An 80797-nucleotide genomic window follows, 5' to 3' on the forward strand; every position below is an offset into this window, starting at 1 on the left:
GGTGGGGCACAAGGAAGTTCCTTGTGCCCCACCGCCCTTCGGCATGTCGCAGGAGCGTCAGTCCGCGAGCCGGTACACCGGACACCGCCGATCACCGGAGACGGTCACCGCAGCGGAGCGGGCCAGTCGGAGCAGGGAGAGTCTCGCCGTCGCCGGACGCAAGCCCGTCCCGGCAGCGACGTCGTCGAGTCGGCCTTCGCGATACTGGTCGAGCCAGCCGCGCACGGCGCGGTCCGCGTCGGCATCCAGACTCCGAGAGATCCAGTACAAGGTCAGCACACCGGCGGCGAGGGTAACCAGCGCGACGGTGGTCGCCCCGCTGGGACCGGAGAGCGCGAAGACGGCGGACTCCGCTCCGGCCGCAGCGGTGAGCACGGCCGTGGCGAGGGCTGCGCGGCGCAGCTGGCGGCGGGTAGCAGGCACGAAGTTCAGGATCCCTCCTCGGGGATGGGGGCGTAGCGGGAGGTGCGGAAGAAGCCGCAGTCCGGACGCGGTGGCCGGATACTGCAGGTGCGGCACGATCCGGGGGCTGCGGGCCGGATGTGGTGGTGGCATACGGACCGGGCGCCGCCTTGGGTGCGGATGGGGTGGGCGACCACCAGCTCGTCCAGAGCGGCGGGCTCCGCCCAGCCGCAGCGTTGCGACGATGGTGCGGTGCCGCCGGGGCGGGCTCCAAGGGGCGCGATCAGGTAGCGGTCGACAGGGGCGAGGTAAGCCAGCACGGCGAAGGCTGCGCGGTGGCCGTCGGGATCAGGCGGGCCGTAGGCCGTGCCGAAGGCGCGGCGGACGGCAGCGGGATCGAGGACGGCCCCGGACAGCTCGATCGGGAGGGACAAGGTGCCTCCGAGGGCGGTGGACTGGCGCGGCACGGGTGTGCCGTGACTGGCCGCCGGGCCGTTGGGCCCGGCGCCGGTCGGTTCACCGGTTCGGTCGGCGAAGACGCGGCGGTCGGTCACCGAGGGCATCAGCAACCAGCGGGGGCATCGACCACAGCATCAGGAAGATGACCGCCAACTGCAGGGCGGCCAGCAGGGCGCTGGCGGACATCAGCGGTCGGCCGGGCCACAGCAGCAGCGCGTGCAGGAAGCTGGTGTACATGGCACAGCCGGTCAGCCACTCGGCCGCCTCGACGCGGTGGAGCAGGCGGGCCTTGGCGCGGGCAGAGCGCAGGGTGGAGATGGGCGTTCCCTTCGTGCGGGGGCAGGTGCCGGTGGGCTCAGCGGCCCGGGTGTTCGACGAGGGTGCGCAGCACGGCGAGGACGACCTCGACCGGGGTGTGGCGGTCGAATCGGGCTCGCCAGCCGGGCTGGCGGGCGGTGCCGTCCAAGGAGATGGTCCAGGTGTCGGCGCGCGGGTTGTCCGGCTGGTAGCCCAGGTAGACGCGGGTGCACGGGGATGCGGCGTGCAGACCGCCGTCGGCGTCGATCACGTACGTCCAACGGTGCTCGTACAGGAAGCAGTTCAGGTCGTTCGGGTTCCCCTCGCCGAGGAGCCACTTGCGGCTCGGCACGGCGTCGCCGGGGCGGAGGCTGGGGGCGGAGGGTGCAGACAGGACGACGGTCAGCGGGTTCACCTTCCTGGGCGGGGCACGGACGGAGGTCCATGTTTGCTTGGGAAGGCCCGGATCACATAGTCCCGTCAAGGGTTTCGTGCAGGTTGTCTGCCGCAGGCGAACGCGCCGCCGCCCGGACCGAATTGGTCCGGGCGGCGGCGCGTGATTGTCCTGCTTCGATGAGTCCGGCGGAGCCTCGGCGAGTCTGGCCGGTGGTGGACCACTCGACCCGGCGAAGCTGGCGGACAGGCTTCCGCGTCTCAGCGTGTCTTGCGGATGGCGTCGGTGGCGGCCTTGGCGATGGCGGCGGGGGCACTGGAGGGCCGGGGCAGGTGGAGCAGGGTGGTTCCCGGCAGGTGGAGGGACTCCTTGGTGAGGGTGAGCTGGAGTACAGCGCAGCCGGCGTTGGTGAGGCGCTTGATGCGGGTGACGGCGCTGGCGGTTTCGTAGGGGGTGTACTGGGCATCGGTGACGATCACGAGGAGGCGGCCGGTGCCGGGGCGGCCGAGTTCGAGGCCGTGGTCGAGGGCGTCGAGGGCGTCACCGAGGTTGTGGCTGCCGCCGCGGGCGTCGAACGTCGTCACGTGCTCCGGCGCCCTGTTGGTGGGCCGGGTCAGCGCGGTCAGACTCATGTCGTAGGCGATGGTGGCGGTGCGGGAGTCGGGGTCGGTCAGGGCCGCTGCTCGGGCCACGATCCAGGCAGCGGACGCGACGGGCCCGCAGGCGGCACGCATGGAACCGGAGACGTCAACGGCGATGCCCACGCGCAACGGTGGGGTGGGAGAGTGGCGGCGGCGGGTCTGGGTAAACGGCTCCGCGGTGGGCGTCGACCCGGCGGCGCGCTGCGCGTCGCGAGCGAGGGCCTGACGCATGTTGAGGCGGCCAGGAGGGGTGGGGCTGGTGGTTCGCTCCTCGGTCCTCTCCCGGTAGGCGGCGGCACGGAGTGCGCGGCTGAGCTGCGCGGCGGCGGTCTTCTCGGCGGCGGTCGGCCGGCGGGTGCCGGTGACGGGGTTGTCGTAGGGCGCCGGTGTGCCGTCGGGGCTGACGGTGGCGCCGCGGGAGTTGAAGACCGACTTGGCGGTGGCGGCGGCCTTGCGTCGTTGGCCTGCCTGCTGGGCGCGGTCCTGAGCTCGTGCCTTGGCCTGTGAGGCCATGGCGCTGGCTGCGGCGGCCTGTGCCGCGAGGTCGGCACGGTCGTTGGCGTCCATGCTGTCCATGACGTCCGCTGCGGCGGCGGACAGCAGGTCGGTGAGGTCGTCTGGCACGGGCCCGGCAGGGGCAGCGGTGGCCAGAGCGTCGCACCAGTCCTGGCCGAGAGCGAGCATGGTGGCGTCGTCGTGGTCAGCGCACTGGTGGGCTGCGGTCCAGATGCCGGTGAGGGTGGCCAGCAGATCAGCGCCCAACACCTTCTCGGACAGATCGGCGACGGCCCGGCTCTCGCCAGCATCCAGGATGCCGGCGTCCCGGCGGCCGAGGATCAGGGCCGCCACGCTGGCGGCGTGCTCGATGCCCTGGAAGGTGGGGTTGGCGATGTCGGGCAGGACCAGGGTCCGGGCGCTGGTGCGCAGGTACTTGCGGTCGGTGGGGCGCCTGATCAGGTGGGCGCCCTCGACACGGCTCTCCTCCAGCAGAAGCGCGGCCTGGACGACACGGGGGTCCGCTCCGGGCAGCCTCGTCCATGCGGTGTGGGCCGCATGGGCGGCTTCGTGGACGAACACGCCCCAGGCCGCGGGATAGCGGTCCTCGTCGCCCACGATCCGCGGATTGACCTCGTGCGGCTGGAGGGGGGCGAACAGGCCGGCGTCGAACTCGACCTCCCCCAGCCCGGGGAAGAAGGCGGCCGGTGCACCGCTGCGGGTGCCGGGACGACAGGTGACGAGCAGGTCTTGGCGGCCGGACAGGGCGACCAGCCGATCGCCGAGCTCTGCTCCCACACGCAGCCACGCGGCCGGGGAAGAACGGGGCTGTGCGGGCGGGGCACCGTCGTCGTCCCAGCGTGCGAGGTCGGCGTCGTCGTCGGGCGCGGTGGCGGAGGACTGGACGTGCTGATGTGAACTCATCGTTGGCGGCCCCGGGGCGTGGAGCTGGTGCTTCCCGGGGGCTGCCGGGCGGCCGAAGCGGTCGCGGCGGGGAGCTGCTTGCCGAGGGTGAGGGGAGCGACGTCCTTGACGCCGATGACCTTGCTGACGGCGGCGACGACGGCGTCGCGGTCCTCGACGGGCGCGATGCCGATCAAGTTCGCGAGTGCCGCCTTGGTGCCGAGGACCTTCTCGGTCTTCTGGTAGCTGAGCAGCTCTCGCAGCTGCGGTGCCCAGCCAAGTTCACCGAGTTCGACCTGGCGGGCGAGGTTGCGGGCGACCCTGACCACCCGGGCGTCGATCCGCAGCGCCATGGCGAGGTCGTAATCCGTCCCGACCTGGATCTGCACGCTGAATCGGGACGACAGCGCCTCCGTCAGCACGGCACCGTGCACGCCCGGATTGTGGCCCGCCACCACGTAGAAGCCCTTCTCGGCCTTGATGGTCTCGCCCTTGTGGGCCTTGACCTGGATCTGGCGGCGGCCGTCCATCGCCGGGTACAGCGCTGCCAAGACCTTCGGCGAGATCAACGTGGCGTCGTCGATCAGCAGGGCGCGGCCCTCGGTCATCGCGGTGACCAGCGGGCCGTACTGGAAAACATAGGCTCCCGCGTCGTCCTGCGTGTACTCGCCGATCAGGTCGCCGACGGTGGTGTCGCCGTCGCCGGCGACGGTGAGCAGGTCCGGGAACGCGGCCTCCACCAACGAGGTCTTGCCAGTGCCCGGGGGACCGTAGAGCAGCACCGGCACATCGGCGTCGCGCAAGCGATTCAGCGCCTCGACGTCAGGCAGGTCGGCCAGCTCCCGGGGGTGGTAGAGCTGGCCACCCGCGCGGCGGATCGGGCCGACCTGCTTGGGCGTGGTCGGTGCGGGAGCGGTCGTGCGGGCTGTGGCCGCGGCGGCGCGGGGAGAGTGGGTTCCCGGTGGACTGATCACCGTGACCTGCGCGGCTGCAGCGGTCTTCCCATTCGCGCGGAACCGATTTCCGGTGCCGAGTTGATCAGCCTCGCCGCGTTTCGCCAGAGTCTGGGCGGCTTGGCTGACGGCGCCGTGGGAGTGGCCCAGCTGCTTGGCTATCTCCGTGGTGCTGAGCGTGTCGGTCGGCCGGTCTGCCAGTAGTTTGGCCACCTTGGCTCGCAGTTCGCCGGGCCTGGCGTGTGCCGGAGTGGTGGGCGGTCCGGGTGTGGTCAAAGCGAAGATCCTTCAACGGGTGCGCGGGCGAGCAGGGTTGACAACGTGCTGGAAGGCGGGCCGCTGATCTGTACGGGCGTGCCTGGCAGGGGCGCGCCGTCGGCGCTCACTGGCTGGCCGAGGGCCCGGCCCAGGTGCACGGAGCGGTCGACGGCGGGCAGCTCGCTGGCTGCCGAGCGGGCGCGTGCGTCCGGTCCGTGCCGGCCTCCGTCGCTGGGCAGGCGCAGCTGGGAGCCTCCTCGAAGCCGGCCTGGAGCAGGATCCGAAGGGCGTTGGCGTTGTACCTGGTGGTGGTGATCTCGCCCGTGCGGGGGTGCCGGATCGCCACGAAGGGCTGGGCGGTGAGCTCTGCTGGTGTTGCCGCCTCGGTGTCGACCGTGGCGGGGTGGTCGGCGAGTGCCGGCGGTGTCGCGGCGCTGGCCGTGACGTTGGCGACGGAGTCGGGAGGATGCGAGGTCACGATTTCTCCGTGATGTTCGGTTCGGGGGCCTGGGGGTGCCACTGATCCGCCGGTGCCCGTCAGCGCGGATCCGGGCGCAGACGGGTTGGTCCCGCTGGGCCGTAGTGCACGGTGGAAGGCGGAGAGGTGGGCGGAGGAAGGTGTCGCAGGGCCGGGTGCGAGGCGATGCCGTGTGCCCGGGCCGCGGCCGTTCGCCCCACGGGGCCGTCACCGCTGCTGTGGGCGAGTGGGGCGGCGCGGACGAGGTGCCGGAACTGCTCCGGGATCTGCTCGGGCCGCCGCGGCACGGGGCGCAGCAGTGCTGCGGCGGCTGCGGTGAGCAGGTAGTCCGGTGCGCTTCGACTGAACTCGACGGTCCACACGCCGGTACGCGCGGCGGCAGTGAGCACCGGGCTCGGGTCGGGGGCCGTGTCGGGCCAGGAGAGGGCGGCGCGGCGGTCGGGCGCGGCGACCAGCCGGTACCCATCGCGGTTGAACCCGGACCAGCCGGACTTCATCAGCAGCACGGTGGCCGTGTGGCCGGTGGCCGGTCCGGCGTTGGTGGTGGGCGCGGTCTCGGCTTCCTGAGCTGCTGAGATGAGGGCGTAGGGCACTTCGGCAGGAGCGCGGTCGCAGAAGCGGACCGTCCAGCCGCCGGGGCCAGCCACCGTCCACTGCCGGTCCTGCCGGGTGAGGGTGAGCCCTTCTTGAGGGCTGGTGAGGACCAGGTCGGCAGGGGCGTTGAACGGGCGGAACCAGCCGTGCTCGGAGGCGAGGAGATAGACGAGGTCGGTTTCCCCTGGCCCGGCGAGGTGGGCGGGGCGGACGAGGAGGTCGGGACGGGGCGGTGCGGCGGTGGACAAGAAGCGGGCAGCTCCATCAGGTGCGGACGCGGCGCGCGCTGGCGCCGGACGGGGCGGATACGGGGGCCTGCGGGGAGGCGACGACCGTGACGTCACGGGAACTGCGGCCGGTGGCGGCGACCGACCGGCTGGCCGGGAACCCGGTGAGGGTGCTCCAGCCCGCGCTGTGGCCGACGGTGCGCAGCGCCTGCTGGTAGGCGGGCAGCAGGCGCCGGGCGACGGAGGCTGCGGCACGGGCGGGGTCATCGGCGACCGCGATCCCGAACGGGACAGCGTAGTCCTGGAGTTGGTGGGCGAGCCCGTGGCCGACGGGGACGAGGGCAGCGACGAGGTACTGGTGGGAGCGAACCGGCCGTCGGACGACCACCAGGTCCAGTCCCGCCTGGTGGTTGACCTGGCCGACGCGGTCGTTGGCGAAGTCGAGCAGCGCCCAGTGGGCGGTGCCCAGGTCCCACAGCCGGTCCATCAGAGCGTTGCGCTGACCGGCGGTGGTGTTGCTGCGCAGCGAGGGGCTCCACAGGCCGGGCAGGCGCAGGGCCAGCGCTCGGGTGAAGTCGTCGAGTGGGGCGGGCGTCAGCGGGTTCGCCTCCTCAGCGAGGTCGGCTCGGGAGCGCCCGAGCAGGCAGGGCGACATGGAGAAGGGGATGCGGCGGGCACAGGTCAGGACGGCTGCGAGACGGCGTCGCCGGCAAGCAACCGGGACAGCCGCGGCAGGGTGAGAGCGGAGTCGAGGCGGCCGGCGGCGAAGTACACCGGCATGCCGCTGGTCCCGGTGTCACCGGGGCGGGCGAGGCTGTAGCCGATCCGGGCACCGGATTCGTCGACGCGCCAGCGGAGCAGGACGCCGTCGCTCGCCAGGGCAGCGGCGTACTCCGCGACGCTTCGGGCCCCGGCCACAGCCTCGTGCATCCGCTGCTGGAGCCAGACCCGGGACGGTTCGGCCCAGCCCTGCTGCTCGGCCTTGATGATCTCGGCGGTGGTCGGGAAGCTGGTCGTTGCGCGCTCGCCCTGGCCGATGAGGCGCAGTCCCCACTCGGCCTCGATCGCCCGGCACTCGGCCTGGGCCCGGGTCGAGTCGCGGTGCATCGCCGGCCGCGAGCCGTCCGGCAGCACGCTGACCCCGGCGATGTGGATGTGGTGGACAGCGTGGCGCACAGCGACCCACCGGCATCCCGGGCCGCGGGCGGGGGCGAGCCCGGTGGCGGCGACGATCCGGCGCGCGACCTGGGCCCACTGGTCGTCGGTGAGCAGCGGGTCCTCGGGGGCGGTGCGCACCGAGCAGTGCCAGACCCTGCTGGGTGGCATCGCCCCGAGTTCGGCGGCGCGCAGCCGGGCGTGCTGGTCCAGCCGGGAGGCCAGCTGGCCGACGGTGGCACCCGGGTCGCGGCCCGGGTCGGGCGCCCCGTACATGTCCCAGGCCGCGACCAGGTGCGGATCCTCGTGCTCCTCGCGCCGACCGGGGCCGTAGAGATAACTGAGCAGTGGGCGGGGCGTGTTGCCGGTGGAGATATCAGGGATCACGCGGCCTCCAGCACGGCGTCGAGCGCGGCATAGGTCCGCTCGGCCAGGCCGGGCAGCAGAGCCAGCGCTTCCTGCGCCCGTTCGGGCTCGGGGACGGTATCCGTGAGGGCACGCAGCTCGCCGGCCAGGCGATCGAGCGCTTCGGCCAGCGGTCGGCGGGGGTCGGCGTCGGGGCGGCCGACCGGTCCGTCGGCCAGCGCGGCGGCCAGCGCGGCGTTGGCGATGAACCCGGAGGTCGTAAGACGCTCGTGTGCCGCGCGCTCCCGGATGGCCGCGAGGGCGGTCGGGGTCAGACGGACGGACTTCTGCGCGGTCCGGGGCTCGGTGGTGCGCGGGCGGCGGCGCACCCGCTGAACTTCGGTGGAGATGGGCACTCCTGGGGGTTGGGCCGTCACCGGGTGCGGGGGCGGGTGACGGTTGAGTCGGTGGCGGTGGGCAGGGCAGCGACCTCGGCCGGGGCGGCACTCGCTGAGGCGGCTGGGCTGGTGGCGCGGGCAGCAGCGGTGCGCGGGCTGGAGACGGGCGCGACCTCGACGGGCGGCAGGGGGTTGTCCGGCTCGCCGGCGCGCCTGGTCCACTCGTAGGCGGCGTCCCGGTCGGGGAAGCCGCCCTCCCGCAGGGTGTACGTGCGGGCGAGGTAGTCGACGTCCTCGAAGAACACCCGGACGGGGTGCAGTCCGGGCTCCGGCCGCTCGTCCACGGCGGTGATCCAGGTGTTGAAGTCGTAGACCAGGTCCTCGGCGGCGCTGGGCGGCCCGCCCGCGGCGTGGGCGGGGTCCAGGACCATGTCGGAGGTGTACGAGTTCGCGAACCAGAACCGGTCGCCGACCTGGGCGAGGCGCCGTTCCAGGTCGCGGCTGGCCTGGTCGGTGGTCGGCAGCCACTCGGCGTGCGGCGTCAGCTGGTCGAGGTCGGCGCCGCGGGAGACGAGCCAGTTCTGCGCGAGCGCCACGATCGGTGCCCGCTCGTAATCCAGCCGGTACGTCCCGGCTCCCAGGTCGCGCTGGACGTGGATCCCCGCGAGCTGCGGCGACCCGGGGATATCCCAGGTCATGGTGGCGTCGTGGACGACGAGGTACGACTCGGTCAGCAGCGGCGAGTGCGGGTTGGCCGAGTGCTGCACGGCTAGGACGCTGACCTGCTTCTCGTAGGCGAACGCCCACCACCTGCTCTTGTCCTCCTCGGTGTGGGCTTCGAGGCCCTCGACCTGGAGGGCTTCGTCAATGGCGTGGAGCGGCTCGGTCCCGTCGGTGATGGGGGTCTCCGGTGCTGGGGGCGGATGCGAGGGCGGGTGTGGGGGACGGGCTGGAGTGGACAGCGCCACGGGCGTTGGCCGCGGTGGCGCGATTGGGCGGCGGGGCTGGGGCGGCGCGCTGGTAGGCCAGGACGGCGTGCTCCAGCGTTTCGAGGCTCTGGGCGTACCGGATGCCGAGGACCTCCAGGTCCATGGCACCCAGCCGCAGCACGCCGTTGGTGTCCACGCCGCGGTGGTTGCCGCAGGAGAGCGGGAGCAGGCGGTCGCGGATGGAGGCGGCCTTCGAGCGGATCTGGTCGTCCAGGAGGTCGAGCTGGCGGGCCAGGAGGTCGACGTGGTCGGCCAGTTCGCGGTGTGCGCCTTCGTCCTCGCGGTGGCGCCGCCGCAGGTCCGAGGAGGAGACGTCCAGGTGGTGCCGCACCAGGCGCTGGCCGGCGAGGAGCGGGGTTCCCTCGGCGTCGTAGTACGGACCGGTGTCCCAGGGGCTGGTCAGGTCGTGGTCCCTTCGTCGGGCAGGCGGACGTTCATCGGCTCCGTGGCCGCGCGGCGGTCGCCGGGACCGCGGTCGCCGAAGCCGCTGCTTCGCCCGGCGAGCGCCGTGCGCCGGTGGAGGCGGCGCGTTGCCGGGTCGTCTTCGCCGCAGCGGCGGGCGCCGGAGCTGGTGCGGCGAAGGGTGGCAGGGTCTCGTAGACCTCGACGAGGGAGACCAGCGATCGGTGCAGTTCGGTGCGGCGGGCGGCGAGCAGGTCGATGGACGGGGCGGTATTGAAGAGGATGCCGTTGATGGAGGGCTCGTCGGCGTCGCGGCCTTCGACGACGCGCTGCAGGTCGCGCCGCAGGGCTGTGGCCAGCTGCACGATGCGGGTCTGGATGTCGTCCAGGCGGCGTGCCTCGGAGGCGAGTTGGTCGGCCACGGCGCCGTGGAGGGTGGCGGTGCCGTAGCCGGGCAGCAGGCGCGGGTGCTCGACCTGAAGGCGGGTGCACACCAGGCGGGTGCCGAGGTCGACGTTCCCGGCCTGGCGGGGCCTCCACTCCTGGATGGGCCGCCCGGCTCGCGGCTCCGGGCTCACCGCCGCTCCCACTGTGCCGAGTTGATGATGGACAGGCCGGTCTCGACGGCGGCCTCCAGGTTGTCGGCGACCGGGACGCCGGCGGTGGCCAGGCGTTGCGGCGAGTGGAGGCCGCTGGCGTGCAGGACCGGCACCGCGCCGACGGACAGGGCGGCGACGGCATCGTCGACCGTGTCGCCGATCACGAGGGTGCGCGCCGGATCGACGATGTGGCCGAGGGCGGCGATGTGCCGGGCCATGGCGGGCGCCTTGCTGCCGACGACCGGCTCGTGGCGGCCGTCGATCCGGTCGAGGAGACCGCTGATGCCGGTCTTGCCGACCTCGGCCAGCAGTCGGTCGTGGAGGGACAGGGACAGCAGGCTCTGCCGGACACCCTGAGCCCGTAGCCGCAGCAGCAGGCCCCGGGCGCCGGACTGCAACCGCACCGGGTGCCGGGCGAGTTCATCCTGGAAGGCCGCGTCGGCGTCGTGCCACTGCTGGTCGTCGAGGGTGCGGCCGAGGAGGGCGTCGTAGAAGGCGCGGATCGGGGTGCGGTGCGCGGCGCGGTAGCGCTCCAGCGTGATCGGGGTGCTGCCCAGGTCGGGCAGAGTCGCGTTGAGGGCGTCGAGGTGGTCCTGGACATCGTCGCGCAAGGTCCCGTTCCAGTCCCAGATGATGGTGACGGGCGCTGGGGCGGACGTGGTGGCGTGGGGCAAGAAGGCTACTCCGAGCGGAAGTTGATGGTGGAGCTGGCGTCGCTGATCCGCTGCCGGGCCGGGGCTCCGACGGATCCGGGGCACATCAGCGGCGCAGGGACAGGGCCAGTGAGGCTGCGGCGGCGCTCGTCAGGGTGAGTCCGGCGACGGCGACGGGTCCGACCGTCGAGAGCTGCCCGGCCAGGGCTGTTCCGGCGGCGCCGCCCAGGCCGATGACGGCGACCAGCCAGGCCGCGGCCTCGGTGGCTGTTCCCTGGGGCGCGAGCCGGTCTCCCAGACGGAACGCCTCGGCGAGCCATGGGGCGAGGAAGAAGCCCGGCAGGGCGGCGGCGGCCACCGCCAGGGTCGGCTCGGGCGTGAGCAGGAACAGCACGAACGGCACGGCGAAGCGAACGCTGACCGCGCGCAGCAGGCGGTCGCCGGGAACGAGGTGCGAGACCCTCGCCCACGCGATGCCGCCCAGCAGGCTGCCCAGCGAGAGCGCGGCCGGCAGCGCTCCGGCGAGCCAGCTCGTGTGGTGGCGGTCGGCCGCGCTCAGGGCGTACACGTTGAACGACCCCAGGCTCGCGCCCAGCAGGGCGGCGGCGCCCAGAAGGACCAGCAGGCCGTGCGAGCGAAGTGGCCCCAGCCAGTGGACCGACCGACGCTCCGGGCTGAGGGCGCGGGCCGGGCGGCGGGAGGCGACCACCGTCGTGCCGGCCAGCCCGAGGACCGCGCAGCCGATCAGCGCCACAGCCGGTGAGGCGAGTTGGCACGTGACCGTGACCAGGGCGGGCCCGGCCACGTAGACCAGCTCTTGGGCGGTGGCGTCCAGGGCGAACGCGGCCTGCTGGTCGCTTGGGGCGACCAGGCGCGGCCACATCGCGCGCAGCCCGGCCTCCAGCGGCGGGGTGGCCAGACCGGCGAGGGCGACCAGGGCGCACGAGAGCAGCAGGTTGCGGCCGGTACCGAGGACGGCGAGTGCGGCGAACGCGCTGCCCGCGACGCCCGCCGCGGCCAGCGCGACGCCCGCCAGACGGCGGCGGTCGACGGCCCGGCCGAGCAGCGGCTGGCCGACGGCTCCGCACAGGGCGTAGAGCGCTGCCAGTAGCGCTCCCCTCGCTGTCCCGGCGTGGTCGGCGCGCGCGGCGAGCAGCAGGGCGAGCGGGGCCATCGCGGTGGGCAGCCGTCCCACCAGGGTGGCGGTGAGCAGCACGGTGACGTGCGGGGTGCGAAGGACGTTGCGGATCGGGCGGTCCGCGCCAGGCCGGGTGGTGGCGGTGGGTGTGGTGGTCAGAGCAGAGCTTCCGGTCGAGGGATGGGCGTTGGTCAGCGGCGGAGGCCAGCGGCGGCGCTGTGCAGGAGGGCCGGGGGCTGGGGGCTGGGCGCGTGGGAGAAGTGGATCCGCAGCGTGTCGCGGTGCAGGTTGGCGGCGGCGGTCCGCGCGGTGGCGGGACGGGGGGCCGCGACGACCCTGACGTGGCTGCCGGAGGCCGCCGCGAGGGAGGAGACGCCGCGCGGGCCGGACGCCGGGCGGGCGGAATCGGGCAGGTGCCGCTCCGCCCACCCGGACAGCTCGCGGACCATCGCGCCGGTGTGCATGCCGGCCTCGCTGATCGCCCACCGGTAGGACCGCGGGGTGCCGCTGCGCGCGATCAGGCCGTGCTCGGCCAGCACCGACAGGCGGTGGTGCAGCACACCGGTACCGCCGACGGGCAGGCGCTCGGCAAGCTCGGGGACCGTCAGCGGCTCGCTCGCCACCAGCTCGAAGAGCACCGCCCCGGTGTGGGGGCTGGCGAACAGGCTTATCGCGTCGTCGATGGCCTCGGTTGCCGCCAGGCCCGCGCGTCCGACCAGGTGCCGGTCGGCCCAGGCCAAGGCGGCACCGTGGACCGGGTCCAGGGCCTGACCGGCGTCGGTCAGCGTCAGCTCGTACCACCGGCTGCCCGGGACGGGCAGCCGGGTGATCGCACCCGCACGCTCCAGCAGGCCGGTCACCTTGTGCAGGCTCCCCGCGGGGATCTGGCTGGCGTCCACGATTTCCGCCGGGCGCAGTGGGCCGGAGGAGCGCAGCGTGCGCACAACCCGGGTGGACCAGCGGGTGGAGATGCCCTCGGCGGCGAGCTGGGCTCGGTCCAGGACGGTGGCGGTGGCGGGCATGGCGAACTCCATTGCAGCAGTGGGGCTGTGGCGGGTCTCAGCGTCGGACGGCGACGGTGGGGTTGGCGGGAGGGGCGGCGACCACGGTGGGCGGGGCCCCGTCGGCGGTGGCCGCGACGGCGTGCGCCGGTGAGGGCCGGGAGGCGGAGGCGGCGAGCGCGGCCTGGAACCGTGCCGGCATGCCGGGGCGCGGGGTCTCCTGGACGGCGGCCTGCTTGAGCCGCTCGGCCTGCAGCCGCTCGGCTGCCGTCTTGTAGACCTGGATGTTGTAGCGCCGTCCGACAGCGACGAGGTGAATGCCGAGCAGGCGGCGAGGGTTGTTCGGTGCGCGCTGCTCGGTGTAGACGAGCCGGTAGGCGTTGCGGTCGTCGAGGTAGAGCTTGCGGGCGTCGCGCAGGTCGCGGTCGCCCTGCTGGTCGAGCAGCGGCCCGCGGACCTCGGCGCGCAGCAGCCGGTCCAGGTACTCCAGCGCCAGGTCCCGCACGTCCGCCGGTGCGTCCAGCAGGTCGGCGAGCGCCTCCGGGTGGGCGGAGAAGCCCACCGGAGGACTGCTCGGCCGCTGCTCGCTCACCGCACGGCCCGCCGCCCGGCCGGAACCGGGACGGTGACCGGGACAGCCTCGGCGGCCGTGCTCTTCGCGGTCGAGGAGGCGGTGCGGGTGCGCGCCGCAAGCGCCTGCGGGCTGTACACGACGGTGGCCTCCCCGTTGGCGACCGGCGGCAGGGCGGCGCGCCGGTGCTCCAGCCACTGCTGGACCTCCTGCGGGCTGGCGAAGCTCCCCATGCGCAGGGTGTAGCCGCGTTCCGGGTCGCCGGCCTCCAGCTGGAGGAGGAACGGGGCCGCCGCACCGGCCGAGGTGGTGTCGCGCAGCATGACCCACGTCTCGCCGGGCTCGATGCCGTGCTCGACCTGCTCGTACCGGGCATGGTCGGCGATGAAGTGGGCGGCGACCGCGGCGCTGCGCTCGTCAGCAGGCGCGCCGGAGTGCCCGGCGCGGTGGAGGAAGGCGCCGGCATCGGCGCCCCGGGCGACCAGCCACGCCGTCGCGATGGCGAACGTGGGGGCGGCGTGGGTGCTCAGGGTGAAGGTGCCGTCGGCGCCGTAGCGCAGGTGCGCGGCCAGCGCGGGCTGGTCGGTCCCCTCGTAGGCGGTGAGGTCCTCGAACAGCTGGAAGTTCTCACTGCCGGGCTCGGGGTCGTCGGGGTCGGTCTCGGTGAGGAGGTCGTAGACCCCTTCGGCGTTCAGGAAGTGCTGCTGGGCGCGGGCGGAGGCGGGGTCCGCGGGCTGCCAGTCGCTGAGGTCGGGCATGTCGGCCTCCGATCAGGTCGAGGTGGGGAGGGTGAGGGAGTCGGGGTCGGTCAGCGCCGGGTGTTCCAGCAGGCGGTGGCTGACGTGACCGCCGGAGCTGGTGCACGCCCCGAAGGGGCCGTCGGCGCTGCGCAGCTTCATCAGCGCCGGTTCCAGGTGGTCGCGCTGCCAGGAGCTGGGGCCGTTCGCCCCGGCCTCGGGGTCGATCGCGGCCTGCCAGGCAAGCCACAGGGCGTGCAGCCGGGCCACGGCCTCGGGGTGCTCAGGCCAGCGCACGCACCACGGGCGATTCGCCGTGGTTTCGGGTCCGTAGATCTTCGTGAAGATCTCGTCGACCCACGGGACCATGAGTTCGACCTCTTTTGTAGTAGGCCGGGTCCTCGAAGGCGACGATGAACATGGGCTCGGCGCCGGGGGCGTCGTCCTCGGGGTCCAGCGCGGACGACATGGTGGCCAGCTGCTCGGCCTGGGCGTCGAAGCCCGCCGCCAGGGCGGTGAGCTTCGCGGACAGGGCCTCGATCTGGGCGTCGCCGTAGCCGGAGTTCGGCTCGGCGCCCTCGTCGGGCTCGGATGCGGTCAAGGGAGGCGGAGACCTTTCGGTGCGGTCGCGGGGTCGTGAGACAAGATTCCGCCGCGATCGGCCGGACGCATCCGGCCGATCTTGCGGTATAAGCGCGCCCGGCTCACTGCCGACCGCCGCAGCACGCGGCGGCGAGCAGGCCGGGGGCGTCGAGCAGCCGCATCGCCGCAGCCGCCTGCTGGCGGACGACCCCGTTGCCGAGGGCCGTCAACTGCGCCGAGCGGGACAGGCCGGGAACGCCGGTGACGTGGCCGGCGTCAAGGCCCATGATCCATTCGACGAACGCGGGAGCCAGGCGCCCGTTGCCGTCGACCGGCTCGGGAGCGGGCCGGGTCACCCGCTCCCACCGGGCGACGGCCGAGGCGTAGGGGCCCCACCGGCTCACTCCTCCGGCGCCCGCTCCCACAGCGGCAGCAGGACCGCCGACAGCGGCGGCCGGAACCCCTGCCCGGCCCGCCTGCCGGGCGTCCCGGTGTCCGAGGCCCGCGGGGTGGGCAGCAGCTGGGCCGCTGCCGAGGAGAGCGTCAGGTCCCCTTTGCTCCCACGGGAGTTCGGCCCCCCGTGCGTCCCGTCCGACGCCTTCGGGGTGGGCAGCAGCAGGTGCTCCACCTCGTCCGACAGGTTCGGACCGTGGCCGCCCGACCGGCGCTTGTCCGGGTGCTGCGAGCCGCCGATCTGCCCCAAGTTCGAGGTCGGGGTCTTGAGCAGTGCCACGGTGTGGCCCAGGTCGGCCCGCCAGGCATCCGGGCCCTTCGCATCGCGCGCCCGCGGTGTCGGCAGACTCGGCGCCGCCTGGCCAGGCCACGAGGAAGAGCCGCTCCCGGCGGTGAGGGGCACCGACGGCTGCCGCGGATAGCACCGTCCAGCGCGCATCCATCCCGAGGTTGGCCAGACTTCCGAGTACCGCGCCAAGTGCCCGCAGAGCAGGCTCACCTCCGCTGTCTCCCAGATCGCACCAACCGCATTCCAAGTCGCCATCGGCTGCCGAGGCAGCGCTTGCGCTGAGGATTCCGCGTACGTTTTCGATCACCACCAACTTGGGCTTGAGGACGTCGATCGCGCTGGCGATGGTCAGCCACAGTCCGGAGCGGGTGCCCTCCATCAGGCCGGCGCGCTTGCCGGCGACCGACAGGTCCTGACAGGGGAAGCCTGCCGTCAGGACGTCGATCGGGGGGACACTCGACCAGTCAACTGCGGTGATATCGCCGAGATTTAGCGTCTCTAGGCCAGTGGTGGGCGAGGATCTGAGCGGCGGACGGGTTCATCTCGGCGTGCCAGACCACCTCTCCGCCGAGCACCGCCTGTACTCCCATGTCCAGGCCGCCGAACCCCGAGCACATCGACCCGATCCGCGGCCCGTGTGGGTTCGGTGCGCTCATCGGCGCGCCCCGGTGCGGGCGCTGGCGGCGCGGCTGGGCGGCGCGGCGACGACCACCGCGCCGGGCCCGGCCGCCGTGCGGGCGGTGTCCGGTTCGGCGGGCTTCGCGCTCACGGCGGCCGAGCGGATCATGCGGAATGCGGCGTCGCCGGTGAACGCCGTGAGCAGCTCGGGCTCTGGGCCGGTCAGGTGCTCCGCGGCCTCCCGCAGCTTCCAGACGGCCTCGTCGAGGACTTCCTGGGCGGCGGACAGCGACTTGAAGTAGGCCAGGCGGTGCGGCGAGGCGTAGGCGGGGCCGGGGGCGAGGCGGATGAGCGTGGCGGAGACGACCGCGGGCTGGAGGCGCAGGATCGCCTTGGCGTTCAGCAACGCGGCGTAGGCGTACGCCACCGTGCACCGCCGCCAGGCGATGTCCTCGGGCTCGGTGGAGCCGGGCGTGACGGTGTCGTACTCGTCGGTGGTGTTGGCCAGCAGCGTCTGCTGCACCTGGGTCATCCCCGAAAGGACCGCGTCGAGGCGGACGGTCTGGGGATCGCGGTAGGTGTAGAGGCGCCACAGTTCCTCGCGGAAGGCGTGCAGGTTGCCGGCGGTGCCGAGCAGCCACTGGGACTGCTCGTCGATGGTGCTGGAGGTCATGGTGGGGTCCTGGTATTCAGCGGCGCGGCTTGGCGGCGCTGCGGGGAAGGGCGGCGATGGGGGTGGGCTCGGCGGAGCGGCCGGTGAAGGCGCGGCGCAGCCGCTGCGGCAGGGTGAGCGCGGCGCGCTGGCGGGCCTGGTCGGGCAGGTGGGAGACGCCGGCCGACGGGAGGCGGTCGGCCTCGATCCGCAGCTCCTTTGCTGCAGCGCCGAGTTGGTGCCGTGCGGCGGCGTAGACCTGGCGGGTGTCGACCGGCTGCGCGTCGGGCACGGCCCAGACGTCTGCGGTGACGGAGTGCTGGAAGAGGTGCGCGAGGTGCCGTGTCGCCTCCGTGACCCGGGTGTGCGCTCCGGCGAGGGCGATGGCGGTCCGCCGGGCGGCGCTGGTGGCGGAGGGGTCGAGCGGGATGCTGTTCGCGAAATCGGCGGCGCCGAGCGTGCTGCTCTGGACGAACTGGAGGGCGCCGAGCTGCTGGGCGACGAGGCGGGCATCGGGGACGCCGGGGTCGGCGGCGAAGGGGCCGGGCAGCTTCTCGGCCAGGGCCTCGGCTTGGTCGGCGACCAGGCGAAGGCGCTCCTGGTAGTCACCCAGGGTCGGCGCGGGTTCGGGGGTGGGCGTGGCGGGCTCCGTACGTGAGGGCGGTGACTCGGCGGTTGGCGCCGGGTCAGGGACGGCGGAACGGCAGGACGGTCGCGGTCGGCGGCGGTGCGCCGGGGGGTGCGGCGGGCGGCGACGTGACGACGAGCAGGTGCCGTGTGCGCTGACGCGCTGCGCCGGTGCGCGGCTCGTGCTCGCCGGCAGCGGGCGGCATCGGCGCCGATGCGGCGGGTGCTGGGTCGGCGAAGGCGACGGACGCGGCGGGCAGGGGCGCCCGTGGCCAGGGCGGACCCGCGGTGACGGCCGCGCTGGCGCTGAGGAGATCGGCCGCCAGGGCTTGCAGGCCCAGGCGCGTGCTCTCCAGCCCTTGGGCGACGACGTCCTCAAGGACGTCGAGCTGCCGGGCGTTGAGGGACGCGACGTCGGCGTCGAAGAGGTGGGCCGCGGCCTCCAGGGTCTCGCCGAGGACCGCGCCGACCAGGCCCAGCCGGGCCGCCGCCCAGGCGAAGAAGAGCGCGCCGGTGCGGGCGGCTGGCTGCTCGGGTGAAGCCTGGTTGAAGCGGGCGGCGCCGGCGGCAGCGCGCCGCTGTAGCGCGATCACGTCCTGGAGCTGGTCGGCGACATCGATCGGCTCGGTGGGCCCTGGCCGCGCCAGCGCCGCCCGTTCGGCGTCGGAGGCTATGCCCCGAAGCAGCCGCCCCACCTCGTGAGGGTCGCTGGTCATCGGCGCCCCCGGGCTGCGGGCTCAGCGACGGGCTGGGTGGTCGGGGGGCCGGCGGTGCCGGTGGCGATCCGGGCGGCGAAGCCGAGGACTTCCTGCTGACCGCGGTCGGCCTCCTTCTCGGCTTCGGCCAGGGCCTGTACCGCGGCCCTGTGGCGCCGCTGGTGCAGTGACTCGGCCGCCCGGCGCGGTGCCTCGGGCGCGGTCAGGGAGCACTTGACGGACAGGTCGAAGGCGACGCCGAGGTGCCGGGTGATGGTGGCGGCGCGGATGGCCGCCGCGGCATAGGCTCCGGCCAGCGCCTGGTCGGCAGCGTTGTCGGCGCTCAGCTTCCGGTGGCGCCGGGCGTTGTCGGCGCACTCGCGCTGGACGGCCAGGGCCTGGCGCATCCGCTCCGCGACGGCGGCGGGGTCGGGCGCTGGTTGGCCTGGCCCCGGTGGCGCTGCGGTGACGCGGCCGAGCAGGCGCAGCATCCCGGCGACGGTGGCCAGGTCGCGCGTGGAGGCGTGGGGTGTGCTGGTCAGGGTGGCTCCGGGGTCAGCGGCGTCGGCCGGCCGCGCGCTGGGGCAGGTCGGCCGGGAGTGGGGGAGGGGCGGCGATGATGCGGGCTCCGCGCGAGGCTGACTGCGCCAGGGCCGCGGGTCCTCGGCCGGCCGACGCGGTGAGCGACAACCGTGTCGCCTCGGTGCGCAGTTGCTCCATGGCATCGCGCAAGGCGATGCGGGTGTGGGAGAGGGAGTGGTTGACGTGCCGGGTCGCGCGCTCACGGGTCTCGTCGGCGGTCGGCCCGCCAACGCCCTCGACTTCGTGCAGCCGGGCGGCCATCGCAGCGGCGCGGCCGATCGACGCGCTCGCCCGTGCCAGTTGCTCGCCTGCGGCAGCGAGCGCTCGCACCTCGGCCCGCTCGGCCGTGGCCGGGTGCGGGCCCGCGCTCAGGACGACGGCGGTGTCCAGTACGGCGCGGCGGTGAGCGTCGATCGCGTCGGCGTGACCGGCCAGTTCGGCCAGGCCCGGCACGCCCTCCTCGCGGTAGGCGCGGGGCAGTGCGTTCTCCAGCGCTCCGGTGTGGTCGGCCGCGGCGCGCAGCCGCCGGGCGGCGCTCGAGTTGGGAACAGGTAGGGGCATGGGGTCTCGCTGGGGTTAGCGGCGGGGAGGGGAGGGCTCGGCAGCCGGGCGGGCGGAGCGGTCCGGCCCGGCGGTGGTACGGGTGGCGGCCTGGCGGCGGGCGCCCAGGACTACGGGGCCGCGCCGCTCGGGCCCGGCGGACCCGATGGCCGCACGGTGGCGCTGCTGGAGTTGGTCGGCGGGTTCCAGCGCGCGCAGCGAGTCGCCGAGGAGGGTGCCGGCGGAGACGGAGGCGTCGAGCGCCAGGACGCGCACGATCCCCGCGGAGGTGGCTGAGGCGCGCAAGAGCGAGGCACGAAGGACGCGCTCGGCCCAGTAGTCGGGATCTCCGGGCATACCCGGTGCGACCAGGCGGCGGACCTCCTCGACCGTGGTGGTCCCGGTGGCCAGGGCTCCGCGTCGCTGCACCTCCCACAGAGCGGTGAGCTCGTCGACGGGCTCGCCGCGGTGCGCGAGGGCGGTCAGGGCCTGGTAGACCGCACGGTGCTCCGGGGCCAGGAAGTCGCCGTCGGTCAGCCAGGCGGCGATTTCGCCGATCCGCTCGGGCGACTCGATCAGCGTGGCCAGCAGCATGCGCTCGTTGTCGCGGGCGGCCTCGGCCGCACGGCCGGATCGCAGGCCGGTCTCGGCGTCAGGCGAGGGAAGCGGCTTCGTCGACCGGACGTCGATCGTCCCCCACGCCGTCGTGAGCTGGCCGATCACCGTGTGCAGGGCGGCCGTCAGGTCCACCGTGGAACGGACGGACCCGCCCTCGGCGGCGGCCAGCAGCCGGTGGGCGTGCTGTTCCAGAGCGCGGCGCACGGCTGTCTCCAGCACCATCCGCCCGTACGCGGCGGCGTGTGCGGCCGTCGGGCACGCGGAGATCAGCGACTGGCCGTAGCTGGCGCTGAAGCCGGGGATGCTTCCCGTGCCGGACGCCATCGCCCGCAGAGCCCAGTCGCGGCGCTGGTCGTCGGTGGTCGGCAGCGGTGACTCGTCGAACTGGGCGAGCAGGACCGCGAAGAACTGTCCGTGGGCCGGGCGCAGGAAGTGCCGGGGTTCCAGCCACTCGCGCAACGCGGCCAACTGGGCCGGGGCGAGTAGGCAGGCGCCGAGTACGGCCTGCTCGGCCTCCAGCTGAGGACTCAGGCCGGGGCTGTCGACGCTCACGGGCGCCGGCCGGACGAGGCGGTGGGCGAGGCGAGGAGCGTGGTGAGTGCCTCCAGGTCGCGGGTGAGGGCGTCGTCCTCGATCGGGACGTGGCCCAGGCCGACGGTCAGATGCCAGCGTCCGTCGACCCGCCGGATCGGCAGAGAGCCCGGCGCGTCGGTGTCCGTCCCGGGAAGGGGGATCGGCGGGGCACCGGAGGGCAGCAGTGGGGAGTGCATGGTGAACGAATCCGTTGCCAGTAGGGGAGATTGACGGGTCAGTTGCGGCGGGGCGGGCTCAGCGCCCGGAGCGCCGGCGGCAGTGCCCGGGGTGGGGGTGTGCAGCCTCGGCGGGCGTCTGCCTGCTCATGCGGAGCGCTTGGCGGACGGCGGCCTGGCGGGCGGCGTAGCGGGAGAGCGCGGACTGGTAGGCGGACCAGGCACCGGGGCTGGAGAGCCGGTCCGGCGCGACGGGCGGGCGGTCGGGTAGGCGGTCGATGGTGGGGCTCCCGAAGTAGTGGAGTGGCAGTGGTCCTCCCCGGCTCCGGCGCGCGGCCGGTGCCGGAGCCGGGGAGGGGTCACCGAGGGCGGGCCGCCCGGCTGCGCGCGGTGGGGGCGGCGGCGACGAAGAGGTCGTCGAAGCCGGGAAGCATCTGCACCTGGGCGGTGCCGCTGGAGGTGGCCGCGGTCACCCGGGGCGAGGTGGGCTCGGCGGCGGCAGGGGCGGCCAGGGCCAGGCTCTGCGGGCTGTAGATCGTCTCCAGGTACTGGGAGACCGGCCGCTCCCACTCCTTGCGCAGGATCGCGCCGCCGACCACCCGGGCGGCCTCGGTGGGGATCACAATGTCGGCGAGCTGCTGGCAGGCGGAGGAGCGGGAGCCGGTCCACGGGTAGTCGGCCGGCATCGCGACGGTGAGGGCCGCCTCCGGCACCGTGTACTTCCGGCCCTTGTCCTCCGACCAGTACCAGCCGCGGATCTTGCTGGTGGTGCCGGGCGCGGTGCGGTCGGCCGAGAACTCGTTGCCGCCGGAAGTCCGGCGGGTGCCACGGGTGTTGATGCGCACGCCCTCGGGCCAGCCGAGGGCCCCGGCGAGAGTGCGGCCCGGTACTGGCGCAGCAGGCTGCATGGCCTGCAGGTTGACGTAGTGGTGGCGACCGGCCACCAGGTAGACGCGCCGCCGGTGAGCGGCAACGCCGACGTCGGCGGCGTCAAGGACCTGGTAGTCGGCCGAGCACCAGTCGGCGATCTGCAGTTCCTCGGTGATGGCGTCCAGCACCACCTCCGGCAGCGCGCTGCTCTGCTCCATCGCCATCCAGCGGAGGTTGTCGTAGCGGGCGGTGAGCGCCAGGGACCAGATGAGCGATTCGGCGATCAGCCCGATGCGCTCGTCGCTCATCTGCGGCACCAGGGAGCGGGCCTCGTCGAAGGTCAGCAACGGTCCGGTGAACCCGTTGTAGCCGTCCCACTCGGGGTCCGAGCAGATACCGCAGATGTCCGCGGCCTCGCACTCCCCGGTGTCGTGGTAGTGACCGAAGGTCGCCTCGCACGCCATGGTGAGCGTGTCCAGCAGCAGCTCGATGTTGCGCTCCTGGTGGCCCTCGCGCTTGCCGGCCGGTGACCAGACCTGGCACGGGGCGCTGACCGTCAGACCCTCGACGTACCGCAGCGCGGGGTGCACCGGGTCGAGGCTCCGCACGTCCGCGACGATGCGCCGGTGACCGGCCGCGACGGCGGTCGCCGAGGCGTCCCAGCCGATCTCGACGCCGACCACGTCGAACCCGGAAGGGTCCAGAACCCGCAGCCCCTGCTCCCAGCCGCCGGGCCCCGCAAACAAGTTGATCACTCGCTGGGGATCGCCGGGCCGGGGCGGGAACAGCCAGGCGACCGGCCAGGGGTGGGCGAGGGCGACGAGCCGGTCGTGGGTCCACGGGCCCATCTGCGGGCCCTCGTCCGGCCAGCGCAGGTCGCCGGCCGTGGACAGCCGCGGCCGGAAGTCCCGCGGCGGGATCTCGGGGTACCGGTAGCTCAGCGTGGCCCCCGACCGGTCGTCTGGCCCGAGGCCGCGACGGATCGCGGAGCATCGGTGGCCGCCCGCTCCGCCTCCACCGTCGAAGCGGCCGTCGGAGAGGCGCGTCGCGCTGCGCCGACGCGCGTGCCGTTGGCGGCGGGAGGGCTCGCAGTGAAGTCGGCGGTGATCGCTTCGTCGATCGCCGAGAGCTCGGCGGCGTGCTTCCTGAACACCTCGCCGTAGGGGTGTTCTGCCTCATCGGCGCTGTGGGCTAGCGAGGTCAGCACCGAGCGGAGCTTGCGCAGTGCGGCCAGCCCGTCGGGCAGCCCGAGCGGCGCGCTGTCGGCAGCCTGCGATTCCCCGGCCAGCGGAAGGAGAGAGGTGTGGATCTCGCTCGCCACCTCCCGGAGCACCTCCGCGTGCGCGAAGGCGTTCCCGGCCAGCGTCTGGGGGTAGGCGGAGCCGAGGTGGTCCAACCGCCTCGCGAATCCGTGCAGCGCCCCCAGCCGGGCGAGGGCGACGAACTCCGGGTCGGCCGGCGGGGCGAAGGCCCCGGTGTAGACCTCCACGGCGTCGCGGAGCCGGTCCGGCCGCAGGCGGTGCGGCTGCAGCAGGTCCCGCTGATTCAGCCGGTCGAGTTCGCCGCTGCGCGCGTCGCGGGGATAGAGGGTCTCGTCGAAGAGGCGGTGGTCGGTGAAGCTGAACCAGTTCGAGTCCACCTGGCCGGCGGCCGGGGAGACGATCCCGACCCGGATGCCGGACCAGGTGTCCTGCCGGATGGTCTGGGTCAGCGTGGCGACGACGACCATGTCGCCGCGGCGGGCCTGCTGCTGGACGCCGACGACGGTGCCGTCAGGGAACGGGCTGATCAGGCGAAGCGCCTTGGCCCGGTCGACGGGCGTGCGCCAGGGATCCAAGTGGGGGTCCTCCTGGGGGGTGGGGGTGGGGCGCGGTCAGCGTGAGCGGGTAGGCGGCGAGGGCGCTGCCGCGGCGCACAGCGGCTCCGCAGCCGCTGCAACGGCACCGAACCTGCCGGCGTTCGCTGCAGCGGCGCGTGCCGCACCCGCAGCGGACGCCAAGTCCGCTGCCAGGTGGTGGAGTTCATTGCCGATGCCCTCGATGTCGGCCGCGTGGGTGTCGAGGGCAGCAGCGGACCGAAGGTCGCCTCGCTGCCGGAAGACCTCTGCCGCCTGCTCCAGGAACTGGTGCAGCGGGGCAAGGAGGCCCTCCTCCGCGGACTCCAGGACGGCCGAGAGATCGGCGTCGCCGTCAGCACGGTGCAGGCGGGCGAGGTGATCGGGCGTGGCCGGGGCGTTCATGCAACGGCCTCACCGGAGCGGCAGCTGAACGGTGAGCAGCCGTCCTCGGGCCCGTTCTCCAGCTCCTCCTCCGCCAGCGGGAGCTGCTCCTGCAGAGCGGCGAGTTCGGCGCGGCCGAGGCGGTCGATCGGAGCCTCCGCCAGCGGGCGACGAGAGCGGTGCAGGTAAGCCTGGCCGAGCAGCGGACGCCCCTCTGAATTGGCCCGAGCATTTCCCGCGCGGATCGCGGCATCGAACTCGACGACATCGGCCCACTCTTCGGGCGAGTCATCGCGGATCTGCCGCCACTGGGCATTTCCGTGAAATGGGCACCCGAGGCACGCAGACTTCGGGGTAGATTCCCAGCCGTGCTCGGCAAGGAGCTTGAGGCAGTCCTGTCGGGACAGGCCGAGGTCGATCAGAGGGAAGCTGTGACGGGTGTACTTGACGTCGGAGTCCTTGGCGCGGTGAAATTCGTCGGTCGAGATACCGATCCACTGCTCTACGTAAACCCCGCGCGGTACCCGAGCCGGGTACGGGTAGCCGAGAATGCGGCGCACTTCCCGCTTAATCGGCTTTATCTTATATTCGCCCGTGCATTGGCGCCGGGTCATTCCCGGGCTCCCATCCTTGTTCAGGATGTACAGGGGCATGGAGGCGAAGCGGTGGCTCGGGTCGAGGGCATCGGATCGGATGTTTCCCGATGACACCCGGAGAATGGGGATGTTGGCGGGGCGGGCGACGCGGCGCTCCACCTCGTCCAAATGCCGGTAAACGGCCGATGGCTCCCATCCAGTGTCCGCGAAAATGGCGTAGTCGAGCTTCGGCAATTCGCCGATCGCGGACAGTAGGAGAAGTGTCGTGGATTGCACGCCGGCACCTAGCGACAAAATGCGGTGGGCGGGCTCGGGGGTGTAACTCATGCGGCCTCACCCGCCGCAGCGAGCGCACGCTCGGTGATGAGGTCGGTCTGCCGCGAGGACGCCTTGCCGATCGCCCCGGCACCCGGCTCCTTGTACCAGGGCCGCAGGTCAAGCATGGCGGGGCGCATGCCAGTGGCGAACAGCAGGGCGGTGCCCTTGCGCAGCGCGCGGATCTGGTCCGGCGGCAGGATGCGCTCCTGGCGCATGCTCGTGGAGGTGGACCGCCCGGATTCCGAGGTGGAGTGCGAAACGGTTTCGACGTCGTGCTCGCCTACCAGGCGGGAGAGCTTGTCCGCGAAATCGGCGTCATCGATTCCCGAGCCCACCACCTTGACCGTGGCGGCGGACCACATTGCGTCCATGCCCGCCTCGCCCCAGACCTTCTGGCCCTGGCGGTAGGACTGCAGAATGGTGATCGGGATGACCCCTCGTGACCCGAGGTGGGAATACAGGTCGGGGAGATCCGAGATCTTGCACACATTTGCGGCCTCGTCGAGAATCGCGAGCAGCGGAGGGTCGAGCCGTCCGCCGGCGCGCTCGGCCTGGATGACCGCCGTACGCATCACGGAGTCCGCTGCCGCAGCGATCAAAGCCCCCGCAGATCCACCGCCGTCCTTGGACAGCAGGTACAGGGTGTCCCTGTCGGTGACGAATTCCTCGGGCTTGAACTGCGGCAGGTCAGGATTCGGGGTGACCCACCGGGAGATCTTCGGGTCGAGCAGGCAGGCCGCGTACTGGCGGGCCGTCTCGTAGATGCCGTCGCGGGTTTCAACCGCGCCGGAAACGGTGCCCTGGAGCTGGTCCGCGATGGCGAGCAGCTTGTGGTCGCGGAGGATATCGATCGGCGTGCGGTTGGACGGCACCGCAAGCCACTTCAGAACATCCGTGATCGGACGGCGGTCGCATCCGGCGGCCAGGAAAAGCGCACACAACGTGTTCTGGGCGGCGGTGCTCCAGAAATCTCCTTGGGAGCTTTCGTCGACCGCGGCGGCGACGAAGTGCCCGGCGAGACGGCGGGCGCCGGGGAGGTCCTTGGCATCGGCCAGGATGTCCCACCACATGCCCTGCGGGGTGTGCGCGATGCCCTGCGGGTCCATCGTCCACGCCCGGCCGGCCTCCGACCGCGCCTCCAGCGTCGCGGTGTAGGCATCCCTGGCCGCCTTGTTACTGGTCAGCAGGACGGGGCCGGGGGCCCGCAGGATCGCCGGGACGGCCAGGCTGGTGGTCTTGCCGCTTCGCGGCGCCATGATGGCGACGCAGACGTCCTCCCAGGAGGCGCGGACCTCCGGGCCGGACGGGGCGAGGTTGCCGAGCAGCAACCCGCTGTCGTCGGGGCGGATTGCCCGGTCTTTTACAGTCCGCGAGACTCGGACGCAGGTCGCGGGCCTTGGTGGTGATCTCGGCGGGCAGCAGCGGCGCGAGGTCGCGGGAGGTGGCGAGGCCGCTGGGCTTGCTGCGGTGTCGGGACCACAGCCACAGGCCGGTGGCGGCCAGGGCGAGCGCGGCGATGCCGGGGACGACGCGGGTGGCGATCAGCAGCGCCAGCGACGACAGGTGCGGGTAGAGCTGGCCGGGGTGCAGTGCGGCGGTGACCGGCTCGAAAGGCGTGTGCCAGGGGCCGCTTCCGGTCAGGGAGTTGGCGGTGTTGCCGCCGATCCAGGCGAGCGAGCCGAAGACGGCGAGGGCGGCGCCTGCACCTATGAGGGCATAGAGCAGGGCGTCGGTGCCCGGACTCTGCGATGGGCTTTTCGGGGTGGCGGGCAGGGGTGGGTCCTTACAGGGGACGGGAGTTGGCGCGCCGGGGTGGACGGCACGAGAAGCAGGGGCCGCGGGGCGATGTGCGGCCCTCCAGCGGATCGCCGACTCGGGCCGGGCCGCCGAGGTCGGCGGCCCGGCACACGGCGATGGCGGTCAGGGGGAGGGCTCCGTGTCGGCCGTGCCCTCGCGGACCTGCCGGGCGGCCTCCGCGAGGCGCTTCTCGGCAACGCCGGCGTAGTGGTCGGTGACCTCGATGCCCACGAAGCCTCGGCCTTCCAGCAGCGCGGCCACCCCGGTGGAGCCGCTGCCCATGCAGAAGTCCAGGACGGTGCCGCCCGGCTTGGCGATCTTGACCAGCTCGCGCATCACGCTGACCGGCTTCTGGGTGATGTGCACCCGGCCCGCGCCCTTGGGCTGCGACGCGGTGTAAAGCCCCGGCAGGTAGACGGGGTTCGCGTCGGCGTCCATCGCGCCCTTGGAGCCCCACAGCACGAACTCGCAGTGCTGGGTGAACCTTCCGCGCTGCGGTCGGGCTGCCGGCTTGTACCAGGCCAGCGCGCCGCGCCAGATCCAGCCGCCGGCCTGCAGGGCGTCGGCAGTGGCGCCGAGCTGGCGCCAGTCGGTGAAGACCAGCGCGGTGCCGCCGTCGCGGGTGGCGCGGTAGGACTCGGCGAGCAGCTGGGACAACCAGTACGTGTAACTGCGCTGGTCCTTGTTCTCGCCGGGGAAGGACTCCAGGGTGTGGGCGCTGCCCGCGGTGGTGTACTTCTCGCGGGCGGTGCGGGCGGTGCGCTCCTTGGCGGTGCGCCCGCCGCTGTTGTAGGGCGGGTCCGTGATGACGCAGTCGACGGACTGCGAGGGGACCTCGGCGAGCCGGAGCAGGGCGTCGCCGCGGTGGATCTTGTAGCTCAGGGGTGCTCCTGCGGTTCGGGGACGGGTGTCCCGCCCACGGCCGCCCGGGTGGTCAGGGCGGCGGTGCGAAGCGCGGACCGTGCGGGTCGAGGGCTTTCGCGGGGCGGAAGACGCACGGTAGGCGCTGTCCGGCCGGAAACCTAAAAAGGGCCGCAATTCCACCTGTCCATGATCTTTTTAGGTTTCCGGCCGCATGCCGCCTAACGTCCTCCACGTCGCACGGCGAACCCGGCCGGAAGCCGCCGGAAGCCTTTTTAGGTTTCCGGCCGACGGGCTCCTAGCGTGTGACACCCCGGCAGGACCGGGCCCCTCCGCGCCGCGTAACGGCACCCATGGCCAAGGCCGGAGAGGACCTGAGCCAGCCGCCCCGCCTGCTCTCCGGAGCTGCCGGTTCCCTGCTTTTTAGGAAAACGGCCGCGCCGGGCCTACGGTCGAAAAACCTCGCCCACCGAATTCCGTCACGCCACGGGAAGGGCACCGCCATGCCTTTTCGCAGATTACGAGGGCGGCTTGCTGCCGCCCCGAAACCGTCCCGGCCGCGCCTTTGCGGCCGGGACGGCGTCCCCGCCCCCGCCTGAATTGGAGACCCACATCAGCTCCCTGAACACGTGCCTGCCCCGGCCTCCGACCAGCCTTCCGGCCAGTGTCGAAGGCGGCCGGCCGACGGCTCGATGAGCTGGCAGAAGGTGGCGTGCGGCTGTGCCGCGTTCATCCTGGGCGTTCCCATCGCGATCGGCTTCCCGGCCGTGGCGGTGATGGCGAACAACGCCGCCACCCAGGCCAACTGCAACACCGGCGCCCAGCAGGTGGACGCCGCAGCCGTCGCCGCTCAGGTCCAGCAGATCCTGTCCGGCAAGGCCGGGCCCACCGCCCCGGTGTCCGGCCTGGACGAGCCGACGACCCAGATCCCGAACGCCAAGGTCATCGTTGCCACCGGCATCGCGATGCAGGTCCCGGCCCGCGGGCAGGTGATCGCCCTGGCGACCGCGCTGCAGGAGTCCGGGCTCCAGAACCTCGGGTACGGCGACCGGGATTCGCTGGGTCTTTTCCAGCAGCGCCCGAGCCAGGGCTGGGGTACCCCGGCCCAGTTGCAGGATCCCGTCTACGCCAGCACCGCCTTCTACAAGGCGCTGTTGCAGGTGGACGGGTGGCAGCAGCTGCCGCTCACCCAGGCGGCGCAGGCCGTGCAGAAGTCTGGTTTCCCCGACGCCTACGCCAAGTGGGAGGGTCTGGCCAGCGCACTGCAGCAGGCCATCTCGCAGGCGCTGGGCGGCAGTTCCGCCACCCCGGCGCCGTCGCCCTCGCCAGGGTCGTCCTCGCCAACCCCGACCGGGTGCGGGACCGGCGGCTCGGGCATCGACTGGGGGACGATCCCGCCGGGCACCCTGCCCGCCGGGTACGTGATTCCGACCGACGCACCGCCCGCCGTGCAGTCCGCGATCCGGTACGCGCTCGGGCAGTTGGGCACCCCGTACCAGTGGGGCGGCTCGTGCACCGCGCCGCACGGGCCCGACCCGATGGGCCGGTGCGACTGCAGCTCGCTGATGCAGCAGTCGTACCACGCCGGCGGCATCACGCTGACCCGCACCACGTACACGCAGGTCACCGAGGGCACCGCCGCCTCGGTCGACTCGCTCAAGCCGGGTGACCTGCTCTTCACCGAGCCCGGCCCGGAGGGCCCCGGACACGTCGGCATGTACATCGGGCAGGGCCTGATCGTGCAGGCGCCGCACACCGGCGACGTGGTCAAAATTTCGACCCTCGAATCCTGGCGTTCCGAGATCATCGCCGCCCGCCGCATCGTCCCCTGACGCCAACTGCGGCCCCCTTCAGCGCACTTCGCGCGCCTCTCCCCCCTTTGCTCCGCCGCGGCCCGGCCGCGTCTACCCCGCCCCCTAGCTCGTGGAGTGTGATTGACCACCTACCTCGCCAACGCCGCCGCAAAGGTCCAGCAGCTGGCGTTCGACCCCGGCATCAAGCCCTCCGAGGGCGGCCTCCCCGGCCTCGACGTGCTCAAGAGCACCGTCGGCTCGATCAACCTCTTCGCGATCATCGCGGTCGTCGGCGCGCTGTGCGTCTCCGGCATCGTGTGGGCGTGGGGCCACCACACCGGCTCGCACGGCAGTGAGCAGAAGGGGAAGCAGGGCGCGCTGGTCGCGGCCGGCTGCGCGCTTCTCCTCGGTGCCGCGAACGGCATCGTCGCGTTCTTCTCCAACGTGGGGACGAGCGTCCACTGATGCCCTCCTCGCCCCAGCCGTTCAAGCCCGGCGGCCAGTCCCTCATGGTCCGCCGCGTGCTCGCCGGCCTGGTGGCCGTGGTGGCCGTCGCCCTGGTGGCCGGGCTCATCGCCCGGTTCACCGGCGGCGGCCACCGCAGCCAGGCCGCCCCGTCCGCCACCAGCACCGCAACCCCCGGCTCCACGCCCAGCAGCGGGGCGACCGCCGCCCCGAGCACCTTGCCGACCGCGCCGAGCGGGACCTCGACCACCAACCCGGTCGCCCCGCCGCCGCACACCGGCGACCCGATCGTCTTCGCGAAGGCGTTCGCGCAGGCCCTGTGGACCTACGACACCCGCACCGCTTCCCAGTCCCAGCAGCTCGCCGGGCTGCGCGCCTGGCTGACCAGCGAGAGCACGTACGCCGACCCGGCCGCCCTCGCCAGCCAGGTCCCCGACCCCACCCTGTGGGACCGGATGCGCGACAACGGCCAGTTCGCCACCGGGAAGGTCACCGAAGCGCACCTGCCGACCGCGTTCAACCAGGCCGTGGCCGCCGACCCCACCAAGCTCACCGTCGCCTACATGTACGCGGTCACCGTCACCGGCTCCCAGTCCATCACCTGGACCGGCGGCGGCCGGGGCGACGAACAGCGGGCGATCACCCTCGCCGTCCAGTGCCGCCCCGGCCACGACTGCGCGCTCGCGTCGATCGCCCCGACCGTCTACCCCTGACCCGCCCCCTATAAGAAAGGAGGGGGTGCCCCATCGGCTTCTGTGACCTCCCCCTCGCAGGCGCCCTGTGCGACGTCACCCCCGGCGGCATCGCCGACTCGATCACCGGCTCCATCGGCAACTGGATCGCCCGCTCCTGCGGCGACCTCGCCCAGAGTGCGGCCAACCTCGCCTCCCAGGCCGTGGACTCCACCACGTCGGTCGACCTCGGAGCCTCATGGTTCCGCGAGAACTACGCGATCATCCTGCCCATCGGCCTGGTCGCGATCGTCGCCACCTTCTGCCTGCAACTCCTGCGCGCCGCCTGGAAGCGAGACGGTCAAGCCCTATCCCAGGCCGTCACCGGGACGGTCAGCGGCATCCTGTTCTCGTTCGTCGCCGTCGCCGGCACCGGCGTCGCCTTGACCGTGGTGGACGCGCTGTCGAACGGCCTGTTCAAGGTCGCCAACACCAGTACCTCCGACGCCGTCACCCGCGTCATCAAGGTCGGCATGATCGCCAGCACCTCCCAGCTCGGCTGGGCCGTTCCCGCCCTTGTCGCCCTCGGCTGTGTGGTCGGTGCCGTCATGTACTGGGGCACGATGGTGCTGCGCAAGGTCGCCATCCTGGTCCTGGTCACCCTGGCGGTGTTCGCGGGAGCGGGCGGCGGCTGGGAGCCAGCGGCACGCTGGCGGCGCGCCTGGATCGAGGCGACCGCGGCCCTGGTCTTCTCCAAGCTGATCATGACCGTCGTCTTCCTCATCGGCGTCTCCGCGATCGGCAACTCCAACAGCAAGGACGGCCTCGCAGCGCTGTCGGACATCCTCGCGGGCATCGTCGTGATGGTCCTGGTCCTGCTCTGCCCGATGATGTGCTACAAGTTCATCCACTGGGCGAGCGACGGCACCAGCGCTGACCTGCACCGCACCGTCAACGCCGGAATGCAGACCGCTGCGGGCGCCGCCCGCAAGGCCGGCACCATGGCCATGAGTGCGGGCACCGGCGGTGCCGGAGCTGTCGCAACCGCCGCGCCGCAAGGCCCCTCGAAGGTCCCCGGCCAGGGCAGCGCCATCGGCAGCACCCCCTCCCCGTCGAGCACCCCCTCCGACTCCCCGTCGCAGACCAGCTTCGCCTTCCCCGGCACCAGCACCGGTGGTGGCAGTGCGGGCGCGGTCTCCAAGCCGCTGATCACCCGCCGCGCCTCCGGCACCGGGCAGCCGCTGATCACCCGCTCCGCCGACAGCCCCTCGGGCGGCGGGTCCGCCCCCACCTCGGGCTCGGAGAGCTCCGGCGGAGCGTCTCCCTCGGCGGCGGTCGCCGCAGCTCCCGGCGGCTCTGGTGCACCGGTCCCCGTCGTGCGCGGCGTCCGTCCGGCCGCCCCGCGTGCTTCCTCGCCCGCGCCCGCAGGTCCGGCGACCTCCGCCGCGCCGGTCGCAGGCCCCGCTCCGGCTCCGGCGGCAGGTCCGCCGTCCACGCCGCCCGCCTGATCCCGCCCCGGCCGGGGCGCCGCCCCGCCGCCCCGGCCGGACCCCCACCAGGAGTCGCCCCTGTCCACCGAGTTCCTCTCCACCGTGCGGTTCCCGACCCGCTCCCGCCGCGGCGTCCTGCTCGGCCTGAGCCCCGCCCAGCTGACCGTGGTCGGCCTCGCCGGCGCGCTGCTGCTGGTGACCATGGTCGCCAGCGGCCTGGTCGGCGCCGTCCTCCTCACGCCCGTCTGGGCTCTGGCAGCCGCACTCGTCCTCATCCGCTTCCACAGCCGCTCCGTGGCAGATTGGGCCCCCATCGTCATCCGCTACTACCTGCGCCGCGCCAAGGGACAGCTGATCTGGCTCGCCCGCCCCAGCTCCCGCCCCCGCCGCGACGGCCTGCTCCAGCTGCCCGGAACCACAGCGAGCCTGCGCGCGGTCACCGCCCCCAGCGGGACCATGGGCGCGGTCCACGACCCCCAGCGCGGCACCCTGATCGCCGCCGTCCGCGTCACCAGCCGAGCCTTCGCCCTCCTCGACGCTCCCGCCCAGTCCGCCAACGTCTCCGGCTGGGGCCGCGCCCTGGCCGCCCTCGCCCGCACCGGCTACATCAGCGCGGTCCAGGTCATCGAGCGCACCGTGCCGGACTCGGGTGACGCGCTGCAGCGCTACTGGGCCGAGCACGGCGATCCGGACGCACCGATCGCCGGGACGGTCTACCAGGAACTGCTCGCCGCCGCCGGACCGACCGCGGCCCCGCACGAGGCGTACATCGCCATCGCCCTCGATCTCAAGGGAGCCCGCCGGCTGATCGGCGAGGCCGGCGGCGGGCTCACCGGAGCCTTCACCGTCCTGTCGCAGCTCACCCCCGGCTTCGAGCAGTCGCTGCGCAACGCGGGCCTCACCCCGTCCGGCTGGCTCACCGGCCGGGAGTTCGCCGCCGTGATCCGCAGCGCCTACGACCCCAAGTCCCTCGCCGCGATGGACCAGTGGTCCGAGACCGGCCGCGCCGAGGCCGACCCTGCCGCCGCCGGGCCGGTGGTCCTGGTCGAGGAGAGCGACCGGATCACCAGCGACACCGCCTGCCACGCCGTCTACTGGATCGAGCAGTGGCCGCGCAGCGAGGTCTCCCACGGCTTCCTCCACAGCCTCGTCTTCTCCGCCGGGGTGCGCCGCACCCTGTCCCTGCACTACGGACCCGAGGACCTCGACGCCGCCCTCAAGGCCGTGCAGCGGCGCAAGGCGTCGATCATCGCCGACGCGGCCGAGCGCGTCCGCAAGGGCCAGGTGGACAGTGAGGCGGACTCCATGGAGTACGCCGACGCCAAGGAGCACGAGCGCGAGCTGATCAGCGGGCACGCCGACGTGGACTTCACCGGCCTCGTGGTCGTCAGCGCCGACTCTCCCGAGGACCTGCGCCGCCAGTGCGCCACCATCGAGACCGCCGCCGCCAGCACCAGCCTGGACCTGCGCCTCCTGAAGTTCGAGCAGGCCGAGGCGTTCTCCCGCGCCGCCCTCCCGCTCGCCCGGCTGTGACGGGAGACCCGGTGCACCACCCTTCCTCCGACGGTCCCCGACTGCTGCGGTTCGCCTCCGCCGCCGTCGACGTCCACCACCACACCAGCGTTCCGGACCAACTCCCCGCCTCGCGATCTGAGTTGGACGCCCTTCATGCCCACTGCACGGCCCTGTTCCGGCTCGTCGACACCCACACCGCGACCACCCGGCCGCACCAGCCCGCCGAGGCCGACCAGCTCCACGCCGCCCGGGTCCGCCTGTGGCAGACCGCGGACGCCCTCCACTCCGCCTACCACCGCGCACCGCGCGCCGACGGCCGCGTGCCCACCCGCGAGGCGTGCGCACTGCGACTGCCCGAAGGCGCACCCGACCTGGTCATCTGCCAGCGCCACACCCTCGCCTCCGTCCGGATGCGGCGCATCTCCACCCCCGCCGAGCTGCGCGGTACCCCGACCCCCTCCTCCCGCGCCTGACAGGAGAAACGTTCCTGCGCACCTCCTCCGCCTCCCCCCTGTTCACCCCCAGCCGCTCCGACCGGGCCTCCCGACGCCAGGCCCGCCGCGACCTCGCCGCAGCCCGGCGCACCGCCCGCGACAACGCCCGCCCGCGCCGCACCCGCACCCGGCGCGAGGAGAACGAGGAGTTGCGCCCGTTCTACCCGGCCGGCGGACGCCCGGGGCCGGCCTCCCTGCGCGGCGGCAAGCTCAAGCTCCCCGCCCACCGGATGACCACCGCGACCGCCTCGGGCGCCTACCCGTTCCTCGCCGAAGGCGGCCTCGGAAGCTCCGGAGTCCTGATCGGCCGCGATGTCCACGCCGAGGCGAGCTTCGTCTTCGATCCGTTCGCGCTCTACGGCAAGGTCGAGAACTTCACGAACCCCAACTGCCTGATCGCCGGCGTCATCGGCCAGGGCAAGTCCGCGCTGGCCAAGTCCATCGCGCTGCGCTCCACCGCCTTCGGCTACAGGGTCTACGTGGCGTCCGACCCGAAGGGCGAGTGGACGAGCGTCGCGCAGGCTGTCGGCGGAACCACCATCGCACTGGGCCCCGGTCTGCCCGGCCGCCTCAACCCGCTGGATGCGACCGCCGCGCCGGAGGGCATCGACGAGGAGGCGTGGGCCAGCGAGGTCCGCAAGCGCCGCCTGCTTCTCCTGGGCAGCCTCGCCCGCACCGTTCTGCGCCGCGACCTGCGCCCGATGGAGTACACCGGCCTCGACGTCGCACTGGACACCGCCGTCCAGCAGGCCGCCGCCGCCGGCCGGGTACCGCTGCTCGGCGACGTCGCCACCGTCCTCGGCCAGCCGGACCTCCTGGACGCGGCCCTCGGAGACCCGTCCCGCCGCGTCGGCGAAGCCTCCCAGGACCTCTCCCACGCCTTCCGACGGCTGATCACCGGCGACCTGGCCGGCATGTTCGACGCCCCGTCCACCGCCGTCTTCGATCCGCGCAGTCCGATGCTTACCATCGACCTGTCCCGGCTCGGCTCCACCGGCGACGACACGGCGCTGACCCTGGCCATGACGTGCGCGTCCGCGTGGATGGAGGCCGCGCTCAGCGACCCCAACGGCGGCCGGCGCTGGGTGATCTACGACGAGGCATGGCGCATCATGCGCCACGCCGCGCTGCTGGAGCGCATGCAGAGCCAGTGGAAGCTGAGCCGCGGCCTCGGCATCGCGAACATGCTGATCATCCACCGCCTGTCCGACCTCTTGTCGGCCGGCGACCAGGGCTCCCGCGCCCGCGCGCTGGCCGAGGGCCTGATGACCGACTGCGCGACCCGCGTCATCTACCGGCAGGAGGCGGACCAGCTGGCAGCCACCGCCGGGCTGCTCGGCCTGACCGGCGTGGAGACCGCCGCGATCTCCCAGCTCGGCCGAGGACGCGGCCTGTGGAAGGTAGCCGGACGGTCGTTCATTGTTCAACATCTTCTCCACCGGGCCGAGCTGGAGCTGTTCGACACCGATGCCCGCATGCATGATCCGGGGCAGCCGGCGTGACCCTCGCCGTCGTCACCGTCGGGCACCGCCCGGACCTGGGCTTCCTCGTCGCCGCAGCGGCAGACCGCCGGAGCGCCCAGTGGCTGGAGCAGGCCGGGTTCGTCCGCGACGACCAGCTGGACCTGCACCGGCCGCGCCGGGACACCTCCGCCTCCGTCGCCGAGCGGCAGCTGCGGGAGGCGATCGGGATGCTCATCGCCGACGAGTACGGCGTCACCAGGGTATACAGCGAGGCCGAGCAGCGGGCGCGGATCGAGAACCGGCCGACGTGGGTCGAGGACGGTCCGGCGCAGACCACGGGCAGGACCGCGCGACCGGAGCTGATCACCTCCGACGTCTGCAACGGGCACCTGGTCCTGCTGGCCTCGCACGACTCACCGTACGAGAGCCGGGAGCTGCTCGGCCGCTACACGGCCACCGGCGAAGGAGTCGTCTTCTACACGGAGGCGGCGGGCGGGATGCCCTTCTACGGCATCGGCCGGTACCCCGACCTGGACTCTGCGAGCGCGGCGTGGACGTCGAGCGGGTACGCCGCGCAGCTTCCCGCCCTCGGCCGTCGCCGGATCGCGGCCCTCAGCTCGTCGCCCTCGCGACCGGCTCACACGCCCTCCCCGCCGGCGACGGGCTCCGCTCCGGCGCGCCCGATGCAGCCGTGCGTCGAGTACATCCCGCGCCCCTTCTGACCGGGCCACCCACCAACTGACCACCTCTGCTTGGAGATCCATGCCGAATACGCTGACCCGACTGGACGAGCGCCTGGAGGCTGCCGCAGGCGACTCGCTCTCCTCCCTGGCCGCCAACGAGGCCCGCGCCGACGCCGCCACCGCCCGGCTCGTCGAGGCCCACCGCGCCTTGGTCGCGGCCGAGACCCGCGTCTCCTTTCTGCGGGTGAAGCTGATCAACGTCGCGGCGGCGCGCCGTCGGGTGGACGACGCCGTCCTCGACCAGCTCGACGCCCAGCTGGAGGCCCTGGAGACCGCTGCCGACCAGCGTGACCAGCTGGAGGCGGAGCTGCTGCTCCTGATCCAGGCCCGCGAGGCGGAAGCCGAGCAGGCGGCCGAGCGCGAGAAGGCTGCTGCGAGCGCACCGGTCCGATCGGTCCTGGTCATCCAGGGCGCTCCCCGGCGCCGATGAACAAGCCCCACGTGGCCTTCGGCTGGGACTTCGACGCGGGCGAGTTTGCCGTCATCCGAGGTCAGCCCCCGCAGGTCGCCGGGGAGATCCTCTACCAGGCCGGCTTCTGGTACCGCGCGCCCGAGGTTGAGGAGAACGGCTGGTGCCAGCGGCCCAGCGTCGAGGCGCACGACCAGATCCAGCATGCTGCCGACGCCCTGCGCGCCTTGATGAAGGCTGGCGTGCCGGTGGCGAACTGGCACCGGCCGGAGCAGTCCCCGCTGCAGGTCCTGGCCTACTACGAGTGGCTCCAGTCGGCCGCCCCGTTCCCCGACGCCGACCTGGCCGCAGTGACCGCCCGCAGTGTCGCGGAACTCGAGTTGCGCGCCGGGCTCGCCGATCCGCTCAGCCGGGAGATCGCGGCCGACGTCCAGGACGGCCGGATCGTCGTCGAGGCGATCCAGAGGTTCGACGACGACCACTGGTGGCTTGCCCGGCTCAGCGAACAGCTCGACCAGGAACGGCCGTTCGTGATGATCCGCTACAACTCCCGCGACCGGTACCTGTCCGGGACCGACCGCTGGAACCCCTCCTACGGGGACCTGCCGCGCAGGGACTTCCGTGCCCTCTACCAGCGCGACACCACCCTTCCCGACCCGGCCAGCCTGCGCGCCGCCGCTGCACTCCGGGCTCCGCATGCGCGGATGAGCGCAGCTCCGTCCATCCCGCCGCCGCGTGTGCCTCCCGAGCCGCCCGGGGCGCCGCGCAGCCGCTGAACCCCAAGCCCACGGAGCCAACTCGTGCCCCAGGATGCCGAATCCACCTACCCCTCCCGTGTCACCTTCCGGCGGTTCCGGGAGGCCGGCGTCACCGCCACCACAGCCAGCCGGGACCAGGCGGTGCACCAGGCGCTCAAGGACGCCGGGTTCGCACTCGGCCTCCCCGCCGCCCCCGAGCGCTACTCGCTCGCCACGCGGGACGCCGAGCAGCAGAACCGTGCCACCGACCGAGCCATCGCCGCGCTGGGCCTGCTCGGCGTCGAGATCGCCGTCCGCAACACCCCACCCGGCCGCGCGAACGCCGCGCGCACTGGGACCGGCCCCACCCGCGTCGTCGCAGGGCCCGCAGCCACGGCCGCTACCGACCACGCGCCGGTCCGGACGTCGGCCCGCCGCTGAACCTCTCCCTGCCCAGCCTCCAACAGGAGTAGCGCATCAATCCCCACCACATCGCCATCGCCCGCGATCCGCAGTACGGCATCGCCGCCTCCCTCGGCGCCGACGCCAACCCGGCCGCCCGCGAGGTCCTGCTCCGCGCAGGGTTCCGGCCACTCGCCGACGGCCGCCTGACCATCGACGCCGCCCCCGACGAGCAGAACCTCTTCCTCCACGTACGGCAGACCGTCGCCTTCCTGCGCCACAGCGGAGTCCAGGTCGAGGCCGCCGAGGAGTTCGACTACACCCACGCCAGCAAGCCCTCCCTGCCGAGCCCTGCCCAAGCCGCCGCCGGTGCGGACGCTGTCGTCCACGTCGGGCCGCCAGCACCGGCCCTGGCTCACGAGGTCGCCATCGGTCGCCACCCGCAACTGGGCATCGTCGCCCGTATCCCCTTCGTCCAGCCGCACATGAGGCCAGCGCTCGCCGAGGCAGGGTTCGTGCGCACCTCCCCGACCTCCGACCTGTTCGCCCTCGACGAGCCGGAGCACGAAGGCGACCACCGTGCCACCCGCGCGGTCGCCCAACTGCGCAACCAGGGCGTGCGCGTAGCGACCGACCTCGCCTTCGAGCCGCTCGGTGGCCCGTACGTGCCGACCGATCCCTTCGCCACTCGGCTCATCGCCGCCATGGACCGCACCCCGCCCTCCCCGGTGCCGAGCCCGGGCCCCGAGCTCACCGACCCGTTCGCCACCCGCCTCATCGCTCCCGAGGACCGGACGCCTCCCTCGCCCGCGCACTCTGCCGACCGGTCCGACCCGTTCGGAACGGTGGTGCACGCCGCGCCCAGCGCCCAGGACCGCGGTGCCGACGCGCTGCTGCACGACCGCGTGGCGATGAACAACGAGGTCGCCGCGAGCCTGCGCTCCATCGACGCCCAACTGCGCTCCGACCCCGCTAGCGTCGACCTGTCCCGTGTGGCGACCGTGATCGCCCAGGCGGACACCGTCCTGGCCGGCAACAGCCGGGACCTCGCTTCCGTCGCCGCCCGGCCCACCACCACCGCCGCTCGGCCCAGTCCGGCCAGCCCTCGCGCCCGCGCCGCGCTCGCCGCCGGCGGCCGGGTCCGCTCCACCGCCGCCCTCCACTCACAGAGCGCCGCTTCCGCTGCAGCTGCCGTCCCCGCCGTCGACCCCCGCATCCAGTGGGCCGCCGGACACTCGAACTCCCGTTAAGGAACGCCAACTTGGCCGTAAAGAAGATCTGGTCCGTAGAGCACTCCTGCGGCCACAACGTCGACCACGACCTGTCGGAACGTCCCGCCGACAAGCGGGCTGGCTTCGCCCGCTGGCTCGCGGAACGCGCCTGCAAGGAGTGCTGGCTGGCCGAGCGCCAGTCGGACACCGCCTCCCGCGAAGCCTGGCTGGCCGAGCGGCGCGCCGCCGAGCAGCAGGCCGCCACCGAATGGGCTGAGCAGTTCCGCATGCCCGCCCTGGACGGCCCGCCGAAGGCTGTGCCGTGGGGCGAGCGCTCCCGCCACCAGCTGGTCACCGGCGCCTACCGGGTGCTCGTCGAGGAAGGCGGTATGGACGAGGCCGACTGGCAGGAGACCGAGGACCAGGTGCGCCTGCTCGACAAGGCCACCTGGTGGATCGACCAGCGCGACGCAGCCCCCGGTGACCTGCCCGAGCTGCTGGCCGCCGCCCACGACGCCCGCACCACCGAGAACCCGTACTGAGCCCGAAGGTGACCGTGTACCCGGTGATCTCCCGCTACTCCTCGGCTCAGGACCTGATCGCCGGCCTGGTCACGGCGGCAGCCAACCGGGGGCAGCCGCTGCGGCTGCTGGACGCCTGGCGGCCGGTTCCCGAACTCGCCACGCTCAACCAGCAGGATCTCGTCGCCGAGCTGACCGCCCACCTCCCCCCGGCAGCAAGTCCGGCCCATACGGTGAGGTCCCGGGCGGTGTGGCAGTGCACGCTGCGCACCGACCCCGATCGGGCCCCGGTCCCCGACCACCGGGTCGCCGAGGTCGCCCGGAGGATCCTGGCCGCCACCGGCATCGCCGCTCCGGGCGACCCCGCCGCCTGCCGCTGGGTCCTCATCCGCACCGACCCGCACGAGGCCCGCATCGTGGCCCCGCTGGCGCGCGCCGACCAGAGCCTCGCCGAAACCTCGCGCGACCGCTCCCTGGCCCTGGCCGTGTGCCAGCTGGCCGAGCACGAGGACCGCAACCCCCGCTTCACAGCCGCCCGTTCGGCTCCCGGCCCGCGCGGAAGTGTCGTCGCCGCACCGCCGGCCGCAGTCCCGCAGGTGGCGGCCCGCCCCCTCCACCGTTCCCTGTAGGAGCCCCGTGCCCATCGACCCCACCCTCGCCCTCGTCGAGGCCGCGGTCGCCCGCGCCAGCGAAGCGCTGCGGCAGATCGAGAAGCTCGCCCCCGAGCTGACCGCGGAGGACGCCGCCCACGTCGTTCAATGGATCGGGCTTCGGCCCGGACCCGCACACCGGCTCGCGGGCGCCATGACCGCTCTCGGCAACCAGCTCGGCGCCGAGTTGGGCGACCAGCCCGAGGTCTGGGAGCCAGTCCTGGACGCGGGCGCCCGGTTCGCCGCCACCGGGTACCGTGCCGCAGCCCCCGTCGCTGACCTCCTCGACGGAGGCGCCCGTCACCGGGCGGCCACCGCCGCCTCCCCGGCCATCCGGGTCGCGGGCCCCGGGCCGCAGGTCCAGGCCGCGCCCGCCGCCGTCCCGCACTCCCGCATCGTCGAACCTCACCAGCGATGACCCGCCAGCCGTCGGGAACTCCGGCCACTCCTATTCTCGTCCGGCCCCGCTACCTGGCCGGAGCCGGCGACGTGAGCACCATCTTCGGCCTCCTCGTCAACCGCCACGCCTGGCCGCACCAGCGCGACCCCCGCACCGGAGCGCTGACAGCCACCAGCTGGTGCGGACGGATCGAAGTCGCCGCCGAGCCCGCGGTCTGGCACCTGTGGCGCGTCAGCGTCCGGCGTCACCCGACCGACCGCTCGCCGCTGTGGCAGGCCACGTTCTCCAAGGAGACGCCCGCCGAGATCGTGAGCGCCTTCGTCGGGGCTCTGGCCGACGACCGCCGCACCGCGCCCGAGGAGATCGTCGCCGAGCACACCGCGAGCCCGACGACCGCCTGGCGGCCACTGCTCAAGGCCGGGTGGACCTCCTCAGACCTGACAGCCGTGGTCCTCGGCGACGGGAGCGGCGCCCCCGTCGCCGTGCACGCACCCGCGGCGGGCGGCACCGCCGTTGACGGCATCCGAGTCACCTCACCCGACGAGTTCTGCTCCCTCAGCCACCACCCGCGCCCGGACGAAGCCTTTGACCAAGGCGTCGGCCCCTGGATGGTCGAGGCGGCTTTCGGACCGGACTGGGACGACCAGTGGACCGCGATCCTCTCGGCCGAGACCCCGGTGCGCTACCTCACCAGGCTCACCCGCGCGGTGGTCGACCCCGCCCCGGTCCTACGCGCTCCCGACCAGGTCAGCGCCGCGACACGGGCCGTGGCCACTGTCCGCACCGCACCGGCCCCCGCCCGGCAAGCCGACCCGCCCGCCTTCGACCCCGCCGCCGCCAGCTGGCGTGCCCTGGGTGGCCGCTGCCGCTGAACCCGAAGGACACCACCTGAGCACCCCGCCCCCGATCGTGATCGCCCGATTCCCGAACGCCGACGGCACCACCGCCAGCGCCTGGGCCCAAGCCCCCGACATGGCCAGCCGCACCCTCCTGACGCGAGCAGGCTTCTCTACCGAGTCCGCCGGGCAGAGCAACCCGATCTTCACCGTCGAAGGCCACAGCCCCAGCGACACCAACCAGCGGATCCGCCTCGCCGAACGCATGCTCACCGACGCCGGCTACGCGCCCCGAGTCGTTCCGCCGCTACCCCGGCAGCGCATCGAGCGGCAGCCCTTCCAGCCTCACGACTGGTCCTACCTGGAGTCGCGCCTGGTCGCCGCGACCGCGCAGGCGTACACGGCGGACACCACGGACGACGTCCATGAGGTCGTCCGCCCGCTGATGGACCCGGAGTACGGCCTCATCGGACGGATGGCCGCCCTGCTGGACACCGCCTCCCAGCGGCTCAGCGAGATCTCCGCCGCCGACCCGATCGCCGAAGGGCGGGCTCACCTCCTGGCCGAGGCCATGGAGAAGGTCAGCACCCAACTGACCACCTTCGGCTACACCGTCGCTGACGCCGACCTCGCCCCGGTCGAGGAGGAACCGGTCAGCTCTCCACGGGTCGCTGCCGCCCTCACCCGCACCACCGCCCCCGGCCAGGACCGCGAACCCGTCCCGGCGGCCGTCCCCGCAGTCCCAGGCCGCCTCGCCAGCGCGCCTTCGCGCTGAGCAGTCCCGACCGAGGTGCGCCGGCCGCAGTCACCTGCAGCCCCGGCCCTGCCGACCGACTGGGAGACGGTCACCGCGACCACTCTGGCACGCCGAGGCTGACCCGGGCACCGCACGAGCCAACCTGCCTACACGAGGGCGGGCCGGACAACCGAGTTGTCCGGCCCGCCTTTGTCGATCAGGCTGCCGCGGCGAAGCTCGCCGCAAAGAGCGGCTCGGCTCTGTCCAGCTCGGCCGCCGAGGCGATCCGCACTTCCAGGTCGCCGGTGCCGAGGTGACCAACGCCGCGCAAATCCCGAGTGAATCCCGGGGCCAGACGGATGGTCGAGGGGTCGACGTTCAGTACCGCGACCAGGGCCTCGCGGGTTACGCGAACGCACGCGAAGTTCCGTCGGCGACGGAACGCCAGGTAGTGCTGAAGCTCGACGCAGGTGCCCTCGCCAAGGTCCAGCAGTCGCTCCTCCAGCTCGGAGAACAGCTCCCGAAGCTCGGGCGACGCCGAGTCCAGCGACTGGCGGACACCCTTTCGGCCGGTACCTTCCGGGCGGCTCGATGAGCCCCGGGCCGCCCGCGTGCCGCAGCCCCCTGCGACCGAGGCCGCCAACTCCAACGTCACCAGGTCCTGCGCGTACTGCCGATACACCAGAAGGTCGACCCGGTGGTGCGACATGCTGGCCGCCACAGTGTCGTAGCGAGTGAACTCGGTCGCCACGCAGACGATCCGCGGGTTGCTCCAGTCGACAGTGCGGCCGGCGTCCTCACCCAGCCGCTGCGCCACGAGCGCCTCGAACTCGTCTCGGTGCTCGACCAGCCAGGCCAGGTAGAAAAGCCCCTGTGACAGCACGCTGGAGCTGCCGGTCCGCTTGTACTCCACGATCACGGGCGAGCCGTCCTCGTCCAGAGCCAGGGTGTCGATCCGCCCCCGATGAACGGGCCCGGTCGAGTACTCGTGCGCCAGGAACCGCATCCCGAGCATCTCCGGCATGTTGGCCTCGATCAGCACTTGCAGGTGGCGCTCCAGCTCCGCCGCCCCGCCCTCGATCCTACGAACTGCCCCATCCGTCACCCGGAACACCTGCAGCAACAATCCCCCTCACGCAGCGGTCCATGATCCGCGAGCGGGTCAACATACATGCACAGATGCTCCACCGTCTAGTGAATGTTGCACACATCACATGGGTGCCGTTTGCTGGATGCGGGGGAGGGATCGGCGGCAAGATCACGCTCAGTCGCGAGGGTGGGGGGCTCCGGCTAAGCTAGAGGTCACGGGATTCAGCCCGGAGCAACTTGCCCGCAACTTGCCCGGGAGTATCGGTAGCCGATTGGGACTGACTGGATCGCATGGGACGGACCGTCACGCGCAGACGTGCTCTGACCAGGCAAAACTGGGACGCGAGCCCGCCGGTTGGGACTCGACGGCCCATGATCACGTGTACTCGTAATGCGTAGGTCATGGGTTCGAATCCCATAGGCGGCTCCATGGTGAACCCCAGGTCAGGCCTCTGACCTGGGGTTTTCTCGTTGCTTTGACCATGGAAGCCTGCCGATTCGAGGGTTGCGAGCCCACATGCGGAGTGCGCAGGTCACAGGTTGTCGACTCTGAGTGGTATCGGCTTGCCCAATCCGCTGACCTGCACCTTTGTGATGGTGGCGGCCATTTCTGGCATTCCGTCAGCGAACAAGTGCGGCCGAAGTGCGGCCATGGCTGCAACGGTCCTGTTCGGGCGGTCATGGCGGGGGTGCCGACGGGATCGGTCGTTGGCTGGTTCGTTGTGCGAATCCGACAGGGGGGTCAGACCTCACACGTGGTCCCGGCCAGGGGCATCGTCGTGATCAATCCCATTGCCGGCACTGGCGTTGTGGCTCTGGGAGAGTGCTGTGGTGAGCTCAGCGACGGATTGCGACGACCTCGACCTCCGCGTTCATCGCTCGCAAGCGACGTGCCGCCTGGAGGAGGGAGACCTGGGCGAAGGCGAAGAGCGAGTCGACGGTGATTTCCTTGCCGTCCTTGAGAAGGATCGCGAGGACGACCTTCAGCGTTCCGAAGTCGCTCAGGAGGCGGTGGTCGGGAGTGCGGTCGGCCACCTGGCCGAGGAAGCTGCTGCGGATGGCTTCGTCGCTGCGCAGGGTTTCGACGGCGGTGACGGCCTGGGCGAAGAGGTGGTTCAGTGGCGCGGTGCCGTCACTGGTGGTGGCCTTCTTGACGCAGATCAGCTGGTTGTCCGGGCCGAGGACATCGCAGATCTCCAGCCCGCCACCGTTGAACTTGTCCGTGACGATGTTCTTCTTGTCGAAGAGGAGGTAGCCCGGCTGGCTCGCCGCCCGCTTGTTGTACCAGTCCTCATCATGAGAGTCCCGCCTCCTGGCGTCCGGCACTCCCCTCGGCCAGGAAGGCAGCTGGACGCTGGGCTGCTTGCCCAGTAGTTCCCGGAGCTCTTCCTCCAGCGTCTTGAGGAATCCGGTTCCCACCTCGTACCACTTGCCGTGGCCGTAGAAGTATCGGTTGGTGCCCACGGGGACGTCAGCGACGAGCCATTCCTTGCCCGTGGTCGCGGCGCTGGCAGGTGTCTTCAGGTCGTCGTCGCTGAACATGACGACCCGTACCTGGCCGAGCGCCTTGCCCCGCTCCCCCTTGGGCTTCTCCGAGACGAACTCAAGGAGGGTGGGAAGGTCCAGCTCGGTGACGTCGATGCTGCGGCTGCCCGAGCTGATCCGGAACGCCTGGGCGGACCCGAAGCCCTCCTGGCAGCTCTCCGGAACTCCCAGCGTGAGCCGCGGGTGATTCGGGTCGGCGAGCATGCCCTCAAGGACTGCCTGGGCGTCCACTGCCTTGCGGCTGCGGTTGTCCAGCGTGCGGAGCCGATCGACAAAGCGCAGCTCGGGCAGCGGGTCCGGCCGCGAGCAGACCTCTTCTATGGCGCGCAGATCGTTGAGGAATTCCTCCGGGGTGGTGGCCAGCGGCAGCTTGATGGTCGACTCGGAGCACTCGACTCGAACATGTTTGGAGGTACCGGAAGGCAGGGACGTCAACGGGATGCCGCTGACCGTTCCACAGATGCGGCGGACGACGCTGCCGAACCGGTCGAGTCCGAAGCCGTCGATCCGCTCTCCCTGGGCGACGGAGTACTCGTCGACACGCCCCCGCCCGTCCATGATCTGGTTGCGTACCTTGATGATGCCGTCCTCGTCGAGGCAGCGAGTGGCGAACTCCAGGCCGAACTCGTCATCACGGTAGTACGGTTCCAGCATGTGCTGACCGACCCCATAGCTCAGGGCGTACAGGCCCCGCTCAGTGCGCATGAGCACCAGACCCGCAGCGGAGTGATTCCGTTCGCTGACCGCCAGGCCGGTGATCCGCTCGACGGCCGTGCACCAGTCCGCACGGTCCCGGGGGATGCCGCCGTTCACCAGCAGCCCCGTGACACCCTCCCGGGCGAACTCGCGGACCTGGTATCCGGGGCGGTCGAGATAGCGAGGACGCACGAGGGCGCGGAGCTCCACCTCACCTCCGTCGGGAACGGTCAGCCGGTGCAACGTGGACTTCCGGGTGCCGGTGCTGCTTTTCTCCTTGGCGGTCACGGTCGCTCCTTCGAGTCGAGGCGTCAGGGTCAGAGGACGACGCCCTTGGGGCCGGCCTCCTGGGTACGTTTCGCGCTCATGACCCGGTCTTCCGGGCACGGTGGCCCCAGTGGGCTGGACGGCGTGCGGCGCGTGCCCTCCAGTGAACCTGAGTCTGTTAGCGCCGTCAACCGAATGTAACTTGGTGAAGATGTCGCCGTGGTATACGGTTGCATCATGGCTGGAGGAAACGAGGTATCCGATACCAAGGTGACCGCTGCGGAGATCGCACGGTTGGCAGGCGTGACGCGCGCTGCGGTGTCCAACTGGCGCCGGCGCCGCCCGGACTTTCCCGAACCCGTCGGCGGCACCTCGGCGAGTCCGCTGTACTCGCTCGCCGAGATGCGGCAGTGGTTGGAAAAGCAGCGAGATGGGCGAGAGCTCACAGGGGAGGTCCGGCTCTGGCAGGCCCTGCGTGGCACCTACGGTGAGATGATGGTCAAGGCGCTGGCTGCTGTCGGGGACTACCTCCGGGGCGTTCCAGGAGAGTTGACCGACCAGACGGCCCGCGAAGCGGTGGACGGGCTGGTTGCCGACCGCAAGCCCACCGATGTGATGGACGCCTTGGTCGCCCGACTGCTGGAATCCACCGCACGCGCCGAGTTGGACGGGGCCTCGACATTGCGACTCGCTCGCGCTGTCCGGGAATTCGCTGGTGAGACCTCTGGCACCGTCTTCGATCCGGCGTGTGGCATCGGCTCGCTTCTTGTCGCGGCGGGTGGCGGTGCGGTGGGGAGCAGGCAAGGGCAGGACATGCAGGTGGATGCGACACGCGTTGCCCGAGTGCGTGCGACCCTGGCGGCCACCGGGGTGTCGTCGGTGCAGATCGTTGAGGGCGACTCGTTGCGGGAAGATGCTTTTCCCGACCTCCGCGCAGACCTCGTCGTCTGCGAGCCGCCGACCGCCGTGGCCGATTGGGGCCGCGAGCAGTTGCTCATCGATCCGCGGTGGGAGGCAGGTGTGCCCTCGCGCGGGGAGAGTGAACTCGCTTGGCTTCAGCACTGCTACCACCACACTGCCCCAGGGGGTCGAGCCGTGATAGCCCTGCCGGCGTCGGTCGCCCATCGCCGCTCCGGCCGCCGAATCCGGGCTGAGTTGGTTCGCCGTGGCTGCGTTGCCGCACTGGTGGCTCTGCCGCCGGGCCTCGCTGCCAGTCACGCACTTCCGTTGCATCTGTGGCTGCTGAGCCGCCCCTCGGGCCCTGGGCGGGGGACCGGGACCGTACGCATGGTGGATCTCAGTGCCAACAGCCTGGACGGGCCGTGGAAGCCGCAGCCGTACCAAGAGGCAGAGGTGCCGTTGATCGATCTGCTGGACAGTGAGGTAGACCTCACGCCCAGCCGCTACGTGCGCGAGCCGGAACCCGACTACGCGATGGAGTACGCCGCGCTACGCGAGGAACTGGACGCACGCCTGAGCCATCTGCAGGCGCTGCTCCCCGAGCTGCTACCGCGAGGTGAGGCCAACAGTCTGGACGACGGCGTCCCAGTGGCGGTGAGCGATCTGCTGGCCGCCGGCCTGGTCCGCTTGGATGGTGAAGAACTTACCTCCCTCAGCGACCAGTTGGATCCTGACTATGTGCGCGGCTTCGCCAGCAGTGCGGCGAATGCCCGCCGTAGCACGTCCTCTTCGGGTACGTTCCGAGCGGACGTCCAGGCGGCACGCCTGCCCCGCATGGACATCGAACGACAGCACCGCTACGGCGACGCCTTTCGCTCGTTGGGTGCGTTTGAGCGCGAACTTGCAGAACTCGCCATGATGGGAAGTCGGGCTGCGCGGCTGGCCCGTGACGGCCTCACCGGTGGTGCGCTCAATCCGCCGCCGACGCAGGGCAGTGGCGATGCTGAACACCAGGGCACGGCAACCGACGGAGACGCCGCAGTGGGGCGAGAGGACAGGACACGTTGAGTAAGAACCAGGAACTGGCCGACTTCATCTGGTCAGTGGCCGACCTGCTGCGCGGGGACTACAAGCGCTCGGAATACGGAAAGGTCATCCTCCCGCTGACGGTGCTGCGCCGACTGGACTGTGTCATGGCCCCGACCCGCCAGGCGGTGTGGGATCGGGCGGCCTCCTACACCGGGGAGAACAAGGACGGCCTGCTGTTGGCAGCCTCCAAGCTGAAGTTCTACAACCTCTCCGAGCAGACCTTCGACACCATCAGCAGTGATGCGGCGAACGTGGCGAAGAACCTCAAGGACTACATCCGGGGATTCTCCTCGGAGGCCACCGAGATCATCAATCGCTACGAGTTCCACCTTCAGATCGATCGCCTGGACAACGCAGACCTGCTCTATCAGGTGGTCCGGGAGTTCGCCGGTGTGGATCTGAGCTTTAAGACCGTGGACAACCACGGCATGGGGTACGTCTTCGAGGAGCTGATCCGCAAGTTTGCCGACGCCTCCAACGAGACCGCCGGTGAGCACTTCACCCCGCGCGAGGTCATCGAGCTGATGGTCGAGTTGCTGCTCGCTCCGGACGACAGCCGCCTGACAGGTGAAGGTCAGGTCGTCAAGATCCTCGACCCGGCCTGCGGTACCGGCGGCATGCTGGCGGCGGCGGAGGAGCACATTCAGAAGCTCAACCCCCGTGTGCGCGTCAACCTGTTCGGCCAAGAGCTCAACGCCGAGTCCTACGCGATCTGCCGCTCCGACATGCTGTTGAAGGGCCACACGGCCAAGAACATCCGCTTCGGCAACTCCTTCAGCCAGGACGGCCACGAGGGCGAGACCTTCGACTACATGCTTGCCAACCCGCCCTTCGGCGTGGACTGGAAGAAGGTTGAGAAGGCCGTTCGGCAGGAGCACGAGGATCGGGGGTACGACGGCCGGTTCGGAGCCGGCCTGCCTCGGATCAACGACGGCTCGTTGCTGTTCCTACAGCACATGATGAGCAAGATGCATCCGCTCAAGAAGGATGCAGCGGGCGACGAGGTCGGCGGCACTCGCCTGGCTATCGTCTTCAACGGTTCCCCGCTGTTCACCGGCGGTGCGGGGTCGGGGGAGTCGGAGATCCGTCGGTGGATCATCGAGCACGACTACCTGGAGGCGATTGTCGCCCTCCCAGACCAGCTGTTCTACAACACCGGTATCTCCACGTACTTCTGGATCGTCACCAACCGCAAGCCCACCGACCGCAAGGGCCGAGTGATCCTGCTTGACGCCCGCGATCAGTGGTCCAAGATGAGCAAGTCTCTCGGCGAGAAGCGCAAGAAGATCACGCGGGCGCAGATCGGAAAGATCTGCGGGATCTACCGCGATGCTCTGAGTATCGCCAGCGATGAGACTCATCCGGATCATGGACGGGTGAAGGTCTTTGCCAACCGGAGCTTCGGCTACCAGCGCATTACAGTGGACCGGCCGCTCAAGCTCCGCTTCGAGCTGACTGAGGACAGCCTCGCTCTGCTAGGTGCCTCGGCCGCCGTGAAGAAGGCGGTCGGGGGCGACGCAGCGGCGGAGTTGTTGCTGACCGCGCTTAAGCCCCTCCTAGGATTTCAGTGGTCCACCAAGGCTGAGGCATGGGACGCCCTGCGGACGGCGATGGTGGCCGGGGGCGTGCTGTGGCCCTCCACTGCGCCATTTCAGAAGGTACTCCGTGACGCTGTGGGTGTAACCGATCCAGAGGGCGAGGTCCAGCTTCTGAAGGGCAAACCGGAGCCCGACCCGGACCTGCGTGACAATGAGAATATCCCGCTCGATGACGATATCGACGAGTACCTTGCCCGAGAAGTCCTGCCGCATGTCCCGGACGCCTGGATTTCGGAGATCCGCAATCCGAAGACGAAGGAGATGGAGCGCTATAAACTTGGGTATGAGATTCCCTTCACCCGGCACTTCTACGTCCATACACCGCCGAGGCCGCTAGCGGAGATTGATGCGGAATTGAAGTCGCTCGAGGCCGAGATTCAGGTGCTGTTGGGGGAGGTGGCGGCGTGAGTTGGCCAATTATTCCACTTCGGCGAATTTTTCGAGTGGTAAACGGTGGGACGCCGGCGTCTGACGATGAAAACTGGGGGGGCGATGTCCCCTGGGCTACGCCGGTAGATCTCGGTGCTGCTACTTCCGGCACATGGCTGTCCATGACTCAGCGGACACTCACTGCTGCTGGTGCTGCCAATGGTTCGCGTATTGTTCCCAAACGTTCAATTTTGCTATCTACTAGGGCTCCTATCGGCTATGTAGCCCTGACGAAGGTTCCGATGGCTTTCAATCAGGGGTGCCGTGCTCTGGTTGCCACCCGTCCTGTGGAAGAACGCTTCTTCGTATACCAGCTGGAATCAATGGTGCGGCAATTGCAAGCGCGAGGTCAGGGGACTACGTTCTTGGAGCTCTCCTCTGATGCGTTGGCTGCTACAAGGGTTACTGTCCCTTCAGTCGATGAGCAGCGTCGTATCTCCGACTTCCTGGACCAAGAGACGGCTCGCATTGATAAATTGGTAGATCTTCGCTCTCGTCAGCGGGATGCCATTCGAGCTAGGCAGGGTGTGTATGTCGAGAAGGTCCTCGGGCAGTGTTTGTCGGGTAAATTGACTAGGGTAAAATATCTCCTTCGGTCTCGACCGCGCTATGGAGTACTAGTTCCCGCGTTCGAGGATGATGGAGTTCCCTTTATTAGGGTCAATGACTTGTTGGATCTTCCGGGGCGCGCGGGCGAGTTGGCGAAAATTCCAAGGCCTCTCTCGGATCAGTACGCGAGAACAATCACCAAGCCGGGCGATGTTCTGCTCAGTGTAGTTGGCACTCTGGGTAGAGCGGCTATTGTGCCGGATGAACTTTCTGGTGCCAATATTGCTCGGGCTGTTTGTTCGCTTCGTTTGCTGTCAAATGTAATTCCAAACCTTTTCGTCGCCTGGATTGGCACGAGCGAATTTGAACGCCAGGCGGTTCTTGCTACTGGGTCGGACTCTGCCCAGCCCACACTTGGAATGGAAGATCTGTCGAATTTTTCTGTCCGATGGCCCACGGATCCCAAGGAGCAAGAGAGAGTGGCCTCTCAGGTAGAGGAGGGGCGACGGAGCCACGCGGAATTGCTACGACGTACAGACCGTCAACTTGCTCTCCTCTCCGAACGCCGCCAAACGTTGATCACCGCTGCCGTCACCGGCCAGTTCGATGTCACCACCGCCCGTCCCACGCATGACCGCAACTTCTGAGGGGGATTTAGATGAACGATGCCCGCGTGTACACCGAGAAGGCTTTCGAGAACGCCGTGGAAGCGGCACTTCTGCGTAGCGGCTGGCAGCGCGGGCTGTCGAATACCTACGACCGCACCATCGGCATCGACACTTCCGAGCTAGCCGCCTTTCTCGGTGCGTCGCAGAACGACGCGTGGCTGGCACTCCAGGCTGCCTACGGCGAGGAGGAAGAGCAGGCCATCGGCAGGTTCGCCAAGCGGGTGGCGCGGGAGATTGACTCGCGCGGCCTGTTGGATGTGCTGCGCAGGGGTGTGAACGACCGCAACGTGAAGATCCAGCTTGCGTACTTCCGTCCCGCGCACACCCTTGCCGCCGACGCGTTGGCCGAGTACGACGCGAACCGGCTTGCCTTCATGCGTCAGTTCCACTACTCCGACGCCCGTCCACTGGACAGCCTCGACATGGTGTTCTTCCTCAACGGACTCCCCATCGCGTCGGTGGAGTTGAAGAACGGGCTGACCGGACAGACCGTAGAGGACGCCAAGCGCCAGTACCGGCGTAAGCGCGACCCGAATGAGCTGTTCTTCGCCAAACGCAGCCTGGTCCACTTCGCGGTCGATCCGACGCTGGCGTTCCTGACGACCCGTCTGGCCGGAGACGCGACCCGTTTCCTTCCCTTCAACACCGGCTCGGGTGGCCCTGGCCAGATCGGTGGCGCGGGCAATGTCCCGGCCTCGACCGACGGAAGGTACCCCACCTCCTACCTCTTCGACGAGGTGTGGGCCCGGGACAACTGGTTGGAGCTGCTGCAGCGGTTCCTGCACGTGGAGGACGCCGCAGCTAAGGCCGGCCGGGCGCCGTCGCACAAGCCGGGCAGCGCGCACACGCAGCCGTTGATCTTCCCCCGGTTCCACCAGTGGGACGCGGTTCGCAAGCTCATCGCGCACGCGGCGCGCCACGGGGCGGGGGAGAACTACCTGATTCAGCACTCCGCGGGTTCGGGCAAGTCCAACACCATTGCCTGGCTCGCGCACCACCTGTCCAGCCTGCATACCTCCCACGACCGTGACCAGATCGCACCGGCCGCGCTCGCCTCCGGTCTGGGGGCGAACAAGCTGGTCTTCGACAAGGTCATCGTCATCACCGACCGGCGCGTGCTCGACAAGCAGCTCCAGGACACCATCTACCAGTTCGACCACAAGGCCGGTGTGGTCGTACGGATCGATGAGAACTCCCAGCAGCTCGCGGACGCGCTGACCGGGCCGACGGCCCGGATCGTGATCACCACGGTGCAGAAGTTCCCCTTCGTCCTGGACAAGGTCGCTGGGCTGGGCGGGCAGCGCTACGCAGTGATCATCGACGAGGCGCACTCTTCGCAGGGTGGGGAGAGCGCTGCGGCGCTGAAGAAGGCCTTGGGACGTCTCGGCTCGGACGCGGTGGACGACGACGGCGATCCGCTGACGGCCGCAGCCCTGGCGCGCGGCAAGCAGCCGAACCTTTCCTTCTTCGCGTTCACGGCCACTCCGAAGGCGAAGACGATCGACCTCTTCGGCACCCCTTACGCCAATCCTGAATCGGGAGAGCAGGAGAAGGGGCCCTTCCACGTCTACTCGATGCGGCAGGCCATCGAGGAGGGCTTCATCCTCGATGTGCTCGGCAACTACATCACCTACGCCACGTACTTCAAGCTCCAGGACGCCGCTGCCGACGAGGCGGAGCAGCAGGTGGATCCGCGCAAGGCCCGCTCGAAGCTGGTACGGGCCGCGCTGATGTCGGAGGCGTCGATGGCCTCCCGCGCGAAGATCATCGTCGATCACTTCCGTTCGCACTCCAGCCCGCGCCTCGGCGGCCGGGCCAAGGCGATGGTGGTCACCTCCGGCCGTGACCACGCCGTGAGGCTGTACCAGGCCATGCGCGCCTACATCGATCAGCGTGGCTTCACTGATTGCGGCACCCTGGTCGCGTTCTCCGGCGCGTTGACCATCGACGGGATCGAGTACACCGAGCCCAAACTCAACGGCTTCCCAGAACGTGAGCTACCCACCCGCTTCGGCTACACCCGCGCAGACGACCCGAACCCGCCGTCCGTCCCCAAGCCCGAGCACCGGATCCTCGTCGTCGCCGAGAAGTACCAGACGGGCTTCGACCAGCCGCTGCTGACCACCATGTACGTGGACAAGATCCTCGTGAAACTGGCCGCGGTGCAGACGCTGTCCCGGCTCAACCGCACCCACCGGCTCAAGAGCACCGAAGACCTGTTCATTCTCGACTTCGCCAACCGGCCCGAGGACATCGAGCAGGCATTCCAGCAGTACTACGAGGCATCGGTCAGCGACCCCACCGACCCCAACCTGCTGTTCGACCGCGAACGCGAGGTGATGGCCTACCAGCTCCTGGTAGAAGCCGAGATGGACGCCTTCGTCGCTGCGTACTTCGCGGCTTTCCAGGGCGGTTCGGCCACCGACACCGCCATCATGAAGGCCCACGCCCGCCTCTACGGCTACCTTCAGCCCGCGCTGGACCGTTTCAACGCCCTCAACGCCACCGAACCGGACACCGCCACCGAGTTCCGCCGAGCGCTGGACTCCTACACCAAGGCGTACGGCTGGCTCTCCCACGTCATCGGCTTCGAGAATCTTGAACTGGAACGGCTCTACCAGTACGGACGCTTCCTGCTGCGCCGCCTGCCTCCGCCCGTCCGCAGCGCCGGCGCCGACATAGGGACCGCCGCCCCGAGCCACATGCGCATCACTCAGACGGGCACCCCGGAGCTGCGCTTGGAGGCAGCGGGCGCGCAGCTCCTGCCTGGGCTGGTGCCCGAGGCGGCTGGAGCGGTCGCCGAAGTGGAGGAGATGTCACTGGCAGAGGTGATCCAGTCCGTCAACGAGGAGTACGGGACCGGGTTGTCCACCACCGACCAGATCCTGCTCGGCCAGCTCGTGGTTGCCGTCAGCGAGGACCCCGAACTCCGGGCCATCGCCCTGCACCAGGAGCAGGACGTCTTCGCCGGAGAACTGGAGAAGGACCTCGACCGGATCGTCATTGATCAGGCCGCGTCGAACGACGCCCTGATGGTCCGGTATTTCGACGACGCCAACGTCAACCGCCTGTTCAAGCAGGTCGCAACCCAGCAGGCGTACCAGCTCATCCGGCGTCCGGTCCGGCGTGAGGCCGAGCGCCGAGCGACCGAGCAGCGGGCTACCGAGCTCAAGTCCACCGGAAGCCGCCAAGCGGAGCCGCCGACCGCATAGCCTGTGCTTTACAACACGTCAGGTAAGTTGCCGGGCGCGGCACGCTCCATTCACGCAGAGAGGGATCTCGCATGGTGCGCGGCGCACCGACCTTCGACGCCGGCGTACCGGCCCGCGTGATCGCGGGCCGGTACCGGTTGCACACACCCATCGGCGCGGGCGGTATGGGCGAGGTCTGGCAGGCGTACGACGAACGCCTGGACCGTCGGGTCGCGGTGAAGATGATGCTGGCGGAGAGCCCGGCCCCGCCCGGGTTCCACGGTGCGGCTTTCGAGGAGACCCTGCAGACCCGCCGCGCCCGGTTTCTGCGCGAGGTCCAGATCACCGCCGGCATCGAACACCTGGGTGTGCCAGCTGTCTTCGACACAGGCACCGACGAGGCCAGCGGACGGTTGTTCGTCGTCATGCAGCTCCTGCAGGGACGTGAACTGCAGACGTTCATCGACGAGACCGACTACGAATGCGAGACGGTTTCCGTCTCCTGGGCCGCGGCCGTAGGCGCCCAGATCGCTTCCGTCCTTGACACCATGCACCATCGCGATGTCGTTCACCGCGACATCAAGCCGTCCAACTTGATGCTCACCCCCGGAGGCGTGGTCAAGGTCCTCGACTTCGGCGTCGCCGCCCTGCGCGGAGTCGGCACCTTGCCCCGCCTCACTCAGGTCGGCATGACCGTGGGCACCCCGCCCTACATGTCCCCCGAGCAGAGCTTGGCCAACGCTGTCGGTCCCGCTGCCGATGTATACGCCCTGGCCTGTGTGCTCCACGAACTGCTCACCGGCAAGCCGCCGTTCACCCCCGACGACAGTCGCTCCCACATGTGGCACCACGTCCACACCCCGCCACCTCCCATCCGATCCCTGCGTCCGGATGTACCGGCCGATATCGAGAAGCTCCTGCTGGCGATGCTCACCAAGGAATCCGAGCAGCGCATGGACGCGATGGAGGTCTACGACGCACTCCTGCCCTTCGTCCACGCCTCCGTCGGCACCCCGACAGGGGCAGACGAGGGTGTCCTGGACCCGCGTCTGCCGTTCCTGCGACCCTTCGGGGGCCGGACGCCCAGCCCAAGTAGCGCCGCGTCGTACACGCCCACAGTCGTGCTTCCCACACCGTTCACGCCCCCACCAGCAGCGGTGTCGCAGGAGCCGGCGACAGGCCCTGCCGCGCTGACCGAAGAAGAGGCGGACGCGGTCTCCGCCCGGGCAGCGGGCCTGGCTGAGGATGGCCAGTTCACCCAGGCTGCCGACGCACTGGCCGAGGCCATCGCTAGGGCCGCTGATTCGGAGCTCAGGGAAGATATGCAGTTCAGCCTCGCCCAGGTGAAGTTCCTGGCCGGGAGCCACCGTGAGGCCCTCTCGCTCTTCGAGCCGCTCGCCCACCATTACACCGACCGCTATGGCGCCCACGACGAGCAGGCCCAACTGTGCTGGTACTACGCCGCACAGTGCCGGATGGAACTCGGCGAGGCCACCGCTGCCATCCGAGCCTTCGACCAGATCAGCGAGATCATGCCCGACGAGGACGACGAGGACGCCGTCAACCGCCATCTGGATGCCCTCGCGCGGTTGATGAGCCTGTACGCCGCGACGGAAAGCTTTCCCAAGGCACTGGATCTCGGAGAGCGGCTCCGATCGGAAACCTCTCGCCTTCGGGGAAGCGGCTGGCCCGGGCTTGCGCAGATCGACGCCTATCTCAGCCGCCTTCGCCAGGACCTGGGTTGACAGGCAGTGATGTCTCCCTGGTTCTTCGTCAGGGCCGTTCGGCAGGAGAGGGGAGTGTCTGACGTGACACCCCGTGGTGCACTTCCTTGAACGGCAGTTGTGGCGAAGCCCGTATGGGCTCCAGATCGCCGTGAGGGCCAAGGACTACTGGGGGTACGGCTCGCGATAGAGGTCGGCGTGGACCTCCGCATGTACCTCATTGCGCGCTTGGCTCAGGGCGGGGCCTCCGACGTAGCGCTGGGTACGGGCGTGCCCGACGGGCTCGATGAGGCTGAGACGGCGCAGGGTACGGAGGTCGGCGAGGGCTTGGTCGCGTGTCAGGGACTCTTCGGCCTGATAGGTGGTGCGGCGGAGGTGGCCGTGGGCGGCGGCGTAGAGGGCGGAGATGGTGCGCTCGTCGAGCCGGTGCTGGAGAGCGATGTTTTCGAGGCGGTACCAGAGGCGGGCGGCGGCTTCGAAGCGGCGCTGGACCTCCTGGGCTTGGAGGTGGTGGGCAGTGAGGCAGAAGCGGATCCATGGGTGGGTGTCTCGCTGCGGCTGCCAGGTGCCGGCTTGGACGGTGCGCAGAGCCGCGTAGTACTCGCGGGTGTTGAAGTCGTCGGCACCGAGCCATTCCTCGATGCTGGAGAACTCGGGCGCTAGGACGCCTTCGCGGGCGAGGACGAGGGTGTGCACGGCACGGGACATCCGGCCGTTCCCGTCGCGCCAGGGGTGGATGGAGACCAGGTTCAGGTGGGCCATCGAGGCGCGGACGATCGCTGGGGTGTCGGTGTCACTCTCGGTGAGCCATTGGACCAGTTCGTTCATCAGGGCGGGGACCTGGTCGGGGTCGGGGGCGGTGTAGACGGGTGGGCGGTTGGGCCCACCGGAGACCCAGAGGCCATTGGTGCGGTACTCGCCGGGGCGGACCTCGTCGTCGGCCTTGGTCATCATGAAGTGCAGGGCGGACAAGAGGGTGTGGTCCCAGGCGAAGATCTGGAAGCCCGATGCCCGCTGGATGTAGGAGAGGGCGTCGCGGTAGCCGGTGACGGCGTTGCGGGTGGCGTCGTCCGTGTCCGGAGAGATCTCGCCGCCGGCCATGAGGGTCTCGGCGTCCTCGGCGGTGACGGTGTAGCCCTCGATGTGTGTCGAGCCGCGGACCGCCGCCGCAGTGAGGGAACGGCGGAGTTGGCCCTCCCAGCGGCGCGGCTCGGCCAACCGGTGACGGAACTCGGTGCGGAAAGCCTCGATCTCCTCGATGACCTGATGGTCGTCGGGTGTCAGCGCGGGAGTCTCGAAGAGCATGCACCAATACTATGACGCACGTAGGGTCGATGGGTGGTGGCTGGCGGTTCAGGGTCGGCATCCTATGGAGGGCATCGATGGCCAGAATCGGGCGGGGTGGCCAGCCATTTGTAGGGATCTCCCAGTGGCCTGCTGGGGCGGCAGATGGCGCTGGATGAGGCGACGTGCGGCCAGTGTGCGGCCGGACGCCTTTGGAAGAGGTAGCACGAGGTGAGACGGGCTAACGGGCTGCATGTGCTCTGATCAGGCAAAACATCACTAGGCGGCACGGTGCAGCACCACGCATCATGAGCCCTGGTGGTCTCGTAATGCGTAGGTCGCGGGTTCGAATCCCGCAGGCGGCTCAGAAGCGGAAAGGCCCGGTCGGATTCTCTGACCGGGCCTTTTTGGCGTCTGCGGCAGTCGTCGCCAGCGGCGTGCTCGCGCTGCCCGGGTGTTCGTGGTCTCAGTCGTGGTCTCACGCTCGGGTTTCCGGGGCGCGAGCGCGTTGCTCGTCATCTGCGTGGCGGCCCGGGCTGTCGGTCCCGTGATCTTGACGGCTTGGCGGGTCATGGCGACCTGCGAATGCCGCAGGGGCGGCGTGATGGTGAAGGGGCCCGCGCCCAGCTCGTTGAGGATCGTGCCGGTGGTGTGGCGGCTCCGGTCGTTCACCAGGTCGTACTCCTGCCACGCCGGTTCGGTCGCCGTCTTCCGCTGCTGTCGACGGTTGGCGGGCCGGGCTGTCCTGTTGGTGGGGCGGATGCGGTGACGGGTCGGTGGTGGGCGCGTCATGGGCTGTCTGTACTCTGTGCGGCCTGTCGTGTGGTTCACATAAGAGTTGACTGGGGAGTCAGTGCCTCACCGCCGCCTTGTCGCGTCGATCGCGGTTCTCGCTGCCGGACTCGCGCTCCTGCCTGGTCCGGCCATCGCGGCCGGATTGTCGAGTGGCTCCGCGAACGCGCACTCCGTCGCCGCGACGGTGCTGCCCGCGGGTTCGAGCCTTCGGAGCTTCACCAGCCCGGCGAGCAACTCCGTGCGGGTGCAGAAGCCGGCCGCGCAAGCGCCGTCGGCAGGCGCCTCCGGCGTGCGGAGTCCGGCGTCGGCGCAGGCTGCCGGCAGGACCATCTACGCCGCCTTCGGCTTCTCCTGTACCGGCCCGGGGACGGGAACCCAGGCCAGCCCGTACTGCTCGATGCAGAAGGCGGTGGATAGCGCGCAACCGGGCGACACCATCGACGTTCTGACGTTGCGGGGTTACTCCTCCGACGAGTCGGTGACAGTCAGGACGTCCGGCATCTCGATCGTCGGTATCGGTTACCAGGCGTGGATCAGCCCGATCTACGGCGATGTCGGCAAGCCCGCGCTAGTCCTGGACCACGTGAACAACGTGACCATCAGCAATATGATGTTGACGTCGAACCCGTTTGAGTACGGCAGCTCGCCTGCGGTGAAATTGATCGGCTCCACGGGCGTGACGATCGACTCCAGCCTGATCAGCTCGGGCAGCAACGTCACCAAGTCCGTCGATGCCCTCACCATCGACGGAGCGTCCAGCAACGTGACAGTGACGCGGAGTTACCTCGACACCGGCTTCTCGCGGGCTAAGGGCCGGGGGATCGCCGTCGCGCAGGGGGCGAGTAACGTCACGCTCGCCGGCAACATCCTGGCGGACAGCGGGATCGCCGCCACCGGCGTAAGCGCGCTGAACGTCACGGCCAACACGATCCAGCGCGGGTGTGGGCCGGCGGTCGACGTCGAGGGTGCTTCGACAGGAGTCCACCTGGAGAACAACCTCCTTGAGGACGCGAATCCCAACACCGACTACATGGGCGTCTACCGGGACAACTGCCTTTCTTACGGCTTGGGATGGGACCCCGACCTGGTGGTCTCGGCCGGGTCGAGCGGCGACACCATCGCTGACTACAACGACTTCTTCGTGTTCGGCTCCGACGCCACGCCGCTTTACAGCTGGGCGGGTGCCGCCTATCCGACGCTCGCTGCGTTCCAGTCCGCGACGACCCAGGGCGGGCACGACACGATCGACACCAAGGAGGCGAAGCAGCCCCAGCTGAGGATGAACGGCTCCGGCTCGGTCGACGCGCGGCTCCAGGTCGGCTCCGCCGCGATCGGCTCGGCGAACCCCGCCGCGCCCGGCATGCTGACGTCCGACTTCTACGGCGTCGCTCCCTTCACCAGCCGGGGCGCCGTTCAGTTCGACCCCAACCCCGGTTTCGCCGTGGCTCTCTTGGCTCAGGACACCAGCGCGTACGGCGTTTCCCTCAGTCCGCGGGTCACCAGCGAGGGCCAGATGCTCGCCTTCACGCTCGACTGGGGCGACGGGACCACGCTGGACGGGTACAACGCGTCCGACGTGGGCTGGGGCCTTCCGCCGCACGTGTACCCGAAGTTGGGGCAGTACCGGATCTCGCTCACGCTGACCGACCTGTCCGGCAACATCGTGAGCAACAGCGTCCTCGTCGGCACGGCCGGCTCGCAGTACACGCCGTACGGCCCGACGCGGCTGCTCGACACCCGGGACGGGGGCACGATGCCGCGGGTCGGCGGATGGTCCACCACGCGGTTGAAGATCGCCGGAAACGGGGCGATCCCGGCCGCGGTCTCGGCCGCGGTGCTGAACGTGACGGTCACCAACCCGCGGAGCGCCGGACACGTGACGGTGTACGGGGACGGCGATCCGCGGCCCGGCACGTCGAACCTCAACTACGCCCCCGGCCAGACGGTGCCGAACATGGTCGTGGTGCCGGTGGGCGCGGACGGGTACGTCGACCTCTACAACGCCGGCGAGCCGCTCGACCTGGTCGTCGACATCACCGGTTACTTCACGTGGAACCAGTCCAGTGGCTACACCCCGGTGAGCCCGACCCGCCTGGTGGACACCCGTTCCGGCACCGGGGCCCCGATGGCCCGGGTCGGTGCGGTCCAGTCGATTCCGGTGCAGATCGCCGGTGGCGCCGGCGGGCAGCTGCCCGGCTCCGGGATCACCGCGGTGGCGCTGAACGTCACGGTGACCAACCCGGGGGACAGCGGGCACCTGACGGTGTACCCAGATGGTCAGCAGGCCCCGACGGCGTCCAACCTGAACTTCACCGCAGGCCAGACGGTCGCCAACTCCGTTGTCGTGCCAGTGGGTTCGGATGGCCGCATCCGGGTGCTGAACGGGGCCTGGGCCCCGAGCGACGTCATCGTCGACGTGGTCGGGTACTACAGCGCGGACAGCAAGGGCGCCTACGTCCCGGTGGCCCCGGACCGGCTGCTCGACACCCGGGCCTCGACGCAGTGGAAGGGCGGCCCGCTGGGTGGCTGGCAGTACGTCTACATGCCGCTCTCCGCAGGCCGACCGGACCTGATCGGCTTCGTGCTGAATGCGACGGTCACCGACACCACGGCTCCTGGCCACCTGAGTACCGCCCCGGACCTGAACTCGCTGGGGCAGTACCAGAGCGGTACCGCGTCGCCGCAGCCGCCGCCACCGGTGTCCTCGCTGAACTGGACGGCCGGTGCGACCGTGCCGAACCTGGTCCAGACGACCGGCGGCGCCAACGGCATCATCGACCTCTGGAACGCGAGCGAGGGGACGACCGACTTCGTGGTCGACCTGTTCGGCTTCTACCAGAACGACTAGTAGGGCTTGGTCAGGTCAGTTCAACGGTGGCGTGTCCGTTGGCGAGTTGTGTCGTTGGCAGTGGGTGACACCTGAGGAGATGGCGGAAGTCCGGGAGGACCTGGAGGCGTTCACGGCGGAGCTGTTCGAGGCGTTCACGCGTCGGGATCAGCAGCGCTGGGGGCGGGTCTACGTGCGTGGGTTGTTGCTGGATGGCGGGCGCAAGTCGGTGGAGCCGATGGCCGCGCGGCTCGGCGAGGATGGGAACCGGCAGGCGCTGGCGCACTTCGTGACCGCCAGCCCGTGGGACCCGGCGCATGTGCGGGCCCGGCTGGCGTGGAGGATGCAGGCGGAGCTGAAACCGACGGCCCTGATCATCGACGACACGGGGTTCCTCAAGGACGGCGAGGCCTCCGCGTGTGTCGCGCGGCAGTACACGGGCACCGCGGGCAAGGTCACCAACTGCCAGGTGGGCGTCTCGCTGCATCTGGCCGCCGATCACGCCTCCGCCGCCGTCGACTGGCGGCTGTTCCTCCCCAAGTCCTGGGATCCGGCCTCGGAGAAGGCCGAGCCGGTGAAGGTGGCCCGCCGGGAGCGCTGCCAGATCCCCGCGGACCTCGGGCACGTGGAGAAGTGGCAACTCGCCCTGGACATGGTGGATGAGACCCGTTCCTGGGGCGTCCACGTCCCGCTCGTCGTCGCGGACGCCGGCTACGGTGACGCGGCCGCCTTCCGGCTGGGCCTGAACGAGCGCGGGCTGCACTACGTCGTGGGCATCTCCACCACGCTCAGTGCCCAGCCCGGCTCCGCCCGGCCCGTCACCCCGCCCTACAGCGGGACCGGACGGCCGCCGGTCGCCCGATACCCGGATCCGGCGAAGAGCGTGAAGGCGTTGGTGATGGAAGCCGGGCGGACGGCGGCCAGGCCGGTGTCCTGGCGCGAGGGATCCCGCCCAGGCAAGGGCCGCACCGGGTTCAAGCGGATGTACTCGCGCTTCGTCGCCCTGCGGATCCGCCCCGCCGGCCGCGAGATCCGCGACGCCACCGACGGCGTGGAACTGCCCGAGTGCTGGCTGCTGGCCGAGTGGCCCGCCAAGGCGCCCGCGCCGGTGCAGTTCTGGCTCTCCGACCTGCCTGCCGACACCCCGTTGACCACCCTGGTCCGCCTGGCCAAACTCCGCTGGCGCATCGAGCACGACTACCGGGAGATGAAACAAGCCCTGGGACTCTCGCACTTCGAGGGCCGCACCTTCACCGGCTGGCACCACCACGTCACCCTCGTCGCCCTGGCCCACGCCTTCTGCACCCTGCGGAGGCTCGCCCGCGCCCCAAAAGGAACGGCCCCGGCCTGAGCCTCTACCAGGTCGTCCGCGAGCTGCAATCGATCCTCGCCACCTGGGCCGGCACCTGCCCGACCTGCCACCGCGACATACCCAGCCCAATACAGACCTGACCAAGCCCTACTAGGGCCCGTCCGAGGCCGGAGCGCCCGCACCCCGTCCGGGGTGCGGGCGCTGTCGTCTACGCGTTCGCTCGCCGGGGCCGGGGCGTATAGGGCGGGCGTAGGGCCGGGTTGGAGCGTGGGTGCGGAGTGCGGCTACAAGCGGCGCTGGGCGGTGCGGAGGCGGCTGGATCCCGCCGAGGTGTGTGAGGGCGGTGGCGGTGGGCGCTGCCGGCTTGCTACTCGTGATGGGGATTGCACCGTGGGGTCTGTGAAGTGGTGTCCGTCGGTGGGGTGTTGACGATGGATGCGTATCGGCGGTTGACGGAGTTGCTGGATACGGGGGCGGCGCGGTACCGGATGATCGCGCATCCGCCGGAGGGTCGCACGGACGTGGCGAGCCGGCTGCGGGGGCACACGCTCCGGCAGGCGGCCAAGTCGATCGTGGTGCGGGTGGCGACGGGGAAGAAGTCGCGGCGGTACGTGCTGGCGGTGGTGCCCGGGGACCGGCAGGTGGATCTGGGGGCTCTGGTGCACCGGTACGGCGGGCGGGACGCGGCGTTCGCCACGCGGGAGGTGGCCGAGCGGCTGGCGGGCAGCGTCAGCGGTTCGATCACGCCGTTCGCGTTCTCGCCGGAGCTGGAACTGGTGGTGGACGAGGGCCTGTTGGCGGAGGAGGAGATCTTCTTCAACGCCGGCCGGCTGGACCTGTCGGTGGCGCTGGCGGTGGAGGACTACGTGGCGCTGGCGTGTCCGGAGGTGGCCGCGATCGCCGCAGAGCAGTAGGGCGGTACGGCGGTAGGGCGGGGTAGGGCGGTAGGGAAGTGGCGTGGTGGGGCGGCCCGTTCCGGTAGTCGGGTGGGCCGCCCCCGCCGGTCAGGCGGACTTCGTTGCGAGGTACTGCTCCCAGGTACGGGTGCCGGAGGCGTGGGCCGGGGCGGTGAGGTGCCCGGCGCGTAGGGCGCTGCCGAGCCGGCCCGGGAGCGGGACGGGGAGGACGGCGCGGCGCCGGCCGGTGGCGTGCAGCCAGTCGGCGGCCAGCCGGGTGGCCGGGTAGGCGGTCGGGCCGGCGAAGTCGGGGGCGTGGCCGACCGGTTCGCCGAGGGCGAGTTCGACGAGGCGGTCGGCGACCTCGCGCGGGTCGACGGGCTGGCAGGGGGTGCGGGCGGGGATCGGGACGACCGGGAGCTTGGCGAGCGCGGTGAGCGCGGTGTCGAGCAGCTGCGGGAACTGGGTGGCCCGCAGGTTGCTCCAGCCGAGCCCGGAGTCGGCGAGCATCCGTTCGCCTTCGAGCTTGATCCGGTAGTACCGGTACGGGATGCGGTCGATGCCGACGATGGAGATGTTGACGACGTGTCGGACGCCGGCCTCCCGCGCCGCGGCCAGCAGGTGGCCGAAGGCGGTGAGGTCGTGCTGCGGGTTGCGCGGGTCGCTGGCGCAGTGGATCACCGCGTCGACGCCGGTGAACGCCTCGGTCAGGCCGGTGCCGGCGGTGAGGTCGCCGGTGCGCCAGTCGACGCCCGGGTCGTCGGGCAGGGCGGTGCGGCGGGTCAGGGCGCGCACCGGGCCGCCGGTGCGGCGGGCCCGGTCGAGCACCTCGCGGCCGAGGACGCCGGTGGCGCCGGTGATCAGGAGGGTGTCGTGGGTCATCGCGGTGGGTCCTTTCCGGGTGACTGCTGTCACCAGGTAGGAACCGGATGGTCAGCCGCTTTGTGACAGGTCCCGGCGTCGGGCCGCGAAGTAGGCGAGTTTCTCCGGGTTGCGGACGATCCGGACGCCGGTGACGCCGTCCTCGCCCTGCTCCACCGTCCCGACCGAGGTGAGCTGCCCGTCCTCCCAGACCAGCAGGGCCGGGACGCCGTTGGCCTCGGCGACCTCCAGCCGGGCGCCCCGGGCGTAGCGGGCGAACAGTCCGGCCAGGAAGCGGGCGGCCTTGGCGCGTCCGGTCACCGGGCGCAGGGCGGCGCGGACCCGGCCGCCGCCGTCGGACCAGACCACGACGTGTTCGGCGAGGAGTTCCTCCAGCCGGTCGAGGGAGCCGTCGGCCGCGGCGGCGAGGAAGCGGCCGAGCAGTTCGCTGTTCTGCGCCGGGGTGGGCGTGAAGCGGGGGCCGCCCTCGGTGAGGCGGAGCCGGGCGCGGCGGTGGAGCTGGCGGGCGGCGGCCTCGGTGCAGTCGAGGACGCAGGCGACGTCCCGGTGGCTGTAGTCGAAGGCGTCGCGCAGGACGACGGCGGCCCGCTCGGGCGGGGTGAGCCGTTCCATCAGGGTGAGGACGGCGAAGGAGACGGCCTCGCGCTGTTCGGCGCGTTCCATCGGGCCGAGGTCGCCGGTGTCGGTGGGCACCGGTTCGGGCAGCCAGCTGCCCGGGTACTCCTCGCGGCGGGCGCGGGCCGAGGTGAGCCGGTTGAGGCAGAGGTTGGTCAGCACCTTGGCGAGCCAGGCGCCGGGCGCGGCGACCTGCCCCGGGGCGGCGCCGTGCCAGCGCAGGTAGGTGTCCTGGACGGCGTCCTCGGCCTCGGCGGCGGAGCCGAGCATCCGGTAGGCGAGCGAGAACAGGCGGGGCCGCTGGGCCTCGAACTGCTCGGTGGGGTCCGTCTGCTGGGGGCTGTCCACGGCGCCCACGCTAGACCCTGCCGGGGAGGCGGGAGGAACGGAGAGTCGGAGGAACGGAGAGTCGGAGGAACGGAGAGTCGGAGGAACGGAGGCTCGGAGGAAACGGGCGGGGAGGCGGGAGAGGCAGGAGCAGCTGGGTGGGTGGGGCCGGGCGGGGGTGGGGGTGTTGAGGGGTGGCCGGATCCGGCGGCGGGTGGGGGGTTGCCTGCCCAGTTCCCCGCGTGCCTGGCGTGGCGTCAGTTGCTGTCGAAGGCGGCGCGGGCGCGGTCGACCTCGGGGAGGTGGTGTTCGGACCAGTCGGTGAGGGCGGCGAAGACCGGGGAGAGGCTGCGGCCGAGCGGGGTGATGTCGTACTCGACGCGGGGCGGGACCTCGGGGTGGTAGGTGCGGGTGACCAGGCCGTCGCGTTCCAGCTGGCGCAGGCGCTGGGTGAGCACCTTCGGGGTGATGGCGCCGACGTTGCGGTGCAGTTCGACGAAGCGCTGCCGGCCGAGCTGGTGGAGGGTCCACAGGATGGGGGTGGTCCAGCGGCTGAAGACCACGTCGAGGACGGGGCTGATGGCGCACGGCGGTACGGGCGTCGACGGCACGGAACCCTCCTGAAGGGTAGTCACTTTCCTCTAGGTACCTAGTATCTCCGGGATGTTAGCGTCGCATCGACGGAGGGCCCGAGCAAGGCCCAACGACCAACCGAACATGGGGAGTTGTCGTGATCGTGGTGACGGGGGCGACCGGGAACATCGGGCGTCCGCTGGTGGCGGAGCTGGCGGCGGCGGGGGAGCGGGTGACGGCGGTGTCGCGCCGGGGCGCGGCCGAGGGGCTGCCGGACGGGGTGTTGGCGCACCGGGTGGACCTCGCGGACGTCGAGGCGCTGCGCCCGGCGCTGGCCGGGGCGAGCGCGCTGTTCCTGCTGCTGCCCGGTGAGTTGGCGGTGCCGGCGGAGGAACTGCTGGCAGTGGTACGGGAGTCGGGGGTGCGGCGGGTGGTGCTGCTCTCCTCGCAGCTGACGGGCACCCGTCCGCAGGCGCCGTCACACGCGCTGCTGCGGGAGTTCGAGGCGGCGGTGCGCGGCAGCGGGCTGGAGTGGACGGTGCTGCGGCCGGCCGGGTTCGCGTCGAACGCCTACGCCTGGGCGGAGTCGGTGCGCGGGCGGCGGACGGTGTTCGCGCCGTTCGGCGAGGTGGCGCTGCCGGTGGTGGACCCGGCGGACCTGGCGGCGGTCGCCGCGGCGGTGCTGCGCGAGGACGGGCACCACGGGCGCACCTACGTGCTGACCGGTCCGGAGCCGGTGGGGCCGCGGCGGCAGGCCGAGCTGCTCGGTGAACTGCTCGGCGAGAAGGTCGAGTTCGTGGAGCTGGACCGGGCGCAGGCGCGGACGGAGCTGCTGCGCTTCATGCCGCCGGAGGTGGCCGACGGCACGCTGGACGTGCTGGGCGAGCCGCTGCCCGAGGAGCGGGCGGCGAGCGCGGACGTGTCCCGGGTGCTGGGCCGGCCGGCCCGGGGCTTCGCGGACTGGGCGGCGGGGGCGCTGCCGGCCTTCCGCTGAGCCGGTGCCCGGGGAGGAGCCCGGGGCCCGCCGGTGGGAGCGGCGGGCCCCGGGAGCGGGGGTGCGGGCCGGTGCGTCAGGCCGAGGCGGCGGCGAACCGGGCGCTGACGTCCTGCCAGTTGACGACGTCCCAGAGCCGGGTGACGTAGTCGGGGCGGACGTTCTTGTACTGCAGGTAGTAGGCGTGCTCCCAGGCGTCGAAGGCGAGCAGCGGGGTGGTGCCCTGGCCGACGTTGCCGTGGTGGTCGTAGACCTGCTCGACGATCAGGCGCCTGCCGAGCGGTTCCCAGGAGAGGATGCCCCAGCCGGAGCCCTGGACGCCGACGGTGGCGGCGGTGAGCTGCTTCCGGAAGGCCTCGAAGGAGCCGAAGTGCTCGGTGACGGCGTCGGCGAGGGCGCCCTCGGGGCGGTCGCCGCCCTCGGGGGAGAGGTTCTCCCAGAACAGCGAGTGCAGCACGTGGCCGGAGAGGTGGAAGGCGAGCGTCTTCTGCAGGCCGACCAGGCTGCCGAACTGCTCCTTGTCCCGGGCCTCGGCGAGCTGCTCCAGCGTCTGGTTGGCGCCGTTGACGTAGGCCAGGTGGTGCTTGGAGTGGTGCAGCTCCAGGATCTCGGCGGACATCGCCCGCTCCAGGGCGGAGTAGTCGTACGGGAGGTCAGGCAGCGTGTACGCGGACATGGCGGGGCAGCCCCTTCTCGGTTGACGGAGGGTCCGTTGCAACCGCCACACTATTGCAAGTCATTCGCAAGAGCGATGATGGGGCATCAGTGCCGATCGGTGGCGCTGACGGCCCCGAGGGTGCTCACCGGGGGTGGCGGGCGAGCGGGTTGGCCAGGGTGCCGACCAGCTGGAGGGCGCCGGACGGGTCGGCCAGGTCGACCATCTGCCGGTTGTCGCGCAGCTGCAGCCGGTTGAGGCAGGAGAGCGCGAACTCCGCGGCGAACGGGTCGAACCGCTCGAACCGCTCGGCGAGGTGCGGCACCGAGTCGCGGTAGTCGGCGACGCACTCGGCGACGGTGCGCCAGAACGCGTCCTCGTCCAGCGTGCCGGCCTCGGCGAGCAGCGGCGCGAGGTAGCGGAAGAAGCAGTCGAAGACGTCGGTGAAGATCGACAGCAGTCGCATCCCCTCCGGCACGTCGGCGCGGATCCGCTGGACCTCGGGCGGGAGCACCGCGTGCGGGTCCATCACCACGATCTCCTCGGCGATGTCCTTGAACACCGCGCGGACCACCGCGCCGTCCTCCAGCACCAGGATGGTGTTCTCGCCGTGCGGCATGAACGCCAGGTCGTAGGCGTAGAAGCTGTGCAGCAGCGGTACCAGGTAGGCGTCCAGGTAGCGGCGCAGCCACACCGCGGGGGCGAGGCCGGACTGTTCGACCAGCGCCGCGGCCAGCGGGTGGCCGTCGGTGTCGCTGTGCAGCAGCGCGGCCATCGTGGTGAGCCGCTGGCCGGGGGCGAGGGCGGGCACCGGGCTCTCCCGCCACAGCGCGGCGAGCATCTTGCGGTACGGGGAGTACCGGTCGGTGGCGGCCTCGTACTGGCGGTGCCGGTAGCCGATGGCGGCCCGCTCGCGGATGACGGTCAGCCCGCTGGCGGTGAGCACCGGGTCGGCGGCGATCAGCCGGGCCAGCCAGTCGTTGATCGCCGGGGTGGCCTCCATGTAGGCGGCCGAGAGGCCGCGCATGAAGCCCATGTTGAGCACCGACAGGGCGGTCTTGACGTAGTGCTTGGCCGGGTCGCTGGTGTTGAAGAAGGTGCGGATGGACTGCTGGGCGAGGTAGTCGTCGCGGCCTTCGCCGAGGAACACCAGGCGGCGGGTGGCGAGTTCGCCGGCGAAGGTGACGGAGAGCTTGTTCCACCACTGCCAGGGGTGGACGGGCAGCAGCAGGTAGGCGTCCGGGTCGAGGCCGGCGTCGACCAGGACGGCGGTGAACCCGGCGAGCTGCTCGGGGCCCAACTCGCCGTCCAGCAGGGTGCGGTAGTCCAGGTCGGCGCAGCTGGTGAAGGTGGTGTGCTCGCGGTGCGCGGCGAGCCACAGCAGCCGGACCGGGCTGGCGGCCTCGGGGGCGTACCGCGGGTACTCGTCGCCGCCGAAGCCGAGCCGGCCGTTGTTGGCGACGAAGCCGGGGTGGCCCTCGGTCATGCCGGTCTCGATGGTCTGGAAGTCGGCCTTGGCGAGTTCGGCGGCGCTCGGCTGCGGGCGGCCGAGCTTGAACGCGGCGGAGGCGAGGGTGGAGGTGATCTCCTCCAGGTAGACCGGCAGGACCTGCGCGGACAGGCCCAGCGAGCCGGCGAACTCGGTGCAGAAGTCGACGGCGTCGAGCGGGAGTTCGTGCTCCGGCTCGGTGCTGCGGTGCCGGCTGAGGGAGTCCGCGTCCAGATGCCAGTGGTCGAGGGCGTAGCGCCGGGCGGTGAAGCGGTACACCGTCGTGCCGTCGTCGCAGGTCAGCTCGTAGCGGCCGTCGGCGAGATGACGAGGCGTCAGGAGTCGCTCGTGGCTGAACTCGGCGATCGCCTTGCGGACCAGGTGGCGGTTGGCGCGCGCCCAGAGGTCGGGGGTGAGGTGTGCGGTGGTCATGCGTCACTTCCGGTGGCGGTCTGGTGGTCGGCGCGGGTGCAGACGCTGAGCAGCGCCTGCTTCTCGGGTTTGGTGATCTCGCCGAGCACCCGGAAGCCGACCGCGGCGTTCAGCGCGTGCACGGCGGTGTTGCGGACGTCCGGCTCCACCACCACCCGGGCGGTGGCCGGGTCGTCGAACAGGAAGGCCATCACCGTGCCGATCACCGCGCGGGTGAAGCCGTGCACCGGGGTGTCGCTCGGCGCGGTGAGGAAGTGCATGCCGACGTCGCCCGGCTGCGCGGGGTAGAGGCCGGCGAGTTCGACCCGGGCCGGGTCGTAGCGCTCGACCAGGAAGGCGGGGACGCCCTCGTGCAGGCCCAGGTAGGCGTCGTGGTGCGGGTGTTCGGTGATCCGCCGGTACTCGGCGGCGACCTCGCCGAGGCTCGCCCGCTGCATCATCCAGAACGCGGCCTTGGGGTGGGTGACCCAGCGGTGCAGCAGCTCGGCGTCGCCCTCGGGGTCGAGCGGGCGGACGGCGAAGGCGCCGAGGGCGGCGTGGTCGCGGCGGTAGACGGTGGCGGTGCTCATGCGACCACGCCCTCGGGGGCGCCGAACTCCTGGAAGGCGATGGACTTCTCGACCGGGTAGACCTCGCGGCCGACCAGCTCGCGGATGATCCACGAGTTGCGGTACGGGCCCATGCCGAGGTCGGGGGAGGTGATCGAGTGGGCGTGGGTGGCGGCGTTCTGCAGGAAGACCTCCCCGCCGCCGTGGTCGATGCTGTAGTTGCGGCCGACGTCGAAGCGGCCGCGGCCGTCCCAGCGGATCCGGTCGCGGATCGGCTCCAGGAAGGCGGGCACCTGGTACCGGTAGCCGGTGGCCAGCACCAGGCCCTCGGTCTCCAGGGTGAACGCGCGCCGCTGCTCGGCGTGTTCGAAGCCGAGCGTGTAGCGGCCCTGCTGCTCGGACCAACTGGCGCTCTTCAGAGAGGAGTTGGTGAACAGTCGGGTGGCCACCGGGCCGGTGACGCTCTTCTGGTAGAGCAGGTCGAAGATGCTGTTGATCAGGTCGGCGTCGATGCCCTTGAACAGGCCCTTCTGCTCGGCCTCCAGCCGGTAGCGGGTGTCCTCCGGCAGCGCGTGGTAGTAGTCCACGTACTCCGGGGAGGTCATCTCCAGGGTGAGCTTGGTGTACTCCAGCGGGAAGAACCGCGAGGAGCGGGTCACCCAGTTCAGCTTGTAGCCGCCGGGCTGCTGGTCGGCCAGCAGGTCGTAGTAGATCTCGGCGGCGCTCTGGCCGCTGCCGACCACGGTGATGCTCCGCCTGGTCTGCAGTTCGGCCTTGCCCGCCAGGTAGCCGGAATTGTGCAGCAGTCCGCCGCCCAGGCCGCGGCACGGCTCGGGCAGGTACGGCGGGGTGCCGGTGCCCAGCACCAGACGGCGGGCGCGGTGCGCGACCGGGCCGTCGGCGGTGTCGGCGTGCACGGTGTAGCCGCCGTCGGTGTACTCGATCCGGGTGACCGTCTGGCCGAACCGGACGGATCCGAGCTGCTCGGCGGCCCACCGGCAGTAGGCGTTGTACTCGGCGCGCACCGGGTAGAACTGCTCGCGTATGTAGAACGGGTAGAGCCGGCCGCGCTGCTTCAGGTAGTTGAGGAAGGAGTAGCGCGAGGTCGGGTCGGCCAGGGTGACCAGGTCGGCCATGAACGGGGTCTGCAGGGTGGCGAAGTCCAGCAGCATCCCGGGGTGCCAGTCGAACTCCTCGCGGGCCTCCAGGAACAGGCCGTCGAGGTCGTCGAGCGGGGCGGTCAGGCAGGCCAGACCCAGGTTGTAGGGGCCGAGGCCGACGGCGATGAAGTCGTGCACGGGGGTCTCCTCGGGGTCAGCCCGCGACGCGGCGCAGGGCGGTGGCGGCCTGGGCGTCCAGGTGGTCGGCGGCGTGGGCGTCGATCAGGTCGAGCACGGCCGCGACGTCGGCGAGCGTGGTCTCCGGGTTGAGCAGGGTGAACTTCAGGAAGTGCCGGCCGTCGACGACCGTCCCGGCGACCACCGCCTCGCCGGAGGCGGCCAGCGCCTCGCGGGCGTGCAGGTTGGCGGCGTCGGCGTGCGGTCCGGCGCCCTCGGGGCCCCGCCAGCGGAACACCACGGTAGACAGCGCGGAGCGGGTGACCACCTCGAACCGCTCGTCGCGGTCGAGGAGTTCGTAGGCCTCGGCGGCCAGGTCGACCACCTGGTCGAAGAGCGCGCCGACGCCGTCGGCGCCCATCACCCGCAGGGTCAGCCACAGTTTGAGCGCGTCGAAGCGCCGGGTGGTCTGGATGCTCTTGTCGACCTGGTTGGGGACCAGCTCGGCGGTGCGGGCCGGGTTGAGGTAGTCGGCGTGGTAGGTGGCGTGCCGCAGGGTGGTCCGGTCGCGCACCAGCAGGGCGGAGGAACTCACCGGCTGGAAGAAGGACTTGTGGTAGTCGACGGTGACCGAGTCGGCTCGCTCGATGCCTGCCAGCAGTGCGCGGCGGGTCGGCGAGACCAGCAGCCCGCAGCCGTAGGCGGCGTCCACGTGCAGCCACGTCCGGGCGGCCGCGCAGGCGTCGGCGATCCGCGGCAGCGGGTCGACGGAGCCGAAGTCGGTGGTGCCGGCGGTGGCCACCACGGCGATCACCGGCAGGTCCTCGCGGCGGCAGAACTCCAGTGCCGCCTCCAGCAGTTCGGGCTTGAGCCGGCGGGCGTGGTCGGTGCCGATCGGGATCACCGCGTCGGGGGTGAGGCCGAGCATCTTGGCCGACTTGCGGACGCTGAAGTGGCTCGCCTCGGAGGCGATGATCCGCAGCCGGGGCAGCAGTTCGGCGCGCGGCCGGGGGTCGGCGGCGAGCGCCTGCTCGCGGGCCAGCAGCAGCGCCTGGAAGTTGGACTGGGTGCCGCCGCTGGTGAACACCCCGTCGGCGTCCGGCCCGAGGCCGATCCGGCCGGCCGTCCAGTCGATCAGTTTGCGCTCGATCAGGGTGGCACCGGCGCTCTGGTCCCAGGTGTCCAACGAGGAGTTCACCGCGGTGAGCACCGCCTCGCCGAGCAACGCGGGTATCACCACCGGGCAGTTGAGGTGGGCCAGGTAGCGCGGGTGGTGGAAGTAGACCGCGTCCCGCAGGTAGACCTCGCCGAGCTCGTCCAGCGCGGCGGCCTCGGAGCCGAGCGGCGCGTCCAGGTCGACCCCGTCGACGACCGGGCGCAGCTGCTCGGGGGTGGTCCCGCTGAACGGCCGTGCGGTGTCGGCGATCCGCTCGGCGACCAGCTCCACCCCGGCGTGCAGCACGCGGCGGTAGCGGTCCAGGGTGCGGTCGTTGAACAGCTGCTCGCGGGGCTGGAGGGCTACTCCCGGGAAACTCATGGTCAGTCCTCAACGTCGGCAGGTGAGTTGCTGAAGTGAGGTTAGCCTAACCTAAGTTCGTTCATGCGAAAGGCCCGTCCGCCCACTTCAGGGCGGACGGGCCGTCAGGCAGCGTCGGGATCACGCCAGTTCGGCGTAGGCCTCCTCGCGGATCCGGTCCTCGCTGGCGCCGCGCCGCCAGTAGCCGGTGAAGCTCACCGCGCGCTTGTCCACGCCGCGCTCGCGCACCAGGTGCCGGCGCACCTCCTTGACCAGGCCGGACTCCCCCGCGATCCAGGCGTACGGGGTGCCTGCGGGCAGCTCGGCCGCGCGCAGCGCGTCCAGCAGGCCGGACGGCTTGCCGGGCTCGCGCACCAGCCAGGTGACGTCCACCCGGCCGGCCCCGGACAGGTCCTGGATGTCGGCCGGATCCGGTACCTCGATCCAGACCAGCGCCCGGGTGCCGGGCGGCAGCCAGTCCAGGATGCCGCCGACCGCGGGCAGCGCCGTCTCGTCGGCGACCAGCAGCGCGAAGTCGGTGTCCGGCGGCGGGCGGAAGCCCACCGAGCGGTTGTCGGCGAGCGCCGGGCCGAGCAGCACCACCCGGGCGCCCGGCCCCGCCTCCGCGGCCCAGCGGGCGGCCGGGCCGGCCGGGGCGTGGTCGGCCGGACCGGTGCCGTGCAGCGCGAAGTCCACGTCCACCTCGGGCGGCGAGGTGCGCTGCGCCCGGACGGTGTACGAGCGCATCACCGCGCGCTCCTCCGCGGGGATCGCCCGCCAGGCGTGGAACCAGTTCTCGCCCTCGTGGTATGGCAGTTCGGGCTCGGCCTGGCCGGGGTGCGGCAGGAAGAGCGAGAACGACTGGTCGCGTCCGCCACTGGCGAACCGCTCCAGCGCAGCGCCGCCGAAGGTGACCCGCAGCATGGTCGGGCCGAGCCGCCGGGTGCGCACCACGTGTGCCGGGAAGAAGTCGTACTCCTGTGTCTCGGTGCTCATCCGACGGCCTTTCAGCTCAGCTTGCGGGAGGTGCGGATCGCCTCGGCGAGGCGTTCCAGCAGCGGGGCGAAGCCGGCGTGGGAGAAGCGCGGCACCGCGTCCCAGGGGGTGATCTGACCGGCCTTCACCGCGGGCAACTGGCCCCAGGCGGGCTTGGCCGCCAGGTCCTTGGGCTGCAGGGCGGTCGAGCGCTGGTCGAGCAGCAGGATGTCGGCCGCGTACTTGCCGGCGTTCTCCCAGCTCAGGCTCTCGTAGTAGTCGCCGCCGTCGGTCTTCTCCGGCTGCACGAACTGCACGCCCAGCTCGGCGAAGAAGATCAGGTCGCAGGAGATCTTCGGGTTGGAGACGTAGAAGATGTCGGCGCTGCCGGAGCAGGCCATCACCTTGACGCCGCCGGCCGCCTTGGCGGCCTGGCGCACCGACTCGGCGGCCTTCTCGAACCGGGCCTTGGCGTCGGTGACCTTCGGCGCCTTCAGGTCCGCGCCGAGCGACTCGGCCAGCTTGGCGTAGTGCTCGATCGGCTGGGTGATGGACACCTTGCCGGTGGAGATCGCCACCACCGGGGCGAGCGGGACGATCTTGTCCTTGGACTCGTCCGGCACGTACCAGAGCGCGTCCGGCTCGTACATGTGGGTCACCAGCAGCTCGGGGCGCAGGGCCGCGTACTTCTCGATGGAGAACTCGCCCCAGGCATTGCCGATGATCTCGATCCGGTCGACGTCCAGGCTGCCCGCCTGCGGATCGGCCTTGCCGTCGGAGGCCTTGGTCTCGCCGAAGACGCCGACCAGTTGCCTGTCCAGGCCGAAGTCGGCGAGCGCGGCGGCGGTGCCGGTGAAGGCCACCACCCGGGACGGGGTGCTCTTCGCGGTGACGGCCTTGCCGCGGTCGTCGGTGAAGCTCCACGGACCGCTGCTCCCGGCCGACTTGGCCGCACCGCCGGACGACTCGCCGGACGAGCCGCAGGCGGCGAGGGCGGCGCCCAGTGCGGTGGCGCCGCCCGCGGCGAGCAGACCGCGGCGGGTGAGGCGGGGGGAAGACGGCATGGCGAAGTCCTTCGGTGCGACGGGGGAGCGGATCACACGCAGAGCGCGGGGGAGCGCAGCGGATCGGCGCAGCAGATCGGCGCGGCGAACATAGGTTAACCTAACCTAAGTTCCTGTCCAGGGGTCGGTCCGTGACGAACCGTGACCGGTCCGCGGACCCCCGATGCCATCCGGAGCACCCGTGACCGCCACCAGCTCGCTCCCGATCCGCGGCGACACCGCCGCCCGCCGCAGCTCGCCCCGCGCACTCGGACTGGCCGCCGCGCTGCTCGTGCTGCTCGCCGTCCTGGTGCTCAGCCTCGGCCTCGGCGCACGGCAGTTGAGCCCCGCCGAGGTCTGGCACGGCCTGGTCGACCGGGCCGCGCCCGGCTACCCGGTGGTGCACCAGATGCGGCTGCCGCGCACCCTGCTCGGCCTGCTGGCCGGCATCGCCCTCGGCCTCGCGGGCGGCGTGATGCAGGCGCTGACCCGCAACCCGCTGGCCGACCCCGGACTGCTCGGCATCAACGCCGGCGCCTCCGCCGCGGTCGCCACCGCCGCCGCCTTCCTCGGCGTCACCTCCTTCGACGGCTACGTCTGGTGGGCGCTGGCCGGCGCCGCCGTCGTCTCGGTGCTGGTCTACGCCGTCGGTGGCGGCCGCGGCGCCACCCCGGCCCGCCTCGCCCTGGCCGGCGCGGCGCTGAACGCCACCCTGTACTCGTACGTCAGCGCCGTGATGCTGCTCGACTCGGCCTCGCTGGACAAGATGCGGTTCTGGACCGTCGGCTCGCTGGCCGGCGCCCAACCCTCCACCGTGGTCGGAGTGTTGCCGTTCATCGCGGTCGGCACGCTGCTCGCCCTGGGCCTGGCCCGCGCGCTGAACGCGCTCGCCCTCGGCGACGACGCGGCCCGCGCCCTCGGCGCCCGCCCCGCGGCGATCCGCGCGGTGGCGATCGTCGCGGTCACCCTGCTGTGCGGCGCCGCCACCGCCGCCTGCGGGCCGATCGTCTTCGTCGGCCTGATGGTCCCTCACCTGGTGCGCGCCCTCACCGGACCCGACCTGCGCTGGCTGCTGCCGTACTGCGCGGTGCTCGCCCCGGTGCTGCTGCTCGGCGCCGACGTGGCCGGCCGGGTGCTCGGCCGGCCCGGCGAACTCCAGGTCGGCATCGTCACCGCCGTCCTCGGCGGACCCTTCTTCCTCTACTTCGCACGCCGCGGGAGGGCCCGGGCATGACGCCGCACCGCCACGTCACCCACCGCCGGAGGACCCGGACATGAGGACGCTCCGCCTGGCGCACTTCTCGCTGCGCTACCGCCCGCGGGCGCTCGCCGTCGTCGTCGCCGCGCTGCTGCTCGCCCTCGCCGTCGCCGTGCTGGCGCTCGGCCGCGGCGACTTCCCGATCGCCCCCGGCGAGGTGCTGCGCACCCTGTTCGGCGGCGGCAGCCCCGCCGAGGACTACATCGTCAACCAGCTGCGGCTGCCCCGGATCGCCACCGCGCTGCTGGTCGGCGCGGCGCTGGCGCTGGCCGGCGCGCTGTTCCAGACCCTGGTGCGCAACCCGCTCGGCAGCCCCGACATCCTCGGCTTCACCCAGGGCGCGGCCACCGGCGCGCTGCTGGTCGTGGTGGCCGGCGGCTCCAGCCTCGCGCTGGCCGGCGGGGCGATCGGCGGCGGCCTGGCCACCGGCGCCGCGATCTACGCGCTCGCCTGGCGCGGCGGCGTCCAGGGCAGCCGGCTGGTGATGGTCGGCATCGGCACCGCCGCGATCCTCACCGGCCTCAACGGCTACCTGCTGACCCGCACTCAGCTCATGGACGCCGCCCGCGCGGTGCTCTGGCTCACCGGCAGCCTGGACGGCCGCGGCTGGGACGACGCGCTGCCGCTGCTGATCGCCCTCGCCGTGCTGGCCCCCGCGGTGCTGCTCGGCTGCGGCCCCGCGCTGCGCGCCCTGGAGCTCGGCGACGACGCCGCGAGCGGTCTCGGGGTGCGCCCCGAGCGGGTCCGGATGGTGCTGCTGGCCGCCGCGGTGCTGCTCGCCTCGCTCGCCGCGGCGGCCGCCGGGCCGGTCAACTTCGTCGCGCTGACCGCCCCGCAGCTGGCCCGCCGGTTCACCCGGGTGCCCGGACCCAACCTGGCCGCCTCGATGTGCACCGGCGGCGCGCTGCTGGTCACCGCCGACTTCACCGCCCAGCACCTGTTCGCCGACCACCAGGCGCCGGTCGGCGTGGTCACCGGCGTACTCGGCGGCGGCTACCTGGTCTGGCTGTTGGCCACCCAGCGCCGGGCCGGCCGGCTGTGAACCCGCTGACCTGCCGCCTGCGCAAGGCCCTGGCCCGGGCCGTCGGCCAGCGTCCCCTCCCCGTCCCGATCGGAGCCCCCATGGCCCAGTCCGCACCCCGCCTGGCCGGCCGCGACCTCACCCTCGCCTACGAGAAGCGCACCATCGCCGAGGGACTCACCGTCGACATCCCCGACCACTCGTTCACCGTCGTGGTCGGCCCCAACGCCTGCGGCAAGTCCACCCTGCTGCGCGCCCTGTCCCGCACCCTCAAGCCGGCCGCCGGGACGGTCCTGCTGGACGGCAGGTCGATCGCCGACCTGCCCGCCAAGCAGGTCGCCCGCACCCTCGGCCTGCTCCCGCAGTCCTCCGTCGCCCCCGACGGCATCACGGTCGCCGAACTGGTCTCCCGCGGCCGCTACCCGCACCAGAGCGTGCTGCGCCAGTGGTCCGCCGAGGACGAGCGGGTGGTCGCCGAGGCGATGGCCGACACCGGCGTCGCCGACCTCGCCGACCGCGCCGTCGACGAACTCTCCGGCGGCCAGCGCCAGCGGGTGTGGATCGCCATGGCCCTCGCCCAGCAGACCCCGCTGCTGCTGCTCGACGAGCCCACCACGTATCTGGACATCGCCCACCAGATCGAGGTGCTCGACCTATGCGCCCGGCTCCACCGCGAGCAGGGCCGCACCCTGGTCGCGGTGCTGCACGACCTCAACCAGGCCGCCCGGTACGCCACCCACCTGGTCGCGCTGCGCGACGGCCGGCTGATCGCGGCCGGACCGCCCGCCGAGGTGGTCACCGCCGACCTGGTCGAGGAGGTGTTCCGGCTGCCCTGCCGGGTCATCCCCGACCCGGAGACCGGCACCCCGCTGGTCGTCCCCACCGCCAACCGCCGCATCAAGGTGGGAGCATGACGGTCGATCAGCCCGGCGAGGTCCGCCGCGACGCGTGGGGCGTGCCCTGGCTGACCGCCGCCGACCCGCTCGAACTCGCCCGGCTGCAGGGCCGCAACGCCGCCGAGGACCGCACCTGGCAGCTGCACGTCGAGCGGCTAAGAGCCGAGGGTCGCTCCGCCGAACTGCTCGGCGCGGGCGAGCTGGAGTGGGACGTCTTCGCCCGGCGGGCCCGGCTCGCCGACACCGCCCGGCGCTGCCACGCCGCCCTCGACGCGGCCACCGCCGCATGGGTCGCCGCCTACGTGGACGGCGTCAACTCCGGCCTCGCGCACGCCTCGTCGCCGCAGTTCGGACAGGCGCGGCCGGAGCCGTGGGAGCCCTGGACGCCGCTCGCGCTGTGGCTCTCGCACCACATCCTGTTCGCCGGCTTCCCCGGCAAGCTGTGGCGCGCCCGGGTCGCCCGGCACCTCGGCGTCGAGCACGCCGAGGCCTTCGCCACCGAGGGCCCCGCCGCCTCCGGCTCCAACGGCTGGCTGATCGCCGGCGAGCGCACCGCCACCGGGCAGCCGCTGATCGCCGGCGACCCGCACCGGTTCGTCGAGGACCCCGGCATCTACCAGCAGGTCCGGCTCTCCTGCCCGGAGTTCGACGTCCTCGGCCTCGCCGTCCCCGGCGTCCCCGGGATCGCCCACTTCGGGCACACCGGCGAGGTCGCCTGGGCGATCACCAACGCCATGGCCGACTACCAGGACCTCTACCGCGAGCGGCTGCGCCGCACCCCCGACGGCCGGCTCCAGGCGCTCGGCCCGGACGGCTGGGCGGACGCCGCTGAGCACACCGAGACCGTGCACGTCCTGGACGGCCCGCCGGTCCGGGTGCGGGTGGTCGAGACCGCCCGCGGCCCGCTGATCGCGGGCGGCCCCGACAGCGCGGCCGAAGCCCTCAGCCTGCGCTACCCGCCGCGGGTGACCGGCGAGTTGGGGTTCGCCGCACTGCCCGCGCTGCTGCGCGCCCGCACCGTCGCCGAGCTGGCCGCCGCCCTCGAACGCTGGGCCGAGCCGGTCAACGTGGTGCTCGCCGCCGACACCCGCGGCGGCCTGCTGCACCGGGTGGCCGGCGCCGTCCCGCTCCGCCCGCGCGCCAACTCGGTGCAGCCGGTGCCCGCCTGGGAGCCCGCGTACGCGTGGCGGGGCTGGGCCGAGCCGCCCCGCGCCGAGGTGCGCGGCACCGCGGTGATGGCCAACCAGCGCGGCCTGGCCGCCCCGCTCGGCATCGAGTTCTCCGCCCCGCACCGGGCCGAGCGGATCGCCGCGCTGCTGGACTCCCGCCCCGTCTGGGACGCCGAACGGCAGGCCGAGATCCACACCGACACCTGGCTCGGCTCCGCCGGCCCGGTCCTCGAACTGCTCGCCACCCTCGACGGGTTGAGCCCCGCCGCCGAGCAGCTGCGGGCCCGGCTGCTGCACTGGGACCGCCGGATGGCCGCCGACTCCGTCGACGCCGCCGCCTACGCGGCCCTGCGCACTGCGCTGGTCCGGGAGTTGGCGCAGCGTCCGGTGCTCGCCGGGCTCGCCGCCGCGCACCCGTACCCGGCGCTGTTCACGCCCTGGCTGGCCCTGCTGCCCAGGATCGGCTACGCCCTGGACGCGCTGATCGCCGAGGACGCGCTCGGCCTCGACCCGGCCGGCGCGCTGCGCGCCGCGCTGGAGCGGACCGCCGACCGGCCGCCCACCGGCACCTGGGGCGAGCACCACCGGCTCGCCCCCTGGCAGGCCCGCCCCGGCACCCCCGACGCCGACTGGCCCGGCCTCGCCGGAGACCACGACTGCGTGCTCGCCACCTCCAGCGTCCCCGGCGTCACCGACCGCTCGGCGCGCGGCCCCGCCGCCCGCTACGTCTGGGACCTCGCCGACCGTGCGAACAGCCGCTGGGTGGTGCCGTTCGGCGCCGCCGGAAACCCCGAAGACCCGCACCACCGCGACCAGTTGACGCACTGGCTGGCCGGTGCGCTGCTGCCCGTGCCGTCCGAGGAGACCCCCTGATGCCCGACACCGCGTACCGCCGGACGATTCCCGGCTTCGGCGAGGTCCGGATCCGCTCGCTCGACCCGGCCGGTGACGCCCCGCTCGTCCACTCCTGGGTCACCCAGGACCGGGCCCGGTTCTGGGGCATGCGCGACCACACCGTCGAGCAGGTCGCGGACATCTACGCCTACGTCGACTCGCTGCCCAGCCACTTCGCCTGGCTGGTGCTGCACGACGACGCTCCCGTCGCGCTGTTCCAGACCTACCGGCCCGAGCACGACCCGGTCGGCGAGTGCTACGAGGTCCGGCCCGGCGACCACGGCGTCCACCTGCTGATCGGCCCGGTCGCCGGCGCCGCCCGGCCCGGCTACACCGCCGTCCTGGTCGGCGTCTTCCTGGGCTTCGTCTTCGCCGACCCCGGCCACCTGCGGATCGTCGCCGAACCCGACGCCCGCAACGACAAGGCCATCGCCCGCCTGCGCCGCACCGGCTTCACCCCCGGCCCGCAGATCGACCTGCCGGACAAGCGCGCCCAGCTGATGTTCATCGACCGGACGGCCGCCGCCGGGCTGCTGATCTGACGCAACGTCAGGCCGGGGACGGGGTGAAGGACCGGCGGTACGCGCCCGGGGTGACCGACAGCGTCCGGGCGAACGCCCGGCGCAGCGCCTCCGCGGTGCCGTAGCCGCAGGTCCGGGCGATCTCCTCGACGCCGTCGCGGCTCTCCTCCAGTCGGCGGCGGGCCGCCTCCAGGCGGACGCCGTCCACGTAGCGGCCGGGCGTCATGCCCACCTCGGCGGTGAACGTCCGGGCGAAGTGCCGGGGCGAGAGCGCGGCCCGGCGGGCCAGCGCGGTCACCGAGAGGTCGTCCGCCGGGTGCTCGGCGATGTACCGCTGGACCTCGCGCAGCGGCTCCCGCTCGGCGAACTGGGCGGTCAGCTGGGTGGAGAACTGCGACTGCCCGCCCGGCCGCCGCAGGAACATCACCAGGTGCCGGGCGACGGCCAGCGCGGCGGCCCGGCCGAGGTCCTCCTCGACCAGCGCCAGTGCCAGGTCGATCCCGGCCGTCACGCCCGCGGAGGTGGAGATCCGGCCGTCCCGGACGTAGATCGGGTCCGGGTCCACCGCGACCTGCGGGTGCCGGACGGCGAGGTCCTCCCAGTGCGCCCAGTGCGTGGTGGCCCGCCGCCCGTCCAGCAGCCCCGCCGCGGCGAGCAGGAACGCCCCGGTGCACACCGAGGCCACCCGCTGTGCGCCGCCCGCGAGTTCGGCGATCCGTGCGACCAGCGCCGGGTCCTCCCGGCGGGCGCCGCGTCCGCCCGGTACCACCAGCGTGTGCGGCGCCCCGGCCGCCGCCAGGTCCCCGTCCGGCAGCAGCCCGAGCCCGCTGCCGGTCCGCACCGGCCCGCCGCCGAGCGACGCGGTGGTGACCCGGTAGCCGCCCGCCAGCGTGAAGACCTCCAACTGGCCCGTCACGTCCAGACTCTGCACGTCCTCGAACAGGACGATCAGCACACTGCGCTGTTCCATGCCGCCAGGCTCCCAGGGCCCGCGGATGGCAGCAATGACGCGGACCCGACGTTTCCTGCCACCAGGCGTTCGCGTGAGTCCGCCCTGGCGGGGCCGGCCGATGCTCCTATAGACGTCAAGCGGCAGGCGCGAGGTCGTTTCGAGTGATTCGTGCGGCTGCTGTGCTGGTGAGCGCGCGGTAGACCTCTCGTGC

81 protein-coding genes and 2 pseudogenes are annotated in these 80797 nt (G+C 71.7%); 32 read left to right on the forward strand and 51 right to left on the reverse strand.

The annotated features are described in order from the left end of the window. Nucleotides 1–57: 57 nt before the first annotated feature. The 26 genes and pseudogenes from ACWD4U_RS25705 to ACWD4U_RS25830 all read right to left on the reverse strand — a co-directional run bounded on the left by ACWD4U_RS25705 (nucleotide 58) and on the right by ACWD4U_RS25830 (nucleotide 16975). On the reverse strand, nucleotides 58–423 hold the full coding sequence (locus tag ACWD4U_RS25705; RefSeq protein WP_363457427.1) for a hypothetical protein: 366 nt from the start codon (nucleotides 421–423) through the stop codon (nucleotides 58–60). 5 nt (nucleotides 424–428) lie between these two features. After that, nucleotides 429–956, reverse strand: a complete 528-nt coding sequence (locus tag ACWD4U_RS25710; RefSeq protein ID WP_363457430.1) for a hypothetical protein — start codon at nucleotides 954–956, stop codon at nucleotides 429–431. Continuing rightward, the gene (locus tag ACWD4U_RS25715) at nucleotides 919–1098 is read right to left on the reverse strand and encodes a hypothetical protein (RefSeq protein ID WP_363457433.1); all 180 of its coding nucleotides are present in this window, start codon (nucleotides 1096–1098) and stop codon (nucleotides 919–921) included. The genes ACWD4U_RS25710 and ACWD4U_RS25715 overlap by 38 nt, the downstream gene beginning before the upstream one ends. A gap of 118 nt (nucleotides 1099–1216) precedes the next feature. Continuing rightward, complete coding sequence (locus tag ACWD4U_RS25720) at nucleotides 1217–1573, reverse strand: DUF317 domain-containing protein (RefSeq protein ID WP_363457436.1); 357 nt, start codon at nucleotides 1571–1573, stop codon at nucleotides 1217–1219. A 239-nt stretch (nucleotides 1574–1812) separates the two neighbouring features. Next, on the reverse strand, nucleotides 1813–3612 hold the full coding sequence (locus tag ACWD4U_RS25725; protein WP_363457439.1) for a vWA domain-containing protein: 1800 nt from the start codon (nucleotides 3610–3612) through the stop codon (nucleotides 1813–1815). Next, nucleotides 3609–4757 carry an AAA family ATPase gene (locus ACWD4U_RS25730; RefSeq protein ID WP_363457629.1) on the reverse strand — a complete coding sequence of 383 codons (1149 nt, stop codon included), beginning with the start codon at nucleotides 4755–4757 and terminating at the stop codon, nucleotides 3609–3611. Before ACWD4U_RS25730 ends, ACWD4U_RS25725 begins: the two co-directional genes overlap by 4 nt. Nucleotides 4758–4926: 169 nt before the next feature. Then, on the reverse strand, nucleotides 4927–5280 hold the full coding sequence (locus ACWD4U_RS25735) for a hypothetical protein (protein WP_449787312.1): 354 nt from the start codon (nucleotides 5278–5280) through the stop codon (nucleotides 4927–4929). A 59-nt stretch (nucleotides 5281–5339) separates the two neighbouring features. Continuing rightward, entirely contained in the window at nucleotides 5340–6122 is a 783-nt protein-coding gene (locus ACWD4U_RS25740) for a hypothetical protein (protein WP_363457442.1), read from the reverse strand. Nucleotides 6123–6138: 16 nt separating this feature from the next. Next, nucleotides 6139–6756 (reverse strand): hypothetical protein, encoded by a 618-nt coding sequence (locus ACWD4U_RS25745; RefSeq protein WP_363457445.1) that lies wholly within the window; start codon nucleotides 6754–6756, stop codon nucleotides 6139–6141. 26 nt (nucleotides 6757–6782) lie between these two features. Continuing rightward, nucleotides 6783–7643, reverse strand: coding sequence for a relaxase/mobilization nuclease domain-containing protein (locus ACWD4U_RS25750; RefSeq protein WP_363457448.1), 861 nt, complete (start codon nucleotides 7641–7643; stop codon nucleotides 6783–6785). Next, nucleotides 7640–8017, reverse strand: a complete 378-nt coding sequence (locus ACWD4U_RS25755) for a plasmid mobilization protein (RefSeq protein WP_363457451.1) — start codon at nucleotides 8015–8017, stop codon at nucleotides 7640–7642. Before ACWD4U_RS25755 ends, ACWD4U_RS25750 begins: the two co-directional genes overlap by 4 nt. Nucleotides 8018–8034: 17 nt before the next feature. Further along, the gene (locus ACWD4U_RS25760; RefSeq protein ID WP_363457454.1) at nucleotides 8035–8766 is read right to left on the reverse strand and encodes a hypothetical protein; all 732 of its coding nucleotides are present in this window, start codon (nucleotides 8764–8766) and stop codon (nucleotides 8035–8037) included. 97 nt (nucleotides 8767–8863) lie between these two features. Then, on the reverse strand, nucleotides 8864–9319 hold the full coding sequence (locus tag ACWD4U_RS25765) for a hypothetical protein (RefSeq protein WP_363457457.1): 456 nt from the start codon (nucleotides 9317–9319) through the stop codon (nucleotides 8864–8866). A 103-nt stretch (nucleotides 9320–9422) separates the two neighbouring features. After that, entirely contained in the window at nucleotides 9423–9968 is a 546-nt protein-coding gene (locus ACWD4U_RS25770) for a hypothetical protein (protein ID WP_363457459.1), read from the reverse strand. Beyond that, on the reverse strand, nucleotides 9965–10747 hold the full coding sequence (locus ACWD4U_RS25775) for an HAD family hydrolase (RefSeq protein WP_363457462.1): 783 nt from the start codon (nucleotides 10745–10747) through the stop codon (nucleotides 9965–9967). The genes ACWD4U_RS25770 and ACWD4U_RS25775 overlap by 4 nt, the downstream gene beginning before the upstream one ends. Nucleotide 10748: 1 nt before the next feature. Then, nucleotides 10749–11858 carry an MFS transporter gene (locus ACWD4U_RS25780; protein WP_363457465.1) on the reverse strand — a complete coding sequence of 370 codons (1110 nt, stop codon included), beginning with the start codon at nucleotides 11856–11858 and terminating at the stop codon, nucleotides 10749–10751. Between the two features lie 113 nt (nucleotides 11859–11971). Continuing rightward, complete coding sequence (locus tag ACWD4U_RS25785) at nucleotides 11972–12802, reverse strand: winged helix-turn-helix transcriptional regulator (RefSeq protein WP_363457468.1); 831 nt, start codon at nucleotides 12800–12802, stop codon at nucleotides 11972–11974. Between the two features lie 37 nt (nucleotides 12803–12839). Continuing rightward, complete coding sequence (locus tag ACWD4U_RS25790) at nucleotides 12840–13373, reverse strand: hypothetical protein (protein ID WP_449787313.1); 534 nt, start codon at nucleotides 13371–13373, stop codon at nucleotides 12840–12842. Then, nucleotides 13370–14110, reverse strand: a complete 741-nt coding sequence (locus tag ACWD4U_RS25795; RefSeq protein WP_363457473.1) for a hypothetical protein — start codon at nucleotides 14108–14110, stop codon at nucleotides 13370–13372. The genes ACWD4U_RS25790 and ACWD4U_RS25795 overlap by 4 nt, the downstream gene beginning before the upstream one ends. Nucleotides 14111–14122: 12 nt before the next feature. Beyond that, nucleotides 14123–14458, reverse strand: coding sequence for a DUF4913 domain-containing protein (locus tag ACWD4U_RS25800; RefSeq protein ID WP_363457475.1), 336 nt, complete (start codon nucleotides 14456–14458; stop codon nucleotides 14123–14125). After that, the gene (locus tag ACWD4U_RS25805) at nucleotides 14373–14690 is read right to left on the reverse strand and encodes a hypothetical protein (RefSeq protein WP_363457477.1); all 318 of its coding nucleotides are present in this window, start codon (nucleotides 14688–14690) and stop codon (nucleotides 14373–14375) included. The genes ACWD4U_RS25800 and ACWD4U_RS25805 overlap by 86 nt, the downstream gene beginning before the upstream one ends. Before the next feature lie 103 nt (nucleotides 14691–14793). Further along, the gene (locus tag ACWD4U_RS25810; RefSeq protein ID WP_363457480.1) at nucleotides 14794–15075 is read right to left on the reverse strand and encodes a hypothetical protein; all 282 of its coding nucleotides are present in this window, start codon (nucleotides 15073–15075) and stop codon (nucleotides 14794–14796) included. Next, nucleotides 15072–15404 carry a hypothetical protein gene (locus tag ACWD4U_RS25815; RefSeq protein WP_363457483.1) on the reverse strand — a complete coding sequence of 111 codons (333 nt, stop codon included), beginning with the start codon at nucleotides 15402–15404 and terminating at the stop codon, nucleotides 15072–15074. The genes ACWD4U_RS25810 and ACWD4U_RS25815 overlap by 4 nt, the downstream gene beginning before the upstream one ends. Before the next feature lie 142 nt (nucleotides 15405–15546). Continuing rightward, nucleotides 15547–15891 (reverse strand): annotated as a pseudogene (locus ACWD4U_RS25820) (DNA cytosine methyltransferase); the annotation flags it as partial. Between the two features lie 174 nt (nucleotides 15892–16065). Beyond that, entirely contained in the window at nucleotides 16066–16704 is a 639-nt protein-coding gene (locus ACWD4U_RS25825) for a hypothetical protein (protein WP_363457486.1), read from the reverse strand. A 16-nt stretch (nucleotides 16705–16720) separates the two neighbouring features. Next, nucleotides 16721–16975 carry a hypothetical protein gene (locus ACWD4U_RS25830; RefSeq protein WP_363457489.1) on the reverse strand — a complete coding sequence of 85 codons (255 nt, stop codon included), beginning with the start codon at nucleotides 16973–16975 and terminating at the stop codon, nucleotides 16721–16723. A gap of 24 nt (nucleotides 16976–16999) precedes the next feature. On the opposite strand from ACWD4U_RS25830, the gene ACWD4U_RS25835 reads away from it, so the two are divergent. Next, on the forward strand, nucleotides 17000–17341 hold the full coding sequence (locus ACWD4U_RS25835) for a hypothetical protein (RefSeq protein WP_363457492.1): 342 nt from the start codon (nucleotides 17000–17002) through the stop codon (nucleotides 17339–17341). A 28-nt stretch (nucleotides 17342–17369) separates the two neighbouring features. On the opposite strand, the gene ACWD4U_RS25840 is transcribed toward ACWD4U_RS25835, so the two are convergent. The 11 genes and pseudogenes from ACWD4U_RS25840 to ACWD4U_RS25890 all read right to left on the reverse strand — a co-directional run bounded on the left by ACWD4U_RS25840 (nucleotide 17370) and on the right by ACWD4U_RS25890 (nucleotide 27175). Next, nucleotides 17370–18026, reverse strand: a complete 657-nt coding sequence (locus ACWD4U_RS25840) for a hypothetical protein (RefSeq protein WP_363457495.1) — start codon at nucleotides 18024–18026, stop codon at nucleotides 17370–17372. After that, nucleotides 18023–18496: a hypothetical protein gene (locus ACWD4U_RS25845; protein ID WP_363457498.1), complete on the reverse strand. Its 474-nt coding sequence runs from the start codon at nucleotides 18494–18496 to the stop codon at nucleotides 18023–18025. The genes ACWD4U_RS25840 and ACWD4U_RS25845 overlap by 4 nt, the downstream gene beginning before the upstream one ends. 64 nt (nucleotides 18497–18560) lie before the next feature. After that, a complete protein-coding gene (locus ACWD4U_RS25850; RefSeq protein WP_363457501.1) occupies nucleotides 18561–19148 on the reverse strand; it encodes a hypothetical protein in 588 nt (195 codons plus the stop codon). Nucleotides 19149–19163: 15 nt separating this feature from the next. Next, on the reverse strand, nucleotides 19164–20297 hold the full coding sequence (locus tag ACWD4U_RS25855) for a DnaB-like helicase N-terminal domain-containing protein (RefSeq protein WP_363457503.1): 1134 nt from the start codon (nucleotides 20295–20297) through the stop codon (nucleotides 19164–19166). Continuing rightward, a complete protein-coding gene (locus ACWD4U_RS25860; protein WP_363457506.1) occupies nucleotides 20294–20515 on the reverse strand; it encodes a hypothetical protein in 222 nt (73 codons plus the stop codon). The genes ACWD4U_RS25855 and ACWD4U_RS25860 overlap by 4 nt, the downstream gene beginning before the upstream one ends. Before the next feature lie 338 nt (nucleotides 20516–20853). After that, the gene (locus tag ACWD4U_RS25865; RefSeq protein ID WP_363457508.1) at nucleotides 20854–22212 is read right to left on the reverse strand and encodes a DNA cytosine methyltransferase; all 1359 of its coding nucleotides are present in this window, start codon (nucleotides 22210–22212) and stop codon (nucleotides 20854–20856) included. A gap of 89 nt (nucleotides 22213–22301) precedes the next feature. Then, entirely contained in the window at nucleotides 22302–23201 is a 900-nt protein-coding gene (locus ACWD4U_RS25870) for a hypothetical protein (protein WP_363457511.1), read from the reverse strand. A 36-nt stretch (nucleotides 23202–23237) separates the two neighbouring features. After that, a complete protein-coding gene (locus ACWD4U_RS25875) occupies nucleotides 23238–23603 on the reverse strand; it encodes a hypothetical protein (protein WP_363457513.1) in 366 nt (121 codons plus the stop codon). After that, nucleotides 23600–24505: an adenine nucleotide alpha hydrolase family protein gene (locus ACWD4U_RS25880; protein WP_363457516.1), complete on the reverse strand. Its 906-nt coding sequence runs from the start codon at nucleotides 24503–24505 to the stop codon at nucleotides 23600–23602. Before ACWD4U_RS25880 ends, ACWD4U_RS25875 begins: the two co-directional genes overlap by 4 nt. Beyond that, nucleotides 24502–26269: pseudogene (locus tag ACWD4U_RS25885) on the reverse strand (type IV secretory system conjugative DNA transfer family protein). Before ACWD4U_RS25885 ends, ACWD4U_RS25880 begins: the two are co-directional and overlap by 4 nt. Before the next feature lie 147 nt (nucleotides 26270–26416). Continuing rightward, nucleotides 26417–27175 carry a DNA-methyltransferase gene (locus tag ACWD4U_RS25890; protein WP_363457634.1) on the reverse strand — a complete coding sequence of 253 codons (759 nt, stop codon included), beginning with the start codon at nucleotides 27173–27175 and terminating at the stop codon, nucleotides 26417–26419. A 671-nt stretch (nucleotides 27176–27846) separates the two neighbouring features. Here ACWD4U_RS25890 and ACWD4U_RS25895 point away from each other — a divergent pair. From ACWD4U_RS25895 to ACWD4U_RS25975, 17 genes are all read left to right on the forward strand, one after another. Continuing rightward, on the forward strand, nucleotides 27847–28986 hold the full coding sequence (locus tag ACWD4U_RS25895) for a C40 family peptidase (protein ID WP_449787314.1): 1140 nt from the start codon (nucleotides 27847–27849) through the stop codon (nucleotides 28984–28986). 102 nt (nucleotides 28987–29088) lie between these two features. Continuing rightward, nucleotides 29089–29412 carry a DUF6112 family protein gene (locus ACWD4U_RS25900; RefSeq protein ID WP_363457518.1) on the forward strand — a complete coding sequence of 108 codons (324 nt, stop codon included), beginning with the start codon at nucleotides 29089–29091 and terminating at the stop codon, nucleotides 29410–29412. Next, nucleotides 29412–30125: a hypothetical protein gene (locus ACWD4U_RS25905; protein WP_363457521.1), complete on the forward strand. Its 714-nt coding sequence runs from the start codon at nucleotides 29412–29414 to the stop codon at nucleotides 30123–30125. The genes ACWD4U_RS25900 and ACWD4U_RS25905 overlap by 1 nt, the downstream gene beginning before the upstream one ends. A gap of 89 nt (nucleotides 30126–30214) precedes the next feature. Continuing rightward, a complete protein-coding gene (locus ACWD4U_RS25910; RefSeq protein ID WP_449787318.1) occupies nucleotides 30215–31591 on the forward strand; it encodes an SCO6881 family protein in 1377 nt (458 codons plus the stop codon). A gap of 84 nt (nucleotides 31592–31675) precedes the next feature. Next, a complete protein-coding gene (locus ACWD4U_RS25915) occupies nucleotides 31676–33106 on the forward strand; it encodes an SCO6880 family protein (RefSeq protein WP_449787315.1) in 1431 nt (476 codons plus the stop codon). An 11-nt stretch (nucleotides 33107–33117) separates the two neighbouring features. Beyond that, a complete protein-coding gene (locus ACWD4U_RS25920; protein WP_363457526.1) occupies nucleotides 33118–33561 on the forward strand; it encodes a DUF6238 family protein in 444 nt (147 codons plus the stop codon). Further along, the gene (locus tag ACWD4U_RS25925) at nucleotides 33558–35084 is read left to right on the forward strand and encodes an ATP-binding protein (protein ID WP_363457643.1); all 1527 of its coding nucleotides are present in this window, start codon (nucleotides 33558–33560) and stop codon (nucleotides 35082–35084) included. Before ACWD4U_RS25920 ends, ACWD4U_RS25925 begins: the two co-directional genes overlap by 4 nt. After that, nucleotides 35081–35767 (forward strand): hypothetical protein, encoded by a 687-nt coding sequence (locus ACWD4U_RS25930; RefSeq protein WP_363457529.1) that lies wholly within the window; start codon nucleotides 35081–35083, stop codon nucleotides 35765–35767. The genes ACWD4U_RS25925 and ACWD4U_RS25930 overlap by 4 nt, the downstream gene beginning before the upstream one ends. A 40-nt stretch (nucleotides 35768–35807) precedes the next feature. Then, entirely contained in the window at nucleotides 35808–36218 is a 411-nt protein-coding gene (locus ACWD4U_RS25935; protein ID WP_363457531.1) for a hypothetical protein, read from the forward strand. Continuing rightward, nucleotides 36215–36973 carry a hypothetical protein gene (locus ACWD4U_RS25940; protein ID WP_363457533.1) on the forward strand — a complete coding sequence of 253 codons (759 nt, stop codon included), beginning with the start codon at nucleotides 36215–36217 and terminating at the stop codon, nucleotides 36971–36973. The genes ACWD4U_RS25935 and ACWD4U_RS25940 overlap by 4 nt, the downstream gene beginning before the upstream one ends. A 24-nt stretch (nucleotides 36974–36997) precedes the next feature. Continuing rightward, nucleotides 36998–37375 carry a hypothetical protein gene (locus ACWD4U_RS25945; RefSeq protein ID WP_363457536.1) on the forward strand — a complete coding sequence of 126 codons (378 nt, stop codon included), beginning with the start codon at nucleotides 36998–37000 and terminating at the stop codon, nucleotides 37373–37375. A 476-nt stretch (nucleotides 37376–37851) separates the two neighbouring features. Next, entirely contained in the window at nucleotides 37852–38586 is a 735-nt protein-coding gene (locus ACWD4U_RS25950) for a hypothetical protein (RefSeq protein WP_363457539.1), read from the forward strand. 11 nt (nucleotides 38587–38597) lie between these two features. Then, complete coding sequence (locus tag ACWD4U_RS25955) at nucleotides 38598–39089, forward strand: hypothetical protein (RefSeq protein ID WP_363457542.1); 492 nt, start codon at nucleotides 38598–38600, stop codon at nucleotides 39087–39089. An 8-nt stretch (nucleotides 39090–39097) separates the two neighbouring features. Next, nucleotides 39098–39697 (forward strand): hypothetical protein, encoded by a 600-nt coding sequence (locus tag ACWD4U_RS25960; protein ID WP_363457545.1) that lies wholly within the window; start codon nucleotides 39098–39100, stop codon nucleotides 39695–39697. 7 nt (nucleotides 39698–39704) lie between these two features. Beyond that, nucleotides 39705–40136, forward strand: coding sequence for a hypothetical protein (locus ACWD4U_RS25965; RefSeq protein ID WP_363457548.1), 432 nt, complete (start codon nucleotides 39705–39707; stop codon nucleotides 40134–40136). A gap of 71 nt (nucleotides 40137–40207) precedes the next feature. Next, nucleotides 40208–40990, forward strand: a complete 783-nt coding sequence (locus tag ACWD4U_RS25970; RefSeq protein WP_363457551.1) for a DUF317 domain-containing protein — start codon at nucleotides 40208–40210, stop codon at nucleotides 40988–40990. Next, nucleotides 40974–41729: a hypothetical protein gene (locus tag ACWD4U_RS25975; RefSeq protein ID WP_363457553.1), complete on the forward strand. Its 756-nt coding sequence runs from the start codon at nucleotides 40974–40976 to the stop codon at nucleotides 41727–41729. The genes ACWD4U_RS25970 and ACWD4U_RS25975 overlap by 17 nt, the downstream gene beginning before the upstream one ends. A 178-nt stretch (nucleotides 41730–41907) precedes the next feature. Here ACWD4U_RS25975 and ACWD4U_RS25980 read toward each other — a convergent pair whose 3' ends face one another. Both ACWD4U_RS25980 and ACWD4U_RS25985 read right to left on the reverse strand, forming a co-directional pair. Beyond that, complete coding sequence (locus tag ACWD4U_RS25980; RefSeq protein ID WP_363457646.1) at nucleotides 41908–42804, reverse strand: DUF5655 domain-containing protein; 897 nt, start codon at nucleotides 42802–42804, stop codon at nucleotides 41908–41910. A gap of 812 nt (nucleotides 42805–43616) precedes the next feature. Continuing rightward, nucleotides 43617–45308 carry a DUF6119 family protein gene (locus ACWD4U_RS25985; RefSeq protein WP_363457556.1) on the reverse strand — a complete coding sequence of 564 codons (1692 nt, stop codon included), beginning with the start codon at nucleotides 45306–45308 and terminating at the stop codon, nucleotides 43617–43619. Between the two features lie 216 nt (nucleotides 45309–45524). Between ACWD4U_RS25985 and ACWD4U_RS25990 the strand changes: the two genes are divergently transcribed. The 5 genes from ACWD4U_RS25990 to ACWD4U_RS26010 all read left to right on the forward strand — a co-directional run bounded on the left by ACWD4U_RS25990 (nucleotide 45525) and on the right by ACWD4U_RS26010 (nucleotide 55456). Next, nucleotides 45525–47255 carry an N-6 DNA methylase gene (locus tag ACWD4U_RS25990; protein WP_363457559.1) on the forward strand — a complete coding sequence of 577 codons (1731 nt, stop codon included), beginning with the start codon at nucleotides 45525–45527 and terminating at the stop codon, nucleotides 47253–47255. Then, nucleotides 47252–49282: a type I restriction-modification system subunit M gene (locus ACWD4U_RS25995; protein WP_363457561.1), complete on the forward strand. Its 2031-nt coding sequence runs from the start codon at nucleotides 47252–47254 to the stop codon at nucleotides 49280–49282. Before ACWD4U_RS25990 ends, ACWD4U_RS25995 begins: the two co-directional genes overlap by 4 nt. Continuing rightward, a complete protein-coding gene (locus ACWD4U_RS26000) occupies nucleotides 49279–50499 on the forward strand; it encodes a restriction endonuclease subunit S (RefSeq protein ID WP_363457564.1) in 1221 nt (406 codons plus the stop codon). The genes ACWD4U_RS25995 and ACWD4U_RS26000 overlap by 4 nt, the downstream gene beginning before the upstream one ends. Nucleotides 50500–50525: 26 nt before the next feature. After that, nucleotides 50526–53732, forward strand: a complete 3207-nt coding sequence (locus ACWD4U_RS26005) for a type I restriction endonuclease subunit R (protein WP_363457566.1) — start codon at nucleotides 50526–50528, stop codon at nucleotides 53730–53732. Between the two features lie 71 nt (nucleotides 53733–53803). After that, complete coding sequence (locus tag ACWD4U_RS26010) at nucleotides 53804–55456, forward strand: serine/threonine-protein kinase (RefSeq protein ID WP_363457569.1); 1653 nt, start codon at nucleotides 53804–53806, stop codon at nucleotides 55454–55456. Between the two features lie 144 nt (nucleotides 55457–55600). On the opposite strand, the gene ACWD4U_RS26015 is transcribed toward ACWD4U_RS26010, so the two are convergent. Beyond that, nucleotides 55601–56740, reverse strand: coding sequence for a Fic family protein (locus tag ACWD4U_RS26015; protein WP_363457571.1), 1140 nt, complete (start codon nucleotides 56738–56740; stop codon nucleotides 55601–55603). Between the two features lie 832 nt (nucleotides 56741–57572). Here ACWD4U_RS26015 and ACWD4U_RS26020 point away from each other — a divergent pair. The 3 genes from ACWD4U_RS26020 (at nucleotide 57573) to ACWD4U_RS26030 (ending at nucleotide 62567) form a co-directional block, all read left to right on the forward strand. After that, the gene (locus ACWD4U_RS26020; protein ID WP_363457574.1) at nucleotides 57573–60362 is read left to right on the forward strand and encodes a right-handed parallel beta-helix repeat-containing protein; all 2790 of its coding nucleotides are present in this window, start codon (nucleotides 57573–57575) and stop codon (nucleotides 60360–60362) included. 64 nt (nucleotides 60363–60426) lie between these two features. Continuing rightward, the gene (locus tag ACWD4U_RS26025) at nucleotides 60427–61692 is read left to right on the forward strand and encodes an IS701 family transposase (RefSeq protein ID WP_449787316.1); all 1266 of its coding nucleotides are present in this window, start codon (nucleotides 60427–60429) and stop codon (nucleotides 61690–61692) included. A gap of 392 nt (nucleotides 61693–62084) precedes the next feature. Beyond that, a complete protein-coding gene (locus tag ACWD4U_RS26030) occupies nucleotides 62085–62567 on the forward strand; it encodes a YbaK/EbsC family protein (protein WP_363457579.1) in 483 nt (160 codons plus the stop codon). Nucleotides 62568–62657: 90 nt separating this feature from the next. On the opposite strand, the gene ACWD4U_RS26035 is transcribed toward ACWD4U_RS26030, so the two are convergent. From ACWD4U_RS26035 to ACWD4U_RS26045, 3 genes are all read right to left on the reverse strand, one after another. Then, the gene (locus ACWD4U_RS26035) at nucleotides 62658–63431 is read right to left on the reverse strand and encodes an SDR family oxidoreductase (protein ID WP_363457581.1); all 774 of its coding nucleotides are present in this window, start codon (nucleotides 63429–63431) and stop codon (nucleotides 62658–62660) included. Between the two features lie 51 nt (nucleotides 63432–63482). Further along, nucleotides 63483–64394, reverse strand: coding sequence for an RNA polymerase sigma-70 factor (locus tag ACWD4U_RS26040; RefSeq protein WP_363457584.1), 912 nt, complete (start codon nucleotides 64392–64394; stop codon nucleotides 63483–63485). Nucleotides 64395–64630: 236 nt separating this feature from the next. After that, the gene (locus tag ACWD4U_RS26045) at nucleotides 64631–64984 is read right to left on the reverse strand and encodes a winged helix-turn-helix transcriptional regulator (RefSeq protein WP_363457587.1); all 354 of its coding nucleotides are present in this window, start codon (nucleotides 64982–64984) and stop codon (nucleotides 64631–64633) included. 119 nt (nucleotides 64985–65103) lie between these two features. Here ACWD4U_RS26045 and ACWD4U_RS26050 point away from each other — a divergent pair, with 119 nt between their 5' ends. Then, the gene (locus tag ACWD4U_RS26050) at nucleotides 65104–65940 is read left to right on the forward strand and encodes an SDR family oxidoreductase (RefSeq protein WP_363457590.1); all 837 of its coding nucleotides are present in this window, start codon (nucleotides 65104–65106) and stop codon (nucleotides 65938–65940) included. Nucleotides 65941–66016: 76 nt separating this feature from the next. Here the strand turns inward: ACWD4U_RS26050 and ACWD4U_RS26055 are convergent, their stop codons facing one another. The 7 genes from ACWD4U_RS26055 to ACWD4U_RS26085 all read right to left on the reverse strand — a co-directional run bounded on the left by ACWD4U_RS26055 (nucleotide 66017) and on the right by ACWD4U_RS26085 (nucleotide 73896). Beyond that, on the reverse strand, nucleotides 66017–66616 hold the full coding sequence (locus ACWD4U_RS26055; protein ID WP_363457593.1) for a superoxide dismutase: 600 nt from the start codon (nucleotides 66614–66616) through the stop codon (nucleotides 66017–66019). Between the two features lie 124 nt (nucleotides 66617–66740). Next, a complete protein-coding gene (locus ACWD4U_RS26060; protein WP_363457596.1) occupies nucleotides 66741–68516 on the reverse strand; it encodes an IucA/IucC family protein in 1776 nt (591 codons plus the stop codon). Continuing rightward, nucleotides 68513–69085, reverse strand: coding sequence for a GNAT family N-acetyltransferase (locus tag ACWD4U_RS26065; protein ID WP_363457598.1), 573 nt, complete (start codon nucleotides 69083–69085; stop codon nucleotides 68513–68515). Before ACWD4U_RS26065 ends, ACWD4U_RS26060 begins: the two co-directional genes overlap by 4 nt. Next, a complete protein-coding gene (locus ACWD4U_RS26070; RefSeq protein ID WP_363457601.1) occupies nucleotides 69082–70362 on the reverse strand; it encodes a lysine N(6)-hydroxylase/L-ornithine N(5)-oxygenase family protein in 1281 nt (426 codons plus the stop codon). The genes ACWD4U_RS26065 and ACWD4U_RS26070 overlap by 4 nt, the downstream gene beginning before the upstream one ends. A 16-nt stretch (nucleotides 70363–70378) precedes the next feature. Then, nucleotides 70379–71878 carry a pyridoxal phosphate-dependent decarboxylase family protein gene (locus ACWD4U_RS26075; protein WP_363457603.1) on the reverse strand — a complete coding sequence of 500 codons (1500 nt, stop codon included), beginning with the start codon at nucleotides 71876–71878 and terminating at the stop codon, nucleotides 70379–70381. Between the two features lie 120 nt (nucleotides 71879–71998). Continuing rightward, nucleotides 71999–72853, reverse strand: coding sequence for a siderophore-interacting protein (locus tag ACWD4U_RS26080; protein WP_363457606.1), 855 nt, complete (start codon nucleotides 72851–72853; stop codon nucleotides 71999–72001). Between the two features lie 11 nt (nucleotides 72854–72864). Continuing rightward, on the reverse strand, nucleotides 72865–73896 hold the full coding sequence (locus ACWD4U_RS26085; protein WP_363457609.1) for an ABC transporter substrate-binding protein: 1032 nt from the start codon (nucleotides 73894–73896) through the stop codon (nucleotides 72865–72867). Between the two features lie 163 nt (nucleotides 73897–74059). Between ACWD4U_RS26085 and ACWD4U_RS26090 the strand changes: the two genes are divergently transcribed. The 5 genes from ACWD4U_RS26090 (at nucleotide 74060) to ACWD4U_RS26110 (ending at nucleotide 79655) form a co-directional block, all read left to right on the forward strand. Next, complete coding sequence (locus tag ACWD4U_RS26090) at nucleotides 74060–75109, forward strand: FecCD family ABC transporter permease (RefSeq protein WP_449787317.1); 1050 nt, start codon at nucleotides 74060–74062, stop codon at nucleotides 75107–75109. Nucleotides 75110–75149: 40 nt separating this feature from the next. Beyond that, nucleotides 75150–76175, forward strand: a complete 1026-nt coding sequence (locus ACWD4U_RS26095; RefSeq protein ID WP_363457615.1) for a FecCD family ABC transporter permease — start codon at nucleotides 75150–75152, stop codon at nucleotides 76173–76175. An 80-nt stretch (nucleotides 76176–76255) separates the two neighbouring features. Then, nucleotides 76256–77068 (forward strand): ABC transporter ATP-binding protein, encoded by an 813-nt coding sequence (locus tag ACWD4U_RS26100; protein WP_363457618.1) that lies wholly within the window; start codon nucleotides 76256–76258, stop codon nucleotides 77066–77068. Beyond that, on the forward strand, nucleotides 77065–79092 hold the full coding sequence (locus ACWD4U_RS26105) for a penicillin acylase family protein (RefSeq protein WP_363457621.1): 2028 nt from the start codon (nucleotides 77065–77067) through the stop codon (nucleotides 79090–79092). The genes ACWD4U_RS26100 and ACWD4U_RS26105 overlap by 4 nt, the downstream gene beginning before the upstream one ends. Continuing rightward, nucleotides 79092–79655: a GNAT family N-acetyltransferase gene (locus tag ACWD4U_RS26110; protein WP_363457623.1), complete on the forward strand. Its 564-nt coding sequence runs from the start codon at nucleotides 79092–79094 to the stop codon at nucleotides 79653–79655. The genes ACWD4U_RS26105 and ACWD4U_RS26110 overlap by 1 nt, the downstream gene beginning before the upstream one ends. A 7-nt stretch (nucleotides 79656–79662) precedes the next feature. Here ACWD4U_RS26110 and ACWD4U_RS26115 read toward each other — a convergent pair whose 3' ends face one another. After that, nucleotides 79663–80604 (reverse strand): GlxA family transcriptional regulator, encoded by a 942-nt coding sequence (locus ACWD4U_RS26115; protein ID WP_363457626.1) that lies wholly within the window; start codon nucleotides 80602–80604, stop codon nucleotides 79663–79665. Nucleotides 80605–80797 lie beyond the last annotated feature (193 nt).

Source organism: Kitasatospora sp. NPDC002522, assembly GCF_053595195.1.

Bases quoted from the DNA above. Each gene is read 5' to 3' on its own strand.
- ACWD4U_RS25715 (WP_363457433.1), bottom strand. From the start codon at position 1,098: ATGTACACCAGCTTCCTGCACGCGCTGCTGCTGTGGCCCGGCCGACCG.
- ACWD4U_RS25725 (WP_363457439.1), bottom strand. From the start codon at position 3,612: ATGAGTTCACATCAGCACGTCCAGTCCTCCGCCACCGCGCCCGACGAC.
- ACWD4U_RS25745 (WP_363457445.1), bottom strand. From the start codon at position 6,756: ATGTCGCCCTGCCTGCTCGGGCGCTCCCGAGCCGACCTCGCTGAGGAG.
- ACWD4U_RS25785 (WP_363457468.1), bottom strand. From the start codon at position 12,802: ATGCCCGCCACCGCCACCGTCCTGGACCGAGCCCAGCTCGCCGCCGAG.
- ACWD4U_RS25795 (WP_363457473.1), bottom strand. From the start codon at position 14,110: ATGCCCGACCTCAGCGACTGGCAGCCCGCGGACCCCGCCTCCGCCCGC.
- ACWD4U_RS25800 (WP_363457475.1), bottom strand. From the start codon at position 14,458: ATGGTCCCGTGGGTCGACGAGATCTTCACGAAGATCTACGGACCCGAA.
- ACWD4U_RS25825 (WP_363457486.1), bottom strand. From the start codon at position 16,704: ATGACCTCCAGCACCATCGACGAGCAGTCCCAGTGGCTGCTCGGCACC.
- ACWD4U_RS25840 (WP_363457495.1), bottom strand. From the start codon at position 18,026: ATGACCAGCGACCCTCACGAGGTGGGGCGGCTGCTTCGGGGCATAGCC.
- ACWD4U_RS25845 (WP_363457498.1), bottom strand. From the start codon at position 18,496: ATGCTGCGCCTGCTCGGCCGCGTCACCGCAGCGCCACCGGGGCCAGGC.
- ACWD4U_RS25850 (WP_363457501.1), bottom strand. From the start codon at position 19,148: ATGCCCCTACCTGTTCCCAACTCGAGCGCCGCCCGGCGGCTGCGCGCC.
- ACWD4U_RS25860 (WP_363457506.1), bottom strand. From the start codon at position 20,515: ATGCACTCCCCACTGCTGCCCTCCGGTGCCCCGCCGATCCCCCTTCCC.
- ACWD4U_RS25865 (WP_363457508.1), bottom strand. From the start codon at position 22,212: ATGGGCCCGTGGACCCACGACCGGCTCGTCGCCCTCGCCCACCCCTGG.
- ACWD4U_RS25875 (WP_363457513.1), bottom strand. From the start codon at position 23,603: ATGAACGCCCCGGCCACGCCCGATCACCTCGCCCGCCTGCACCGTGCT.
- ACWD4U_RS25880 (WP_363457516.1), bottom strand. From the start codon at position 24,505: ATGAGTTACACCCCCGAGCCCGCCCACCGCATTTTGTCGCTAGGTGCC.
- ACWD4U_RS25895 (WP_449787314.1), top strand. From the start codon at position 27,847: ATGAGCTGGCAGAAGGTGGCGTGCGGCTGTGCCGCGTTCATCCTGGGC.
- ACWD4U_RS25905 (WP_363457521.1), top strand. From the start codon at position 29,412: ATGCCCTCCTCGCCCCAGCCGTTCAAGCCCGGCGGCCAGTCCCTCATG.
- ACWD4U_RS25935 (WP_363457531.1), top strand. From the start codon at position 35,808: ATGCCGAATACGCTGACCCGACTGGACGAGCGCCTGGAGGCTGCCGCA.
- ACWD4U_RS25940 (WP_363457533.1), top strand. From the start codon at position 36,215: ATGAACAAGCCCCACGTGGCCTTCGGCTGGGACTTCGACGCGGGCGAG.
- ACWD4U_RS25990 (WP_363457559.1), top strand. From the start codon at position 45,525: ATGGCTGGAGGAAACGAGGTATCCGATACCAAGGTGACCGCTGCGGAG.
- ACWD4U_RS26010 (WP_363457569.1), top strand. From the start codon at position 53,804: ATGGTGCGCGGCGCACCGACCTTCGACGCCGGCGTACCGGCCCGCGTG.
- ACWD4U_RS26015 (WP_363457571.1), bottom strand. From the start codon at position 56,740: ATGCTCTTCGAGACTCCCGCGCTGACACCCGACGACCATCAGGTCATC.
- ACWD4U_RS26030 (WP_363457579.1), top strand. From the start codon at position 62,085: ATGGATGCGTATCGGCGGTTGACGGAGTTGCTGGATACGGGGGCGGCG.
- ACWD4U_RS26035 (WP_363457581.1), bottom strand. From the start codon at position 63,431: ATGACCCACGACACCCTCCTGATCACCGGCGCCACCGGCGTCCTCGGC.
- ACWD4U_RS26055 (WP_363457593.1), bottom strand. From the start codon at position 66,616: ATGTCCGCGTACACGCTGCCTGACCTCCCGTACGACTACTCCGCCCTG.
- ACWD4U_RS26060 (WP_363457596.1), bottom strand. From the start codon at position 68,516: ATGACCACCGCACACCTCACCCCCGACCTCTGGGCGCGCGCCAACCGC.
- ACWD4U_RS26065 (WP_363457598.1), bottom strand. From the start codon at position 69,085: ATGAGCACCGCCACCGTCTACCGCCGCGACCACGCCGCCCTCGGCGCC.
- ACWD4U_RS26075 (WP_363457603.1), bottom strand. From the start codon at position 71,878: ATGAGTTTCCCGGGAGTAGCCCTCCAGCCCCGCGAGCAGCTGTTCAAC.
- ACWD4U_RS26080 (WP_363457606.1), bottom strand. From the start codon at position 72,853: ATGAGCACCGAGACACAGGAGTACGACTTCTTCCCGGCACACGTGGTG.
- ACWD4U_RS26085 (WP_363457609.1), bottom strand. From the start codon at position 73,896: ATGCCGTCTTCCCCCCGCCTCACCCGCCGCGGTCTGCTCGCCGCGGGC.
- ACWD4U_RS26090 (WP_449787317.1), top strand. From the start codon at position 74,060: ATGCCATCCGGAGCACCCGTGACCGCCACCAGCTCGCTCCCGATCCGC.
- ACWD4U_RS26095 (WP_363457615.1), top strand. From the start codon at position 75,150: ATGAGGACGCTCCGCCTGGCGCACTTCTCGCTGCGCTACCGCCCGCGG.
- ACWD4U_RS26100 (WP_363457618.1), top strand. From the start codon at position 76,256: ATGGCCCAGTCCGCACCCCGCCTGGCCGGCCGCGACCTCACCCTCGCC.
- ACWD4U_RS26105 (WP_363457621.1), top strand. From the start codon at position 77,065: ATGACGGTCGATCAGCCCGGCGAGGTCCGCCGCGACGCGTGGGGCGTG.
- ACWD4U_RS26110 (WP_363457623.1), top strand. From the start codon at position 79,092: ATGCCCGACACCGCGTACCGCCGGACGATTCCCGGCTTCGGCGAGGTC.
- ACWD4U_RS26115 (WP_363457626.1), bottom strand. From the start codon at position 80,604: ATGGAACAGCGCAGTGTGCTGATCGTCCTGTTCGAGGACGTGCAGAGT.